At 70.9% G+C, this 113481-nt stretch carries 112 protein-coding genes, 1 tRNA gene and 2 pseudogenes; 26 read left to right on the top strand and 89 right to left on the bottom strand.

The window, feature by feature from the left end; genetic code table 11:
* Positions 1 to 328 precede the first annotated feature (328 nt).
* The 3 genes and pseudogenes from F603_RS0124115 to F603_RS0124105 all read left to right on the top strand — a co-directional run bounded on the left by F603_RS0124115 (position 329) and on the right by F603_RS0124105 (position 2287).
* Complete coding sequence (locus F603_RS0124115; RefSeq protein WP_019548509.1) at positions 329 to 1306, top strand: 3-oxoacyl-ACP synthase III family protein; 978 nt, start codon at positions 329 to 331, stop codon at positions 1304 to 1306.
* Positions 1297 to 1409, top strand: a pseudogene (locus F603_RS36605) (IS5/IS1182 family transposase); the annotation flags it as partial. The gene F603_RS0124115 and the pseudogene F603_RS36605, both read left to right, overlap by 10 nt.
* Positions 1410 to 1603: 194 nt before the next feature.
* A complete protein-coding gene (locus F603_RS0124105; protein ID WP_037956746.1) occupies positions 1604 to 2287 on the top strand; it encodes a LuxR C-terminal-related transcriptional regulator in 684 nt (227 codons plus the stop codon).
* 143 nt (positions 2288 to 2430) lie between these two features.
* Here F603_RS0124105 and F603_RS0124100 read toward each other — a convergent pair whose 3' ends face one another.
* The 3 genes from F603_RS0124100 to F603_RS32765 are packed head-to-tail and all read right to left on the bottom strand — an operon-like array spanning position 2431 to position 6456.
* Positions 2431 to 3936, bottom strand: coding sequence for an amino acid adenylation domain-containing protein (locus tag F603_RS0124100; protein WP_019548506.1), 1506 nt, complete (start codon positions 3934 to 3936; stop codon positions 2431 to 2433).
* Entirely contained in the window at positions 3933 to 5060 is a 1128-nt protein-coding gene (locus tag F603_RS0124095) for an acyl-CoA dehydrogenase family protein (RefSeq protein ID WP_019548505.1), read from the bottom strand. The genes F603_RS0124100 and F603_RS0124095 overlap by 4 nt, the downstream gene beginning before the upstream one ends.
* 58 nt (positions 5061 to 5118) lie before the next feature.
* Positions 5119 to 6456 (bottom strand): cation:proton antiporter domain-containing protein, encoded by a 1338-nt coding sequence (locus tag F603_RS32765; RefSeq protein WP_019548504.1) that lies wholly within the window; start codon positions 6454 to 6456, stop codon positions 5119 to 5121.
* A 584-nt stretch (positions 6457 to 7040) separates the two neighbouring features.
* On the opposite strand from F603_RS32765, the gene F603_RS0124085 reads away from it, so the two are divergent.
* The 9 genes from F603_RS0124085 to F603_RS32745 all read left to right on the top strand — a co-directional run bounded on the left by F603_RS0124085 (position 7041) and on the right by F603_RS32745 (position 26157).
* On the top strand, positions 7041 to 7310 hold the full coding sequence (locus tag F603_RS0124085) for an acyl carrier protein (protein ID WP_026328680.1): 270 nt from the start codon (positions 7041 to 7043) through the stop codon (positions 7308 to 7310).
* Positions 7311 to 7339: 29 nt separating this feature from the next.
* Positions 7340 to 8686, top strand: a complete 1347-nt coding sequence (locus F603_RS0124080; RefSeq protein ID WP_019548502.1) for an NAD(P)/FAD-dependent oxidoreductase — start codon at positions 7340 to 7342, stop codon at positions 8684 to 8686.
* Positions 8687 to 8780: 94 nt separating this feature from the next.
* Positions 8781 to 17204: a type I polyketide synthase gene (locus F603_RS32760; protein ID WP_019548501.1), complete on the top strand. Its 8424-nt coding sequence runs from the start codon at positions 8781 to 8783 to the stop codon at positions 17202 to 17204.
* Positions 17204 to 20326: a type I polyketide synthase gene (locus F603_RS32755; RefSeq protein WP_019548500.1), complete on the top strand. Its 3123-nt coding sequence runs from the start codon at positions 17204 to 17206 to the stop codon at positions 20324 to 20326. Before F603_RS32760 ends, F603_RS32755 begins: the two co-directional genes overlap by 1 nt.
* A 5-nt stretch (positions 20327 to 20331) precedes the next feature.
* Complete coding sequence (locus F603_RS0124065) at positions 20332 to 20943, top strand: TetR/AcrR family transcriptional regulator (RefSeq protein WP_019548499.1); 612 nt, start codon at positions 20332 to 20334, stop codon at positions 20941 to 20943.
* Between the two features lie 52 nt (positions 20944 to 20995).
* Positions 20996 to 22669, top strand: a complete 1674-nt coding sequence (locus F603_RS0124060) for an NAD(P)/FAD-dependent oxidoreductase (protein WP_019548498.1) — start codon at positions 20996 to 20998, stop codon at positions 22667 to 22669.
* Positions 22670 to 22721: 52 nt separating this feature from the next.
* Complete coding sequence (locus tag F603_RS0124055) at positions 22722 to 24404, top strand: NAD(P)/FAD-dependent oxidoreductase (RefSeq protein WP_019548497.1); 1683 nt, start codon at positions 22722 to 22724, stop codon at positions 24402 to 24404.
* 70 nt (positions 24405 to 24474) lie between these two features.
* Positions 24475 to 25728: a cytochrome P450 gene (locus F603_RS32750; protein ID WP_019548496.1), complete on the top strand. Its 1254-nt coding sequence runs from the start codon at positions 24475 to 24477 to the stop codon at positions 25726 to 25728.
* A gap of 12 nt (positions 25729 to 25740) precedes the next feature.
* Positions 25741 to 26157, top strand: coding sequence for an SCP2 sterol-binding domain-containing protein (locus F603_RS32745; protein WP_019548495.1), 417 nt, complete (start codon positions 25741 to 25743; stop codon positions 26155 to 26157).
* A gap of 130 nt (positions 26158 to 26287) precedes the next feature.
* On the opposite strand, the gene F603_RS32740 is transcribed toward F603_RS32745, so the two are convergent.
* Positions 26288 to 26797, bottom strand: a complete 510-nt coding sequence (locus tag F603_RS32740; RefSeq protein ID WP_019548494.1) for a flavin reductase family protein — start codon at positions 26795 to 26797, stop codon at positions 26288 to 26290.
* Positions 26798 to 27070: 273 nt separating this feature from the next.
* On the opposite strand from F603_RS32740, the gene F603_RS0124035 reads away from it, so the two are divergent.
* The 4 genes from F603_RS0124035 to F603_RS0124020 are packed head-to-tail and all read left to right on the top strand — an operon-like array spanning position 27071 to position 31052.
* Positions 27071 to 27700: a TetR/AcrR family transcriptional regulator gene (locus tag F603_RS0124035; protein WP_019548493.1), complete on the top strand. Its 630-nt coding sequence runs from the start codon at positions 27071 to 27073 to the stop codon at positions 27698 to 27700.
* 54 nt (positions 27701 to 27754) lie between these two features.
* Complete coding sequence (locus F603_RS0124030; RefSeq protein ID WP_019548492.1) at positions 27755 to 28756, top strand: ABC transporter ATP-binding protein; 1002 nt, start codon at positions 27755 to 27757, stop codon at positions 28754 to 28756.
* Between the two features lie 17 nt (positions 28757 to 28773).
* Positions 28774 to 29901, top strand: a complete 1128-nt coding sequence (locus F603_RS0124025) for an ABC transporter permease (RefSeq protein WP_019548491.1) — start codon at positions 28774 to 28776, stop codon at positions 29899 to 29901.
* A 44-nt stretch (positions 29902 to 29945) separates the two neighbouring features.
* The gene (locus tag F603_RS0124020; RefSeq protein WP_019548490.1) at positions 29946 to 31052 is read left to right on the top strand and encodes an ABC transporter permease; all 1107 of its coding nucleotides are present in this window, start codon (positions 29946 to 29948) and stop codon (positions 31050 to 31052) included.
* Positions 31053 to 31380: 328 nt separating this feature from the next.
* On the opposite strand, the gene F603_RS0124015 is transcribed toward F603_RS0124020, so the two are convergent.
* Entirely contained in the window at positions 31381 to 32400 is a 1020-nt protein-coding gene (locus F603_RS0124015; protein WP_019548489.1) for an ABC transporter permease, read from the bottom strand.
* A gap of 99 nt (positions 32401 to 32499) precedes the next feature.
* Between F603_RS0124015 and F603_RS0124010 the strand changes: the two genes are divergently transcribed.
* Complete coding sequence (locus F603_RS0124010; RefSeq protein ID WP_019548488.1) at positions 32500 to 33126, top strand: TetR/AcrR family transcriptional regulator; 627 nt, start codon at positions 32500 to 32502, stop codon at positions 33124 to 33126.
* A 24-nt stretch (positions 33127 to 33150) separates the two neighbouring features.
* Here the strand turns inward: F603_RS0124010 and F603_RS0124005 are convergent, their stop codons facing one another.
* The 45 genes and pseudogenes from F603_RS0124005 to F603_RS35185 form a co-directional block, all read right to left on the bottom strand.
* Positions 33151 to 33933: an AfsR/SARP family transcriptional regulator gene (locus tag F603_RS0124005; RefSeq protein ID WP_019548487.1), complete on the bottom strand. Its 783-nt coding sequence runs from the start codon at positions 33931 to 33933 to the stop codon at positions 33151 to 33153.
* Between the two features lie 619 nt (positions 33934 to 34552).
* Positions 34553 to 34887 (bottom strand): annotated as a pseudogene (locus tag F603_RS36600) (hypothetical protein); the annotation flags it as partial.
* A gap of 30 nt (positions 34888 to 34917) precedes the next feature.
* Complete coding sequence (locus F603_RS0124000) at positions 34918 to 36351, bottom strand: cellulase family glycosylhydrolase (RefSeq protein ID WP_026328677.1); 1434 nt, start codon at positions 36349 to 36351, stop codon at positions 34918 to 34920.
* An 820-nt stretch (positions 36352 to 37171) separates the two neighbouring features.
* Complete coding sequence (locus F603_RS0123995; protein ID WP_019548485.1) at positions 37172 to 38296, bottom strand: tetratricopeptide repeat protein; 1125 nt, start codon at positions 38294 to 38296, stop codon at positions 37172 to 37174.
* Between the two features lie 373 nt (positions 38297 to 38669).
* On the bottom strand, positions 38670 to 38810 hold the full coding sequence (locus F603_RS35195; RefSeq protein ID WP_019548484.1) for a hypothetical protein: 141 nt from the start codon (positions 38808 to 38810) through the stop codon (positions 38670 to 38672).
* Between the two features lie 31 nt (positions 38811 to 38841).
* The gene (locus tag F603_RS0123985) at positions 38842 to 40164 is read right to left on the bottom strand and encodes a tetratricopeptide repeat protein (RefSeq protein WP_019548483.1); all 1323 of its coding nucleotides are present in this window, start codon (positions 40162 to 40164) and stop codon (positions 38842 to 38844) included.
* Between the two features lie 148 nt (positions 40165 to 40312).
* Positions 40313 to 40558 carry a hypothetical protein gene (locus tag F603_RS0123980; protein WP_019548482.1) on the bottom strand — a complete coding sequence of 82 codons (246 nt, stop codon included), beginning with the start codon at positions 40556 to 40558 and terminating at the stop codon, positions 40313 to 40315.
* Positions 40559 to 40781: 223 nt separating this feature from the next.
* Positions 40782 to 41003: a hypothetical protein gene (locus F603_RS35190; protein WP_158678680.1), complete on the bottom strand. Its 222-nt coding sequence runs from the start codon at positions 41001 to 41003 to the stop codon at positions 40782 to 40784.
* A 92-nt stretch (positions 41004 to 41095) separates the two neighbouring features.
* Positions 41096 to 42328 (bottom strand): helix-turn-helix domain-containing protein, encoded by a 1233-nt coding sequence (locus F603_RS0123975; protein ID WP_019548481.1) that lies wholly within the window; start codon positions 42326 to 42328, stop codon positions 41096 to 41098.
* Positions 42329 to 42852: 524 nt separating this feature from the next.
* Positions 42853 to 43134 carry a hypothetical protein gene (locus F603_RS0123970; RefSeq protein ID WP_019548480.1) on the bottom strand — a complete coding sequence of 94 codons (282 nt, stop codon included), beginning with the start codon at positions 43132 to 43134 and terminating at the stop codon, positions 42853 to 42855.
* Positions 43135 to 43836 carry an N-acetylmuramoyl-L-alanine amidase gene (locus F603_RS34290; RefSeq protein WP_078503734.1) on the bottom strand — a complete coding sequence of 234 codons (702 nt, stop codon included), beginning with the start codon at positions 43834 to 43836 and terminating at the stop codon, positions 43135 to 43137. It lies immediately after the preceding gene.
* Positions 43837 to 43967: 131 nt separating this feature from the next.
* Positions 43968 to 45791, bottom strand: coding sequence for a hypothetical protein (locus F603_RS0123960; protein ID WP_106431384.1), 1824 nt, complete (start codon positions 45789 to 45791; stop codon positions 43968 to 43970).
* 39 nt (positions 45792 to 45830) lie between these two features.
* Positions 45831 to 46043: a hypothetical protein gene (locus F603_RS0123955; RefSeq protein WP_019548478.1), complete on the bottom strand. Its 213-nt coding sequence runs from the start codon at positions 46041 to 46043 to the stop codon at positions 45831 to 45833.
* Positions 46040 to 47563: a hypothetical protein gene (locus F603_RS0123950; protein WP_019548477.1), complete on the bottom strand. Its 1524-nt coding sequence runs from the start codon at positions 47561 to 47563 to the stop codon at positions 46040 to 46042. Before F603_RS0123950 ends, F603_RS0123955 begins: the two co-directional genes overlap by 4 nt.
* Before the next feature lie 3 nt (positions 47564 to 47566).
* On the bottom strand, positions 47567 to 48817 hold the full coding sequence (locus tag F603_RS0123945) for a hypothetical protein (RefSeq protein WP_026328676.1): 1251 nt from the start codon (positions 48815 to 48817) through the stop codon (positions 47567 to 47569).
* A 3-nt stretch (positions 48818 to 48820) separates the two neighbouring features.
* A complete protein-coding gene (locus F603_RS0123940; protein ID WP_019548476.1) occupies positions 48821 to 51760 on the bottom strand; it encodes a phage tail tape measure protein in 2940 nt (979 codons plus the stop codon).
* A 114-nt stretch (positions 51761 to 51874) separates the two neighbouring features.
* The gene (locus F603_RS0123935; RefSeq protein WP_019548475.1) at positions 51875 to 52435 is read right to left on the bottom strand and encodes a hypothetical protein; all 561 of its coding nucleotides are present in this window, start codon (positions 52433 to 52435) and stop codon (positions 51875 to 51877) included.
* A complete protein-coding gene (locus F603_RS0123930; RefSeq protein ID WP_019548474.1) occupies positions 52432 to 52887 on the bottom strand; it encodes a hypothetical protein in 456 nt (151 codons plus the stop codon). The genes F603_RS0123935 and F603_RS0123930 overlap by 4 nt, the downstream gene beginning before the upstream one ends.
* Positions 52888 to 52929: 42 nt before the next feature.
* Entirely contained in the window at positions 52930 to 53331 is a 402-nt protein-coding gene (locus F603_RS33585; protein WP_245600887.1) for an HK97 gp10 family phage protein, read from the bottom strand.
* A 145-nt stretch (positions 53332 to 53476) separates the two neighbouring features.
* On the bottom strand, positions 53477 to 53998 hold the full coding sequence (locus F603_RS0123910; RefSeq protein WP_019548471.1) for a hypothetical protein: 522 nt from the start codon (positions 53996 to 53998) through the stop codon (positions 53477 to 53479).
* Positions 53995 to 54525 carry a hypothetical protein gene (locus F603_RS36060; protein WP_245600886.1) on the bottom strand — a complete coding sequence of 177 codons (531 nt, stop codon included), beginning with the start codon at positions 54523 to 54525 and terminating at the stop codon, positions 53995 to 53997. Before F603_RS36060 ends, F603_RS0123910 begins: the two co-directional genes overlap by 4 nt.
* Before the next feature lie 352 nt (positions 54526 to 54877).
* Complete coding sequence (locus tag F603_RS0123900) at positions 54878 to 56155, bottom strand: hypothetical protein (RefSeq protein ID WP_019548469.1); 1278 nt, start codon at positions 56153 to 56155, stop codon at positions 54878 to 54880.
* A 12-nt stretch (positions 56156 to 56167) separates the two neighbouring features.
* Positions 56168 to 57583, bottom strand: a complete 1416-nt coding sequence (locus tag F603_RS33580; RefSeq protein ID WP_019548468.1) for a hypothetical protein — start codon at positions 57581 to 57583, stop codon at positions 56168 to 56170.
* Between the two features lie 214 nt (positions 57584 to 57797).
* Positions 57798 to 59228: a hypothetical protein gene (locus F603_RS0123890; protein ID WP_106431378.1), complete on the bottom strand. Its 1431-nt coding sequence runs from the start codon at positions 59226 to 59228 to the stop codon at positions 57798 to 57800.
* Between the two features lie 92 nt (positions 59229 to 59320).
* Positions 59321 to 61117, bottom strand: coding sequence for a major capsid protein (locus tag F603_RS0123885; RefSeq protein ID WP_019548466.1), 1797 nt, complete (start codon positions 61115 to 61117; stop codon positions 59321 to 59323).
* A 100-nt stretch (positions 61118 to 61217) separates the two neighbouring features.
* Positions 61218 to 61433, bottom strand: a complete 216-nt coding sequence (locus tag F603_RS0123880; RefSeq protein ID WP_019548465.1) for an Acb2/Tad1 domain-containing protein — start codon at positions 61431 to 61433, stop codon at positions 61218 to 61220.
* A gap of 216 nt (positions 61434 to 61649) precedes the next feature.
* Positions 61650 to 63098 (bottom strand): hypothetical protein, encoded by a 1449-nt coding sequence (locus tag F603_RS33575; RefSeq protein WP_158678679.1) that lies wholly within the window; start codon positions 63096 to 63098, stop codon positions 61650 to 61652.
* A gap of 10 nt (positions 63099 to 63108) precedes the next feature.
* A complete protein-coding gene (locus F603_RS33570) occupies positions 63109 to 63888 on the bottom strand; it encodes a phage minor head protein (protein ID WP_026328675.1) in 780 nt (259 codons plus the stop codon).
* Entirely contained in the window at positions 63888 to 65759 is a 1872-nt protein-coding gene (locus tag F603_RS0123865) for a hypothetical protein (RefSeq protein WP_019548464.1), read from the bottom strand. Before F603_RS0123865 ends, F603_RS33570 begins: the two co-directional genes overlap by 1 nt.
* Positions 65760 to 65768: 9 nt before the next feature.
* The gene (locus F603_RS32705) at positions 65769 to 66143 is read right to left on the bottom strand and encodes a DUF1360 domain-containing protein (RefSeq protein ID WP_019548463.1); all 375 of its coding nucleotides are present in this window, start codon (positions 66141 to 66143) and stop codon (positions 65769 to 65771) included.
* Positions 66144 to 66226: 83 nt separating this feature from the next.
* Positions 66227 to 67771, bottom strand: coding sequence for a terminase large subunit domain-containing protein (locus F603_RS36310; protein ID WP_019548462.1), 1545 nt, complete (start codon positions 67769 to 67771; stop codon positions 66227 to 66229).
* Positions 67768 to 68346 (bottom strand): hypothetical protein, encoded by a 579-nt coding sequence (locus tag F603_RS0123850; protein WP_019548461.1) that lies wholly within the window; start codon positions 68344 to 68346, stop codon positions 67768 to 67770. The genes F603_RS36310 and F603_RS0123850 overlap by 4 nt, the downstream gene beginning before the upstream one ends.
* Positions 68347 to 68422: 76 nt before the next feature.
* Positions 68423 to 68812 carry a hypothetical protein gene (locus tag F603_RS33565; protein ID WP_019548460.1) on the bottom strand — a complete coding sequence of 130 codons (390 nt, stop codon included), beginning with the start codon at positions 68810 to 68812 and terminating at the stop codon, positions 68423 to 68425.
* A 144-nt stretch (positions 68813 to 68956) separates the two neighbouring features.
* Positions 68957 to 69331: a hypothetical protein gene (locus F603_RS0123840; protein WP_234329566.1), complete on the bottom strand. Its 375-nt coding sequence runs from the start codon at positions 69329 to 69331 to the stop codon at positions 68957 to 68959.
* A gap of 194 nt (positions 69332 to 69525) precedes the next feature.
* Positions 69526 to 69915, bottom strand: coding sequence for a hypothetical protein (locus F603_RS0123835; protein ID WP_019548458.1), 390 nt, complete (start codon positions 69913 to 69915; stop codon positions 69526 to 69528).
* Between the two features lie 144 nt (positions 69916 to 70059).
* Positions 70060 to 70284, bottom strand: a complete 225-nt coding sequence (locus F603_RS0123830) for a hypothetical protein (protein ID WP_019548457.1) — start codon at positions 70282 to 70284, stop codon at positions 70060 to 70062.
* A gap of 174 nt (positions 70285 to 70458) precedes the next feature.
* Positions 70459 to 70722, bottom strand: coding sequence for a hypothetical protein (locus F603_RS0123820; RefSeq protein ID WP_019548455.1), 264 nt, complete (start codon positions 70720 to 70722; stop codon positions 70459 to 70461).
* Positions 70722 to 71861 (bottom strand): hypothetical protein, encoded by a 1140-nt coding sequence (locus tag F603_RS0123815; RefSeq protein ID WP_019548454.1) that lies wholly within the window; start codon positions 71859 to 71861, stop codon positions 70722 to 70724. Before F603_RS0123815 ends, F603_RS0123820 begins: the two co-directional genes overlap by 1 nt.
* A gap of 2 nt (positions 71862 to 71863) precedes the next feature.
* Positions 71864 to 72250: a hypothetical protein gene (locus tag F603_RS0123810; protein WP_019548453.1), complete on the bottom strand. Its 387-nt coding sequence runs from the start codon at positions 72248 to 72250 to the stop codon at positions 71864 to 71866.
* Positions 72251 to 72263: 13 nt separating this feature from the next.
* Complete coding sequence (locus F603_RS0123805; protein WP_026328674.1) at positions 72264 to 72935, bottom strand: hypothetical protein; 672 nt, start codon at positions 72933 to 72935, stop codon at positions 72264 to 72266.
* Complete coding sequence (locus F603_RS0123800) at positions 72932 to 73606, bottom strand: nuclease-related domain-containing protein (protein ID WP_019548452.1); 675 nt, start codon at positions 73604 to 73606, stop codon at positions 72932 to 72934. The genes F603_RS0123805 and F603_RS0123800 overlap by 4 nt, the downstream gene beginning before the upstream one ends.
* Entirely contained in the window at positions 73603 to 74541 is a 939-nt protein-coding gene (locus F603_RS0123795; protein ID WP_019548451.1) for a DUF2637 domain-containing protein, read from the bottom strand. Before F603_RS0123795 ends, F603_RS0123800 begins: the two co-directional genes overlap by 4 nt.
* 75 nt (positions 74542 to 74616) lie before the next feature.
* Complete coding sequence (locus F603_RS0123790) at positions 74617 to 74796, bottom strand: hypothetical protein (protein ID WP_019548450.1); 180 nt, start codon at positions 74794 to 74796, stop codon at positions 74617 to 74619.
* 11 nt (positions 74797 to 74807) lie between these two features.
* Positions 74808 to 74936 carry a hypothetical protein gene (locus F603_RS36305; RefSeq protein WP_019548449.1) on the bottom strand — a complete coding sequence of 43 codons (129 nt, stop codon included), beginning with the start codon at positions 74934 to 74936 and terminating at the stop codon, positions 74808 to 74810.
* 61 nt (positions 74937 to 74997) lie between these two features.
* Positions 74998 to 75351, bottom strand: coding sequence for a hypothetical protein (locus F603_RS35185; RefSeq protein WP_019548448.1), 354 nt, complete (start codon positions 75349 to 75351; stop codon positions 74998 to 75000).
* Positions 75352 to 75532: 181 nt separating this feature from the next.
* Here F603_RS35185 and F603_RS0123775 point away from each other — a divergent pair, with 181 nt between their 5' ends.
* Positions 75533 to 75844, top strand: a complete 312-nt coding sequence (locus tag F603_RS0123775) for a hypothetical protein (protein ID WP_019548447.1) — start codon at positions 75533 to 75535, stop codon at positions 75842 to 75844.
* A gap of 132 nt (positions 75845 to 75976) precedes the next feature.
* Complete coding sequence (locus F603_RS0123770) at positions 75977 to 76534, top strand: hypothetical protein (protein ID WP_158678678.1); 558 nt, start codon at positions 75977 to 75979, stop codon at positions 76532 to 76534.
* A gap of 61 nt (positions 76535 to 76595) precedes the next feature.
* On the opposite strand, the gene F603_RS32695 is transcribed toward F603_RS0123770, so the two are convergent.
* The 25 genes from F603_RS32695 to F603_RS0123645 form a co-directional block, all read right to left on the bottom strand.
* A complete protein-coding gene (locus tag F603_RS32695) occupies positions 76596 to 77114 on the bottom strand; it encodes a WhiB family transcriptional regulator (RefSeq protein WP_019548445.1) in 519 nt (172 codons plus the stop codon).
* Between the two features lie 124 nt (positions 77115 to 77238).
* Positions 77239 to 77589 (bottom strand): hypothetical protein, encoded by a 351-nt coding sequence (locus F603_RS32690; protein ID WP_019548444.1) that lies wholly within the window; start codon positions 77587 to 77589, stop codon positions 77239 to 77241.
* Entirely contained in the window at positions 77586 to 77717 is a 132-nt protein-coding gene (locus tag F603_RS36300; protein WP_019548443.1) for a hypothetical protein, read from the bottom strand. The genes F603_RS32690 and F603_RS36300 overlap by 4 nt, the downstream gene beginning before the upstream one ends.
* Positions 77714 to 78208 (bottom strand): hypothetical protein, encoded by a 495-nt coding sequence (locus tag F603_RS33560; protein ID WP_158678677.1) that lies wholly within the window; start codon positions 78206 to 78208, stop codon positions 77714 to 77716. Before F603_RS33560 ends, F603_RS36300 begins: the two co-directional genes overlap by 4 nt.
* Positions 78209 to 78643: 435 nt before the next feature.
* On the bottom strand, positions 78644 to 78970 hold the full coding sequence (locus F603_RS0123740; RefSeq protein WP_019548440.1) for a hypothetical protein: 327 nt from the start codon (positions 78968 to 78970) through the stop codon (positions 78644 to 78646).
* A gap of 72 nt (positions 78971 to 79042) precedes the next feature.
* Complete coding sequence (locus F603_RS36050; protein ID WP_245600885.1) at positions 79043 to 79171, bottom strand: DUF6011 domain-containing protein; 129 nt, start codon at positions 79169 to 79171, stop codon at positions 79043 to 79045.
* Positions 79168 to 79584, bottom strand: a complete 417-nt coding sequence (locus tag F603_RS0123735) for a hypothetical protein (protein WP_019548439.1) — start codon at positions 79582 to 79584, stop codon at positions 79168 to 79170. Before F603_RS0123735 ends, F603_RS36050 begins: the two co-directional genes overlap by 4 nt.
* A complete protein-coding gene (locus tag F603_RS35180; RefSeq protein ID WP_019548438.1) occupies positions 79584 to 79730 on the bottom strand; it encodes a hypothetical protein in 147 nt (48 codons plus the stop codon). The genes F603_RS0123735 and F603_RS35180 overlap by 1 nt, the downstream gene beginning before the upstream one ends.
* A 290-nt stretch (positions 79731 to 80020) precedes the next feature.
* Complete coding sequence (locus tag F603_RS36295) at positions 80021 to 80575, bottom strand: zinc finger domain-containing protein (protein WP_019548437.1); 555 nt, start codon at positions 80573 to 80575, stop codon at positions 80021 to 80023.
* Positions 80575 to 81447: a hypothetical protein gene (locus F603_RS32675; RefSeq protein ID WP_019548436.1), complete on the bottom strand. Its 873-nt coding sequence runs from the start codon at positions 81445 to 81447 to the stop codon at positions 80575 to 80577. The genes F603_RS36295 and F603_RS32675 overlap by 1 nt, the downstream gene beginning before the upstream one ends.
* 52 nt (positions 81448 to 81499) lie before the next feature.
* A complete protein-coding gene (locus F603_RS32670) occupies positions 81500 to 81820 on the bottom strand; it encodes a hypothetical protein (protein ID WP_019548435.1) in 321 nt (106 codons plus the stop codon).
* Positions 81821 to 81986: 166 nt separating this feature from the next.
* Positions 81987 to 82589 carry a RuvC family protein gene (locus F603_RS0123710; RefSeq protein ID WP_019548434.1) on the bottom strand — a complete coding sequence of 201 codons (603 nt, stop codon included), beginning with the start codon at positions 82587 to 82589 and terminating at the stop codon, positions 81987 to 81989.
* A complete protein-coding gene (locus F603_RS0123705) occupies positions 82586 to 82837 on the bottom strand; it encodes a hypothetical protein (protein WP_019548433.1) in 252 nt (83 codons plus the stop codon). The genes F603_RS0123710 and F603_RS0123705 overlap by 4 nt, the downstream gene beginning before the upstream one ends.
* Positions 82834 to 82962 carry a hypothetical protein gene (locus F603_RS36290; RefSeq protein ID WP_019548432.1) on the bottom strand — a complete coding sequence of 43 codons (129 nt, stop codon included), beginning with the start codon at positions 82960 to 82962 and terminating at the stop codon, positions 82834 to 82836. Before F603_RS36290 ends, F603_RS0123705 begins: the two co-directional genes overlap by 4 nt.
* Complete coding sequence (locus F603_RS0123695; RefSeq protein ID WP_019548431.1) at positions 82959 to 83675, bottom strand: 3'-5' exonuclease; 717 nt, start codon at positions 83673 to 83675, stop codon at positions 82959 to 82961. The genes F603_RS36290 and F603_RS0123695 overlap by 4 nt, the downstream gene beginning before the upstream one ends.
* Positions 83672 to 84760, bottom strand: a complete 1089-nt coding sequence (locus tag F603_RS0123690; protein WP_019548430.1) for a recombination directionality factor — start codon at positions 84758 to 84760, stop codon at positions 83672 to 83674. The genes F603_RS0123695 and F603_RS0123690 overlap by 4 nt, the downstream gene beginning before the upstream one ends.
* Positions 84760 to 85677, bottom strand: a complete 918-nt coding sequence (locus F603_RS0123685; protein WP_019548429.1) for a hypothetical protein — start codon at positions 85675 to 85677, stop codon at positions 84760 to 84762. The genes F603_RS0123690 and F603_RS0123685 overlap by 1 nt, the downstream gene beginning before the upstream one ends.
* The gene (locus F603_RS0123680; protein WP_019548428.1) at positions 85667 to 85924 is read right to left on the bottom strand and encodes a hypothetical protein; all 258 of its coding nucleotides are present in this window, start codon (positions 85922 to 85924) and stop codon (positions 85667 to 85669) included. Before F603_RS0123680 ends, F603_RS0123685 begins: the two co-directional genes overlap by 11 nt.
* Positions 85921 to 86133: a hypothetical protein gene (locus tag F603_RS0123675; protein WP_019548427.1), complete on the bottom strand. Its 213-nt coding sequence runs from the start codon at positions 86131 to 86133 to the stop codon at positions 85921 to 85923. The genes F603_RS0123680 and F603_RS0123675 overlap by 4 nt, the downstream gene beginning before the upstream one ends.
* The gene (locus F603_RS0123670; protein WP_019548426.1) at positions 86133 to 86354 is read right to left on the bottom strand and encodes a hypothetical protein; all 222 of its coding nucleotides are present in this window, start codon (positions 86352 to 86354) and stop codon (positions 86133 to 86135) included. Before F603_RS0123670 ends, F603_RS0123675 begins: the two co-directional genes overlap by 1 nt.
* Positions 86354 to 86617 (bottom strand): hypothetical protein, encoded by a 264-nt coding sequence (locus F603_RS0123665; protein WP_019548425.1) that lies wholly within the window; start codon positions 86615 to 86617, stop codon positions 86354 to 86356. The genes F603_RS0123670 and F603_RS0123665 overlap by 1 nt, the downstream gene beginning before the upstream one ends.
* The gene (locus F603_RS0123660; protein ID WP_245600884.1) at positions 86614 to 86952 is read right to left on the bottom strand and encodes a hypothetical protein; all 339 of its coding nucleotides are present in this window, start codon (positions 86950 to 86952) and stop codon (positions 86614 to 86616) included. Before F603_RS0123660 ends, F603_RS0123665 begins: the two co-directional genes overlap by 4 nt.
* 41 nt (positions 86953 to 86993) lie before the next feature.
* A complete protein-coding gene (locus F603_RS0123655) occupies positions 86994 to 87572 on the bottom strand; it encodes a hypothetical protein (RefSeq protein WP_019548423.1) in 579 nt (192 codons plus the stop codon).
* Positions 87573 to 87657: 85 nt separating this feature from the next.
* The gene (locus F603_RS0123650) at positions 87658 to 87912 is read right to left on the bottom strand and encodes a helix-turn-helix domain-containing protein (protein ID WP_019548422.1); all 255 of its coding nucleotides are present in this window, start codon (positions 87910 to 87912) and stop codon (positions 87658 to 87660) included.
* Complete coding sequence (locus F603_RS0123645; protein WP_019548421.1) at positions 87909 to 88163, bottom strand: helix-turn-helix transcriptional regulator; 255 nt, start codon at positions 88161 to 88163, stop codon at positions 87909 to 87911. The genes F603_RS0123650 and F603_RS0123645 overlap by 4 nt, the downstream gene beginning before the upstream one ends.
* 149 nt (positions 88164 to 88312) lie before the next feature.
* Here F603_RS0123645 and F603_RS0123640 point away from each other — a divergent pair, with 149 nt between their 5' ends.
* Positions 88313 to 88759, top strand: coding sequence for a helix-turn-helix domain-containing protein (locus tag F603_RS0123640; protein WP_019548420.1), 447 nt, complete (start codon positions 88313 to 88315; stop codon positions 88757 to 88759).
* 140 nt (positions 88760 to 88899) lie between these two features.
* Positions 88900 to 89313 (top strand): hypothetical protein, encoded by a 414-nt coding sequence (locus F603_RS0123635; RefSeq protein ID WP_019548419.1) that lies wholly within the window; start codon positions 88900 to 88902, stop codon positions 89311 to 89313.
* A 12-nt stretch (positions 89314 to 89325) separates the two neighbouring features.
* Here the strand turns inward: F603_RS0123635 and F603_RS0123630 are convergent, their stop codons facing one another.
* From F603_RS0123630 to F603_RS0123615, 4 genes are all read right to left on the bottom strand, one after another.
* Positions 89326 to 90582, bottom strand: coding sequence for a tyrosine-type recombinase/integrase (locus F603_RS0123630; RefSeq protein ID WP_019548418.1), 1257 nt, complete (start codon positions 90580 to 90582; stop codon positions 89326 to 89328).
* 112 nt (positions 90583 to 90694) lie between these two features.
* A tRNA-His gene (locus F603_RS0123625) sits at positions 90695 to 90767 on the bottom strand.
* Between the two features lie 95 nt (positions 90768 to 90862).
* Positions 90863 to 91468, bottom strand: coding sequence for an oligoribonuclease (gene orn / locus F603_RS0123620; protein WP_019548417.1), 606 nt, complete (start codon positions 91466 to 91468; stop codon positions 90863 to 90865).
* Positions 91469 to 91488: 20 nt separating this feature from the next.
* Positions 91489 to 92805 (bottom strand): helix-turn-helix domain-containing protein, encoded by a 1317-nt coding sequence (locus F603_RS0123615; protein WP_019548416.1) that lies wholly within the window; start codon positions 92803 to 92805, stop codon positions 91489 to 91491.
* Between the two features lie 982 nt (positions 92806 to 93787).
* Between F603_RS0123615 and F603_RS0123610 the strand changes: the two genes are divergently transcribed.
* Entirely contained in the window at positions 93788 to 94312 is a 525-nt protein-coding gene (locus tag F603_RS0123610) for a universal stress protein (protein WP_019548415.1), read from the top strand.
* A gap of 258 nt (positions 94313 to 94570) precedes the next feature.
* On the opposite strand, the gene glmS is transcribed toward F603_RS0123610, so the two are convergent.
* The 7 genes from glmS to F603_RS0123575 all read right to left on the bottom strand — a co-directional run bounded on the left by glmS (position 94571) and on the right by F603_RS0123575 (position 103818).
* Complete coding sequence (gene glmS / locus F603_RS0123605) at positions 94571 to 96397, bottom strand: glutamine--fructose-6-phosphate transaminase (isomerizing) (RefSeq protein WP_019548414.1); 1827 nt, start codon at positions 96395 to 96397, stop codon at positions 94571 to 94573.
* A gap of 141 nt (positions 96398 to 96538) precedes the next feature.
* Positions 96539 to 96817 carry a hypothetical protein gene (locus F603_RS0123600; protein ID WP_019548413.1) on the bottom strand — a complete coding sequence of 93 codons (279 nt, stop codon included), beginning with the start codon at positions 96815 to 96817 and terminating at the stop codon, positions 96539 to 96541.
* 198 nt (positions 96818 to 97015) lie between these two features.
* Complete coding sequence (locus F603_RS0123595) at positions 97016 to 97903, bottom strand: DUF4429 domain-containing protein (protein ID WP_019548412.1); 888 nt, start codon at positions 97901 to 97903, stop codon at positions 97016 to 97018.
* Positions 97904 to 97910: 7 nt separating this feature from the next.
* The gene (locus F603_RS0123590; RefSeq protein ID WP_019548411.1) at positions 97911 to 99077 is read right to left on the bottom strand and encodes an acyl-CoA dehydrogenase family protein; all 1167 of its coding nucleotides are present in this window, start codon (positions 99075 to 99077) and stop codon (positions 97911 to 97913) included.
* A 4-nt stretch (positions 99078 to 99081) separates the two neighbouring features.
* Positions 99082 to 100056: a hydroxymethylglutaryl-CoA lyase gene (locus F603_RS0123585; protein ID WP_019548410.1), complete on the bottom strand. Its 975-nt coding sequence runs from the start codon at positions 100054 to 100056 to the stop codon at positions 99082 to 99084.
* Complete coding sequence (locus tag F603_RS0123580) at positions 100053 to 102080, bottom strand: acetyl/propionyl/methylcrotonyl-CoA carboxylase subunit alpha (RefSeq protein WP_019548409.1); 2028 nt, start codon at positions 102078 to 102080, stop codon at positions 100053 to 100055. The genes F603_RS0123585 and F603_RS0123580 overlap by 4 nt, the downstream gene beginning before the upstream one ends.
* 61 nt (positions 102081 to 102141) lie before the next feature.
* Positions 102142 to 103818 carry a carboxyl transferase domain-containing protein gene (locus F603_RS0123575; RefSeq protein ID WP_019548408.1) on the bottom strand — a complete coding sequence of 559 codons (1677 nt, stop codon included), beginning with the start codon at positions 103816 to 103818 and terminating at the stop codon, positions 102142 to 102144.
* Positions 103819 to 103920: 102 nt separating this feature from the next.
* Between F603_RS0123575 and F603_RS0123570 the strand changes: the two genes are divergently transcribed.
* The 3 genes from F603_RS0123570 to F603_RS0123560 all read left to right on the top strand — a co-directional run bounded on the left by F603_RS0123570 (position 103921) and on the right by F603_RS0123560 (position 106811).
* Positions 103921 to 104529, top strand: a complete 609-nt coding sequence (locus F603_RS0123570) for an SACE_7040 family transcriptional regulator (RefSeq protein ID WP_019548407.1) — start codon at positions 103921 to 103923, stop codon at positions 104527 to 104529.
* Between the two features lie 142 nt (positions 104530 to 104671).
* Positions 104672 to 105829 carry an acyl-CoA dehydrogenase family protein gene (locus F603_RS0123565; protein ID WP_026328669.1) on the top strand — a complete coding sequence of 386 codons (1158 nt, stop codon included), beginning with the start codon at positions 104672 to 104674 and terminating at the stop codon, positions 105827 to 105829.
* A gap of 88 nt (positions 105830 to 105917) precedes the next feature.
* On the top strand, positions 105918 to 106811 hold the full coding sequence (locus F603_RS0123560) for an acyl-CoA thioesterase (RefSeq protein ID WP_019548405.1): 894 nt from the start codon (positions 105918 to 105920) through the stop codon (positions 106809 to 106811).
* A 6-nt stretch (positions 106812 to 106817) separates the two neighbouring features.
* On the opposite strand, the gene erm is transcribed toward F603_RS0123560, so the two are convergent.
* Both erm and F603_RS0123550 read right to left on the bottom strand, forming a co-directional pair.
* Positions 106818 to 107579 (bottom strand): ErmE/ErmH/ErmO/ErmR family 23S rRNA (adenine(2058)-N(6))-methyltransferase, encoded by a 762-nt coding sequence (gene erm / locus F603_RS0123555; RefSeq protein WP_019548404.1) that lies wholly within the window; start codon positions 107577 to 107579, stop codon positions 106818 to 106820.
* Positions 107580 to 107961: 382 nt separating this feature from the next.
* The gene (locus F603_RS0123550; RefSeq protein ID WP_019548403.1) at positions 107962 to 108801 is read right to left on the bottom strand and encodes a phosphatase; all 840 of its coding nucleotides are present in this window, start codon (positions 108799 to 108801) and stop codon (positions 107962 to 107964) included.
* 232 nt (positions 108802 to 109033) lie between these two features.
* Here F603_RS0123550 and F603_RS0123545 point away from each other — a divergent pair, with 232 nt between their 5' ends.
* Positions 109034 to 112891 carry an ABC transporter ATP-binding protein gene (locus F603_RS0123545; RefSeq protein ID WP_019548402.1) on the top strand — a complete coding sequence of 1286 codons (3858 nt, stop codon included), beginning with the start codon at positions 109034 to 109036 and terminating at the stop codon, positions 112889 to 112891.
* A 21-nt stretch (positions 112892 to 112912) separates the two neighbouring features.
* Here the strand turns inward: F603_RS0123545 and F603_RS32665 are convergent.
* Positions 112913 to 113481, bottom strand: a 569-nt coding sequence (locus tag F603_RS32665; protein WP_019548401.1) for an SAM-dependent methyltransferase, incomplete at its 5' end; no start/stop codon positions are given.

The raw sequence follows: 113481 nt of genomic DNA, 5'->3' as shown, positions 1-113481 counted from the left end.
CTCCGGGCTGCCGGAGCGACACCGCCGCATCACGCGCCTGACTGGGCCGTTGTCCCAGGCGGCAAGAGAGCTGTGCGGCCGGGCTGCCGCCCGCCTCGCCGAGTCCTTACCGCACCTGTCACACGCTCCACTGCGCTGCGTCTGCTGCGGAGTCCGGCCGTTCCCGCGGTGAACGGCCGGACCCAAGGCGCCGACACCAGGGCGAAACAGATCACGCGACAGACGCACGGCCGTGCCGGCTTCGGCCCCTGGCCACCGCATCCCCCAGCTCCATAGACACCCGGCGTCACCACCGACCAACGGGCAGACTCGAAGATTGGACAGCCACATGACCGCCGTCGCGATTCTCGGCACCGGTACCTATGTGCCCCAGAGCATCGTCTCCAATGACGAAGTCGGTGCGGCCGCCGGTGTCGACGACAGTTGGATCACGCGCAAGACCGCGATCCGGGAACGCCGTTGGGCAGCGGCCGACCAGGCCACCTCGGACCTGGCCACCGCAGCGGCCCGGGCCGCGCTCACCTCGGCGGGCATCACCGCCGCGCGGCTGTCGCTGATCGTGGTCGCCACCTCCACGCCGGACCGTCCCCAGCCGCCTGCCGCTGCCTACGTCCAGCACAACCTCGGCGCTGTGGAGGCCGCGGCTTTCGACGTCAACGCCGTGTGCTCCGGCTCGCTGTACGCACTGGCGGCGGCCGAGGCGATGGTGGCCAGGAAGGGCGGCCATGCGCTCGTCATCGGTGCCGACGTCTACTCGCGCATCCTGGACCCGGCCGATCGCAGAACGGTCATCCTGTTCGGGGACGCCGCCGGGGCGTGGGTGGTGGGACCGGCCTCCGGGGGGCCGGTCATCCGTGACGTCTCACTGCACACGTTCGGGGAACAGTCGTCCCTGATCCAGGTTCCCGCGGGAGGAAGCCGGCTGCCGGTGGGCCCGGAGAGCCTTCAGGCCGGGCTGCACTACTTCGCCATGGACGGCCGCGAGGTGCGCCGCTTCGTCGAGGAGTACCTGCCTCACCTGGTCAAGCAGTTCCTTCACGAGGTGGGTGTCGCACCGGACGACATCAGCCACTTCATCCCGCACCAGGCCAACGGCGTGCTGCTGGACGACCTCATGCCCCGGCTCGCTCTGCCCCGCGCCACCGTGCACCGGACCCTGACGCACTACGGCAACACCGGGGCCGCCTCGGTCCCGGTCACCCTGGACGCGGCTGCCCGCCAAGGCGCGCTGCACCGCGGTGATCTGGTCCTCATGGCCGGGTTCGGCGGCGGCATGTCCGCCGGACTTGCCCTGGTCGAGTGGTAGGGGTTCACAGGACCCTCAAGGGCAGGCGTCTGCTCCGGAAACTCCGGTGCAGCACCACCCGCATCACCGGCGTCGTCGCGCCGTCCTCCTCGCTCTGCACTTGCACCAGTCCGGGGCCGGAAAATCTTCATCCGTCCACTTCACCTCTGTGACCTGCGCTTCCACGCCTCGGGATGAAGTTCTTGAGGAAGATTTGAGTCACGTCGCCGCCTCGCTGACTATTTTCCGCACCGAGTGAATTTCCGAGTGGGGTGCTGCGGTGCAGACAACCGCGCATCGAGGACGGACGGGGGACGTGTGAGTGGTAAGCACACCGTTGTGGTGGTGGACGACCGGCATCTGGCGCGGTCGGCACTGTGCGGGATGCTCAACCAGCAGGAGGGGATCGAGATCGTCGGCGAGGCCGACGACGAAGAGCAGACCGTACGCCTGGTCACCACCCTGCGGCCGGACGTAGTGATCGTAGATTCCCAGGCCAGGGCGATCTGCCCGGCGACGATCACACGCTCGACACTGGAACGCTGCGGCGGAAAACAGCCGGTCGTCCTCGTACTGGCCAATGAAACCGACACAGCGGTCTCCGGAGCTCTCGCAGCCGGCGCCTACGGCGTGCTGCTGAACAGCCTCACGGTGCAGGCCATGGTCGCGGGCATCCGCATCGCGGCTGCCGGATACCTGGTGGTGGCCCCGTCGGACGAGCAGACGCAGCTCCGCCGCGATCTGGGCGCCACCACGGCCGGGGTCCGGGACACCACGGTGCTCGACATCCTCACGGCACGGGAGCTGGAGGTACTCCATCTGATCGCGGAGGGGATGACCAACGTGGAGATCTCCGCCTCCCTGTCGTTGAGCGAGAGCACCGCCAAGTCCCATGTGCAGCACATCCTCACCAAACTCGGCATGCGAAGCCGGGTCAACGCGGTGATCTTCGCCTATGAGATCGGCCTCGTCGGGGCGGGCAGGCCCAGCGGGAGCCGCTGATGACGCGCCCGCCCGGCGACGGCAGCCGGTCCGGCAGCAGCGGCCCGCGTGCGACAGCCGAGGGGTGGGGCGAGCCCGGACACGGGACCCGGAGGTGGGGCGACGGCCCGGTGCCCGCCGCCCCGCGGGCAGCGGGCTGCTCCCTACTCCCCGGGGTTCAGCTCTCCGTCGAGCCGTCTGCGGTCCACCTTGCCGTTGCCGTTGCGCGGGAGCTCGGCGGTCTCCCGTACGGCGCCCACGACCATGCTGCGCGGCAGCCGTTCGGCGCAGTGCCGCTTCAGGTCCAGGACCGAGGGCGCCGGCCCGGTGGTCGGCACGACGAACGCCACCAGCCTCGCCTCGACGCCGCTTCCCTCCACCGCGACGGCGACTTCGCTCACTTCCGGGTGGCTGGCGAGGGCGGTCTCGATCTCACCGAGCTCCATGCGGACCCCGCCGACCTTGACCATGTCGTCGTTGCGGCCGAGGTAGCCGAAGGTGTCGTCCTTCTCGTGCCGTACCCGGTCACCCGTGTGATAGGGCCCCTTCTGCGGCTCGCGGCCGAAGTACCCGAGCATCACCGTGGGGCCGTCGACGACGAGTTCGCCCTCCTCGCCGGGCCCGACGGCCCTGCCCGTCTCGTCCTCCGCCCAGACCCGGTTGCCGGAGCAGGCGGTGCCGATCGGGACGGCCCGCTCCCGGTCGACGTCGGTGTGGCGTACCTCGTACGCGGTGCAGACGTTGGTCTCCGTCGGGCCGTAGAGATTGAGCATCCGGATGTCGTCCCACTGCCGTCGCAGCGTCCGCAGATGCTTGATCGGATAGGGCTCCCCGGCGAACAGCACCGCGCGCAGCCGTTCCGGCCGCCGGTCGAACAGCCCGCCGTTTCGTGCCATCAGGATCAGGACCGACGGCACCGAGTACCAGACGGTGATCTCCCGCTCGTGCAGGAACCGCACGAGCAGTTGGGGAGCGAACGCGAGGTCCTGGGGGATCAGATGCACGGACGCGCCCGCGTGCTGGGCGACGTAGAGATCGAGCACGGAGAGGTCGAAGTGGAAGGCCGCGTGGTTGGCGAACCGGTCCTCGGGAACGGCCTCCAGCTCGGCCGCCGCCCATTCGACGAAGGCCAGCGCGTTCCGGTGGCTGATGCACACGCCCTTGGGCGACCCGGTCGAGCCGGAGGTGTAGAGAATCCAGGCCAGGGAGTCCGGTGTGGTCCCCGGCCCCGGCAGTGGTGCGGCGGAGGCGGAGGCGGGGAACGCGGCGCGGCCGAGATCGTTTCCGGCCGGGTCGACGACCGCGAGCGGCGGGGCGCCGTCGGCGGTGGCGAGCTGTGCGGCCCGGCACTCGGTGGTGACCGTGAGCGCGGCGTCCGAGTCCTCGATGATCTTCCACGTCCGGTCGGCCGGGTTCAGCGGGTCGACGGGTACGTAGGCCGCGCCCAGGCGGAGCACGGCCTGCATCACCACGACCGTCGTCACGGACTTCTCGGCCCAGACGACGACCCGGTCGCCTGTCCCGATGCCGTGCGCGGCCAGGCCGCGTGCCACGCGGTCGGTGTGCGCGTCGAGTTCGCGATAGCTGAGCTCCAGCGTGCTGTCGGCGACCGCGAGGGCGTGTGGGGTGTTCCGGGCGGCGGCGGTCAGCAGGCGGTCGACGGTCTTCACAGTCCCATCTCCTTTGCGATGAGCTCCCGTTGGATCTCGGAGGTGCCCGAGAAGATACGGCTGGGCATGGCATCCCTCAGGGCGCGTTCGATGCCCGCCTCGGTCCGGTAGCCGTCGCCGCCGAATAGCTGCACGGCCTCGTTGGCCGCCGCCACCACCGACTCGCTGACGGTCAGCTTCGCCATCGCGACGGAGAGCGTGGCGGAGTCGCCCTGGTCCATCTCCCAGCAGGCCCGGTAGAGCAGCAGTCGTGAGACGTCCAGGCTGGTGCGCATCTCCACGATGCGGTGCACGAGGGACTGGTTGGCGGCGAGAGCCCTGCCGAACTGGTGCCGTTGGCGGACGTGTGCGACGCAGCGGTCCACGAGGCGCCGCAGGAGGCCGAGGTAGCCGGCGAGAAGGCAGCTACGTTCCCAGCGCATCGAACTCTGGAATATCGCCGCCCCCTGGCCCTCCACACCGATCAGGTTCGCCGCCGGTACCCGGCAGTCGGTGAACTCCACGGTTCCGGCGGGGCAGCCGGAAAGCCCCAGCTTGCCGAACGGGGAGCCCACCGTGAGCCCCGGCGCGTCCCGGGGAACGACGAAAGCGCTGACGCCGAGGTGCCTGGCGGCCGGGTCGGTCATCGCGTAGACGCAGAACTGGTCGGCGACCGGACCGTTGGACACGAAGCTCTTGCGTCCGTTGAGCACGTAGTGATCGCCGTCGCGGACAGCGGTGGTCTCCAACGCGGTCACGTCCGATCCTGCGCCGCTCTCACTGATCGCGTTCGCGCCGACCCATGCGCCGGACACGAGCTTGGGCACGGTTCTCTCTCGTAGCCCGGAGCCGCCGTGCTCGACGATCGGCATCACACACGCGAAGAGGTGCGCCGAGGCGGCGAACACCAGGCCCATGTCGTCGTGATGGCTCGCGAACGATTCCACCAGCGCTGCTGTGGTGACCGCGGAATGCCCGCCGCCACCGAGTTCCTCGGGAACGGAGAGGCCGAGGAGCCCCAGTGCGCCGCACTCGCGCCAGCGTTCCAGGGTGAAGAATTCGTCAGGGGACGCGGTCCAGCCGCGCACGGTCCGTGCCACACCGTCGATCAGTTTGAGCTGTTCTTCGTCGAATTCGAATTCCATCACATTTCTCCTGAGGGGGATTTCAAGGTTTGCAGCGAATCCTGTGTCGGCCGCGGTGTCAGCGGGCCGGAACATGTGGTTCGGGAGCGGGAACCGGCTCTTCGCGGTACAAGATGTTCACAAGGGGACCGGTGAGCACGGTCGCCACGATCGCCATGATCACCAACAGGGTGAACAACGTCAGGTCCAGAATTCCGAGTTGAAGTCCTACGTTGAGAACCACCAGTTCCGTGAGACCGCGGCAGTTCGTGAGGGCCCCCACGGTGGCCGCCTCGCGCCACGGCCGCCCGCACATTCGGAGCGTGACGGTCGAGCCGCCCAGTTTTCCGAGCGTCGCCACGCCGATGATGGTGAGGCACAGCCCCCACATCGCGGCGCTCCATTCGATGTCGAAGAGACGGAATTCCAGTCCCATCTGGGTGAAGAAGACCGGAAGCAGCAGCGACAGGCAGAAGGTTTCCAGTTTTTGCGTCACCTCGTGCAGCCGGGGTGAGTCGTGCTGCAGGACCGCCCCGAAAAGGAACGCCCCGAAGATGGTGTGCACGCCGATCAGCTCGGTGGTGAGCGCGGCCACCAGCGCGCCGCAGACCAGTGCGACGAGCAGTGCCGAGTCCGGGATTCGGGCCGCCATCAGGCGGCGCAGGGCCGGGCGTACGAATACCACCATCACCAGGACGAAAAGCATCGACAGCCCGATGGTTCGGGCGGAGTGCCAGGGGTCGTTGCCCTGGATGGAGATGACGATCGCCAGCAGGCACCAGGCGGTCACGTCGGCGACCGCGGCGGCTGCCAGCGCCAGTGTTCCCACTGCGGAATTCTGCATGTTCCGGTCGGTGAGGAACCTTGCCAGTACGGGGAACGCGGTGACGCTCAGCGCCAGCCCGAAGAAGAGGACGAAGACAAGTTGCCCGGTCCCGGAGGGCGCGTAGTGCGGGTACAGCACCACTGCCAGCAAGGCGGCGAGCGCGCCCGGTATGACGATGCCGGCATGCCCCAGCACGAGCGTGATTTTCGCTGTGCCCCGCAGGCGGTGCACGTCGAGCTCGGCGCCGACGAGGAACATGAACAGCACAAGGCCGAGCTGTGACAGCGTGTCGAGATACGGGGTGACGCGCTCCGGGAAAAGCGCCTCCTCCGCTCCCGGTACAAGGCCGAGCAGCGAGGGTCCCAACGCGATTCCGGCGAGGATCTCACCGATCACCCGCGGCTGTCCGAACCGTACGGCGATGCTGCCGAAGGTCCGGGCGGCGAGAACGATGACGACCAGCGATACCAGGAAAGCGGCCGTGGTGGTTGTGGTGCTGGTTCTGTCGGGCGATCCTGCGTCGGAGCTGCCCGAAAACGATGCGGAGACATGCATCAGCAGAATGGCGACACCGAGGGCCGGAAGCACCACGGTGAGGACGTAGGTGAGTAACAGACCCCGGGGTCGGCGACGCCCGCCGGATCCCCCGGCGGGTGGGGGATGAGGCACGGGAAAGTGCCCCCCTTTCCTGTGAGGAGAAGCCGCCGCGAGGATGCGCAGGCGGATTCTGTGACGGAAGAGCCGGAGTGGTGACTCGCGGAGAGGACTGCGTGCGCCTGAAACGGAAGGGCAAGCCCTCTGCGGCGTTTTCGACTGTATGCCGGGGCGCACGCCGAATCCTCAGCCGCAGGAGCTGACCCTGGGGCCCTCCCGAACGATGTGGCCTCGTCCTTTCAGACGACATTCCGGCCGGTGCACCGGTCGGAGTGGCTACGGCGGCCACCGGAATTCGGTAGCCCACGTCCTCAGCTCGGGTGAAGCTCCGCCCAGGCAGGGTTGCGTAGCGTCCACTCCGAGCCGAAGTCCGGCGCTGAGCGGCCCCACGGCCGCTGTCGTGCTCGGCATCACGGTCCGGGCGTACTCCGCAGGGAGCTGCGGAACGTACCGGCACGCGATGCGTCACCTGTAACGGACAGCCTCCCGGGGACCGGGAGCAGCACTCACTGGGAGCAGACGTGGAAAAAACCGCAGTGCTGGCGCAGTTGAAGGAATATCTGGAGACCGAGGTCCTGAGGGACACGGCGATCGAGCTGACCGACGAGACGCCCCTGCTCGAGTGGGGAATTCTCACCTCCTTGATGACGGCCCAACTGGTCGGCCACATACGTGAGTCGTACGGCCTCTACGTTCCGGCGGAGAAGGTCGTCGGCGCGCACTTCCGGAATCTGGACAGCATCACGGACCTGGTGCTGGAACTCGACGGCGATCCGCACGCCCGCATCTGAAGACCGAACTGCCGGATAAGGAGCTGGACATGCAGGACGTGGATTTTGATATCGGTATCATCGGGGGTGGTCCCGCAGGTTCCACCGCCGCGTCCTACCTCGCCAAAGCAGGGCTCTCCTGCGCCGTGTTCGAGGCGGAGCGTTTTCCGCGTCCGCATGTGGGCGAGTCGTTGGTGCCGGCCACCACGCCGGTGCTCTCAGAAATCGGCGCGCTGGCGAAGGTCGATGAGGCGGGCTTTCCCCGGAAGTACGGAGCGGCCTGGACCTCGGCGGTTGAGGATTCCGTCCCCACCAACGGTTTCCAGGGCCTGACCTACGGGTTCCAGCAGGCAACCATCGATTTCAGCGAGCGGGACCAGCAGGGTGTGCAGCAGGACTACACGTACCACGTCGACCGCGGGAAGTTCGACGAGCTGTTGCTGCGGCATTGCGAGGAGCTGGGCGCGAAGGTCTTCGAGGGTGTGCGCATCCGCTCGGTCGACTTCGGGGCCGGGAATCCGGTGCTCACCTACCGCGAGGGCGACACCGACATCCCTGTCAGGGTGCGGATGGTGGTCGACGCCTCGGGCCGGGACACCAGGCTCGGCAAGCAGTTGAAGCTGAAGGTTCCGGACCCGGTGTTCAACCAGTACGCCATTCACACGTGGTTCGAGGATCTGGACCGCAACGCGGTCGCCGTGTCCGAGGGGCAGGCGGACTACATATTCATCCACTTCCTGCCGATCAACGACACCTGGATGTGGCAGATCCCGATCACCGACCGGATCACCAGCGTCGGCGTGGTCACGCAGAAGCAGCGCTTCCAGAATGCGGGAGAGAAGCGGGAGGAGTTCTTCTGGGAGTGCGTGGGTTCACGCCCCGGGCTGGAGAATGCGCTGCGGTCGTGCTCCCGGGTCCGGCCGTTCAAGGTCGAAGGCGACTACAGCTACGGCATGAAGGAGATATGCGGGGACGACTGGGTGCTGATCGGTGACGCGGCCCGGTTCGTCGACCCCATTTTCTCCAGCGGGGTGTCGGTGGCGATGAACTCGGCGCGCATCGCGTGCGCCGACATCGTGGCGGCCGCCGAAGCCGGTGACTTCAGCAAGAAGCGGTTCGACACCTACAGCCAGAAACTCCGCCGCGGCGTGTCCCACTGGTACGAGTTCATCTCCATCTACTACCGGCTGAACATCCTGTTCACCGCCTTCGTGGCAGACCCCCGCTACCGGCTCGACGTGCTGCAGATGCTCCAGGGCGACGTGTACGAGGAGCGGGAGCCTGCCGCGCTGACGAAGATGCGCGAGATCACCAGGGAGGTCGAGGCGAACCCCGACCACCTGTGGCACAAGCACCTCGGAACGCTCCGGGCGCCGTCGGCGGCTCCGCAGTTCTGAGCGGCTCCGAGCAGTCCTGAGTACGGCTGAGCGCACGACCGCCGAGGGCAGGGCGGGCGCGAGAACGGCGACCGCAGGCGGTCAGGAGGTCACAATGCAGAGCACGGACGGGCAGGAGCCCATCGCCATCGTCGGAGCCGGCTGCCGCTTTCCCGGGGGAGTCGGGTCGCCCGGGGACTTCTGGCGGTTCATCGCTGAGGGGCGCTCCGCGATCGGGCCCGTTCCGGCCGATCGCTGGGACCCGGCCGCGCTACCCACTGGTGGCGCGGCGGGAGCGGGCTCGACGCACTGCTCCCATGGCGGCTTTCTGGACGACGTGACCGGTTTCGACGCCGACTTCTTCGGCATCGCGCCGCGTGAGGCCCGTCAAATGGACCCGCAGCAGCGGCTGTTGCTGGAAGTCTGCTGGGAGTCGCTCGCCCATGCCGGAATCCCGCCGAGCTCGCTGGAGGGCACCAGGACGTCCGTGCATTCCGGGGCGATCTCCAACGACTACCTGCTGATGCACAACCGGCAGGCGGGGCTGGGGGACATCGACCCGTGGTACGCGACGGGCAAGGAGTTCAGCTTCGGGCCCGGGCGTATCGCCTACCTGCTGGGCACCGCAGGGCCGGCGTTCGCGCTGAACGCCGCGTGCGCGTCCTCCCTCGTCGGGGTTCATCTGGCCTGCCTCGGCCTGCGGGCAGGGGACACCGACCTCGGACTGGTCGCGGCGAGCAGCCTGTTGCTCTCCCCCGAGCTGACCCTGTTCATGTCCCAGGTCGGTGCGCTCGCCCCGGACGGCCGGTGCAAGGTGTTCGACGCAAGCGCCGATGGCACTGTGCGGAGCGAAGGAGCCGCCTGCGTCGTACTCAAACGGCTCTCCGACGCGCTGGCCGACCGGGACCGGGTGCTCGCGGTGATCAGGGGCTCGGCGGTGAACCACAACGGCCGGAGCGCCGGTCTGACGGTTCCCAGCGGAGCGGCTCAGCGAGCGCTGATCGAAGAGGCCGTGGGCCGGGCGGGCGTCAGCCCTGGCGATATCGACTACCTGGAGGCGCACGGCACCGGCACGGCACTCGGCGACCCCGTGGAGATGGGCGCGGCGGCCGCCGCGCTCTCCGCCGTGGGGGAGCGGACGGACCCGCTGCTAGTGGGCTCGGTGAAGACCAACCTGGGGCACACCGACACGGTGGCCGGACTCGCCGGACTCCTGAAGGCGGCGCTGGTACTGGACAGCGGGAACGTGTCGCCGCACCTCCACCTCGACCGGCCGCATCCCGGAATCCGCTGGGACAACTGGCCGGTCGAGGTGCCCACGGAGCTGACACCGCTGAGCACCCGCTGCGGCCGGCCCCACCTCGCCGGGGTGAGCGCGTTCGGCCTGTCCGGGACCAACGCGCACGTCGTGCTCGAACAGGCCCCGCAGCGGCCCGCCCCGCGCGAGCAGTCCGAGCGGTCCCAGTGGCGGATTCTGCCGCTCTCGGCCCGTCGTCCGCGGGCGTTGGCCGAGCTCGCGGAACGCCACAGCGCCGCTCTCGGTGAGCTGGAAACCCCCACGGAGCTCACCGACTACACGCAGACCGCGGGGAGGTTCGCCGAGCACCACCAGGACCATCGGGCCTGCGTGGCCGGCCGGGACGCCGACGAGCTGCGGGAGCGGCTCGCGGAACTGGGCCCGGAGCTCGCCGAAGGGGAGGCCGAACGCCCGCGTTCCGGTGGCGTGGTGTTCGTCTGCTCCGGTCAGGGCCGGCAGTGGCCGGGGATGGCACGGGCCCTGCGAGCGGAGCCGGTCTTCGACGCCGCGCTCCGTGACGTGGACGAGCTGGTGCAGCAGCGGGCGGGCTGGTCGGTCCTCGGCGAACTGGCCGCCACCGCACCTCGGTTCGGTACCGATACCGAGTACACGCAGCCGGTGGTCTTCGCGTTGCAGGTGGCACTCGCCGCGCAATGGGAGAGCTGGGGCATCCGTCCGGACGCGGTGATCGGGCACTCCATGGGCGAGATCGCCGCCGCGTACCTCGGTGGCGCGCTGACCCTGTCGGAGGCTGTGGACGTCGTCGTCGCACGCGGCAGGCTGCTCGGCGAGTCTTCCGGCGGAGGCAGGATGCTCGCCGCCGAGATGCCCCTCACGGCGGCACGCGAGCTGTGCACGGACGAGGTCGGTATCGCCGCCGTCAACGCGGAGGAGTTCCTCGTCTTCTCCGGAACCCCGGCGGCTGTCGAGCGCGTGCGCGAGAGGCTCGTCGCCGACGGGGTCCGTGTCCGCGCCATGCCGGGCGAGTACGCGTTCCACAGCCCGGCCATGGCGCGGTATTCGGCGCCGCTCGCCGAGGCCGTCGCCCATCTGCGGCCGCGCCCGCCGCGCATTCCCGTCGTCACCACGACCCGTCCCGGTGCGCCGGTGGAGCAGTTCGGCCCGGACTACTGGGCCGCGAACGTCGTGGAACCCGTCAGCTTCGGCGCGGGCATGGGCGAACTGGTCGAGCAGGGGCACCGCGTCTTCGTGGAACTCGGGCCGCACCCGGTACTGAGGCGGCCCATCGTGGCCTGCCTCGGCGACGTCGAGGGGGTCGTCACCGGGTCGCTGCGCGCGGACACCGACGCGTACGCCACCATGCTGGGCGGGCTCGGCGAGCTGTACGCCGCGGGCCTGGACGTGACGTGGCCGAACGTCGGTGTGGAGACCGGCGAGCGCGCGGTCCTGCCGTCGTACCCGTGGCAGCGGGAGCACTTCTGGTTCTCCGCCTCGGAAGGCGCCCCGCAGGTGCCCGAGGCGCCCGCCGCGGTACCGCCGCGCGTTCCGGCGCCGCGCACCGGAGAGGCGCCTGCTCCGCGCACCGGCGAGGCGCCGCGCGGGACGCCGCGCGTGGCGGCCGACGCCGAGACGCTGGTCGCTGAGGCCGTCGGCACCGTTCTCGGGCTGCCGCCCAAGCGCGTCCGGCGCGGGCAGGGTTTCGCCGAGATGGGCATGGACTCCATCACGGCCGTGGAACTCGCCGGACTGCTCTCGGAGCGGTTCGCGAGACCGCTCAACGCCACGCTCACGTTCGACTACCCGACGGTGCGCGCGCTCGCGGAGTACCTGGGCAGTCCACCCCCTCCCGCCACCGCCGCCCCGGCTCCGGAGCCCGCCTCTGCTCCCGCTCGCGAGCCTGCCCGGGTCGGGGACGAGCGGCGCCAACCCCCGACGGGCGGCGACGCGGTGGCCGTCGTCGGGATGGGCTGCCGGCTGCCCGGCGGAGTGTTCGGCCCTGACGACCTGTGGCGGCTGCTCACCGAGAAGGCGGACGCCGTCGGAGACGCCCCCGAGGGCCGCTTCGCCGAGGGGGGCGTCTACCCGGGCGGCTACCTGGACGACGTGCTCGGTTTCGACGCCCGCTTCTTCCGGATATCGCCCAGGGAAGCCAGGGTGATGGACCCGCAGCAGCGGCTCTTCCTCGAAGTGGCCTGGGAGGCACTGGAGGACGCCGGGGTCACCGCGCCGGCGCTGGAGGGCAGCCAGACCGGGATCTTCGTCGGCATGAACTCCCACGACCACGCGGCCATGGCCAGCGCCGACCAGGACGCGGTGGACAGCTACTACGGAACGGGCAACTCCTTCTCCGGCAGCGCCGGGCGGCTGTCGTACTTTCTCGGCGCCCACGGCCCCAACCTGGCTGTCGACACCGCGTGTTCGTCGTCCCTGGTGGGGGTGCATCTCGCGGTGCAAAGTCTGCGAACCGGCGAGAGCGACCTCGCGCTCGCAGGCGGGGTGAACATCATCCTGCGGCCCACCATCCACCGGTCGAGCGAGGCCCTGGGCGCGCTCTCGCCCGAGGGCCGCTGCAAGAGCTTCGACGAATCGGCCGACGGCTACGTACGCGGCGAGGGCTGCGGGGCCGTGGTGCTGAAGCGGCTCTCCGACGCGGTCGCCGACGGGGACCGGGTGCACGCGGTGCTGCTCGGCACCGCCGTCAACTCGGACGGTGCGTCGAGCGGACTGACCGTGCCGAACGGCCTGGCGCAGCAGCGGGTGATCCGCAGCGCTCTGTCGGACGCCGCCGTCGACCCGGCGCGGATCGGCTATGTGGAGGCGCACGGCACCGGCACAGCGCTGGGGGACCCCATCGAACTGCGCGCGCTGGGCGCCGTGTTGGACACGCCGGAGCGGCGCGAGAACTGCCTGGTGGGATCGGTGAAGGCGAACATCGGCCACTTGGAGGCGGCGTCCGGGGTGGTGGGGCTGATCACGTCGGTCCTGGTCGTCGACCGTGCGCGGGCGCTGCCCCATCCGCACTTCACCCACCCGAGTTCCAAGATCCCCTGGGACGAGCTGCCGTTGACCGTGCCGCTGACCCCGAGCGAACTGGACCGGAACGGGCCGCGGCTGGCCGGCGTGAGTTCCTTCGGGTTCACCGGCACCAACGCGCACGTGGTGCTCAGCTCGGCCGAGCCCCCGGAGCCTCCCGCGGCGGACGGCACCGCCGCGTCGTCCCGGACCGCGCCGACGCTCGCCCTGCCCGTCTCCGCGCCCACCCGCTCCGGCGTGGCGGAACAGGCCCGTGTCCTCCGCGACGAACTGGTGGACCACCCCGAGGTAAGCGCCGTGGACGTGTGTTTCACGGCGGCCCGGCACCGCACCCAGTTCGAGCACCGGGCCGTCGCCGTCGGCGCCGACCGGGACGAACTCGTCGGCGCGCTCGACGCCATCGCCGTTGGCTCTCCGCCGGAGCACGGCATCGAGGTGGCCGGGACGGCGGACACCGACCAGGCCGGCCAGGACGACACCGTGGCGCTCGTCTGCTCCGGGCACGGCGGGTACTGGCCGGGCGTGGGCGCGGACCTGTACGCGGCCGAGGAGGTGTTCGCCGCCTCCGTCGACCGGTGCTCCGACGCGATGCAGCCGTACCTCGGCTGGTCCCCGGCCGAACGCGTCGCCGCCGGGAAGGCGATGGAGGTGGAGGAGGAGCAGCAGGCGCTGGTGTTCGTCCTCCAGGTGGCTCTCGCCGACCTCTGGTCCGCGCGTGGGGTCCGCCCCGCCGCCGTGGTCGGCCACTCGATGGGCGAGGTCGCGGCGGCCCACATCGCCGGGGCGCTCGATCTGGACAGTGCCGCGCGGCTGATGGCGTTGCGCTGCCGGCAGATCGGCAAGCTGATGGGCAAGGGCGGGATGGCGCTCATCGGTCTGGAAGCGGAGCAGACCGAGTCCGAGATCGCGGATGTGGGCGACAGGCTCTGGGTCTCGGTGGTCAACAGCTCGGCCTCCACCGTGGTGTCCGGCTACCCCGACGCCATCGAGACAGTGCTGCGACGGCTGCGTGCGCGCAACGTGTTCTGCCGTCCCATCAGCTCCGGTGCCGCCGGGCACTGTCCGGTCGCGGACGACCTCGCCGCCGACCTGGTCGGCGAGCTCGACTGGCTGCGGCCCGCCCGGCCGGACATCCCTTTCTACTCGGCGGTCACAGGGAGCCGTGAGGACCGGCTCGACGCCCGCTACTGGGGCCGCAACATCCGGGACCGGGTCCGGTTCGACCTGGCCGTACGCGCCTTGGCCGATGACGGGGTGTCCACCTTCGTCGAACTCTCCGCCCACCCGTTGCTGTCCACCTCGATCGAGCAGGAACTCGCCGCCGTCGGCGCGGAAGGGGTCGTGGTCGGTTCCCTGAGCAAGGACGGCCCGGAACGCACCGAGTTGAGCGTGAACGCCGCTCGGCTGCACGTGCGGGGCCGCGCCGTGGACCTCGGTGCGTCGCTGCCGGAGGCCCGCCGGGTCGGCCTTCCGCGCTACGCCTGGGAACACCGGACCTACCAGTTGGAGACCACCGCCCCGGCCGCCCCGGACCGCCGGGCCGACAGCGCCCGGCTGCTCGACAGTTGCGTCGAGTTCGACGGAGCCTGGCTCGCTCAGTCCACCGTCGACGCCGCGCTGCTCGCCGCGGTCGGTGCCACGGGTGACGGTGCGGCGGGCGACGGTGCCGACGTGGCCTGTCTGCCGAGCGTGCTGCTGGCCGCGGCACTGGCCTGTGGGCAGCGGCGGCACCCCGCTGCCGGGCTGACACTGCGCGACGTCCGGCTCATGGCGCCGCTGGTCGTCGGCCGGAGCGAGACCCACCACGCGCGGATCGCCCTGCGTGCCGCCGCCTCAGGCGCCTCCGCTTCCGACGGGGAAGCGGAACTGGTGATGCGGTCCACGGCCGCGGACGGCGAGCGGCCTCCGCGTACCCGTATGACCGCCCTGCTCAGCGCGGGAGGGGACCTGCGCGGCGCACGGCACGCGCCCGCCCCGGACGAGAGCAGTGGTGACAACGACGCGTCCGAGGGCGCTCCGGAGATGCCCGACGGCGTTTCCGGGCTGCCGGCGGGGCTGCGCTTCCTCCGGCTCCGGAGGGAGGCCGACGACCTGCTCCTCGACATCGAGGCCGAACACCGCACGGGCCCGCGCGGCCCGCACCATCCGGTCGCGGCCTGCTTCTGGGCGGCCGAGTTCGCGGCACGGCACCGGGGCGAGGGGGCCGCCCGGGAGGTGTCGGCCGTGGACAGCATCACCGTGGCGCCGCGTTTCGACGATCCGGAGGCGGCCGCCTGGACGCTGCGCGTCAGCGGCACCGCCCCGCGCGACGGCGCGGCGGACGTCACCCTCCACGACGAGGGTGGCCGGTGCCTGGTGCGGGCCGACGGGATACGGCTGTCCCGCACCAGCTCCGTCGTCCTCGACCCCGCCGAGCAGCGGCGGCTGGGCGAGGTCGTCTACCGCGATGTGTGGCGGGAGGCCCCGCCCGTCGAGACTTCCCCTTCCACCAGCGCGAACAGCGCTTCCGGGTCCTGGCTGATCGTCGGTGACCCGGACGGCATCGGGAGCGCGGTGCAGGACCGGCTGCAACAGCAGGGAACCGAGGCGGAGTTGCTCGCCACCGTCGACGGGCTGGGCCGGGTGGTCGCGGAACGGCTGCGCGGTACCGGGCTCGGGACCGTCCTCCACCTCGGGGCGCTCGCCGACCCCGAACCCGGGCAGGCGGCCTCCGCGGTCGCCGCCGTCCCGGAGCTGGCCGGGGCGCTGGCCGCGACCGCGGCGCGTACGGGGCCTCGCTGCCACTACGTCACCCGGGGCGCCTACGGGCAGGGGAGGGGCTCGGTCTCCTGGGCGCAGCGTGCGGTGTGGACGACCGCGCGCCGGTGTGCCATCGAGTACCCCCGCTCCTGGGGCGGTCTGCTCGACCTGGACCCGGTCGAACGGGACCGGTGGGTGCTGGCGGACCAGATCCTCGGACAGGTGCTCGCCGCGGACGGTGAGGACCACGTGTGTCTGCGCGGCGGGACCCGCTTCCTGCGTCGCATCGTCGCGGAACCCCAACCGCCCGCCGTGCGGACCCCGGAGGCGCTGGAAGCCGAGGCCACGTACCTGGTCGCCGAGGCGGGACCCGGCGTGGACGCCGCCGTCGCGGGCTGGCTCGCCGACCGGGGCGCCCGGAACATCACGCTCTGCGGCGCGGGGCAGCAGCCCCTGCCCGACACCTGCCTGGACGAGCTGCGTGCCCGGGGTGCGGAGGTCCGCTGCGAGCGGACCGACCTCACCGACGCCCACGCGGTCCAGTTCCTCGACGAGCGGTGCGCGGCCGAGGGCCGGCCCGTGCGTGGGGCCGTCTGGGCCGGTGCGGACTGGCGGCTGCGGGAGGACGGGGAGAACGCGGGACGTTCCGACGAGGCGCCGCCCGGTGCCGCGGGAGCGTGGAACCTTCACGAGCGGTGCGCCAGGCTGGACCTGTTCGTGGTCTTCAGCACCGCGGCGAGCTGCTGGGGCGCCCGTGACATCGGCGAACAGGCCGCCGAGGACGGGAAGTTGCGGGCACTCGTGGACCACCGGCTGCTCCGCGGAATGCCGGCCACCGGCGTCGCCTGGGCCCCCTGGGACGTGCCGCAACTGCTGGACGCCCACACCACCCGCAGCCTCGGCAGGATCGGCGTCCGTCCGCTCGCCGTGGACGAGGCCGTCGGCATCCTCGACCACCTGGTCGCGACGGACACACCCACGGCGATCGTGGTGGACGCGGACCGGCCGCTGCTGGTGGACATGTACGCGCAGGCAGGCCCGTGGCCGCTCTTCGCCGAACTCGCCGAGGCACCGGAGCGGCAGCCCGGCGCGGACGGGGCCGTCGAGCGGCTGGCACGGATGAGCTCCGAACAGCGCGTTCACCACCTGCTGTCGATGGTCCGTGAGGAACTGGCCGTGGTGCTCGGCATGGAGGAGCCGGAGGACATCGAGGCCGACTGGGGCTTCTTCGCCCTGGGGCTGAACTCCGTCGGTGCCCTGGAACTGAGGGTGCGGCTGCAGCGCGGCGTCGGCACCGAACTGCCGAGCACCGTGGCCTTCGACCACCCGACCCCGGCGGCGCTCGCGGCCGCGCTCGAAACCCACCTCGACATTGCACAGCCGGACACGGCGCCCGGACCGGAGCCGAGCAGGGGTGCGCCGGAAACGTCCGACGCCCCGGAGGACCCGCTCGCCCGGTTCGAGCGGGAGATGGCGGCAGCCGAGGCCGTGGCACGAAAGGAGAGCTGATGAGTCCGACGGCGAACGAGGAAGCCGACCTGCGGGGCAAGCTCGGCCAGGCACTGGACATGGTGGCCAGGCTGCGTGCTCAGGTGAACGAGCGGCAGCAGCCCGAGCCTGAGCCCATCGCGGTGGTGGGCATGTCCTGCCGCTTCCCGCAGGACGCGGACACCCCTGACCGGTTCTGGTCGATGCTGTCGGACGGGATCGACGCCACCTCGCCGTTCCCGGCCGAACGCGGTGACTTCGCCCCGTACTACGACCCCGACCCGTCCACTCCGGGGACGTGCTACGTCGACCGGGGCGCCTTCGTCTCCGGTATCGACCACTTCGACCCCGTTCCGTTCCGGATCTCGGGTGCCGAGGCACAGTCCATGGACCCGCAGCAGCGGGTGGTTCTGGAATCCTGCTGGGAGGCGCTGGAGGACTCCGGTCTGGCGCCCGACGGGCTCCAGGGAAGTCGGGCGGGCGTGTACGTCGGCGCCAGCACCAACGACTACGTGCGGATGCGCCAGGAGACCGGCGCGCTGGCCGACGCCGACTCCTACCAGCTTTTCGGCGAGGCCCAGATGATCGCCGGCCGCGTCTCCTACACCTTCGGCATGCGCGGGCCCGCGATGGTCGTCGACACGGCCTGCTCGTCCTCTCTGACGGCGGTGCACCTGGCCTGCCAGAGTCTGCGCACCGGCGAGACCGATCTGGCACTGGCCGGCGGGGTCAACGCACTGCTCTCGCCCTACCCGTTCGTCCTGGTCGCCAAGGCGGGCGCGCTCTCCCCGGACGGCAGGTGCAAGACGTTCGACGCCGCCGCCGACGGTTATGTACGCGGCGAGGGCTGCGGTGTGCTCGTCCTGAAGAGGCTGTCCGACGCGCAGGCCGCGGGGGACGACATCCGGGGCATCCTGAGCGCCACCGCCGTCAACCACGACGGCCGGTCCAGCGGTCTGACGGTGCCCAATGGCGAGGCCCAGCAGGAGGTCATCCGGGCCGCGCTCGACAGCGCGGGCCTGACCCCGGCACAGATCGGCTACGTCGAGGCGCACGGCACCGGGACCCCGCTGGGCGATCCCATCGAACTCCGCGCGCTGGACGCCGTATTGGGCAGGGGCCGGCCGGCCGACCGGCCGCTGCTGGTCGGCTCGGTGAAGACCAACATCGGCCACCTGGAGGCCGCCGCGGGCATCGCGGGACTCTTCAAGGCCCTGTTCTCCGTACGGTACGGCCGCGTTCCGGCACACCTGCACCTGAAGGAGCCCAACCCGAACCTGGACTGGGACAAGCTGGCGATCGAGGTGCCGACCACCGGCACACCGTTGCCGGAGGACGCGCGCCATGCCGGGGTGAGCTCCTTCGGGGCGAGCGGCACCAATGTGCACGTGATCGTGTCGGCCCCTCCGGAAGCCCCGCCAGAAGCCGCCCCCGGAGAGGCCGGCTCCGGGAAGCCCGGCCGGGACTTCCATCTGCTGCCGCTCTCCGCGCGCACCCCCGACGGGCTCCGTGAGCTGGTCGCGCGCTATGTCGACCAGGTGCCCGCCGGCACCGACCTCGGCGCGCTCTGCCGCACCGCGGCCACCGGCCGGACGCACAGCCCGCACCGGATCGCCGTGGTGGGCCGCAGCACCCAGGAGGTTCTCGGCGGGCTGCGCGGCTACTTGGCGGGAAGTCCCGACCCGTCCCTGCTCACCGGCACGATGGCACCGCGGCACCGCAACCGGGTGGCCTTCCTCTTCAGCGGGCTCGGAGCGCAGTACCCGCGAGTGGGTCAGGAACTGTACGCGCACGAACCGGCGTTCCGGGACGCGATGGATCGCTGCGCCGAGCTGTTCCGCGAACTGCTGGACCGCCCGCTGCTCGACATCCTCTTCGCGGACGACGACCCCGACCTGTACCGCACCCGGTACGCCCAGCCCGTGCTGTTCAGTGTCGAGTACGCGCTGGCCCAGCTCTGGCTGGCCTGGGGAGTCCGTCCCGCTGCGGTGCTCGGCCACAGCATCGGCGAGTACGCGGCCGCCTGCGTCGCCGGAGCGCTGTCCCTCCCGGACGCGGCCCGTCTCGTCGCGGCACGGGGCAGGCTGATGTCGGGCATCAGCGGCGGGGCGATGGTCTCGGTCTCGCTGCCGGAGGACGAGGTACGGGACGCGGTCGCCGACTCGTTCCCCGAACTCGACGTCGCCGCCGTCAACAGCCCAGGGGACACCGTGCTTTCCGGCCCGGCCGAAGCGGTGGACCGGTACATCAAGACACTCATGGACCGGGACATACGGCACACCCGGCTGCGGATCTCGACCCCGGGCCACTCGCGGATGCTCGACCCGATGCTGGCGTCGTTCCGCGCCGAGACAGCCGGGATCACCGTCCACGATCCCGTGATCCCGCTCGTCTCCAACCTGACCGGGGAGCTGCTGACCGGCGAACGGATGCGGGACGGCCACTACTTCGCCGACCATGCCCGGCATCCGGTGCGCTTCGCCGACGGCATGGCCACCCTCGCCGATCAGGGGCTGAGCACCTTCGTCGAGGTCGGGCCCGGGCGGGCCATGCTGGCCATGGGCAGCCGCTGTCTGGAGGAGAGCGACGGTGACCACCACTGGATCACCTCACTGCGGCACAACACCGGCGAGAGCGAGCAGATCCTGCGCGCGGCGGGGGAGTGCTACCTGCTCGGCACCTACCTCGGCTGGGAGCGGGTGTTCGAGTCCGTGCCCAAGCGCAGCATCTCCCTGCCCACCTCGCCGTTCCTCCGGCAGCGCTACTTCTTCGACCGCAGCGAGCCGGAGCCGGACACGGCCGACGGGGCGGCGCGAGAGCGGGCACGGGAGCGGCATCCGGTGCTGACCGCACTGCTCGCCGAGCCCTCCCGGGAGGAGCGGCACGCGCTGCTGCTGGACTATGTCTTCGGCTCCATCGCAGTGATGCTGCACCTCGAACGGGACGCCGTGTCCGGCGATTCGGACCTCATCGCGCTCGGTTTCGACTCGCTGATGGCGATGAACCTCATCGGCCGCTTCCGGCGGGATCTGGAGCTGTCCACCATCCACACCCGCAGGTTCTTCGAGATCTCGGCCGAGTTCTGGCACGAGCTGCTGCACGACCGGTTCGAGGCGGACCACAAGCCCGGTGACGGGAGGTGACTGCCGTGGGACAGCGGACCAGACGCGGGCGCCCGGCCGGGCATCCGGACACCGCGGGGGACGTGCTGAACGTGGCCCGCCGGCTGTTCGCCGAGTCCGGGTACCACGTGACGAGCGTCCGCGGGGTCGCCTCGGAGGCCGGAGTGGACGCGGCCGTCGTCCACTACTACTTCGGCACCAAGTCGGCGCTGTTCCGGGCGGCGGTGGGACTGGACGACGCTGCCGGGGTGGCCCCGCCGCCGCCCACCGGGCAGGACGACGAGGCACGCGCCGCCTACATCTGCGAGCACTTCACCCGGGTCTGGGAGTGCACGGCGTTACGCGAGCAGCTACTCGCCCTGCTGCGTTCCGTCGGAACCCACCGGGAGTCCGCTGAGGGCCTGCGGGGCTTCACCGACGGGCCGCTGTGGAACGCGCACAGCGCGGCGTGCAGCCGCAGTACCGAACTGGAAAAGAGCCTGGCCGCAGCCCAGTTGATCGGTGTCGCGCTGCTCCGCTACGTGGTCGGGGTCGACGCGCTGGTCCAGGTCTCCGCGGCCGAGCTGGCGAGCCGGCTGAGCCCGGTCGTTTCCTTCCACCTCACCCCGCAGGACACCCCGTCCTCCGGCCGTCGGTGAGGCGGACAACACCCGGGTGCGGATATCGGCACCAGGCCAACGAGAGGAAGGTATGAGCGAAGACATCGGAGTACAGCGCTGGCAGGTGGCGGTCCTGGGAACAGGACTCGCCGGTTCGGCCCTCGCAGCGATCCTCGCCCGTCAGGGCGTCCGGGTTCTCCTGCTCGACGAGCGGATACACCCGCGCTTCACCGTCGGGGAGACGGCCATCCCGCACACCTCGATGCTGTTCAGGATCCTCGGCGAGAGATACCAGGTTCCGGAACTGAGCAACCTGGCGGGATTCGAGGCGGTGACGTCCAAGGTCAGCAAGCAGGCCGGCCTTGGCCGCAGCATCGGCTTCGTCCACTACGGCGGCAACGGGGAGCAGAACCCGGCGCACCTCGCGCAGATCAGCGGACCCAGGCAACTCCCGCCGGAGGCCACCCTGTTCCGCCAGGACGTGGATGCCGGCCTGTTCCACGCCGCCATCGGCTACGGCGCGACCGCCAAGCAGGCCCGGAAGATCACCGAGGTGAAGTTGACGGACTACGGCGTCCACATCACCACGGCGCGCAACGAGATCTTCGAGGCCGAGTACGTGGTGGACACGTCAGGACCGGACTCGGCACTGGCGCGGGAAGTGGGGTCCGACACGGGCACCACCGAACTGCGCTGCGGCGCCCGTTCCGTGTACACCCACATGGTCAGGGCGGGGTCTTTCGACAGCGTCGCGGGCGAGGAGCGCAAGTCGCCCGTCGGCTGGGACACGGGCACCACCTACCACCTCTTCGACGGCGGGTACTTCTGGACCACCCCGTTCCACAACCACCGTCAGGCGGTCAACCTGGTGACCAGCGTGGGGTTCCAGGTGGACCCCGCACGCTTCCCCGCGACCGGGGACCCGCGCGCCGAGTTCACCGAGCTGCTGGACCGAGTGCCGCTGCTCCGGCAGCAGTTGGCCGACGCGGCGGCCGTGCAGCCCTACCGCACCACCGAGACCACGCACGCCGCACCGGTCACGGTGGGAGACAACTGGTGTCTGCTCGGTGAGGCGACGGGAGCCCCCGACGGACTGCTGAGCCGGTCGCTCACCTGCGACCTGGAGATGGTGAACGCGCTGGCACACCGTCTCATCGCGGCGGCGCGGCGCGCCGACTACCGCACGGAGCGGTTCGAGCCGGTTCAGCGGCTCTCCGCCGCGCTGCTGAACAGCACCGACACGATGAACCGGATGGTCTTCGACGCACTCGCCTCGCCCCCGCTGTTCACCGCGGTGCAGAAGGTGATCACTCTCGGCACCATGCTCGGAACCTTCCAACTGGGCCAGGGGCTCGGTCAACTGGCGAACACCGGCCGTAGCCCGCTGCTGCACGGGAGGGAGGAGAGCGAGTACCTCGGCAGCTATTTCACGGGGCACGCCGGATACGCAGCGCTGCTGGCCAAGGCGGCACGCCTGGCCGCGGACGCCGCGGCGGGCCGTGTGACCGGCGCCGTGGCGGCCGACCGCATCTTCCGGGAGGTCCGTGGCTGCGGCTTCGCCCCCCTGCCCTTCGGATTCGCCGACCCGCGGGCGCGGTTCTACGCCCCCGGCCCGAAGGAGGTCGCTGCGGTGCTGCGCTGGTCGCGGCGGGAGGCGGACCCCGACGTCGGAGCGCTGGTGCGCCAGTCGCTGCTGAACGTCCTGAACCCTCGGGAGCTGGCGCGGGCCACCGGGCCGCTGAAGAAGCTGGCCGGATTCCGCTGACGAGCCGGCGGACCGGGACGAGCTGACGGACCGGCACGGACAAGGAGACGACATGGAACAGGCGAAGACGAAGAAGCGCAGCTCCAAGGGCGGTGCTGCGGAGCACGACGTCATCATTCTCGGCGCGGGGATCGCCGGGTCGATGCTCGGCGCGATCCTGGCACGGCACGGGGCGAAGACGCTGCTCATCGACGCGGGCGCACATCCGAAGTTCGCGGTGGGGGAGTCCATGGTTCCCTACACCCTGCTCACCCTGCGATCGGTGTCGCGGCGCTACGACGTGCCGGAGATCGCCACGCTGTCCTCGTTCGACGACTGCATGAAGAACATCAACAGCAGCTTCGGCTGGAAGAAGAACTTCGGCTTCATCCGGCACGAGGAGGGCCAGGAACCGAATTGGTGGGAGGCGACCCAGTTCAACACCCCGGGTGTCTTCAACAAGACCGGGCACCTCTACCGGCAGGACACCGACGCGCACCTGTTCAACGTCGCGGTCAAGTACGGAGCGGAACCCCTCCTCGGCTACCTGGTGTCCGAGGTCGACATCGACGACGACAGGGTCGCTGTGCGCGGCTCGGACGGCAGTGAACACACCGCCCGCTACCTGGTCGACGCGAGCGGATTCCGTTCCCCCGTGGCGGAGAAATTCGGCCTGCGCGAGCAGCCCAGCCGACTGCGGCACCATTCGCGGTCGATCTTCAGCCACATGATCGGCGTGAAGCCGAGCGACGACGTGTTCTGGCACTCCGACGCGCAGCGACCGCCGGTCCGCTGGCACGACGGCACCATGCACCACCTCTTCGACCGGGGCTGGTTCTGGGTCATCCCGTTCAACAACAACCCGCACTCCTCCAACCCGCTGTGCAGCGTGGGCGTCACCATGGACGAGCGGGTCTACCCCAAGCCGGACGACATGACGGCCGAGGAGGAGTTCTGGTCCTGGGTGGACAAGTTCCCCGCCGTCCGACGGCAGTTCGCGGAGGCCCGTTCGGTGCGTGAGTGGGTCTCCACCGGCCGGCTCCAGTACTCCGCGACCAGTTCCGTCGGGCCCCGCTGGTGCCTGATGTCGCACGCTGCAGGGTTCATCGACCCGCTGTTCTCCCGCGGCATCTCGAACACCGCCGAGGTCATCAACGCGCTGAGCTGGCGGCTGCTGGCGGCGCTGCGGGACGACGAGTTCACCCGTGAGCGCTTCGAGTACGTCGAACGCCTGGAACAGGGGCTGCTGGACTTCAACGACGCCTTGGTCCGCGCCGCGTTCATCTCCTTCGACCACTACGAACTGTGGAGCGCGGTTTTCCGCATCTGGGCCTACGGCTCGGTGGTCGGCGCCAACCGCGTGCAGCAGGCGATGACCGCGGCCCACCGCACCCGCAGCGACGAGCCCTTCCTGGCGCTGGAGGACCCGCCGCACGTCGGGCTGTGGTGGCCGGACCATGACGAGTACCGGCGGGTGTTCGACCTGATGGTGCAGCAGACGGACGCGGTGGACGCGGGGACGGTCAGCCCCGACCAGGCCGCGGAAACCCTGTTCGCCGAGCTGAAGGCCGCCGACTGGATGCCGCCGTTCATGTTCCCGGACGTCGAGCACCGTTTCCTGCGGCCCACCAGCAAGACCCTCGCGCGCATGTTCTCCTGGGCCGCCTTCCAGGCCCCGGCTCAGGTCCGCGGGCTGTTCCTGGGACAGGCGCAGGAGGTGGGCCGTTCGCTGGCCGTCGGCCGCAAACCCTTCTGAGCGGCCCACCAGTCCGTGAGGCCCACCGTCCACTCCGTGACCGAGTCACCCGTCGAAGGCGTGATCATCCATGACCAGGCAGGCCGTCGTTCCAGCAGCCGACGATACGAACACCGCGGACGCCGCGTTCGCGAGCATCCTCTTCTCCCCCGAGGGGAACCAGAATCCGTACCCCTACTACCACACCCTGCGCGAGAGCAGCCCGGTTCATCAGAGCATCCTCGGGATGTGGGTGGTGACCCGGTACGACGATGTGCTCTCCACGCTCCGTGACAAGACCATCGGCAAGAACGTCGAGCGCTTCATGCAGGGCAGGTTCGGCGGCGACTGGTGGTCCCACGCCGCGCTCCGCCGGATGGGCACGTCGCTGCTGTGGGCCAACCCGCCCATGCACACCCGCCTTCGCCGCCTCGCCAACCAGAGCTTCACGGCAGCAGTGGTGGCCGCGCAGCGCGAACGGATCGTCCGGCTGCTGGACGACCTCCTCGACCCGATCGCCGAGGCGGGCGGCGGCGACATCGTCAACGACGTGGCGTACCCGCTGCCGCTCTCGGTGGTGGCGACCCTGCTGGGAATGCCGCTGGAAGACGCCCCCCTGATGCGCGAACCCATGCGCAACTTCCAGCGTACGTTTGAACTCGGTCTGACTGCCCAGGAGTTGGCGGCGGCCGATGTCGGAGCGCAGTTCTCCGACGACTACTTCACCGAGATGATCGAGCGGAAGCGGCGCGAGCCCGGTGATGACCTGGCCTCCTCCCTCATCCAGGTCTCCGACGCGGACGGAGAAGCGCTGAGCCCCATCGAGCTCGTCGGGGTGTGCAACATGATCATCGGCGCCGGCTTCGAGACCACGACCCACACGTTGGGGAACGGACTGCGCGCGCTCCTGAAGAACCCCGATCAGATGAGCCTCCTGAGAGCTCGCCCGGAGCTCCTGGAAGGGGCCGTCGAAGAGGTGCTGCGCTACGACGCACCGGTGCAGATGGCACCGCGGATGCTCGACGAACCGCGAGTGATCGGCGGAGTCGAGATTCCCGCGCCCGCGCAGCTCATGCTGGCCATCGGCGCCGCCAACTACGATCCGACCCACTTCACCGAGCCCGACGAGTTCCGGATCACCCGTGACGAGTCGCCGGCGATCTCGTTCGGGGCGGGTATCCACACCTGTCTCGGCTGGCGTCTCGCCAAGCTCCAGGCCGAGGTCTTCTATTCGACCCTGCTGCGGCGCTTCCCGCAGATGGAGCTGGCCGTCGAACCGGTGTACCGGCCCAGGGCGACGCTCCGCGGTCTGGAGTCGCTCCACATCTCCGTCACCAACTCCTGAGGGGTAGCCGCCATGACCGACACCGACACGAAGACCGAGCAGCGGCAACGATTCCTCTCCGAGGAGTACTTCGCCGCGTTCCGTACGGCCGTCGACGCGCTGCCCGAGAACCCGCGGGCCAACGTCGACGTGCAGTACACCGTCACCGGGGGCCCGGAAGGCGAGGTGACCTACTGCCTGAGTATCCGCGGGGGGAGGATCGAACGCGCCTGGCTGGGCGCGGCCGAGGAGCCCGACCTGCGGATCAGCGTCGACTACCGCGACCTGGTCGAGCTGCACACAGGCGAACAGCACGCCGCTTCCGCGTTCCTCAAGGGCACCATGCGAGTGGACGGGGACAAGGCCAAGCTGCTGGAACTGATGCTGGTGCTCCAGACCGCCGTCTACCAGGAGGTGATGCGGGACCTCTGCGGGCGGACCGCCTTCTGAGGGCCGTTCTCCGACCGGAACCGCGGCGTGCCCCTTCTCTCCTCGCAGTAGGAGAGAAGGGGCACGCCGCGTGCTGCGCGGAGTCGTCGGGCGGGGGCCCGCCGTGGACGCCGGGGGTGGCGGTGCCGCCTCAGCCGGCGGGCCGGTTGGCGGGGACCGGCTCCTCGGTGTGGAGCCTCGTGTAGCGCCCGGAGAAGAAGGCCAGCGGCCGCCGGCCCTCCCACTGGACCTCGTGGTCGCGCACGCGGCCCAGCACGATGATGTGGTCGCCCGCCTCTATCTGCTCTTCCAGCTCACAGTCCAGGTAGGCCAGGGCGTCGGTGAGCAGCGGGGCGCCGGTCTGTCCGCGATGGAAGGTGAGCCCGCCGGCCCGTTCCTCGGCGGGACGGGAGAACTGCCGGGACACGGCCTCCTGGCTCTCGTCCAGGATGTTCACCCCGAACGCGCCCGCCTGCGCGAACGCCTGGCGGACCCGGGACGAACGGTGCACGCAGAAGAGCACCAGGGGCGGGTTCAGCGAGACCGAGGTGAACGAGTTGGCGGTGAGCCCGACCGGCCCGTCCGGTCCCGCTGCCGTCACCGCCACCACGCCGGTGACGAATCGACCGAGTACATCGCGCAGGCATCGGGTGTCAGCCATCGAAAACGCCTACCTCGTCACCTCGTCGGAGTTCCACTTCGGCTCGGACGTCACGTTAGGCGCCGGCCGCGCGCGGCGCGTCCTACCCGCTGCTGAACCCGGCAGCCCCTGGGACGGCCCGTCTCCTCATTTCGTACGAGCCGCGAGCTCACGAGCCATGGCCGTGGCCGGACGAAGACCGCGTTGACTAATTACTGAGCGCCCATTAATTTAATGCCCATGGTGCATGAAGACAGACCCAAGCGTGGTCCGGGCCGGCCCCGGCGGGAGGAGATGCCGAACACCCGGGAGCGGCTGCTGGACGCTGCCCTCGAACTGTTCGCGCAGCACGGGTTCGAGGGGACTTCGCTGCGCCAGATCGGGGCGGAGGTCGGCGTGCGGAACAGCGCGATCTACGCACACTTCGAGAGCAAGCAGCAGATGTTCGACGCCCTGATGGACTCGGCGGGCCTGCTCGACCTGCGGCTCCTGGGCTTCGGGGACGAAGTGCTGGCGCAAGCCGATCCGGCGGTGGTGCTGCCCGATCTCGTGCAGCGGATCATGCTGGCCTTCGACGCACCGCGTGCCCGTTGCTTTGCCAGCGTGATGATGCGCGAGGGGCTGTTCGGCGCCGCCGCGGGCAGCAGAAGCCTCGCCGAGTCCGTCGCCGAAGTGCAGGCGCAACTGCACGAGCCGGTCCGTGTCTGGTCGAAGGCCGGGCTGTTGCGCAGGGACGTCGACCCGGAGCACCTGGTGTGGGAGCTGCTGGCGCCGCTCGCCCAGGCCCGGTTCGTGTATCTGCACGCGCAGGCATCCGAGGCCGACCGGCGCCGCGGTATCGAACTGGCCGCCAAGCACGCCCAGTTCTTCGTGACCTGCTGTGTGCAAGAGGGAGAGGCCGCGGCGGACGGTCCCGGCACCTGACGCCGCGCACCGCCCATGACGATCCGATCCACCGAGTACACCGAGGAGTGAGAGATGAGAGACCCGGCCAGCGAACCAATCGCCGGCACGGAGTCGCCCGAGGAATCGGCGGCGATCACCCTGGACGACGTCTGGGTCCGCTTCGGCAAGCCGGCCGACCCGGTCATCGCCGCACGTGAGCTCACCCTGCGCATCCCGCGCGGCAAGATCTTCTGTCTGCTGGGCCCCAACGGTTCCGGGAAGACGACGGCCATCAACCTGATCAGCGGGCTGCTGTCGCCCAGCCAGGGCCAGGTGCGGGTGTTCGGGCACACGCCGGACAAGGACCGCACCCGGACCCTGAGCAAGATCGCCGTCGTCCCGCAGGAGACCACGCTCTACGACAGCCTGGACGCCCGGGAGAACCTGTTCTTCCACGGGCACTACTACGGCGTGGACTCCGCCCGGTTACCCGGGCTGGTGGACCACGTGATCGATCTGGTGCAGCTCACCGACCGGGCCAAGCACCGGGTGGGGACCTACTCCGGCGGTATGCAGCGCCGGCTCACCCTCGCCCGCGCGCTGCTGACCGAACCCGAGGCGCTTCTTCTGGACGAGCCGACGCTCGGCGTCGACGTCCAGTCCCGGCGGGCGCTGTGGGACCGCATTCGGGAGTTGGCGGACGGCGGCATGAGTGTCCTGCTGACCACCAACTACATGGAGGAGGCCGAGGAGCTGGCCGACTACATCACCATCCTCGACCACGGCCGGAAGGTCGTCGACGGCACCCTGGACGAGCTGCGGGCACGCGTGGCCGAGCAGCGGCTGCTGCTCCACTTCGACGCCGCGGACGTCGCCGACCAGGCGGCGGCGAGTCTTTCCCGCGCCTCCCGTCCCGGTGGTGAAGCGGACGCCACCGTGGAAGTCGCGCTGAACGACCCCAAGGAGGCGATGCGGGTCGTCAGCAGTCTCCGGGAGAACGGCTCACTGGGCGACAGGCTCGAGGGGTTCGAGTGGTCCGAACCCAACCTTCAGGACGTGTTCTTGCAGTTCACCGGACGCGCGCTGCGTGACTGACCTGAAGGGGGCAATCAATGTTCAAGGCCACGCGTGCGCTGGTCGCCAAGGATCTGCTGGTCTCCCGGCGCAACCCGGTCTTTTTCTTGCTCGGCGTGGTCGTCCCGCTGATGTTCGTTCTGCTCTACGCGTTCATCGTGGGGGCGGCCACCACCGCGCCGATCGGATTCGCGGTCGAGTCCCAGGGGCCGCAGACGCAGAAATTCATGCAGACCATCCGTTCCATGCAGTCCGAAGACGGCGACGCCTGGGAGATCAGGACGACCGATCCAGACGAGGCGCGGAAGCTGTACGAGAGCGGGGAGACGGTGGGCGTCATCACCATCCCCGCCTCCTTCGAGTCCGACATGGAAAAGGGCAGGGCGAAGACCGAGGTTCTCACCCGGAACATCAACTCGGACATCACCAAGAACCTCAACCTGCGCATGCAGGACGCCATCGGAATGGTCCAACAGGCAGAAGACTCCGACCATTTGGTTGCGGTGAAGGAGCAGAACCGCTGGTCGACCGATATGAGCTTCACGCGGTACATGGGTGCGAGCCTGCTGATGTTCGCCATTCTGTACGCGTCGATGGTGAACACCGGGACCTTGATCGCCAGAGAGTGGGAGGAGCGCACCGCGAAGACCCTGGTGCTCTCGCCCAAGGGGTGGTGGCCGCTGGTGATCGGCAAGTGGCTGACGGCGTTCATCCAGACGGCGATCACCATGGTGCTGGTGGGCGGGGTGCTCTGGCTCGCGCTTGACTATCCCGTGCACAGACTCGGCCCCGGGAGCTGGGGGCCGTTGCTGCTGTTCTTCCTCTACGGGTCGGCTTTGGGCGTGCTGCTCGGCGTCGCGCTGCGGCGGTCGCTGCCTCTTGTCCCGATCGCTGCGGTGGTGACCCTTGTCCACTTCCTGGTGTTCGGCTTCGAGTCGTACATGCGCGGCTACGCGCATGAGGGGCTCGTCGAGTTCCTCTGGTGGTGTGCCCGGTTCTGGCCGGTGAGCTCGGCGATCGACCAGATCCGTTACGCGGTCGAGGGGCTCGAGCCCTACTACTCCCAGTCCCACTACCTGCTCTGGCTCTCCGCGGTGATCGTGGCGCTGGTCGGCGCGGCGATCGCGGTCCTGCGTAAGCGGATTCGCTTCACCCAGGGGCAGTGAGCGCCGTGGCAGTGAGGACACAAGGGGAGAAAGGACACCGGAAGATGACCGTGTCGCGCGCGTTCCTCGCGGTGCACAAACGCAACCTTGCGCTGCTTCGCCGACAGAAGTCCCTGTTGATCCAGGCGGCCATTGTCCCGATCGCGATGCTCATCCTGTCCACATTGGTGTACGGCGGATTCGGCGACGCCTATGCGATCGGGGTGGTGAACCAGTCGGACAGCAAGGCGGCGCAGAAACTCGAACAGCAGCTCCACGACGCGGAGTCGGACATCACCCCGCTGTTCGACGTGGTCACCGACGACTACGACGAGGCGCGCTCCTTGGTCGACAGGGGGCGGCTCCACACGGTGGTCGTCATACCGCCGGACTATTCCTCCAACTACCGCCTGGAGGTCCGGAATTACAACGTGAACACGGATGCCATGAAGAACACCAAGGGGCGTTTGCAGCTGGTGCTGAACCAGGCCGACGTTCCCGGTGCGGAGCTGCGCATCACGAACGAGATGGAAGGCGCCCAGCCGCACGACGTGTGGAGATCGGCGTATCTCGGTGGCTCCGCCGTGCTGTTGGCGCTCTTCTTCGGTGCCATGCTCATCGCCGCCAACCTCTTCCTGCTGGAGCGGGAGAACTCCACACACAAGGAGATCATGCTCACCCCGCTCAACCCGGTGGTGGCGGGCCTCGCCAACGTGCTCTCGGCGCTGGTGGTGAGTACGGGACTCTCGCTCGTCCCGCTCGGTCTGTCCTACTGGATGGCGGAGTTCAAGGCCGACTTCTGGCACGTGCTCATGACGTATGTCGGCATGCTTCCGGTCATGGTGGCGTGCGCCGGGCTCGGGATCTTCGCGGGGCACTTCCTGAAATCCTTCCGGGCCGCCCAGCCGATCATCACCATCGGCGCCATGACCACGTTCTTCGTCAGCGGCGGGTTCAACCTGGTCGGCTATCTCCCGCCTGCCGCACGGGCGTTCAGCGAGTGGTGGCCGTTCTCCCGGATCTTCAGTTGGTTCAACCCGCTCCTGCACGGTTTCGACGGCCTCGGGACCGGAAAGATCGTCGCGCTGCTCGTCGCCGCGGTGATCGGCGTCCTGCTGGTCCACTGGGCCTACGTGCTGGAACGCCGAAGCAGGGAAGCCCGCAAGATGTGAGCGGGGCGTAGGCCGCCGGGAGGGGGAGGGGTGCGGGGCGCGAGGTACGGGGAGGCAACCCCCGCGCCCCGCACAGCGCCTTCCGATACATCCGCGAGTGCCCCCGCCGTACATTCGCAGGAGGCGGAGGCCGTGACCCGCGGCTGTCCACAGCAGTCAGGTGGTCCGCCGTCCGCCGGGCGGCGACGAGTGGCGTCGTCCCCGGCACGCAGACGAAAGCACCCTCCTGCGTGCACGGACGGAAGCTTCCCCTCCCCATACCGTTTCCGTAGCCCGCAACAGGGTTACGTGCCTTCGGAGTTGTGCGCTCGCTCGCGGCGGCCCTTTTTCAGCCCACCGGCGCGGCAGTGCGCTCTTCCGGGTCCGCGACGTCGTGCCCGCTGCTCGCCCCCCGGTGGCGCAGTCCGGCGAGGGCGACCAGTGCCAGACCTGCCGCTGCCCACAGGGAGAGCACCAGGACGGGGCCGCCCGCGGCGTTGCCGTCGAAGAACGAGACCGACCTCAGCAGCGAGGAGCCCGCGCCCGGTTGCAGCCACTGTCCGATGGCCCCCATGGGTGCAGGCAGCATCTCGGGGGCGGAGGTGGCTCCGGAGAAGGGGTTGCCGAGGATGGCCAGTGCGGCTCCGAGACCGAGTCCGGCCGGTCCGACCAGCCTGGCGAGTCCGGCCACGACGGAGCTGATCGAGAGGGCCATCAGCGCGAGGGCTCCCGCCTCGGCCCACCAGCCGCCGCTCAGCACGCCGATCCAGTTGTGCATGATGAGGTTGCCGACGAGCCCGGTCATCGCGGAGGCGCCCAGCAGCGCGACCGACGCACGGACTCCCCGCAGCCCGAAGGTGAAGGTCAGAACACCGGCGGCCACTCCGGCGATGGTGATGGGCAGGGTGCTGATGCCGAAGCCCGCTCCCCGTGAGTCGCCCTCGGGCGCCGCGACCACGTCCGTCATCGGCAGCCCGGCCTTTTCGGGATGCTGCTTGTCGAACATGGCCTTCAGCGACTGGGTGGTCACAGGGCTCGCGGCGCTCGCCGTCAGGCCCTTGGGGCCTTTCGGGGTGACCACGACGGCCAGATAGATGTCGCGTTCCTTGATGGCCTCTCGCGCGGCGGCCTCGTCTTGGTAGCTGTGCACCTCGAAGGCGTCGCCGGACTGGCTGAGGTTCTTCTCGATCGGGGCGGTGGCGGCGGCGGGCCCGGCCACACCGATCGGAACCTCGCGTGAGGCCGAAGCGGCCGAGGGCCAGACGAACGCCCAGAGCGCGACGCTGAGAATCACCGGCACGAGGCCGAGGATCGCGACCAGGGCGCGACCCGGTGTGAGCGGGGCGCGGGCGGTGGGGTGCGTGGACATCGTGACTCCCTTTAAAGAAAGATCGTTCGTTTTTCGCGTCTCATCGTTGCGCAGCTCCTCCTGTTCGGCAAGGACGAATGTTCGTTTTACATTGGGGTCATGGCTCGTGTATCGCAGGAACATCTAGACGCCCGCCGCCGTCAGATCCTCGTCGGGGCGCGGCGCTGCTTCACCCGGAACGGCTTCCACGCGACCTCGATGCAGGACGTTCTCGCCGAGGTCGGGCTCTCGGCAGGCGCCGTCTACCGCTACTTCCGGGGGAAGGACGAGATCGTCGCCGTCATTGTCGGGGAGGTGCTGGAGTCCGTGCGGCAGTCCTACGTCGCGGTCGCCGACGCCGACCCGCCACCGCCGCCGGACACGGTCGTGGCTTCGGTGTTCCAGCGCATGCGGGAGACGATCGGGGAGGTGTGGGACGAGTCCCCCGGTCTCCCGCAGCTACTGATCCAGGTCTGGAGCGAGTCCCTGCGCAACCAGAAGTTCGCGGACACGCTCAACGAGGGGTACCAGCGGATGTGCGAGGAGTGGGTCCTGCTCGTCCGCCGCTATCAGGCGCACGGCTGGGTGTGCCCGGAGGCCGACGCCGAGAACGTGGCGCGCGTCTTCGTGGCGATGATGCAGGGCTACTTCGTGCAGGTCGCGCTCATCAGCCGCTGGGACCCCGACGACTTCGTGGCCGGGCTGAGTTCGCTCGTCTCCATGTCGTTGCCGCGGCCCCGCGCGTGACCTCCCCGGGTCGGTCGGACGTGTTCACCGTGGGGGGTCGAGCCGGGAATCCGAGGACAACACCGCCCGCTGCAACTCGTGGATCTTCGACGACGGTTCGAGGCCCAACGTCGAGACCAGGTACGTGCGTAGCTGGTGGAAGACCTCCAACGCCTGTGCGCGGCGCCCGGACCGGTACAGGGCGATCATGAACAGCCCGTGCAGCGTCTCGTTCGTCGGGTGCTGTTCGACCAGTGCCGTCAACTCGCCCAGCACGTTGCGGTGGTGGCCCAGCCAGAGGTCGGTGGCCACACGCTGCTCCAGCATGCTCAGCCGCTCCTCCTCCAGCCGCTTTTTGTGCACCGAGAGCAGCGGACCTGTCGGCACATTCGACAGTGCGGCCCCTTTCCAGAGCTTCAGCGCCTCGTGGAACTGCGGCGCCGCGCGCTGCAGAGCGCCGGACGTGTATGCCAGCCGCGCCTGCTCGGCCTTCGCCCGGAAGCGGACGAGGTCCAGATCGGCGGAGCCGAGCTCGAAGCGGTACCCGCCGGGTTCCGTCACGAGGTGGTGCGCGGCCACCTCGGCGCGTGGGATGCCGAGCGCGCGGGTCAGTGCCGTCCGAAGCTGCAGGACGTACGTCTGGACGGTCGTCAGGGCGCTTGTGGGCGGATCGCCCGCCCACAGCTCCTCCAAGAGCGAGTCCACGCTGACGGCCTGACCGAGTTGCAGGAGCAGGAGTGCCAGGACCTTGCGGGTCTTCTTCGCCGTCGGCAGATAGGAGACACCGTCCTGGGCGAGCGCTAACGGCCCGAGCAGATCGATCTTCACTGATACCCCCGTGACTCGTGAAACGTACGGACCGTTCGGTGCTGAACGGCCGATGGCGTGCGTACACCCGCGCTGCCGTTGTGCGCTGTCCCGGCACGAGTCCTCCCGCGGGCCGTCGGCCCCGCACGTGTGACCACGAACGCTCCGGCCGGACGGCCGGAGCGGGAAGGGCAGGCCGACAACCGCAGGCAGAGCGCTGTGATCAGCGAAGTGGCGGGATGCTGCCGGCGCGCGGGAAAACCTCAGCGGGCCGGGTGACTCTCCGGGCGACTTGCCCGTGCGTCGGGCGCGGGCATCCGAGCCGTCACGTCACGGCGCCCGAGGGCGTGCGCTCGCGTCTCGCCGCTGACTTTCCACCATGTCCCCGGACGGGGCGCGGAATGGCTCATGGCTCTGCGTGCTCCTCTGGTTCCGGGCATACTCGGCACTCTTGTCGCACAGACTTTCCACAGATTTTCCACATCGCGCGGGTGATAAGCAAACGTTCTCACCGGCTGCGAGGGCTGTCGTGCGGGCTGTGCTGGGGCGTTGCCGACTGCCCTGTGGAGAGCGACGAGCCGGTTCGTCCGTGGCGAGCGTGCCGCATTCGAGGTGACAACGGTGAACGTGAACGGACCCGGCCGTGTTCCTCCGCGACCGAGCTCGCCCGCTCCAGGACGCCGGGTGCGTGCTCCAGGCCGGCCACCGAGCCGTCGGGGACCAGGGCCGCCAGGTCCGCCGTGACGGTGCCGAGACCGGGGTCTGCCTGTGCGGTGCGAGTCAATCCAGCAGGCAGGCAGCCGAGTTGGCGGCGGTGCGTCAGGTGGGCGACCGCAGCACGGACACGTGGTGGCCGTGGGTGTGGACGGCAGGACTCCTGCGACATGACCTGCTCCTTCGCGTGCTCGGTGCAGTCGGGCGCGGGCGTCGCGCCGGGGCCACACCGTACGCGCGTCCATCGGCAGGTGAGAAGATCCGTCACGGCATGCGGTTTCCCGCCTGGCGTCAACTGCGGCCGCTCCCCGGGGCGTTGGTGGCGGGTACGGCGGTCAGCCGCACCTCGGCCCCCTGCGGCGCCCGTACGCGCACCACTGCCGAACGTCCCGGCGGTACGGAGGTCGCGCTCGCCCACGCCCCGTGGCCGGAGACCCTGATGCGCCAGCCGCGCGGGCCGGGGGGCAACGACACCTTGGTGGGCTCGGAGAGTTGGGCCCGGTAGGCGAGGCGGTAGCGGGCGGTCGCGGGGGCCCAGCGGTCGTCGCGTACGGTGCCGGCGACGGCGGACGCGTACGGGGTCGCGGTCTTCCCCTTGTTCGTACGGAAGCGTCCGTCGGCGTCCAAGGCGCAGTAACCGCCGTCGTAGCACCAGACGTAACCCGCCCAGCCGGAGCTGTACCGGGCGAGGGAGGCCAGGGCGTCGTCGTAGAAGCGGGCCATGTGGGGCAGCGAGCTGTTCGGCGGGCCCCACTCGCCCACCACGACCGGCATCCGCCACCTGGCCGGATAGGCGGTGACGGCGGCCTCGTACGCCTCGATCCAGCCGGCCGACGGGTCGTAGTCGGCGCCCGCCTCCATCGCGGTGTCGTAGAAGTGCGGGGAGTAGACGGCCTTGGGGTCGCCGATGCCGCCGAGCCCCGTCGGTACGCCTTCGCCCACGATCGGGGTCGGCTCGATGAAGAGCCAGTGCGCACGGTCCTGGGAGCGCACGGCGCGGGCGAGTCGCCGGTACATGGGGGTGAGCTGCTCGGCCTCGATGCGGTCGGCGGCGGTCACCAGGTCCTCGCCCTCGCGCAGTTCACCCATCGGCTCGTTGATCAGGTCGTAGCCGAGGAGGGCGGGGTGGTTGCCGAAGCGTCCGGCCAGCAGCCGCCACATGCGCGCCTGGGCGGCGCGCAGGTCCTCGTCCTCGTAGAGGTGGGTGAAGGCCCGCTGCACCGCCGGCTCGAAGTATTCGGAGAACCAGTCGTCCGGATGCGGGGTGAAGGGCAGGCCGTCGGTCCTGGTCGCCCACTCCGGGACGCCGCGATGCCCGAACGCGGGCCCGAAGACGTCCTGATGGGCGTCGAGTACGACGTGGATGCCATGGCTCCGCGCCCAGTCGAGGATCTGCTCGATGCGGTCCAGGTATCCGTGGCTGTACTGACCACGGCGCGGTTCCAGGTCGTCCCAGAACACCAGCAGACGCGCGAAGTTGAAGCCCCGCGCGTGCAGATCCCGGAAGTGCCGTTCGGTGATGGCGCTGAGCGCGTCGTCCCCGCGGTGGGTCTTGTCCTCGACGTTCCAGCCACGAAGGGTGAGGATGCGCCCGCGGTCGTCGGTGAGCGGGGGCGGAACGGTCCCGGGCACGTCCTCGGCCGCCCGGGCGGCGGGGGACAGGCCGCCGCCCAACAGCGCGGCGAGGAAGAGGGCGACCAGAGCAGGGCGGAACGTACGACGCACGGTGACCTCCGGCACTCCGCGGGAATCGCGCACACGTGCCGGGGATCCAACACCGGTTCCTGACGCGCCAACAAGGGATGACTCGGCCATCAACGGGCCGAGGACGCCGGCGCCACCTCTGCCGCGGACTCTTTCGGGCGGTGGCCCCACTGCCGGTGCTTTGCGGACGCGGACCGACGAAGCGGCCCGCGCGGTCTCCACCCCTGCGCGTGCCACTCTTCCCGGAAGCCCCGCCGGGCGCTCCGAAGGCGCCGGGTAGCCGGACGCGCACCCGGCGGCGCAGGTTGGTGACGGGCACGCCCCGGCCTCCCGTCGGATTGTGAAGACCCGTGGAAAGAGCAGGGGAGCGCCAGGGGTGCGCGGACGCCTTCGGTCTTGACCGCGCACCCAGTCCTGGACGTCGTCGGCGGTGAGGCTTCCGATGGTGACTGACACGATGGCCGGAGCGAGTGCTCGGCCACTGCCGACGGTGGGCGTCGACGAGCTTCTCGAACGTCCTCGCGTCCGTGGCGTCGCCTCAAGCCTGGCGGCGTTTGGCCACCGCACAGAGCGAGGGGCCCGTGACTTGCGTTTCCGCAGGTCACGGGCCCCTCGAATCAAGGGTGAATGACGGGACTTGAACCCGCGGACGCGCCCGCTCTGACCTGCGGAAACGCGGATCAATCGGGCAAACTGTTCCACTCGATGGCGTCGAATGCCGCTGGATTCCCCCCAGGTGCGGCGGCGTGTTCCCGCGGGAACACCCGCGGTTGAGCCTGCCCCGAAACCGCAGGCTTGTATGACAAAACCCGTTACCGTAGCCCACGTTCACTCGAAAGAGTTAATGATGGAGCGAGACACCCTCAGCCGCGAGCCCGGCCTCGTCGTCAGGCCCCATCCCGTCGCGCGCCACGGCGAACGCGATTTGTGCGGCCTCTTGCTGTCCCGCGGCGGCGAGGGTCTGGGCGCGCATCAGACGGGCGCGTGCCCACCATGTGCGGCTTCCGGAACGGCTGAAAAGCTCCTCGGCCCGGTCGAAGAGCCGGAGGGCGCTGCGGCCGTGGCCGCGGGCCGCGGTCGCAGCGCCCAGGTGGGCGAGAGCACGACCAGCGTCGTGCTCGTCGCCGACCTCTTGGAGGATGTCGATGGCGTCACGTAGGCGGCGGCAGGCGGTCGTCAGCCGGTGCGGCGGGTCCGTGGCGGCCTCTGCGACACCGATCGAGGTGAGCGTGAGGCCGACGGCACGTCGGTAGGTGCGTACCTCATCGGCACCAGCGCCGCGGTGCCGGCGTGCGTGGTCGTGGGCGTCCTGGTACAGGTCGCGGCGCATTGTCAGCGCCATGTGGAGGTACGACAAGGCTGCTCGCGGGTCACCGGAGGCCAGGAGGATGTGCCCGTGCTGGTGGGTGGCGTGGGCCTGGGCTCGTCGGTCACCGTCCTGGAGTGCGGATTCCCGAGCGGCCGCAGACATCGTCAATGCCGCCCTATGGTCTCCGAGTCGGCGGAGGATCGCGGCGAGGGTGGTGCGGATTTCTTGCTCGCCGATGCGCGCGTGGTCGCGCTGGGCGGCTCTGAGTGCGCGCTCATGCACCTGGCGGGCGAGGGTGAGGGGGCGGGCGAGGCGCCAGTGGGGGTAGAAGGCGTGCACTACCTGCCACACAAATGCATCCCTGCCGTCGCGCTCCCCCTGCTCGACGAGGCGAGCTAGATCGTCGACTGTCCCGGCAAGCCACTGGCGCGCAGCTCCGGCATCGTGGAATTGAAAGGGGTCTGGGGTGCGGAGTTGGCGGGCGGTGTTGCGCCAGGGCGTCAGTAGGCGCTCCGCGGCGGTGGCACGGAGGAGGAAATCGCCCGCGATCCGCTGGGTGATCTCCTCGCGCTCGTGGGTGGTCAGGCGGTCGGCGGCCCGTCTCGCGTGGTCGGCGTCGAGGGGCTCGGCGCGCGTGCCGACGGCGTCGACGGACACCGCGAGTAAGCCGCTGGCTGCGGCCTGGGTCAGTGCGTCGTGTGTGCGGTGGTGGTGCCAGCGTGCGCCGCTTGCGATGCTTTCGACGCGTGGACGCGGTAGCGCCGATGCTGCAATGACGCAGTACACGTCGTGTGAATCGTCGACAGCGGATGTGGCGGTGGTGGGCAAGTTCCCCCCTCGTCGATAGATCGGTGGTGGTGTGGTGCTCCGCTGTGTCATGTCTGCGAGGTGACGCGGCGGAGCTTTGGCCCCGAGCACCGCGAGCTCAGGGCGTTGAGGGCCCCGTCCGTGCGCCACGGGGGGTGGCGTGCGGACGGGGCGGGGACCGCTCGCGCCCGGGGATGACCAGTCGACCGGGCGCGAGCGGTGGTCAGGCTCGGCCTTCTCGCCGCATCTTGGCGAGCTCCTCAGCGGCTGCCCAGCGCTCGTCGTCGTCCTTGGCCTGGTTGAGGTTCTTCACCGCCTCGAAGACCTCGTCGTCGCTGGCGGGCTCGGGCTTGTCGGTGGGCATGTGCGTCTCCTGTGTGTGCGGTGGTGGTGGGCTACTGGGTCAGGCCGGTGGTGAGGTGTTCGCGGTCTTGGGGCGTCATCGTGTCTGGTGCGAGGGCGAAGCGGCGGGCGGCCTCGGTGAACTCCTCCCTGGCAGCTTCGTGTTGGCCAGCGTCCAGGGCGGTTCGTCCTCGGAGGAGGCGCACGCGGGCCCACCACGCCGTGCTGCCGGCCGTGGTGAACGCCTGCTCGGCGTGGTCGTAGAGTTCGGCGGCTTCGCGGAGGCGTCCGCCGCCGCGTGCGGCCGTCGCCGCGGCGAGGTAGGCGAGCGCGCGCCCGTGGTCGTGTGTGTCGCCTGCCTCCTCCAGGGCGTCGGCGGCCTCCCTCAGGTACCGCACCGCCGCGGCGGGGTTGCCGAGTGCCTGTTCCGTGCGGCCGAGGGTGACGAGGGTCAGCCCCACCTGCCTGCGGAAGGTCCGCACTTCGCCAGCGCCGGCGCCCTGGTGCCGCTCGACGTGCGCGCGAGCCTGCTCGACCAGATCGGACCGCAGGGCGAGGGCCTGCTCAAGATGGGGTCGCGCCTCCAACGGCCTGCCGGCGTCGAGGAGGATGCTGCCGTGCTGGTTGGTCGCCTGCGCCTCCGCACGCGCATCTTCGTCCTCGCGGGCGGACGTCAGCGCGCGCCCGGAGGCGGTCAGGGCCTGCTCGTGCTCGCCCTGGCTGCGCAGGATCACCGCGAGGCTGGTGAGCATCTCCCGTTCCCCGACGCGCGCACCGTCGCGCTGGGCGGCGAGGACGGCGTCCTCGTGCACCTGACGGGCGAGGGTGAGGGGGCGGGCGAGGTGCCAGTGCGGCCAGAAGGCATGCACAGCCTGCCAGACCCAATGCCACCAGCGGCGGCGCGCGGCTTCCTCGAGGAGGACTTGGAGGTCGTCGGTCGAGGCGGCGAGCCAACTCCTTGCACGGGTGGCGGTGTCGAAGCCGTCGCGCATGTCGGGCGCGGGCGCGTACTCGATGGTGCGCGCGGTCGCCCGATGCCACGGCGCCAGGAGGTGCTCGGCGGCGGTCGCGCGCAGCAGGAAGTCGTCCGCGATGCGCCGGGCGATCTCCTCGCGATGTGCGTCCGGGAGTTCGGCAGCGCCGCGCTGGGCCCGGTCGCGGTCGGGTACTTCGGCGAGCGTGCCGACCTCGTCCACGGAGGGCACGAGGTGTCCCTCGGCGGTGGCTTGGCCGAGTGCACCGTGGGTGCGGGCGCGGTCCCAGCCGCCGGCTCCGGCCGCGATGCTCTCCAGCCGCGGACGCGGCATCGGCGCGGCGGCGACGGTGCGGTAGACGTGCTCGGCGTCGTCGCCCGGATCGGTGTCGGTATCGGACATAGGTCCCCCCTTTGTCAGGTGTGGTGTGGTGCTCCGCCGCGTCGATGTCTCCGAGGCCGACGCGGCGGAGCCTTTCCCGGGAGCCTCTGCCGCCGGGAGTTCAGGGGTGATGGAGCAGCCCCCCGCCGGGCCCCATCCCGCCGCCGAACTACGCCTCCGGCTCCGCCACCGCGCGCAGGCCCGGCCTCAACGGCGCCGCGTGCACCGGGGCTTGGCCGAGGTCCTCGTTGTCCGCCTGGATACGCAGGTAGTGGGTGTGCCCGGTCTCCCGGTAGTGGCGGTCGCGCCAGGCGTCCGCACTCGCCTCCGAGGGCAGGGCGTTGGCCTCCGCCTCGCACTCACGACCGCCGGCCTGGGTGGTGCAGACGACGTCCCACAGCGTCCGAGTGATCACCGGACCTCCCGCCCACGAGAACGAAGAGCGCTCAGGACCTCGCGGTCTTCAGCACGGCGTACCGATGCCGGAGTGGTGCTCCACGCCGGGCCGACACCCTCCGGCAGAGGACGCAGCCGGACCTCGTGCGGCCGCACCTCCTCCACCACACCGAGACGCCCGGTCAGACGGTCGATCACCAAATCACCCCGCCTCGGCGTGCTCATGCTGGGGATGTCAGTGGTCACGAGGCCATCCCCGGCGCCCGTAGGTTCGGGTTGAGCCATCGGGATAGAGCAGCGTGCAGCAGCTCGCCCTCTACACGGGAGAGGACAAGCGGCACGTCCCCCAGATGATCGTCCCGTTTGAACATCGACAGCGGGACCCGGATCTCGCCTGTTACTCGATCACACGTCGCGGGGGCACGCTTCTGGGGCGAGGCATGCCAGCCGTGGACGATATCCATGCTGCTCCTTCTTCTCGGTCGCCGGGCAGTGACCGTAGAAGCAGCACAGCTTCGCGAGGGGGACAGTCTGTCCCCCCGTCCCGAACCGTCCCCTACAGGGTGGTGACTCCCACTGCTGAGGCGAGTTCGCTCGCCTCAGCACGGAATGCTTTCGGAGCCTTACGCCACAGGTGCGCCACCGCAGTGCGGGCCGAGGGGGTATAGGCCACGGTCTCGGTACCGATGCCGTGGGCGCGCTGCATCACGTGCAGGGCAGCCGTGACGTCGCCTCGCTGGAGATGGCCGCGTGCCACTTCCACCCACAGGCGTGCTCGTCGTTCGGTCGAGGGCATCACGTCAGGGTCGATGTCGTCGGCGAGGGCCAAGGCTTGCCGTGATGTCCGCAGATCCGTCGCTACGGACACCGCGTGGAAGTCGACGTTGGCCCGGCCGAAAACGGTGCTGAGATGCACATACGAGGACGGTAGGGACTTGGCCACCTGATGCCCGGCATCCCAGTATCGCCACGCGTCTGCCTCACGACCGCCACGGGCGCACGTCACCGCCGCGTGCAGTTGAAGTGCGCCGTATACGCCACGCCAGTCCTCGGGAGCCTCGTCCAGGTGCGGGCGTAGCAGATCCGAAGCCTCGATCGCCGTTCGGAGGGCCTCCTCCGGATAAGAGGTCTCGCGGAGGATGTTCCCCATGTTCCACGCCGCGACAGCTATCGCGGCAGGGTCGTCGGCCTGCTGCGCAGCGGACAGCGCACGGTCGGCGACAACCCAGGCCAGCTCTCCCGGGGCTACGTAGGCCGTCGCCTGCCCCGTCAAGCGGTACACGTCGGAGAGCGCGACGAGAGCCGCCCGGCGCTCCGTGCCGTCGAGACCGCTGGCTGCTCTCTCGGCGTCGCGGATCAACTCGGGCAGCAGCTCGCCCACTTCGGTACGGTTGTGCGCCGAGGTGTGCCACAACCGCCATGTCTGATCGATACGTCCTTGCAGCTCGGAGACGTCGATGGATACGGCCGACGCGACGAGGCTGCGATTCATCACGGCTGCCCAGATAGCCGGCATGGCCGGGTGGTTGAGCCTGCCTGTGGGCACCGGTTGGGCGATCCTCTCGTTTCCTCCCGTGAGCGCCGAGAGGTCCGAGAGCTGGAGAGCTGCGGCGAGACGGAGTAGCAGTGTGTAGGAGTCGAGTGGCCGATCCCCCGCTTCGATCTTCTTGAGCCAGTCGGGGCCGCGTCCGCACAGCCCGGCGAGGACGGGGCGGCTCATGCCCCGCGACTCGCGGAGCCTGCGGATGCGCTCCCCAGCGCTGAAGTCCTCTTCGTCGGTGTGGGGCATGTCGGCGCTCCGTTCTCGACTTCGATACTCGGAACGGTACGCTCTCCTGACGCCGGTGAGCAGGGGTTGAAGTCCCCACCATCTGCCCGATTTTGATGGTCTCCCGCTCGCAGAAAGCCCCGGCCCTCCTGTAGGAGAGCGGGCGACGTGTCGCGGCGCCCCACGCCGAGCGGTAGACACGTCCGGACCCCTCGCCCTCCCGAAGGGGAGCGAGACGAAACGGCTGCGGCACGCGAGCCGGTGTCGGTACAGTGATCAGCTCGACGGTGCACCAGCACCGCCAACACCGCAGGTCAGGAAGTATGCTCCCCGCGCGTGCGGGGGTGGTCCGAGATCGAACCTGTCTCCCCACTGGTCCAGGTAATGCTCCCCGCGCGTGCGGGGGTGGTCCGTCCGTCGACACCATGACGTGCCCCGGCTCCGCATGCTCCCGCGCGTGCGGGGGTGGCCCGCCTGTTGCTCCGGGCTTCATTCGGCCAGGTCGATGCTCCCCGCGCACGCGGGGATGGCTCCGGCGGGGGCTTTCATCCGAGGCGCTCGTACAGCGACACCACCAACGCCCCCACCCCGGACAACGCCGCGATCGACGGCAGAGGCCACCGCCCGCGCCTCAACTCCTCCACCGCCGTGCGCAGCTCCGCGATGTCCTTGTCATGATCCTCACGGAGCTGCCGCACATCTTGCTCCGCCCGATCCGTCCGCTGAAGCACCACATCCAGACGCCCGTCGAGACGCGCGAAACCGGCCTCAGTGACCCCACGGAGGCGTTCCAGCTCAACAGCTACGGAAGGATCCGGCGTACTCATTTAGCCCTCGTCTGCGAGTGCGGCCACGAGCTTGTCCAAGACCTTCTGCTGCGCAATGAGTTGAGCGAGGATCTCCTTCGAGGCGTCGGCGGCGATGTGTGCGTACCCGTAGCCGGAGCCGAGAGCGGTCTGCACGGAGATCTGCCCGTCTTGGAGCCCTTCCTGGTTCGGGAAGGCGTCGGATACCCAATCGGCGATCTTCACTTGGTCGTTGAGCTTCATGTCGTCCTCTTCGTCAGGGTCGCCCGCGAGTCGAGCGGCCACGTCTGCGCGGAATCGGTCCATGTCGAAGCTGGGGTCGATCTTCCCCTCGACGCTGGTCTCCTTGTGACCCACCACTGAGTGGGCGCCCCAGCCGTGCGCGCGGCAGATCGCCGCCGCCCACCGCACCGCCGCGTCGTACTGCACGGCCGGGTACGGGTCCCCGGACGTGCCGAGGTTCTCGATCTCGATCCCGTAAAAGTGGGCGTTGCCGTCGACCGTGCCGGACGCGGCAGACGGGGCCGGATGCGTGGACGACTCGGCCACCACCGCGTCGAAGGCGTTCTGCGCCACCCTGCCGGCGTGGTTGGCGCGGCCGTGGCCCACCATCGTCGCCGTGCCGTCCTTCGCGAGGTGAGTGTGCGCGAGCGGCCCCGGCAGATCCGCGCGTCCGCCGTATACGAGGTCCAGCGAGTCCCGTCCGGCCGTGTGGTGGATCATCACTCCATTCACACCGCCCCACGCATCCACGGAATTTCTGTTGTGGGTGCGCCATCCGGACCGGCCGGTCACATGCACTCCCTCGGAGCGGAGTGCAGACACCAGCGCATCCGCGGTCAATGGAGTAGCCACTATTCTCCTTGTCGATAGTAGGCGACGTTGCGGAATTTCCCCTGGAAGCGATTCGCATCCTGGCCCTCGAAAGATTCCTCTTTCTCGATCCAGAAATATCCGCCGCGATACTGGTCGTCTTCGGCTGTCACCGTGTGCTGGGTGCCGTCGGCCATGGTCCGCGTGAACGTGATCTTGGCGCCCTCGACCTCCAGGTCATAATGGTCATACACGCCCTGCTCCGGAGCTGGAGTGGACGCCGTGGCCAGGTACTCGATCTCGGCGTCCTGCGCGGCCCACTTGCCGATACCGATTTCGCCGTTCTGTCGTTGATACGCCCGATACAAGGTCTTCTGCCCCTCCGGGAAACCGGCAGGATTAATCTCGGGGTCGTCCGGCCACGCATACGGATTCGCGTCCGTCTCAGCGCCGAAAAGAATGCCCATCTTCGCCCGGGCGGCCACCGGCGCCATCGCATTCCATTTCATTTCCCAGGTGATGCGGTAGTTCTCCGGGTCAGTGAGAGGGCACTCCCAGCCGCACAGCACAGCCGGGCGCCCCATATCCGACCCGAATCCGGCCGGCAGGATGAGCCCCTGCTCGTCCCCCTCGGCACGGCCCCGCACCAGACCGGGCGTGCTGAGAACATCGTGCTGGTCAGTGCGGTGCGTCAACTGCCCGCTGGCCGGCCTGCGGTGCTCCCACGGGTCATGCTCACTCCGGTACCCGTACTCGCTGGCGCCAGGAGTACCGCCCCGGTAGTACAAGGGGTCCAGCATGTAGCCGCCGCGGATACCGAGGCCCTCGATACGGGCGCGAGTAGAGTGCCGCGAGTCGCCCCACATCAGCACCTGGATACCGGCATCCTTGTAAGCGGTGAACACCGAATCGGCGTGGAAGTACGAGAGGACCATCCACTCGATGCCGGCGCCGGTGAGGTCCTCTACGGGGTAGGGCAGCTCGTCCGAGCCCCACGTGTCGGGTTCGAGAGGCATCATCACAGGGGTGATGCCAGCGGCGGCCACCGTTTCCGCGTTCTCGATCTCGCGGACCCCGATCATCGCCCACGACTGCGCGCAGTACTGCTGTACGGCGCGGACCGCGCCGATGAGCGCGACCGACTCCGGATAGGTGGCATCCTCCGGATGCGGCGAGCAGTCCATGAGCGCCACCGCCTTGCCGTCGATCCGCGCCAAGAACTCGCCGACCAGCGGCTGGTAGTAGCGGGGCGCCAGCCAGCCCCACCAGCCGCCACGCCGATCGGTGCGGTCGGCGATGGGGAAGCTGTCGCCGGGGTTGTAGGCGACGGGGTCGTTTTCGTCGCCCGCGTAGCTGTAGATGCTCTTGATAGTGGAGGAGCTGACGCGCCGGATGTCCTGCGAGACGTAGAGGTTGGTGCGGCCGATGCTCAGGTAGTGATCCCAGTAATCGGACACGACACCCACGTCATCCGAGCTGGTGGCGACGCAGAACCCGACGAGATCGAATCCCTGCGCCAGGCAGTACTCCAGACTGTGAGGGGAGGAGTACGGCCCATGCAGCCCCGCAAGCGCTTCCGCCCCGACCACCCCGGGCGCCTCCGGAAGCGACTCGATCGGCCGCGCACACACCTCGGGTACGGGGGTGTCCCCGCCCGGGGCGTACAGGCACCCGTCCCCGCCGAACCGCAAAGAGTTGCCGCTGTCGCGCGAGAGGCACACGTTCAACTTCTCGCTGCCAGCGTCCCACTTCAGCCCCTGGCCGGCCGCGTCCGCCAGCAGCCCGCCGAGGCTCACGCCGAGCCGCCACGGCGAGGAGACCGTGCCATTGCCCGACTTGGTCAGCGGCTCCTCGACCTCCAGCACGCACGAGCACGTGCCGCCGCATCCGCACCTGGCCATCGTCTACTCCTCTCCACCCAACTCGTGGGGCACGAGGCGCTCTTGGCCCTCGCCGTCGGTTACTTGCCGCATCCACCGGCCGCCGAGATTCAGCACCAGGGAGCTGGATGAAGTACCGCCGGACGCCACCGCCCTGCCGATCGACCGCTGCACCGACACCGCGGCCCGCATCGGCGGCTGCGCCGACCGCTGCCCCGGCAGTGCTCCGCTGCTCATTCGCCCAGCTCCTCATCCACGTCTCCGAGCGGGATCAGCCCGATCTGCACCTGCTCTCCTCCGCCGCCCTCGCCACCCTGGCTCGACCACGAGACAGCCACGTCCGAGAGTGCGAACCCCTGCGCGAGCGGCAGGCATAGGCTGTGGGCGAGCACGTCGATCCGCTCGCCAGGCACGAGCTGACGGATCGTGACCGGGGCGTCTGGGGTGAGCTGCGCGGCATCCGGTACCTGGATGGACGTGGGCACCGGGTAGCGGCCCGCGAGTGCGTTTCGCGCGGCCTCCCGCAGGTCTGCGTCGGTGGCGTCCTCTTCTTGGATCTTCTCCAGGACATCCAGGCGGCCGTAGGCGGTGCCTGTGCGCCCGGTGCCGAGCGTTGTGCCGTTGGTGATGTTCTGGCTCTGCTGGCTCGTCGCGAACGCGTAGGTCGCGCCCAGGGCGCCGTCCTTGACGACCTCGACGTCCCCCTCGATGTGGTCGAGCGTGAGCGTCGTGGTTGCTCGGGTATCGCTCGTCGGCCGGCCCCGCAGCAGCAGACTCCGCCCGACTGTGGTCCAGGTGAGGCCGCGTTTGGTCCACTCGCGGAGGATGTCGCCGAGGTACTCGGTCCACACGGCGACGTCCGAGCTGCCGTCCTTCTCGACCTTGATCCGCGGCAGGTCGGCGTCGCGGCGGACGATGTACGGCAGTACGCCACACCAGTCTGGCGGCACGCTCAGGCTGGACTCTTGCAGGTTGAGCCTGATGTGGTTTTCAGCAATGTAAGTGATCGGCGCCCGCATCCGACCCCGCGCGTCCGCCGTGCCGGAGGTGTAGGTGACGCGGAACGTGTTCACCACGTGGTCGAACCAGCCGCTCACGTCCTGCGCTTCGACCGTCACCGTGTCCCGCCGGAACCGGGGCCGCACCACAGGTCCCTGCCAGACGAGGTCACCGTCTCGGTAGATGCTCAACTCGTGCACCCACGGCTCGACTCGGCCGAGTGCCTCGCAGCACTCCGCGCCAGCGTCCGCGACGGCCAGGGTCACGCTGGCCTCGCTGATGTCGTTGATCGTGCGGCCCCACTCCACCGCACTGATCCGCTCCAGCGCGAGGTACTGCTGCGCACCGCCGCGCCAGTGGATCACCGCCCGGTACTCCGTCGCGCAGCCCAGAGAGGTGTCCTGGTCGCCGACCGGGCCGGAGCCACCACCGCATCCCCCCGGCGGAGTGAACGTCACCTGCGACGCTGCATAGGTGTCCGACGCGCCAGACTCGCGCTGCACCACCAGCCGGTACGTCACCGGCACACACGCCGGCGGCGCCGAGTCCAGCCACGTCATCTCCGTGGGCAGCCGGTCCCCGGACATGACGAGCTGATCCAGATCGGACACAGTGCGGTGGATGCTCCAGCTCTGCACCCCGCTGGTGTCGTCCAGGTCTGCCGTCAGCAGGATGCCGGGGTCTGGGTCCGTCACGGCCTCGGCGACCAGTCCCGTCTCCGGGTCCGGCTCATCCCACATCTCGTCAGCGTCAGCCACGGGTCACCCCACATCCGATCGGGGGACCAGCAGTACTCGCGCTGTCGCGTCCGGAGCCGTGTAGTCCTCCTGGGACCACACCTCGATACACAGGCCCGTTGGACACGGGAACGTGGGCCACTCGTACAGGCCGCCGCGGGGCCCGTAGATCGTCGGTGTCGACGTGGCCGTGCCGATGGGGACCTGCGGGCACTCCACCACTGAGCGGCGCACCCGCCCGTCTACGCGCAGCGTCGATCCACGCGGCAGGTAGCTGACGTTGATGTCGGTGCAGGCCGCGCACGGGTCCAAAGACCCCTCACAGTTGCCGCCCTGCGGGTTCTGCCAGAACCGCACCAACAACCGGCGCATGGCGGTGCTTCCGGCACGCACCTCCAGTACCGGCACCGTCTCCAGCCACTGCGGTTGCGCGAGCGGAGACACCGCAATCCGCGTCCGGCGGAATGTCCCTACTCCCGTGGCATAGCACGGTGACCTGGGCGCCGGCGGCGCAGGAGGTAGCGGCGGAGGCGGACACAGCGGGTCCACCGCGCACGGCTTCGGCTCCAGACACCGCTGGTACACCTGATCCGGGTCGACCGGACCCACGATGTCGCCGCCGCCGAGCGGCACCCACCCCTCGTCGGGCTGGCCGGTGTCGAGCGGCTCCCGGTAGATGTAGGGCGTCCCCGCCGCCAGGGAGAACGTGACCGTCGCCAGCACTGCGCCGCTGCCGAGGTACTGCGTGTCGGTCACCTCGGGCCCGTCCAGTAGCCCCACGTCGTACAGGTGCCGCAACTCCTTCTCCCCGTCTACGGGGCAGCAGGAGAAGACGCACATCTCGTCACCGGCGCAGCCGCCGCACGCGGAGCCTTGGAGCGCGGAGGCGAGCCACTCCAGCCCGTAGGACAGGGCGCACTCGTCTACCGTGATCAGCAGCACCGTGTACGCCACCTCGCGGTGCTCCCGACGCGCGGCGCCGATTACGGCGCCGTCGCCCACGAGTTGAGTGGGCTCGCGTGTGATCGGCGACGAGTCGAATCCGGCGACGCCGAGCGCGAGGACGCCGAACACCCCTGACGATTCTGGAACCGCCGGGTCGTACCACGGCGCCTCGTCCGTTGCCGGGTCCACATACGGCATGTCCCCGAGAGCCGCGGGCAGGTCGGGGCATGGGTCGCACTGCACCGGCACTCCCCGCGCAGCCGCATACACCGCTGCGCGGGCGGAGTTGACGATCTCTGTCCCTGCGAGGTCCATGTAGTCCGCGAGCACCGGCTACACCCCCGCCGCGACGGCGATGCGGCCCTGGAGGTGCTGCGCGAGCACCATCGGGTCTGACATCCGGCTGTTGATGTTCCAGTTGTTCGTGATCTGCGCGCCACCACCACCGGTGCCGCGTTGCCTCCCGAGCATGTCCAGCAGCCCCGACTGCTCGGCGAGCTCAGCGGCACGGCGGGGGCGGGAGAGTGGGATGACGACCTCTGGTCCGGCCTCGCCGACCAGGCCCATGACTGGGGCGGTGACGATCCCGCCGTCAGCGAACGGCAGCGCTTTCTGAACGACGGACGGCAACCCGGACTTGATCTTGCTGATGATGCGGCCGCCGATGTCGCCGATCGCGGCAATGATCTTCCCAGGCAGAGACGTGAACGCGGACACGATGCCCGAAATCAGCGACGACACCGCGCTGCGCGCGCTGCTGGCTGCACTGCGGAAGACCCCCGCGATCCGCCCTCCCAGCGACGCCAGCGCCGAGCCGATACGTCCCGGAAGCGACGCGAAGAACGACACCACGCTCGACCCGAACGACCGTGCTGCGCCAAGGGCGCTCGTCCCCGCAGACCGGAAGAACCGGACCACCTGCCCGGGCAGTGTCGCGAGCGCCGAGCCGATACGTCCCGGAAGCGACGCGAAGAACGAGGCGGCGGACGAGATGAACGAGGTCACCGCCGAAAGTGCCGCGCTGAACGCCCTGCTGAAAGCTCCGATTAGCAGGGCTCCCAGGCTGACCAGTGCGTTAGCGATCATCGTCGGGAGCTTGAAGAAAATCGCGGCGATACCGACCAGCGCCGTAATGATCACGATGCCCAGTCCGGCCACCGCGTTGACGAAGAGGTCCAGCAGCAGCCCGGGGAGCGCTGCGAGCGCCGACAGGATCATCCCGGGCAGCGAGGTGAAGAACCCCACCACGCCCTCGAACGCCGCGCCCAGCGCGCCGCCGATCACCTCGCCCAGCGAGCCCAGAGCATCCATCAGCAGTGACCCGAGTGAGGCCGCCCACCCTGGGATCGTCTCGGTGAAGAAGTCGGCGACGTGACCCCACGCCCCCTGGACCAGCCCCAGCAGTTGCTCGCCGAGGGAGGCGGCGACCCCCACGAAGATTGTCGTCAGCAACACGGCGACAGCCGAGGTGATCGAGGCGAGGCCCCCGAGCGCTTTCAGGAGTAGCGGGCCCCACCGGTCGATGCTGTTCCCGACCAGTTGCCCCAGCTTGAACATGGCGGCGATCACCTTCGGTGCCCACTCCGCGATCTTCGCCACTGCCATGTCCGCGAAGGCGCCGAGCGAGTCCACCCACCCGGCGACGATCTCCCGCATCTGGCCGGCGTCCCCGGCAGAGAGGGCCTGCACGAAGGTGCTGAGCGACTCGGTGACCTTGGTGAATCCGGCGAGCAGGCCAGTGTCACCGATGGTGATGGCGAGCCCTTCGAGTGCGGCTTTGAAATTGGCCATTGACCCTTGGGCGCCCGAGCCCATGATGTCGGCCATTTTCTGCGTGGCCCCGGAAGAATTATCAGCGGCCTTGCCGAGCTGATCGAACTTGTCGATGTTCAAGCCGATGACATCGAGAGCTTTCTTGCCCTCGATCCCGAAAACCTTTTGCGAGTCGGCGGCGCTGATATTCGACGTCGCAAGATCCCGGATAACCTTGACGAGAGGTCGCGTTTTACCAGCGGAATCCTTCAGCGCGATGTTGTTCTTCTGCAATACCTTGTCGAGCTCGCCACCCCCCTTGCTGAGACCGTCCACCACATTCCGCAGGGCCGTACCGGCGTCCGCGGCGGGGATACCGGCATCCGTCATCGTCGCCAGCGCCCGCGACGTGTCAGCCAGCGACAAGCCTGCCAGCGAAGCGGCCGCGCCCACGTTCGCCAGACCGGCGGCCAGCCCGGGAATGTCCGCGTTGGCCTTGGAGACGATCGCAGCCCACTCGTCGGTCACCTTCCCCGCATCCTTCGCGGGGATCTGGAAAGCAGCCATCGCGTTTGTCATGTGATTGGCTGCGTCCGACATGTCGATACCGGCGGCCGTAGCAAGGTTCAGGACGTCGGGCACAGCCGCAAGGATCTGATTTGCGGAGAGCCCCGCCTTGCCGAGCTCCTGCATGCCGCCTGCGGCCTCCGCCGCGGAATACTTGGTGCTAGACCCTAGCTCCTTCGCTTTCGCGTTGAGCGACTCGAAAGACGCCCCGGCCGTACCCGTCAGAGCCTTTACCTTATTCATTTCGGCCTCGAAACTCGCCGAAATTTCAATGGTCTCGATAGCGCCCTTCAGGCCAGCCGTGAGCACGGCCGCCGCCGCTGCCACACCGGCCGCCGCCCCCGAGGAGATCGCGCCGGAGATCGCGCTCGGCACACCGCCGGTATCCGCCCGCACTGGCACCGGCGGCGGAGGCGGAACCCGCAGCCCGCCGCCCGACGTGTCGGCCCGCACCGGGACCATCACCGGGGACGGAGTCGGAAGCGACCGCAGAGAGGCCCGAAAAGCACTCGCATCGGCCTGAATCGGGATCGTGATCGGCCCGATCCGGCCGACCGCCCGCTGCACCTCCCGGCCGAGTCCACTGGTCTCCGGTGTCAGGGAGACCTGAGCTGATCCCCCGCGGCCGGTGATCGAACGGCGGAGCGACCGCATGTCCGCCGTGACGGGTAGCGACACCGGCCGCAGCCGCGTCGCGGAGCGCACCTGCTGCTCGAACCGCTTCATGTCGGCTTGCACTTGGATCTTCGGGCGGATACGGGCCAGCGTCCGCGTGACGTCCCGCCCGATCCGCCGCGCCACGTGCTGGCCTGTATCGCGGACCTGCCGCTGGATCGCGTCGTCCATCGCCTGCCCGCCGGTGCGGCCGGCGTGGGCGAGGTCGCGGCGGAGGCTGGCGGCGTAGGCGGCGGTGTCCGCCTCGATCTCTACGGAGGTGCGGCCGACCTGCGGCACGGGCTAGCACCTCCGGGCATGCGGCACCCCGAGGTCACGGAGTGCAGGGTGCCCGGCCCACCAGCCAGCGGCGTCGCCCTGGAGCGTAGGGGCGCGTACGCCGCGCCTCGTCAGCTACTCGTCGTCGCCGGCCATGGCCGCGATCTGCCGTGCCTGCGCCGCCATCTCGGCCTCCGAGAAGCCCTTCGGGACGGCGGTCCGGGTCCGGCGGAGCTCGGGCGGCGGGTCGAAGATCGTCCGCTCCATCTTGTGGAGGTCCCTGTCCTCGCGGGCGCCGTCGCTCATCCATCCCCATACCGAGGAGACGATCCGGTGGGCGGACGCGGTATCCGCGTCGAGCCCGTGCTTCACGCACCAGGCGGACCAGTCCTGCCACCGCTCCTGAGCCAATGCGCACAGTCGGGAGGCGGCCCACCAGTCCGTACCGTACAGCTCCGGCGCAAGACCGAGGATGATGCGCCAGCAGGCGTACATCCCCAGCGGGTCGAGCGGGTCACGGAGACGAGCATCGACCTCGGCGCGGTCATCGTCCGCCAGGAGCCCCGGTAGGAGCTGCGGCCACTGCCCAGCGGCAGCGATCCCCGCGAGGGTGCGCCCGTCGGGCACGAGGAGGGTGTACGGATCGCCGTCAATGCGGATGACCAGGGGCCCCGGAGCGGCGGGGCCGAACCTCACCGGGCGGCAGGCTTCTTGGTAGCCGTCTTCTTGGCTGCGGCCTTCTTCGCCGGCGCCCGCTTCGCCGCGCTGCGACGCTGGGCGCGGTTCTGCGGCTCGGCTACTCCCATCTCCTCACGCTGCTGCTGGAGCTGGGGCTCATAATGCCGCATCACTTTCTGCGCCAGATCCATGACGTACGAGACGCCGACCCGGCGATTGCCCATGTCCAGGACCTTGGCCATGACCGCCTCGGCGTCCTCTGGAGCGAGGATCATCCGGAGAGTCTGCTCCGTGATCCCGCGCTGCGCGCTAGCGTCGTCAGCACGCTCCTCGAAGTCCGCGTAGAGCAGACCGATCGAATCTTTCGGGCAGTGGGCTTGGTAGACCTCGCCGTCGATGCGCACAGAGACCGGCGGGAGGCGTTCCGGGTCATGCCCAGCGTCGCCGTCGATCACAAACTCGGTGGCCATGGTGGGTCCTCTTTCATCTGGTGGTTGTGGGCAGGGTAGGGGTCAGTACCGGGCGGTCTGCTCCACCGGCCACGGCGAGACATCCCGCAGCGCCTCCAGCAGCCACGGCTGCGGGCGCTGCCCGCGCACTTGCCGCGCGTACACCCGGCCCACTCCGCGCTGCTCCCACGACAAGAACCTGGCCCGCTTCGGGCGGATCGGTTGCCCAGACGGACCGTAGATACCGGTGCCCTCGTGCACGTATGCCGCGTACTCCAGCGATGACCACACCTCGCCGACCACCCGCGACCCACGGCGCCGAGTCTCCGACCGGATCGACGCGCGCAGCCGGCCCTGATCGACCGGGGCACGCTGGCGGGCGCGGTTGGCTACAGCAGTTGTCACGTCGTCCACCACGTCGTCCACCACCCGCGCCAGCGCGGCCTCGTCGATCGATACGTCCACCCGCACGCCCACGACTACCGCCTCCGCCGATCGACCTGCGCCTGAATCCGCGCCATCTCCACCCGCGCCCGAGCCAGCACAGCCGTGCCCGCCACGCCGCACACGCCGAGCAGTACGCACACGATCGCTGTCGTCCCGGCCACCGCTACACCTCCACCGTGATCTGCACCGTCACACCGGCACATCCGCCCTGCGGCCCCATCGGAGCCACCGGCCCCGGCCACACCTGCACGTCCGCGAGCGCGTCACAGCACGCCACGGCCTCCCGCAGCAGCCGCTGATCGAGGACCAGCCCCCACGCGTCGGCCTCGCGCTGCTCACACGTCGGCGCGGACTGCCCGTCCTCGGCGACCACCGCGACGCAGCGAGCCACGCCGAGCTCGACCGTGGTCTGCATCCGCCACGTCTGGCAGCGCCGGCGCCGCTGCTCGGTCACCACGGGGTCCTGCCGCACCACCCGTACCCACGCCTGCCCGTGCCCGCCGTCGCAGTCGCACGCGCAGAAATCCTGCGCCGGAGGCGAGTCACCCCACACCAGGCAACAGGCGCATGCCGGCCGGCCACCCTCGGCCAGCGCCGCGCACAGGCACGCGGTCAGCCCGGACAGCACCGGCCCCAGCCGCGGGTCCGCATCCGGCGGCAGCAGCACATCAGCGGGGGTCGTCATTGGGGCACCCCCGGCCGGTAGCGCGCTGAGACTGGAGCGGGCGGCAGATCAAGGCTGAAAACGGCGCCGTGCTGGCGGTGCTGCTTCGGATTCACCATCTGCACCCACGCCCACACCTGCGGCATGTGCGCCTGGAGGGTCTCGGACCAGTCGCCGGGCGGGACGATGTCGTAGGACACGCCCTCCCGCGTCACCGACTTGACGCCGGTCGGCAGTGCGCAGCCGCCCGGCCTCCCTGAGCACAGCTTCTCGATCTCGCAGGCGAGTTGGCCCACCGCGCGACGTCCGGCAGCGGGTACCTCCAGGCCGCGGAGGTACCGCACGGACAGGGTGTCCGGATCGGTGTCCGGACGGTCCAGCCGCTGGCAGTCGGGCCAGCACTCACCTTCTGTCCGGACGAGCTGTCCGCCCGTTGCGGTGTGGTGCAGGACGTATCCGGACGCGTCCACCACGTGCCCGTCCTGCTTGACTGCGACCACCGAGTGGACCGGGCCCGGCAGGTAGATCTCGCACAGCGGGGTACACAAGCAGCCCGACGGTCCACATCCGCATGGGCGGTTGTACCAACGTCCGCTGTCGAGGACCGGCCGCAGAAGCGACTCCGGCCCCGAGTACGGCGAATCGCAGCCTCGCCGGCACGGCCGGATCAGCTCTTCACACAGCCCATACCGGCCCGCCGTCAGCCGCCACAGCACCTCGGTCGCGATCTCCGCCGCCGCCTGCTGCTCGGGGGTCCACTCGGCCGGGGTATCTGGCCAGCCGGGGCAGCAGGACGTGTCGAGCGGCCACGGGCCGCACGGCCCGTCCAGTACCTGATCCGGCATGACCGGCCTCCCAGGGGTGTGCGGGGCCGCCCCGTGTGTGGGGCGGCCCCGGGGGTTACTTGCGCTTGCGCTTGGAGGAGCGCGGCGCGAACCCTGCGGCGTCACCGCCGGGGGTGAACGTCGCGTTGGCGGTGATCTCCTCGTCGGCGGCGGACGTGGCGGTGATGGTCTGCTCGCCCGTCACGTCCTCGGCGTACTGGTGGGTAGCGGTCGTCTCGCCGGCCGCGATCTCCCCGGCCTCGGTGTCATCGCCCCACGCGACGCTCACCGCGGAGTCCTCGGGGAATCCGGCGATCGTGACTGTCACGGTGCGGCCGGTGTCGTCGTCCGCATCGGCCTCGGCGGTCACCGACGGCTCGGGCTCCGGAGCCGGCTCGGGAGTGAACGTCGCCGTCGCGCTGATCGACTCGTCTCCCGTGGACGTGGCCGTGATCGTCTGCTCTCCCTCCACGCCGGCCGCGTACGCGTGCGTGGCAGTCGTGGTGCCAGCGGCGAGCTCCTCGGCGTCCGAGTCGTCACCCCAGTCCACCGAGACCGCCGAGTCCCCGGGGAATCCGGAGATCTCGATCGCAACGGTGCGGCCGGTCTCGTCCGACTCGTCCGCGCTCGCGATCACCGTCGGGTCCGGCGCCGGCAGCGGCTCCGGCGTGAAACTCGCAGACGCAGTGATCTCCTCGTCCCCCGCAGACGTCGCGGTGATCGTCTGCTCGCCCTCGACGTCGTCGCCGTAGGCGTGCGTCGCGGTCGTGGTACCGGCCTCCAGCTCCTCCGCCTCGGTGCCATCGCCCCAGTCCACCGACACTGCCGAATCCTCGGGGTAGCCGGCGAGTTCGATCGCGACCGTGCGGCCAGTGTCGTCGTCAGGGTCCGCCTCGGCCGATACCGACGGCTCCGGGGCGGGCAGGGGCTCCGGGGTGAACGTCGCGGTGGCGGTGATCGACTCGTCCGAGGTGGAGGTAGCAGTGATGGTCTGCTCGCCCTCCACTCCGTCGCCGTAGGCGTGTGTGGCCGAGGTGGTGCCAGCGGCCAGCTCCTCCGCCTCCGAGTCGTCGCCCCAGGTGACGGACACTGCCGAGTCCTCGGGGAATCCAGCGAGGGTGATCGCGACCGTGCGGCCGGTCTCGTCCTCCGGGTCCGCCTCGGCGGTCACCGTGGGCTCCTCCACCGGGAACGGGATCTCGAATTCCACCTCGGTGCAGGCGTCGGGATTTTCCGCGTCGCACACGGTCGCCGTCTGCGGACCGTCCTCCTCGTAGGTGTGGGACACAGTGCCCTTCTCCGGGCCGTCCTCTACGGGGGAGCCGTCGCCCCAGTCGATCGTGGTGTCAGCCATAGTCGGGTCTCCTCAGGCGTTGTCGATGGTGAGTGCGGCAGTCCGGCCGGACGCGTCGGCGGGGTCGGCGGCAGCCTCAACCTCTGGTCCCTCGTCGGGGTCGGTGGGGCCGTCGCCGCCGGTGTTGTCGATGTCCAGGACGACCGTGCGGCCCGACGAGTCATCAGGGTCCGCAGATGCGGTCGCCTTCGGGCCATCCGGCGTCGGGCCGGGGTTCTCGGCGGGGACGAGGATCGCCTCGCGCGTGCGGTAGGTGTCGATGTCCCCACGCCGCACACTGACCGTGTAGACGCTGGGCACGCTGTACTTGTGGGTGACGGAGACGCTGCCGTCCTCACCGGCCTTGATCTCCTCCGGCTCGCTACCGTCACCCCAGTCGATCAGCGCAGTGCCGTCCGACTGCGACGGCAGCCCGACCGTGGCTGTCACCTCATAGGGGTCGTCGGCGTTCTCCGCCGTCAGCTTCAGCGTCGGCTCGTCGGCCGGCAGCGGGATCGTCACCTCACGCTCGGCGCAGATGACCGGTGTTTCCTTGTCGCACGCCTGGATCGTGTACTCGCCGTCGGTGTCGTAGACGTGCGTCACCCACGCCCCGTCAGCGACTTCCTGCGGGTCGGAGTCATCGCCCCAGTCGACCATGAGCGGGCCGAAACCGTGGTTGTCCGCCCGGAAGCGCACGGTCTTGCGGTCGGCGTCGTTCGCCTGCCCGGTGATGTACAGGTCCGCCGGGTCCGGAGTAGGACGGTCCACCGGCTGGCAGCCGCACTCCGGCTCGGGCGGCCGGATCGTGGTGACGAAGAAGCGCCTGGGCGTCTTCGGGCCGATCGGCTTGAGCATCGGCCCCGGCACGCCGCCTTCGCCAGCCTGAACGTTGTACGGGCCCTTCCGCCAGCCGCTTCCGGTCTTGGTCCTCCCGGTGAAGTTGAAGCTGACCGCGTCGTTGGTGATCTCCAAGTCCCCGCTCGCGCCGCCGATGACCCACGGCAGCAGCAAGTAGCCCCACTGCCCCTGCGAGCCCGCGCCGCTGCATGCGTCCTCGGCGGCGTACACGTCGGTCCACAGCTCCAGCGCGTAGCCGACATCGCACCGCAGCTCCGTCGACTCGTCCCAGCCGATCGCGTTGCCGTCGAAGTCGCGGTAGATCTCGAAGCTGGGGTTCATGATCTGCACAAGGTCAGGGTCGACCTCGCAAAACTCAAGCTCCAGCGAGTGGTACGAGAGCTGCTCGCACCCGGCTTCGCTGATGCACGTCTTGCCGTTGGCCTTGGTGACCGAGATGTCCTCGCCCTCCTCGGTCTCGGCCGACATCGAGACGGTCACGAATCCGTCGCTTACCACCTGGTTGCAGTCGCCATACGCCGGCCGCCCGCAGGCGTCCAGACGGGTCGCGCGCAGCGCCGTGCCGCGCAGCAGAGAGGGGCACGCCATCAGCAGGGCTCCTTCGTAGTAGATGTGGCGCGGCGGCGCCGCACAGAGCGGCGGCCGGCGGGCGAAATGGCAGGCGGGGCGTGCAAGGGGACCACCAGCCCGGCACGCTCACCGCCCGCCACCTGCGCCCCGGCCCGCACCGTGGGGCGCAGGCCGAGCTGGACACGGCGCACCAGATCGCCGGCCCGGCCCGAGCGGGGGCAGTCCATGCCGGTCACTCGCCACCCCCTGCGGGAGCGACGGAGACGAGCACGGCTGCCACGTAGCAGTCGTGATCGAGCGCATAGGTGCGCTCCGCAATCGCCATGCGGGTGTTGGTGGGCGGGTCCACCACCTCGTGCGCGAACGGCTGTCCGCGGTGGGCGCGCACAGTGCCGGTGGCGTACAGCCAGAACTCGCCTGCGGCCGGGTCCGGGTCTCCGGGCGCCGACGGGTCGTCGTAGTAGCCGCCGCCAAGCGCCACAGGGGATTCCAGCTCGGTGCGCAGCGCAGGCCCCTGTTGGGAGACCAGACGTGCCGTCGACCAGTACGGCTGCGTCCACCGCGGGGCGTGCAGCGTGGGCTGGCCCGCGTAGTGCAGCGCCGCGTCTGCCTCCAGCGCGCCGAGCGCGACCGGCAGCGGCACCGCCTCCTCGCCGAGGGGCTGGCGTGCCTCGACCGCGGCGAGCTGGAGAGAGAACGCGCGCTCGACCTCGCGGTTCTCGACCAGCCGCAGCCGCGCCATGGCCCGCATGCCCGCCTCTTCGAACGCGACAGTGGAGCATTCGGCGCGGTGGTAGACGGTGAACGGGCCACCGCCGGACACCCAGTCGAGGCCCTCGGCGAGTGGTTTGTCGTGGCTGGTGGGGGCGGCTGTGGTGACCGTCAGCGTGACGCTGTCCTCGCCGGGCAGGGTGAGCGTGCCGGTGGCCTGCTCGCCGGTTGCCGCCTGCGCGGCCACGCGGTAGGAGCCGGCTGGCAGGACATGCGTTGCGGTCTCGCCCGCGGCGAGCGTGCCGCCAGCCTCCTCACCCACCTGGTAGGTGAGGGAGTCGGGGTTGTCCTCGCCGGCTGTGACGGTCACGCCCTGCTCCAGGGTGCAGGTGGCGACAGCCGTATCCGGGTCCGTCTCCTCCAGCGGGATCACGAACCCGCCCCCGCAGGGGTTGAGGGTCCAGTCGCCCTCGGCGAGGGTGAGCGTCTCGCTCGCGCCCGGCTCCAGCGTGCGGCTGATCGTGCCGCCGCGGGCGGTGTTGTCGAGGGCGAGGACGACGGTGCGGCCCTGCGACGCGTCCTCATCCACGCTCGCCGCAGGCGCCGCCTCAGGCCCGGACAGCGTGACCGTGACCGGCCCCGACAGCGCCTCATCCGCCACCAGCCGCACCTGCCTGGGCGTGGTGTCGGACGCCGGGTAGACGCTCACGCCGATCTGCTGCTCGGCGTCCGGCTCCACGGTGAGGGTGGCCGTCTCCGGCTCACCGACCGGTACCGGGCAGGAGCCCTCCACGCGCCCGCCTTGCGCGCACGCGTCCGTCTCGTACTCGACGCCGCCGATCTGCCAGCGGCCGTCACCGGTGACGACCTCGGCAACGGACAGCAGGCCGTAGGTGTAGGGCGTGAGGGGAGGCGCGTCTACCTCCACGCGCCCCGGAACAGGGGTACTCAATGCGCCTCCGCAGCATGGGGGAGGCAGCCCGGGGCCGGTGCTCGACAGCACCAAAAGGGGGAGGGGCGCCGGAGCGGCCCCGGGCTACCGGATCAGGGGGTGTCCTCGCCGTCGTCGCCACCGCCGCCGGCAGCGCAGGTCACCGTCTGGAGCCCGCCCGACAAGCCGTTGGCGCACAGCGGGATGGTGACCACATAGGAAACGCCGCAGCGCATGCACACCTGGATGCCCTCCTCGGTGAAGAGCGAGGTGTACATGTTCTGCGTCAGCGAGGCGTGGTCGTACACCCCGTCGAGCGAGATGACGTCGGCCTGGAGCTGGAAGAATGAACCGGCCCGGTAGAGGAGGACCTTGACCTCGTCCGGCCACACGGTCGGCACCGTGCCACCGCCGAAACCGGCTTCGTCCTGGTCGGCGTAGGCGTCCTGCCAGTCGTACACCCACTGCGGCGAGACGCCGACCGACCGGAGGTAGCTGTCGATGTCGCCGTCCGCGACCGTCCAACGGCGCTCGATGGCCTGCTTCTTCCGCAGGTCACTCTTGAGGATGGGCTTGAGCCAGATCGGGGCAAGCATCTCCAGCGTGGCGTTGGACGAGAGGCGCTCGCGGTACCGCTGGTAGTGCACTTGAAGTTCGAGCATGCTCAGCACGCCCTCGACCAGCCCGGGGCCGTGCGGGTCGGCGACCGCGGAGGACGGGTCCGGAGCCGCGGGGGCCGGCATGGTGACCGCCGTGCTCAGCTCCTCCATCCGCGCGATCTTCCACGCGTTCAGCTTGTGCGCGTGGATCGCGAGGACGCCCTCGGTGAACTGAGCGACGCGCTCGGGCCAGCCGCGCTCGGTGAGGATCGGGGTGCGCAGGCACACGCCGTCGACATCGAGACGGCATTCGATGAAGTCGTCCGGGCACGGCACCTCAAGGCACGGCTTCTCCTTGCCGTCGATGGCGTCCGCTTCGGTCTGGTGGAATCCGACGGTGTCCCAGGCGCCGAAAATGGCTGCCCAGTCGAAATCTGCGGGATAGCGGATACCGCCACGCCTGGCGGTGACGGTCGGCAGATCCACCATGCCATCCTGCGTGATCCGCAGGTCACACAGGTCATACAGCGTCTCGGACGGCGCGCACCAGCCGCCTGCCGCCACCAAAGACCCGCCCGACAACTGCTGCTCGTCGGTGGCTGCCTTGATCTTCGCGTCGGCCTCGGAGTCGTCCCGGATCGCGAATGCCTCCGGCACGTCACGCCGGATGCGGGCGACGCCGACGCGCTGACGGCCGCCACCGCCCCGCCCGCCAGTGGTGATCAGCGGCATCATGCGCTGCTCCCACGCGTGCCCGAAGTCGCTCAGACCGTCGAGCTGCTGGCCGGTCGAGTAGCCGGGCACGTCGGCGGCGGCGATGAGGGTGTGCTCGGTGCGACCGTCCGTGGACGGTGCCGCGGGCGGGGTGGCGGAGTGCATGCCGAGCGGGACGCGCGGAGCGCGCGGCCGCGCAGCGGCTACCACCGGTTCGGCGACCGGCTCCGAGGGGGTGGCCGGGTCCGGCTGCGGGTCCTCATCCGGCTCCGCCTCCGGCTCATCGCTGTCCGTCGGCGACGGGAGGTTGCGCAGCCGCTCGGCGGCGTCCGCGGCGCGCTGCGTCCGCTCATCGGCGGCCTGCTGATGCTCAGTCACGCCGTCAGCAATGGCTGCGAGGTGCTCCAGCACGGCTACTGTCTCGTCGCTGGCGGGCCCGTCGCCCTCCGTCGCCGCGTCGAACCGGCGCAGCACCTCGGCGGTGACGTCGGCCGCATTCAGCTCGGCGGCGTCGGCGATGGCCTGACGGACGATGTCCGCGTGCTGGTCTGCTGGGGCCTCGCCGAGCTTGGCGAGGACGTCATCGAGGAAGCTCACGCTTCGCCCCTCTCTGATAGGGGGTCGTCGTCAGCTCCCGGCCCACAGCAGCCAGCAGAGCAATAGGTTGCGCGTCAGGGTAGGGGCGCGTACGCCGAGGTCATCCGTCGTGGCGGGCGATGGCTGCGTTCCCGTTCATCACTGCCTCGTCCACGTGCGCTACTGCACGCGATAGCTCCGGAGATGACGGGCACAGCTCGACCAGCAGCTCCGCGAACTCCCGACCTGCCGCGCGCAGGCGCTCGTACCGTTCAGGCTGGCCGTTCTGCGGCGGGTGGTAGGTGAAGCGGTTGGCAATGTCCAGGTTGTAGCCCATGGTCAGCGTCCCTTCGCGTTCGGGGTGATGGTGGCGCCTGTGCGGGGGTCGATCTGGGCGATAGTGCCGCCCCGGGCTCGCTGTGCGACGCGAGCACTGGACTCGGATGCGTAATCGACCCGGCCGCCGTACTTGTCGGTGTGGCGCCACACAGTGCCGGCAGCACCGGGTCGGGTGGCGCGACCGCCCCCGCGTCCGCCGCAGTTGCATCCCATGTCAGTCCCTCCGTGTAGTGGTGAGTCGAGGTGCGCGCGCAGCACGGATGCGGCGGGCTGCCATGGCAGCCCGAGCGCCCTGCACGCGGGCGGTGGCTGCTGTGGCACGCTCTCGACGGGCCTGCTCCGCGAGCACTGCGTCCGTGAGTGCGGCGATGTCTGGCCCCGCCGGCCCCGCGGTGGCGGGGAGTGCTCCAGCGGCGACGAGCGCGTAATCCCCCTGCTCTGTGCGGCGCTTGGTCGGCACCGGGAAGCCCTCCGTATTGACGGCCAAGGCGGCGACCAGCTCCAGGCCGCTGCCCTCCTGTCGCCAGTCTCCGGAGAACCGGCTGAGGCTGAGGCGTAGCCGCTGCTCGTCCGACAGATCCGGCAGCACGGCGCCCGCGAGCCAGATCCCGCGTGAGTCCTCGCCCGCGCGCACGACGGCCGCCATCGTGCCCGTGTGGTCGTAGTGCTCGGCCGCCGCCTGACGCGTGAGGCCGAGTGCGGCATGCCCGGTGCCCATCGTGATGAGCCCGACGTCCACCAGGCCCTCCGAGGTCGCGAAGGGACGGGAGTTGAACAGCATGTACCCGCTCGGGCTCTGGGGCGGTGTGACTGCGCGGCCCGGGTAGGAGCGGTGCTCGACGCCCCACGCCGCGAGATAACCGCTCACACGGCCGTCCTCGTCCACCGTCACCGGCTGGAGGTCCGCCAGCTCCGGAGCCCGGAACCAGTCCGTGGGCGGCTCCCACCCCTCGCGCCGGAATGCTGCGGCCACCACCGCGTCTGCCGGGTCGGCAGGCCCGTCTCCGGTCTCGTTCGCGGGCACGGCGCCTTCCTCTTCGCAGTCGGCCGGCACCCAGCCGCCGTCGACCCCCGGGCGCACGCACTGGAACTCGTCCTGGTCGCCGGCGTCCGGCACATCTTCGCCGGTCTGCTGCTCGGCCATGCCGATCTGCGCCTCCGGGAAAGCCGGATGAGCGAGGAGCGCGGCGCCCATGATGCGCCACTGGGTGTACAGCTCTGCGGGCTCGGCGTCCGGTTCGCAGTCGTCGCTGGGCTGCCCGTCCTCGCCGACGCACACCACGCGGCCGTCCGCACGGTCGATGTCCGCGCTGACGAACCGGAAGAACCCGCGGGTGATCTTCCGGGCGAGCGCGGCACCCTCCGGATCGTCCATGTCGATGCGCCCCCCGCCCATCACCCGCGACTCGTCGCGCCACACCTCATCGAGCGTCATGAGGCCGACGGTGGCGCCATCGTGGCGAGGACCGGTGACGTACTGCACGGTCACCGGCAGCGGCAGCGGACGCACGTCGATCTCGTCACCGTCGGCGAGCGCTAGCATGCGGCCGTCCGCGCTCCACTCGTTGACGAGCGCGATCGTGCCGGTCCAGGTGCCGTCGTCAGCGACATCGACCGCCGGGGACGCGGCGGCCACAAGGGCTGAAGTCCAGGGGATGAGCACAGCAGGTCTCCTACTCTCCGGGGCTGAGGGTCATCGAGCAGCGGCAGTTGATCGACTCGGACGCCGCCCCGCGCGGATCACCGGGAAACTGGAGCCGGGACCCACCGACGGTGAACGGCTCGGTGACCGGCACCCGTTGTCCGCTCGCTGTCCGGTGGGTTGGGCGGGTGCGGTGGTCTCCGGTGGCGAGCCATTCCTTCTTCCACCGGCGCCGGGTACGGGATTGCTCGTCCATCGCGGCCCGCAGCGATCCCGAGTTGAGCGCGCCGATCACTTCGGTCCGCGTCATCGTCAGCGCCGACCCGTCCCACTCTTCCAGCGTTGCCATCCCGGCCAGCCGCTCCCGCAGCTCCGCAGGACTCTCCCCGCGCCGGCCCCCCTCACGCCACGTGGTGCGCATGCGCTCCCACACCCGGCGCGGCCACGCGCGGAGCCGCTCGGCGAGCTGCTCGCTCTCCTCCTCCGTGCGTCCCTCTCCCGCCCCCTCCGGAGCCTCGGGCGCGGTACGCGCGTACGCGCCGAGCCACACCTGCCGCCACACCGGGGCGATATGCCGCTGCACGAGACGCCGCCACCGGCTCTCGCCCGGCCACCCTGTCCAATCCGGGCCTGCCCCGTCCGACGTGCCAGCCGCGGTCAGGGCTGTTCCGAGCCCGAGCCCGCTACGTACCTCCGCGAGGTACTCCTCTACCGCGGCCTGCACTGCCGGCGCCAGGTCACGCTCGGCGGCAGCGATGCGCGCGCGATCGTGCATCCGCGCGGACAGCCACGGGTCCGGCGCCGCGGCCATCACGCGACCTGCCCCTCGCACTGCGCCTGAGCGAGCGCCCGGGCGAGGTACTCGCGGCGGTGCTCCTCCCCGGTCACCAGCAGTGCACGCACGTAGTCGTCCACGACGCGGTGCAGGCAGGCATCGCCAGGGATGGTGTCGTACAAGAGTTGGTAGGCGCCGTGAAGCATCTGGTCGAGCTGCTCGGCCTGGACGCCGAGGTGCACATGGATCTGATGCAGCCGCACGTCCCGATACTGCCCCCGCAGCGACCGACCGCCCCGGTTAAGGAGCCATTGCCCGGCGCGCTCCAGGGCGCGGCGCACGGCCATATCGAGGCAGGACACCCGCCAGTCCTCCGCAGCCGCAGCCGCAGAGGCGGTGAGTTCGGGCGGCCCGTTCCGTGGCGGTTCTTCCTCGCTCGATTCGCGGGGGCGGGCGATGGAGACCGGGGCGCGGTCCGCGTCCGTTGCTGCGGCCTGCTGCGCGTCGGGCAGGGGTACGCCGAGCTCCTCCAGCGCGGCTGGCGCCAACTGCGGACTACTGGTGGCGAGTTGCAGCAGTAGGCGACGGCGCTGCTCGTCGTCGTCTGGCATGTCCTCCGTACTGAAACCCAGCTCGCGCAGGTACGCGGCATCCGACAGCACGCCGCGCGAGTGCGCCTCGGCCGCCTCGGGACTGCGGTTCGGCCGCTGCCGCAGCTCGGACGTGTCGTACCAGCAGCACCAGTTTTCCGGGTCCGGGACGCCGAGCGCCTCCCACGCGGGCCTGAAGTACCGCTCGGTGAGAGCCTCGGCGATCAAGCCCAGCTTGGGCTCGATGTGCATCTTGATGCCGGTCTCGTCGGTGAGCCAGGCGCTCCAGTGATTCGAGTCGGCCATGCCCGTCAGCGTCTCGGGAGGCACGTCCAGCCCGATTCCGACCCGCTTGATCGCGGCCTCCCGCAGAGGGAGGACGTTCGCGTCCAATTCGGTCGCGAAGCTCTCGTAGACGAGCTTGTCCTTCGGCGATCCGGGCGTGGTGAGCAGCAGCGGCACAATCGCCGCGGCAGAGTCGCGGTTCTTCAGCGGGGTCGCCATCGACTCCAGCAGCGCGGACGCGACCGGATTGGCATGCAGCGGGTTCGGCCCGTCAGACTGCTGCGGCGTCGCCGGCGCCACGTCATCGGACAGCAGCATCAAACCGGCGCCGGCCAGCCGAGACTCCACCGTCGCGAGCACGTGAGCGGACAGCCCTTGCAGCTCACGCAGCGGATCACGAAGTGCCTGAATCGGGGAGTCCGGCCGATGCGCTACCTCGGCATCCGGGCGCCACAGCCGGATCAGCGTGCACTCCTCCAGCGACAGCTCGACCCGAGCCGTTGGAGAGTCAGGGAGCTGCACGCGGATCGTGGCGCCGCCCGCTGCGCTGGTGACTTCGCTTGGGGAGCACACCAGCCACCGGCGCTCGCCCGATGTGGGGTCGTCGTAGCCGAGCAGGTAAGACTCGCCGGGGATGTCGAGAAGCACGGAGAGGCGGCGCAGCATCTCGGACTGGCCGAGCTGCCCGCCAGCGAGCTCCTGAAGCGGGGCAAGGAGCGCCGCAGCTTGGTCGGCACTGATCTCGTCGTCGCCCTCGGCTTCGACGGGAATGGGCTCGCTACTGCCGTCAGGGTCGATACGGCCGATGTACAGGCGCGCACGCGAGCAGCCGTTCGCGGCCCAGGAGACGCCTGCCCGCAGCTCGGGGACGGCGCGGTAGAAATCCCACCCTTCCGTTTGCCAGTCTTCCCGTTTCCCGACGACTGTGCGGACTTGGTCTCGTGAGACGAGAGCGGCCGAGGCGAGGACGGCGCCGCCTGCTCCCTCGGGCTCGCCGGGCTTGTCGCGCTTGTGGAGCTTCCACCACGCCATCGCGACCCCCTACCGGCGCCGGTCGCGGACGGCCATGTCCACTGCCAGCGGGTCGATCATGATGTGCTTCGGCGGCGGGGGCGAGTCGAGCCACGAGGCCGCGAGCGCGACGACGTGTGAGGCGGTGAGCGCCGCGACGACGTACAGGAAGACGGTCGTGCCGTGCCATGCCCAGTGCGCGGCGCCGACTCCGGCGGCGACCCAGATCGAGGCGCACCACTGGCAGTGCATCAGCTCCGACAACCACCGCCACCCCGCCGACGTGGCACCGCGACGCTCGACGGCGCCGCGTAGAGGCGCGGTGATGAGGTCCTCGGCGATGAGCCGTGTCACGCGTGCGACAGCGCCGAGGGTGAGGAGCGCGAGAATGATCTGGTGGGCCACAGGGGCACGGTAGGGGCGCGTACGCCGCAGTCCTGCCCGTGTCCGGACACTGCCCCGGACAGGGCGGATACGTGGCGGACAGGTCAGCGGACGTATCCGGATCGGCCGATCGTCGCCGCGCCGACGCTGGCCCGCCCGGTTCCGACGGAGGACAGGGACACCCCGGCGGGCGAGCTGATCGACTCCCGCGCGCCCGGGGCCCGCAGCAGTCCGTAGGCCAGGTACACGCTCGCGTCGATCCGGCCCGGGGAGTCCGACCCGGGCTGCCAGGACACCCACTCGGATACCAACTCAGGCAAGTGCGCGGCGAGGCGCACCCGGCCTTCCCGCCACTGCTGCGCGACGGGTTCGGCACGCAACAGCTTTCCGGCTCGCGCGGTGACCGGCTGGACGAACGGCGGCAGCGCCTCCGCTGCGATCGTCCGCTCCCGCTGGAGCGCGTCCCACGCCGTGCGGATCGCCAACGTCACCATGTCGCCGCCGTAGTTCTTCTCCACGTGGATCAGCGTCGCCTCGGTCTCCGCGGCGAGCGTGCACGCCGCGCGGGCCCACTGATCCGACGACATCTGCCGCGTCCGATCGTGCGTCAGATACAGCCGCTGGTCCGTGCCGAGGTACCCGGCGACCACCCCGGCGGTGTCCCTGCCGCCGCCGGACGGGTCGACCGCTACGGCACGCCGGGTAGGCGCCGTGGGCGAGGGGCAGTAGGCGTCGGCCATCTCCGCGTGGGTGAGCAGCGCGCCGGCCGCTGGCTGCGGGTCCCCTTGGTAGAGCGCTCCCCAGTCGCGCGGCGTGGTCGTGCGCCGCTTGTCGTGCCAGTGCGCCAGCAGCTCGGCGCGCGCCTCGTCGGCGAGCGCAGGGTGGGTCAGCGGTTCCCCGGCCGCGCGGCCCAGCGGGTCGGTCTCCTGGGTGGCGAGCGCCGGCAGGTGCACGACGCGCCACCGCCCGCCCTCGGCCGTCGTGCCTTCGTGGTCCAGGACGCGGCCCGCGAGGTCGTTGGGGTGCCACCGGGTCTGAACCAGGACCACGGGGACACCGGGGCGCAGCCGGGAGAGGAAGACGCTGCTCCACCAGTCCCACACGTGCTCGCGCATCAGCGCGGTGTCGGCTTCGCTTCTGTCCTTGTGCGGGTCGTCCACGATTCCAACCCCGGTGATGGGATGCCCGGTCAGGCCGCCGCCGACGCCGACCGCGCGCACCCCGCCGCCCTCTGCCAATGACCAGTCGTAGGCGGTCTGTTCGCCGCGCTGGAGGTGCAGCCCGAACGCTTCGCCGTGCTCGGCCACCAGGCGCCGCACCGCGCGCGACTTCTTCGTGGCGAGGCTGCCCGCGTACGAGGCGATGGCGATGCGGTCGGCCGGGCGCCGGGCCAGCCACCAGATCGGCAGCAGCTCGGAGACGAGCACTGATTTCCCGACCTGGGGCGGGGTGGTGACCAGCAGCCGATCCGCATCCGGCCCCAGCTCGGCGAGCGCCGAGGCGATCAGCCGGGTGTGCGCCCGTACCCGGTAGGCGCCGCCGGGGTTCAGGTACAGGCCCATCATCGCCGGGTCTTGGAGGGCGGCCAGGCGCCGGGCTTCGGCGTGCAGCTCGGCGTCGCTGTACCCGGCGTAGGCGTGTCCGGTCACTGTCCGGACAGCAGGCTCTCGGCGTCCGGGTCCTGTCCGGACGCGGCGCGGCGGGCGATCTCGGCGGCGACGGCGCCGAGCCGCTGCTGCCGATCGGGCTCGTCGGCCGGCGGCGCGGTCGCCCGGACAGTGACGTCAGCCGCTTGCGCGGCGTCCAGGCCGTGCAGGCGCCGGTAGGACTCTCTGATCTGCCGCATCTCGCGCAGGGCGGAGAGCTGCGGGCCGGGGTCGTGCAGGGGCTCGCCGTTCGGCCCGATGACGAGCTGGCCGTGGGAGTGCGCGTAGTGGGTTCGTTCAAGGACGCCGAGGGCCTCCTCGTAGAGGCCGTCGAGGCGCTCGGCCTCGCGTGCGCGGAGGGCCTCGGCGTCGTCACGGACGATGGCGTGCAGGGCGCGGGATACGGCGTCGTGCGCAGCGCCCTTCGAGCAGTAGCCCAGCTCGGTGGCGATCTCGCGGTAGGTGCGTCCCTCGGAGCGCAGGCGCGCGGCCTGGGCGTCGCGCTCGGCCGTGTCGACGGATCGCACGAATCGCCCCTTCCCGCTCAGGGGGCGCGCCTGCGGGTCGCTGCTGGTCATGCCCGGAGGGTAAAGGCGTATACCAGGTGGCGGGACGTGGGAAGCCCCCGCCCTGGCTGGGCGGGGGCGCTGAGCGTCACTCCTGGTCGGTGCCGTACTCGGCGTCGCCGTCCTGGAGGAGTTCAGCGAGCAGCTCGCGAACGCGGACGAGGGCTCCGGTGAAGCACATTTCGCGCACGGTGTTCTGCCCGGTGGAGGCCAGGAGCGTCCAGAGGTCGACGGCGGTGAGCCAGTCGATGGCCGTCATGAAAACTCCGGCCTTCGTGTCCTCGTCTACGGGGAGATCGTCAGCGATCTCGACCAGACGGCGCACGGCTGGGGTCATGTCGTCCTGGAAGTCGATGTCCTCGTGGGTGGGGAGGTCGACGGGGATCGGCATGCGGTGGCAGACGAGCGCGAGCTGTGCGTAGGCGAGGGTCAGGTCCACGCGCATGGCGCGGAGCATGCGCTCGTAGCGGTCAGCCATCTCTTGTTCCTCTCTGTGGAATTCAACTGGTGTGTCGGTTGGGGCTGTCACCCCCCGTTCCGACACGTCTAACTCTACAGCACTCACGCCTAGTTTTGCAACACCATTGGGGGGCGATCGACGCCCGAGGGAGGCGGAATGTCGCTACTCGCTACGCCGGTACGCCCTACGACTCGCCACAGCCGCCATCGCGGTGGCTCCGCGCCACCGCTTCACCCCGTGCTCCTCGTCGTCGGGCGCGGGCCAGCGACCGCGCGACACGTCGGCGCGGATCGTCCCGGCCTTCACACCGATCCCGGCCTCGTCGAGCTGCTGCGCCGTGTAGAGCCGATTCGGCTCCAATTCCACCGCCGCGCGCTGCACGTGCTCGCGTACCCACGCGGCCACGTCATCGGCGCCGTACTCCTTGAACCGGCCGCGCTTCCCCTTCGGGGTTGGCCACTCCGGGTGCTGTGTCCAGCTCTTGCGGACCGTGTGCTCGCTCACCCCGTACCGCTCCGCGATTTCTGGTGTGATCAAGCCTGGCTGCTCTACCATGGCCGGGAGTCATCCTTTCTGGACGATTCAACTGGTCAGAGGCCGACGCCTGTCACCCCGCCCCGGCGGGATTCGCGTCGGCCTCTGTGCGTGACAGGGGACGTGCGGGGTGTTGAGCACCCCGAAGAGGAGAAGGGGAGCCCGCCCCGGACTGGCTGCCCGGGGCGGGTGAGCTGCTACGACTCGTCGTCGTCCAGCTCGCCTCGCTCGATCATTTCAGCGACGGCGATGAACCGATGGAGCGCGTATTCCACGCTGTCCATCCGCCAGGGAGCGGGCCCCGCGAGCTTGGTGAGCACCAGCATCTCGGTGGCCGAGAACCAGTCCAGTACCAACCGACTGATGGCCTTCTTCTCGAAGCTGGGGATCGGCTCGTCCTCGATGAGGTGGCGGGCCCTGTCCAGGCTCAGCAGCACCTCGGAGTGGTCGTCAGTCTCGGCGTCGAAGCCGATGACCACCACGGGGACGGGCAGTTCCTCGAACAGCACACGGAGGAATCCGTGTGCCGCCATGATGAGCTCTTCGAGCTCCGAGAATCGCTCCCTGTCGTCACGGTCGTCTGCCATGACGTTCTCCTCTCTGGAGTTTTCAACTGGTGTCGGTTGGGGCTGTCACCCCCCGTTCCGACACGTCTAACTCTACAGCACTCACGCCTAGTTTTGCAACACTGATCGGTGAGGAAAGGCCCGCCACCAAGGACGGGCCCACCCTCACACTCGCTGCCAACCGTGCAGCCGATCACCCGCCCCCACCACGGCCGTCAACACAACTCCCGGCAGCTCCCCGCGCGGGACACCCGCCGCCTCGGCGATCTCCTCCACCGGGTACCGCTGCGGCTCCGCCCGCTCCTCGGGCCGGACGTCCGCGACGATCTCCGCCTCATCCCCGACCAACAACAGCACCCGCACCCGCACGCGTTCGTCACTCACGCTCATCACTCTCCTCCTGCCTGTCCTGCTCGGCCTCGGCGCTCGACGCTTCGTTGCGGCGCCGCAGCTCGTCCACAGACATGGTCCGCTGAAATGGCATCCTGTCCATCTCCTGTCTCTTCGCTGGGATAGGGGCCGGGACCGGCCGAAGTGCAGCCACGCGGAAGCCGGTCCCGGAGGTCAGAGCAGCCCGATCCACCGGGCCACGTCGTCGGGCGCGAGGCCCGTGATCTCCTTGATGACGACCAGGAGCAGCAGCACCCCGACCGTGATCAGCGGGCCCTTCGCGCTCGGCGGCGCGTAGTGCACGCCATCGCCGCCGGGCGGCGACATGCCCCCGTGGGCGGCTCGCCGGTGCCCGGCCTCATCGCGGCGCGCGCCCCACCGCGTCGGGTGCACGGCGCCGGGTAGGCCGCAGGTGCGGCAGGTGTAGCGGTAGGGCATCAGGCGGCCCTTTCTGTGTCGGATGGGAGTGATTCGGCGAGCACGCCGCGGGTGTTGCCGCCGCGAATCCAGAGCTTTTCCTCGACGCGGATGTCGGCGGCTTCGAGCGCCCTGCGGAGGCGGGTGACGGACCATCCGGTGCAGTCTCCGGCCGCCTGGGCGGTGGCGAGGATGGTCCGCAGATGCGCGCCGCGATCGCTGCCAATCGCAGTGCGGGCGTGACGGATCAGCATCAGGGCTTCGGTGTCGAGTAGCCTCCCGTCCTCGTCGGAGGCACCGAGATTTTCGGCGAGATCTTGGGCCGAGATATCTTGGTCATCCCTTCTGACCTGCGGCGTCTCGGTCTCGGTAGGGGCGGTCTCGGCTCGGGGGAGAGCGGGCGCCGTCTCCTCCACGCCAGCGCGACGGCGGGTGCCACCCCTCCACTCCCGCCAGTCCTCGGCGTCGAGACCGGGTCCCGTGCGGGACCCGATGGTCATCTGGTCCCGCACCGGGGCGCCGAGTTCCTCCAGCAGGGCGCGGAGGCGCGCAGCGGTCAGGACTCGGCGGCCGGCCGCGCGGTTGCGGGTGTTGATCTGGTCGGCCAGTTCCGTGATGTGCAGCGCGGAGCGTTCCTCGAGGAGCTGGCCGATGGCCCACAGCAGACGCGTGGCGGCGCGCTCCTGGTGGTCTCCGCGGCGCCCGCGGCGCCCGCGGCGCCCGTGGCGTCGGGGTGCCGGACGGGTCTTGGTCTCGGGATCGCTGCCAGCGGCGTACGCGACGGCCAGCAGCAGCGCCGCCCCACCAGCAGCGAGGGGCCACACGGGCACCTCGGCCCGTGCCGCCCACTCCAGCCCCCACCAGCCCACACCCGTGGCCACGCCGAGACGGGCTGCGCCCGCCTTGAGCGACGGCGGACGCAGCTTCCGCGTCCGCAGGAGTCTGCGCAGCCCCGTGCGCAGCCGGTGTGGCGCGCACCGGAGACGCACTCCGCACCGGTAGCCGGCTCTCCAGTGCCATGTCGGCGTCGGGCAGCGGCGGATCGGCGTTGCGACCGCCGCGACCGTCGCGAAGTAGCAGCGCCCGAGCCCGACTCCGAGCGCGAGCCCGGCCCGCTCCGCACGCCCCGCCTCGGGGCTCTCCTCGGTCGGTGTCGTCATGGTCAGCCCGCGATCACCGTGATGATGGACCCGATGATCGACGTCGCCCGCGTCATCAGACCGGAGGCTGCGGACGCGGCACTGATCAGCAGGAGCCCTTGCACGACGGAGCCGAGCGGGCCGGGCCGGGTGTAGTGCCACCACGCGCCGATCGCCAGCGCGACGGCGGCTGGCACTGCGCCGAACTCATCCCCGACCGAGGCGGTCATCTGCTGCGCCTTGTCAGCCAGGACCGACCAGGGCTCTCCGGTGTGGCTGTAGGCGTAGCCGAGCGCGACTCCGGCCGCGAGCGCGGCTGGCGACGAGAGCTTCTTCCCGCTCTTCTTCAGGGCCGCAATCACGAGCACGGTGAGGGCGAACGCGAGGCCGTGGAGGCTGATTTCCAGCACGACGAGTCTCCGGTCAGGGGTGGAGTGCGAGGGTGATGACGGTCGCGGTGAACAGCGCGTGGCCGCACCAGGCGACGGGCAGCACGGCGCGCGCCGAGCGGCGGTGCAGCGCCCAGCCGACGAGGACCAGGCCGGCGGGCACGCCGAGGGGCGCGGTCGCGGTCACGGACAGCAGCCACGGGGTGAGTCCGACGTGCCACGCCGCCCAGACGCCGCTCGCGGCGTAGACGAGGCGGCCGAGCCGGGGGCCGGCCTTCGCGGCGGTGGCCAGGTGGCGGGCGCGGTCGGCGAGGGTGCGTTCCTTCTGGGCCTGGACGATGCGGTCGGCGACGGCGACGGGGTCCCAGGGGGGAGGCGTGGAGGCGGGCTCGTCGGCCTGGTCCTCCTCGTCATCGGGTTCGGTCTTGTCGGGCTTCGGCGGGCTCTCGGGCTCGGGCTCCTGGCGCTTCGGCCTAGCAGGCGGGCCGGGCTCCGGGGCGTCGGGCTTCTCCAGGTCGACCAGTTCACCGCGGCGCCAGTCCGGCAGCCGTCCGCCACCTCTGACGTGCGACGGCTCCGCAGGGGCGGCCGTGTCCGGCTTCCGCTCGGACGTCTCGTCCGGGGTGTCCGGACGGGCGTCCGGGCCGACTCCGCGGCGGCGCAGCAGGTACCGCATGCGCAGCTCGTCAGCGCCCGGGGCGTTCATCGGCTGGCTCCCTTCCGGTAGGGCGGCAGCAGCCGGTTCGCGCGGGCCGCGAGATGGGTGGATGAGGAGCTCGGGCCGGTCCGGTCGAGCGACCGCAGCACGCTCGCGGCGCGGTCGGCGGGCACGATCCGCACGCCGTCGGCCACCAGCTCGCCGCCGTCGACGGGGGCGCCGTGCACGACGACGAGCGGGACGACGGGTGTACGGAGCAGCTCGGCGACGGCGGCGGTCTCGTACCGCGTGCCGTTCAGCCGGTCGGTGACATCGTGTGAACCGTGCAGCAGACGGCCGTTGACGACGCGCAGGCGCCAACGCGCGGACCAGCGCTTGGAGTCCACCAGAGCGACGGCGCCGCCGGGCCCGATGGCCAGGTGGTCGACGTTCGCGCGGGTTCCGGGGAGCGCACGATCGTGCAGGATCGCCCACCCTTCCCGCCGCAGTGGCGAGAGGAGCGCGGCGGTGCGGCGCTCGCCGTCGGCTCCGGCCGCGTACCGGTCGGCGAGTGCACCGCGGCGGGTACGGATGCCGACGAGGTCGGCGAGGCGGACGAGCGGGGTGCGGAGCTGGCGGGCACGCTCGACGGCAGAGGCGCCGGCGCCGGTGCGCGGCTTCCGGTGGCGGTAGAGCCACACGGCGCCGATGGCGAGCGCAAGGAGGACGAGGGTCGTCACGACGCGGCCCTGCCTGGCTTCTCGATGCGGCGGCGAGTGCGGGCCACGGTGTCGGCGGAGACGTTCTCGCCGTGCACGCCGCGAACGTAGCGCAGCACGGTGTCGTCGCCGGTGATTCCGGACGCTAGGGCGGTCCGGATGGTGTCCGCGATGCTTTGTCCGGGCGGGGTGATGGGGTGGACAGGCGGCGTCCCCACGCCGTTCTTGCTCTGGTCAAGAACACTGCGGACGGTGTCCGCGTCCGTCTCGATCCCGGCGGCAGAGAGCTGCGCGACGATGTCGTCCGGGGTGCTGCCCGCGGACACGGACGCGGCGGCGCGGACAGCGGCGCGGACAGTCGCGTCCGTCCTCGTGTCCGGGCTGGTGGTGTCCGGTGGCGGGGTGAGCGTGCGGCTGGCCTGCACGGGGTCGAGGAGATCGAGGCGGGCGCCGACGGCCGCGCGGACCGTGGTCCATGAGCGGCCGGGGTACATGATCCAGCCGAGCGCGGGGACGTGGGGCATGCGCTCGGGGATGAGGCCGCGGGCGGCGCGCTGCTCGTCTCGCACGTCTCGCCGGTGGAGTTCGAAGAGCAGCTCGACGCCGGCGGAGAGGGACGCGAATCCCCAGGCTGCGGGTTGTCCGCCGATGGTGTGGCCGTGGTGCCAGTTGAGGAGTCCGGCGATGCCGACGAAGAGGAGGATGGCGGTGCGGGAGAGTCCGGCGGGGGTGCCGCGTTCGACGGCGCGGCGGGCGTAGGTGGCGCAGATGAGTCCGGCGGCGTCGAACATGACGCTGAGCGAGGCGGCGAGCCAGGTGGGCATGCCCCAGCGTCCGAGCTGTCCGGAGAGGGACCAGGCGGCGGCGGCGAGGAGCATCGCGAGGACGAGCGCCCACGCGGTGCGGATGCCTCGGGACAGGCCGCGGCCCCGCGCGGGCGTGGTGTTGGTGGTCATGCTGTCCTCACAGGTTCGGGTTGGGCGGCGACCGGCGCCCCGCCAGCGGGGCGAGGCGCCGGGGTTGACGGGTCGTCAGGTGTGGAAGGGCAGGCGCGGGGCGCGCTGCGAGTCCTCCCACTGCTGGCCCTTGCGGGCCGCCTTGGTGGCTCCGCTGCGCTTGTGCGCGGCGCGGCGCTTGCGTGAGGCCCGGTCGTTGGGCAGCTCGTCCCAGGCCCGTCGGTTCGCCTGGGGCTTGTGGCTGAAGAGGCCCATGAAGCTCCCCCTCAGTGCTGGATCGGGCAGCGGGTGAGGGCGTCGTCCACTTCGCAGCCGCAGATCCAGCAGCGCCAGGACAGTTCGCCGAGTCGGCGGATCGCGCGGATCATGAGGCCACCGCCGTCCACGAGCCGCACTTGGTGCACACCTTCTGGTCGCCGTCGGAGCGCATGGGGCGGCCGCAGCAGATGGGGTTCATCAGGCAGCCACCTCCAGCTCCATGGCGGCGGTGCGGGGGTAGGCGCGGACCGCGGCGTCGAGGTTGTCCCGCTCCTCCGGGAGGTAGGCGAGGACGCGGCGCCACGTGCCGTGGACGAGGGACCAGGCGCGGCGGGGCTCGGTGCCGTAGGTCGCGCGGTACTGCTTGGCGGCGACGCGGCCGAAGGCGGAGCCGTAGCGGTCGGCGAACTGCTGGGTGCAGCCGCGGCCCCTGAGGTACTGCCGGACGAAGAGCATGCCGGCGCTGAGCGCGGCGTACATGACGTCGGGGTGGACCGCGGCTGCGGCGCGCAGGTGGCGACGCGCGAGCGGTCGGCGGATAGCCTTGGACATGGTCAGAACTCCTGTCGGTAGCAGGTGTCTGGCTGGCCCCGGCCGGTGTGTGAGAGCCCGGCCGGGGCCTTCTGTTGGGAACGGGGCGGCGGTGCGCTCCGTTGTATGGGGACCATACGCCGATGTATGGTCCCCATGCAAGGACGGCGTGCCACAACCCGCCACAAGGAGAGGAGCGGGCGTGGACGGCGACGGCACGAGCAAGGAGGTGACCCGGGTGTCAGACGCCCTTGACGAGGTAGACCGCATCTCGGACCGGGAAGAGCGCGTGCGCGCGAGGAATCGAGTGCTCGCCCTTCAGGCGCAGCGCGTTCAGACGTGGCACGCGGACCGTCGAGAGCTAGTGCTGGAGCTGCGGGCTGAGAAGCCGCCGGTGCCCATCCGGAAAATCGCCGCGCGGCTGGAGATGTCCGTGGGTGTCGTGCAGGACATCTTGCGTGGGCACTCGGGCTCCTGGGCGACCCGGAAAAAGAGGGCCGAGCCCGAGGAATGAAGTGCACCCGCCTGGCGATGTCGGCGGGGTGTCGCGCTGTCTCGGGGCTACCTATCAGCCGGATATCTGTGAATCAGCCCCGACTTCGGCAGGTTGGCCGTATGGTCAGCCCAATTCGACCACCACCACCGATTGGCCGACATGCTCACCCGTACCCGTATCTGCACGGTCGCCGTATCCGTCGCCGTGACGGCGCTCCTTGTCACCGGCTGCGACCCGGAAGACGACGACAACGCCACCCCGACCACGGGGTCACCCACTGCGAGTGCAAGTGCATCCCAGGCCACGCCGGAGGAGCGCCTCAAGACCGCGCTGGAGAAGAAGCTGAGCCGCAGCAACCGCAAGGGCGTCAAGCGCTTCAGCGTCTCCTACAAACCGAAAGCGTCCACCACGATCAAGATTGCTGCGAACAAACAGTTCACGGAGGGGCTGACGCGGACGGCTGCTCGCCGAGATGTGGTGTCCGCGATCAGTGCAGTGCAGTCTGCCAAGACACCGGGGAAGAATTGGCTGTTCACGGTGACGTACGCCATGACGGATGCCGATGGGCACACGAGCGAGGACCAAGTGATGCGTCTCGGATTCACCCGGGACCGCCTGGAAGCGATCGATCCTGAAGGTGTCAACCCGAAGCAGATCGAGACCCGGACAGACGGGGCTCGGGTCGTCGCTCCTGCATTCCGGTACTGATCTGCGAGATCTGAGCCCCCGCCGATGGACCGGCGGGGGCTTCGTGCTGCCAGCCGGCCAGTCAGGCGGCGGTCCTCCGGTACCACTTCGGAGCGCGCGGCAGGCTCGCGTAGTGCTCCTGCCGCACTGCCCGACACCGCACACACGTCGGCAGCCCCAGCAGCAGTTCCAGCCGGTACCCAGCGAGGCTCCCGCCGTGCTCGCGGTGCTCCTGCTCCAGGCGCGCGCGGCGTCCCTCGCGGAGCCGCTCGTCATGCGCTTCACGGCAGGTGGTGCAGCCCTCGTTGCGGGCTCGGTGGGAGCGCCATCCGGCGTCGGTGCCGCACTCCGGCCGCTGCACGGCGCGCCGCTCGGCGGGGGTGAGCCCGCCCCACACTCCGTGCGGCTGGCGGGTGGAGGTGGCCCAGTCCGCGCACGCCTGCTGGATCGGGCACGCGGCGCATAGGGCGCGGGCAGCATCCGTGAGGGTGGCGGGCGGGTGGGGGGTGTCGGGGACCATCAGCTCGCCGTGCCCGTAGCAGGGGGTGCGTGTGTCGTCGGGGAGGCGGCGGAGGTAGGGGGGTACGAGGGCGTCGATCATCGTGGGGTGGCTCCTGGTGGTGCTGGGGTACGGTGATCACGCCGCGTGAGGGGCGCCCCCGGGGATCTGGCCGAGATGGGGGCGCCCCTTCCTTGTGTCAGCGGACGGACATCCTGTCCGGTGTTCAGGGGCTGTCCGTGCTGGTGGGCGGGGTGTCCGGGGTCGGGTGAGGTGTCGTGTCCGGATCGTCCGGACGGACGTTGTCCGCCTGTCCGGACGGGTCCGATGGCTCGACCGTGGGGACACGCAGTGGAGCGCTGCGCCGTGGTGGTGGATCGTGACGGTGGCGCCAGATCCGCGCGGTGGCGGCGGGGCGGGCGATCGCGTGCGCGACGAGCACGAGGAGCTGCCCGCGCCGCGTGCGCGTCCACTTCCCGCCGAACGTGAGCCTGCGCCACACCCACGTGTCGAGTCGGTCATACGGCCGCAGGCGGCCGACGGCGAGCGCGCCGACCAGCAGCAGAGCGGCGATCACGGTTCCTCACCCCCGTTCGTGTCGGGCGGGGACGGGGCGAGGGCGTAGTCGTCCTGCGTCGAGGCCGCTGCGCGGTGTATGGCGCGGGCGAGGTGCTTGAGTACGGCGGCGAACTGCTCGGGGGTCACCGGCTGCTGCTCCCTCGGTTCGGGCACTCGGGCAGGTGCCGCCCCGGACCGGTGCGCAGGATGCTGCACGAGCAGCCGGCGACGGCTGCTAGTTGCCCGATGCGGTCGTACTTTTCGGCGGTCGAGTGGCCGTCCCACTGGGCGCGTGGGTCGTCGGCCTCGGCGCGCTCGACGTGCTCGAAGTACGCGAGGTCGCGCGGGTGGATGTGCCAGGAGAGTTGCCCGGCGGGGGTGGTGAGGTAGAGCAGGTGCCAGCCGTGCTCGTCCACGTCGGTCGCTGGTGCGAGGACGGCGGGTGCGAGGGCGGCGAGCCAGGCGAGGAGTTGAGCGCGCTCCTGGTACGCGCCGTCTCTCTCGGCGGCGGACGCCTCCGCGCTGGTCTGCCAGGCATCGCTGCGCCGCTCGTGACGTTCCAGTACGTCGTATAGGGCGTCGAGGTCGTCGTCGGTGATGGTGCCGGCGGTGTGCCGGGTGGGCTGGTCAGCCATCATGCCCCGCCTCACGGGGGGAACGGAGGTGGGAGCGGAGGGTTGTGCGCTCGCCTGCGTCGCGCAACGCGCGCGTGGCCTCATCAGCCAGGCGGCACCCGTCACATGTGAGCCCCGGGCCAACCTCGTCGTGTGGTCCGCCGAGGGTGTGATGAAGCGTGTCCGTGAGCGCGACGAACTGTCGTAGGAGCTCCGCGAATTCGGTCGTCTCGCGCTCTGCTGAGGCCGGGTCATCCCAGACGATGTGGGTGTGGCCACCGTGTCCGTGGATCGCTACGGCGTCGGCGAGCTGGTCCCAATGGACGGTGGAGGCGCGGGGACCAAGCCACCGGAGGGTGGCGGTGCCGTCGGGCCACAGGACGCCGTCGGCTACCCGGCCAGTGCCGGATGCTCCGGTGACGTCGTGTTCGCGCTGGAGGTGGAAGCGGCGGGGGTTGGTCACGGGGTGACTCCGATCTCGGCGAGGGGGCGGGTGCACTCGTCGTGGCGGTCGCAGCGGCACCGGCCGCAAGCTGCGCACCACTCCAGCGGTGGCGCCTCACACGCCGGACAGGTCGCGATCTCCTGCAAGGCGCTCAGGAGTTCGGGGATCTTGTCCAGCGGCACGCTGCTGCCGGGCTCGTCCGTGCGGAAGTGCACGCCGCGCCCCTGCGAAGGGATGTCGGCGGTGGTGATCAGGAGCCGGTCGCCGTCGATGTCGGTGTGGTGGAAGCGCGGCGGCTGGGGGTCCACGAAGGCGACGAGCGAGGTGGTCTGGTCGGGCATCAGTGGGTCTCCTGTTGGTCGGTGGTGAGCGGGAGTTCGGTCTGGCCGGGCACGTGGCGCACCGGCGGCCGGTCAACGGCTGCTGCACGCGGGGCTGGTGGGGGGGTGGAGCGCGCGGCGGCAGACCGGACCGAGGCCCGCGGCGCGCGATACGGGGTCGCGGAGGGCCCGGCCGCATCCGGCGCAGTGGCGGGCGGTCATGCGGCGAACAGGTCGAGCTGGGTGTCTGGACGGACGCGGCGGACACGGCGGACGCGCTTCGGCGGGGCCTCGGGCCCATGCCGAGCCAGCCGCCAGCCGCGCGCCGTCAGGCGCCACACGGCGACGCGGTGCCCCTTTGTCGGGGGCGAGGTGGACGGCACCCACACGCCGGTCGGCTCGATCACGCCTGTGTGGTGCAGGGCGGAGATCGCAGCGCCGAGGAATCCGTGGGCCAGCTCGGGCAGGTACTCGCGTAGCACGTTCGCGCTGAATTCGCCTTGCTCGGCGCCGACTTGGAGCGCCGCCTGGACGACCAGGTGTCGGTCCCATTCCGGTGCGCGGGCCGCGATGTCGGCGAGGGTGGCGTCCCGGCGGGCGGCGGCCAGCCGCTCAGCAACGGAAGTCTTAGCCATCAGGCGGCCTCCAGGGCGGTGTTGGTGACGGGGCGGAGCGGCCGCTGGGGCGGAAGGGCGTCCAGCGCGCGCTCCAGGTCGACGGCGATGCGGTGCCATTCGGCGGCCTGCTGGGTGGTGGGGATGTCGGCGAGGTCGCGGATCACTCGTCGCCTCCGTTCGCGGGGGTTGAGGTTCGGCTCTGTGTGGCCGTCTGACGTCCTTTTGGGTGCTGCGTGGCGTGTGGTCGCCTAGGGGGTCGTTTGGCCTTCTGTCGGCCGTGTGGCGCTTTCTGGGGTGAGCTGTGCGGCGTCGATGCGGCTTGGGTGGCTGGTGGCACGGACACGTCCGCGGACGCCGGTGCAGCGGTCCCTGGGGCGGGCTCGGCACCAGGGGCAGGCGACCTTGAGGTCGGGCTGTGGGTCGCGTCGGAGCTCGGCAGGCCGGGGAGCGTTGGTCACGCTGCGGCTCCTGCGGTGAGGGCGCGGCGTCGGGCGCCGTGGGGGCTGCGGTGCTTCCCGCTTGGTGTCTTGCAGGGCTGTCCGATGCGGGCGGTGCAGGTGGGGCAGGCGATCGAGGTGGGGCGCGGGGTGCGGGGCGCCTCGTCGTCGGGGAGGTGGCGGCCTGCGGCGGTGAGCATCTGCTTCATGTCGCTTCGGGCGGGCGGGAGTTGCTGGGCGGCGGGTGCGGCGGGGCGGGTGCCGGCGGTGACGGCGGCTCGCTGCTGTCGGTATGCGGTGAGGTATGCCTGCGGGTCGTCGTCGCCGGGTACGGGCTCGTACTGGAATCCGTCGAGGCGCTCGGCGTGGAGTTGGTGGACCTCGGCGAGGATCTCGGCGGGGGCGACGAAAGGTTGGCGGCGGGCGACGCGGGCGGCGCCGCTGCGGGCGTCGGAGAGGGTGACGTCCTGGAGCACGTCGTGCCAGGCGTCGGGGGTGTATTCGTCCATGGCCTGTTGGGGGCAGAGGGCGCGGACGTACCGGGCGAGGATCACGGTTTCGTCGGGGGTCATCAGGACTCCTGCTGCATGCGGGTCTGGGCGCGCTGCATGGCGCGGCCGAAGAGGTCGTTGGTGGCCTGCTGTCGGCGGTCGCGGAGGGGCACGACGTCGGCGCCGGCGGGAAGCGGAGGTTCCTGGCTCGGGAGCGGGGCGCGCTGGTCGCGGACCCACTTGCGCCAGAGGGCGTCGGGATCGGCTGCGCGGGTGCCTTTGGCGGTGTGCCAGTCGGTGAAGGCGGCGGTGACGCGGGCGAGTCCGTCCGGGCCGCCGAGCCGCTGGGTGTGTCCTTCGCGGTCGGCCCATGCGGTCGAGTCGTTGCTGGGCTGGAAGTTGGGCGGGACGGGTGTGTGCGCCGTCTCGTGCCCGCGCCCGGTACTACCGGTAGGGGCACACACACCCTCACCCCCCATAGGGGGGTTCGGGTCGGGCCGGGCCGGGCCGGGGACGCGCGCGCGTGGGGCAGCGTCTCCAGGGGCGTCTCGCGACGGGTCTGTAGATGCGTCTACATCGGGTGTGTTGGGCGGAGGATCGGGCGGGGCTTCGGTGCCCTTCTTCTTCTCGCGCCACCGCTGTTGACGTGCGGTTTTCGCCTTGCGGTCGGCCTGCACCTGGGCGGTGGTCGGCTGGTATTCGTGGTAGTCGTGGATGCGCCAACCCGTCTCGGGGACGACTTCCCAAAGACCACTCTCAACGAGCTCTTCAGCTCGTTTACGCGCGCTCTTCACGTCGCTTACGAGTCGCAACTCGCGCGTCGTGATGACGCCGTCGGTGAGGTTCTCGGCGCTCCAGCAGATCGCGGAGACGTACAGCCGGAACGCCGCGTCCGACAGCAGGCGCACCTTTCGGTGGGAGGGGAAACGGTCGTCGAACCGGGCCCAGGGCATGTGTCTTCCTTCGGTTGTGCTGGTCAAGGGAAGGGGGAAGCGGCGGGCGGCGTCACCACAGCGCCTCGGGCGGCCGGTCCTCGGGCGGGCACTGGTGGTCGAGGACCACCTCGACGGCCGCGGGCACCGGCGAATTGAGATGCAGCCAGTGCAGCTCGCACCCGCCTCCGTGCAGGCGCCGAACGCGCCACGCGAGCCGGTTGGGCCCGGTATGGGGCAGCGCGTCGGCCAGCGGCATCGGGTCGTCGTCTGCGCTGACCATCAACGCTGCCCGGCGGCCGACGAGTTGGCGCCAGATCGGGGCGCCGCAGCGGGGGCAGCCGCTGCGGGCAGCCCCCGCCGCGGCGGTCACGGCAGCGTTCCGGGGCGCCACCGCGCGGCCTGCTCCTCCGCCTGGCAGGCGAGGGCCTCCTCCGCGCACGTCTTGTGCGCGGGGCTGCTGCGACTGTCACGGAGGCGAGTCGGAGCGCCGCAGTACCGACACGGTCGGGCGTGCGCCCTCCAGTGGCGGGGGTGGCGCCAGTCGAGCACCGGCGGGCTCATGGTCCGGTCACCGCCTCGCGGCTCGGCCACTGGACGCCGGCGAGCGCCTCCCGCTGCTCCTCGGGCACCGCGGCCAGGGGGTGGCCGAGCCAGTCCAGGCCGGCCGCGGCGAGTCCGTAAGCGTCGGCCTCGTCGTACCGTGCGGGTCCCTCGGTGCGGATGCCGTACAGCTCGGCGACCGCGGTGCGCACGCGGCCCTTGGAGGCGTTGCCGTGGCCGGTCACGTACTGCTTGAGTGAGGCGGGCGGTACGAGCGCGTAGGGGATGTCGTGGCTGTAGCAGTACACCCGCACCAGCACCCGCAGTCCGGCGAGGTCCTCGTGTCCGGCCATCGCGGCGTGCCGGTAGGCGGGGCCCTCGATCACCACGAGGTCCGCGTTGCGGATGTAGCTGACGACCGTGTCGCGCACGTGCCGCAGCCGAGCGTCTCCGCGGAGGCGTCCTGGTGGGCGGATGCGGTCGGTCCAGCCGTCGCCGGCCACGCCGGTGGAGGTCAGGGATAGGTCGCATCCGATGACGAGGGGGCGGCGGGGCCCCGCCGCCCCGGCCTGATGGCCGGTGACGGCGGGGGCCACTCCCGGGAGGGTCGGAGTGGTCACCGGGGCACCTCCCGGTGTCCGCAGGAGCGGCAGGTGCTGCTCCCGTCCGCGTGGAGGGTGCGGGTGGTCATGCGGTCCCAGTCCACGCAGGTGCACCGTCCCGGGACGGTGGCCTCGTACTGACGCGCCGGGAGTGTCCGGTGTCGGCCGGTGGGCGCGGCGGGGAGCAGTCGGCGCACGCTGGCGACCACGGCGGCGGCGCCACCCGCGGCTGTGGCGAGCCCGATCGCGTAGGGCAGGGCGGTCACTTGGCGTCCTCCCGTCCCCTGCGCAGGATCTGGATGCTTTCGTGGACGATGAGGAGTGCGCCGGTGATGATGGCCCCGACTCCGGCCACGCCGAGTTGAGTGAGGATGAAGTAGAGGGTGCTCACTGGTGCCCCCTCTGCCGCGGGATGAGGGGCCACTCGGTCCGCACGGTGTCGGCCTGGTGCTCCTTGCCGGGCGTGCGGGCGAAGTACCCGGCGAGCGACTCCGCTTGCTCTCGGGCCCAGGCCGCTTGGTGCTCGTGCAGCTCGCCGAGGTCGGTGGCGATGCGCGGGTAGAGGCTGGCGATGCGCCAGGCGACGCGGCAGGCGGCGATGGCGTCCGCATCCGCGGAGTGCGCCCTGTCGAGAGGCACTTGGTAGTGCTCGCAGAGCGCCGTCAGCGTGCGGGAGCCGCGCCGGTACCGGTCGACGGCCTTGTCGAGTACGCGGGGATCGATGATGAGCGGCTCGGTGATGCCCCACAGCGACGGGACGCTGTACCGCTCGCACTCGCGGTCCTGCATCGTGAGGTCGAACGCTGCGTTCATGGCCACGATCGGAGTCCCGTCACGGGCGACCTGGGCGAGCGCGGCGGTCACCTGCTCCACCACCTCGGCGGCCGGCCGCCCGTCGGCGCGGGCCCGTTCGGTGGTGATGCCGTGGACCTTGGCGGCCTCTTCGGGGATCTCGATCCCGGGGTTCGCGAGCCACGTCGCGGACTGCGTCGGCAGCCCGCCGCCGCACTGGACGACGCAGGCGGTCACGATCCGGTCCGTCTCGACGTCGGTGCCGGTGGTCTCCAGGTCGAAGCCGCACATGCGGCCGAGGTGCCAGCTCATGCCCGGCCCCCTTTCACTTCCTCGAGGAAGGCCCGCAGCCGGGAGGCTGACGCGGTGGACGGGTGGAGACCATCGTTCGCCTGGGCGAACCGCTGCTCTACCTCGGCGGTGGACCAGCCGTGCTTTCCAGCGGCGGCGATGATGTCGAACCACACGTCCTCGGGCGCCTCGTCGGGCGTCTCGTCGTCCGGGACGATCTCGGCCTCCATCAACTCGGGCGTCTCCTCCCCCTGTTGAGGGGAAGGGGGAGCAGCCTGCTTCAGCGTCTCGCCCCGGGCCCGGAGAGCCGTGGCGATCTGGTCGTCCATATGCCCGGCCTGCACCGCCTGCTTCCACAGCTCGCCCACGGCGGCCGCCGTCGTGGCAGCCTCGGCGAGCGCGACGTAGTCCGGACGCGGTGCCTCCAGCGCGGCACGCTCCGGGACGTTCGACACGGCAGCCGTGCTGGTCTGCCCGGCCATCAGCGCGGACGGCGCGATGTCGATGTCAATCGTCGGCACCATCCACCGCCGCGTCTGCCCGTCCCGCTTGGCGGTGCGCTCCTCCAGCCCGAGGTACGCCTCGACGTATCCGCCAGCCTTGGCCAGCAGCTCGGCGACGCCGGGGAGTTCGACGGCGGCGTAGTAGCCGTGGGACTCCAGCCGCCACACCCCGACGCCGGGCACGTCGCGGAGTACGACGTTGAGCCGGGTGGTGGGCTTGCACTCGCGCCGCTCTGGGTCCGGGCCGCACGGGCATGCCCGGTCGGCGAGGAGTTCGGTGACGCCGTCGCAGCGGCGTTGGCAGCCGCCGCCGGACCACAGCTCGTAGTACTGGGAGACGGGCTGCGGCGGGACGAGGATGGGCACCCGGCGGGCCTCGGTGATGACCTCGTAGGCGGCGGGGCCACCGTTGGCGGGGGTCCAGTCCGCCACGGTGCCGCCGTACAGGGCGGCGACCTTCTCCAGCAGTGGCTTCGACGCGGAGGTGAAGCGGAACCTGTCCAGCTTCGCGGGGCGCTTGCTGCCGCTCTGGGTCGGCGCGGTGACGCCGATCCGGATGCGCCCCAACTCGCGGGTGCGCTGCTGTAGATCGAGAATCGGCATCAGGCTGCCCTCTCTTCGCTGGTGGTGGGGAGGGTGAGGGCCTCGCCGACGACTCCCTTAGCGGTTGTGCGCTGGAACTCGGCGATGTCCCGGGCGTGGCAGAAGGCGGCGAACTCGGCGGCCCCGCAGGCAACGGGGACGGGCCGGTACCCCTCCGGGCGGAGGTGCAGCACGATCCCTGTGTGGTACACGGTCGGGAGCGGCACCTTGGAGCCGTCGCGGAGCCAGCCGACTTCCGCGTGGGCGTAGGCGGCCATCTGCAACCCCGCCTCGGGGTAGACGCCCTTCTTGTCCAGTTCGCCGCCGGTCTTCGTGTCGCCCATGAACACCGTGTCGGCGTAGGTGCCAAGTTCGGCGGCGATCAGGGGCGAGCGCAGGTAGTAGTCCAGCGTCCCGGCGTAGCCCCGCGTGTAGTTCGCCACCACCATCTCCGAGGCTTCGAAGGTGACGTCCCAGTCGGAGACGAACCGCTCGAAGTGGGCGACGTAGGGCCGCACTTCCTCGTCATCGCGCAGCTCGTCCGGGACGGGCTGTCCGAGGACGTGCGCTTCAATGAGCTGGTGGACGGCGGAGCCGACGGCGGCGCGGGCGTCCTTCTTACGGGTGTGAGCCCGGCGCAGCCAGTCGTACGCCTCCGCACGGTCCTCCGGCCGCAGCGAGGCCCGGACGAGGTAGGGGAGGTTGTCCAGCGCGGTCTCGGCGGTCAGGTTCCCCGCCCAGAAGACCAACGCTTCCTTGGGCATGCCCTGCGACAGGATGGTGGTGACCGAACGCAACTTGACCTTGGAGTCGAGCGGGTCCCGGTACCAGCCCTGGGAGCGGCGGGGGATGCGGTCGGCGCCGGTCGGCGCGCTCTTGGTGGAGCGGCGGCCGGCGGCCGGGGCTTTCGCCCCGGCCAGCGCGGTGTCAGTGGACACGGGGCGGCTCCGGTGCACGGTAGTCGCTGGCAGCCACCTCGGCCCAGGCCCGGTACTCGCTGTGCGAGTCCGAGCGAGGGGTCTCGTCCACCAGCGCGGTTGCAGCGGCGAGGGCGAGGGTGGCGTGCACCTGCGCCTCGGCGGCGAGCGCGGCCCCGGTGACCGAGTCGGCGCCGTCGCCGTAGGTGAAGTGGTGCGCCATGTCGGCGAGGCGTTCGGCCTCGCGGAAGTGCTGGGGTCCGTTCATCGGGTGCCTCCGGGGAGGGTGTAGGCCCGCGCGGTGCCGTCGGTCGCGGTGAGGTGTCCGGTGCGGGCGAGGTATGCGAGGTCAAGGCGGGCGGTGCGGCGGCGCGGGGCGAGACGCTGTGTGCGGTAGGCCCGGCGAGTCGTCCAAGTCCCGCCCTCGGCGCGGGCGGTGGCGAGGAGTACCGCGCGGCGATAGCAGAGGCCGGCCATCAGCGGTCACCCCGCTCGGCGGCGTCGGCCATGCGGCGGAACATGTCGGCGACTGCTGCCACCGTGTGCGACTCGGCGCGGGCATCCGCCTCGTCGGCGGCCTCGCGCAGCACCTCGGCGCGGACTCGGCTGATCAGGTCTTCCGCGCCCTCGGGCAGGTAGTACTCCCCGAGCCGCTTCGGACGAACCAGCTCCTCGCGGAGCTCGTCGCGGGCGCTCATCAGCGCTCCCCCCGCTTGGCCTCATCCCGCACGGCGTGCCGCAGCACGTCAGCCGCGTGCGAGCGGTACGCCTCCAGCCCCCTGGCGTAGGCGGCCCCGGACGCGGTGATCCACCCATACCGAGCGGAGTGCAGCTCCCCGACCTGGAACGTGTAGCCGAGGAACTCGCCGTCCTCGGCGTGCGGTCGGAAGGCTCGCGCGTCGGGCCACTCGCCCGCAGTGACCAGCAGCGTTGCCCTCGCGACAGTGATCGGCGCCCTCACGCAGCAGCACCACCCTCGGCACGCTGCCCCGGCACCGGACGCGGCGTAACCAGCGTCCGCAGCCGCTCAGCGAGCGCAGCCACCTGCGTCCCGTACACCGGCAGCACACCGGCCCCGGCCACCTGCTCCATCAGGTCCTGCACCCGCACGTCCCGCTCATGTGCGGCATGCGAGTCCGAGCCCTGCGCAGCGGCCGACGCCGATAGCTCGGCGATCTCCACCAGCTCGTCCACCACGCCCTGCGGGTCCTCGGCCACCTTCTCGGCCACCGACACGAGCACCGAGTGCAGCCAGTGCGACACATCCAGCCCAGCCCCGGACGGGGTGGCATCCACGTAGATCCGGTGTGGCCCGGACACAGGCATCCGCCCCGACATCACCGCACACCCCCCGCCAGAGCCGCGCGGGTCGCGAGCCGCCCGACCCCGACACCGAGCAGCCGTACCTCCACACCACACGCGGTGCGTCCCGTACCGGTGGCGTGGCCACCGCGCAGCGTCTCGTGCTCGATGCCGAGCCGGGCGACCCACCACGACCACGCCGTGATGTCGTCCGGCGTCACGACCACACTGAGACGCGCGTGCCCATCGACCTCCACCGCCTGCACCTGCTCCTCTCCGGACAGGCTGTCGGCAAGACGCTTCGCCGGCGACGACGTCTGCGGGGCACGCAGCGGGTAGGTGACAGACAGCGTCACCACGACGTCGCGCCACACAGTGCGGACCGTGGCGACCCCGCGCATCTCGCCGGTGTGTGCACGGAAGACGTCCCGCTCGACACCGGAGCCCATCAGGACGGCGGCGATGTCAGCGTGCTCACCGGCGCCGTGCTCAGTGATCAGGTAGCCGGACAGCACCCCCTCGGGTGCGACAGTCCACGACACGGCGCGGAGGTCCGGGTGAGAGACCAGCTCGGTGAGCGCCAAAGCGGCGCGGAGCTGGGTACCGTTGGTCATGGTGACCCCTTCTTCTTCACTGGTTGGGTGGGGTTTCCGGGCTGATCCGGATGGCCGTCCGGGTCAGCCCCGCTTCGGCGGTCGATCAGGCCGCGCGTCGAGCCGGCAGAGGCTTGAGCTGCGCCAGATCCGGCGCCAGTCCAGATACCGGCGTCACCGACGAGGCCGAGCGCGGCTCGACGTGGTGCATGGCGTCGATGCGCTCCAGATCGGCTGACGTGAAGTACACGCGGCGGCCGACCTTGCTGTGGGGCAGCTCCTTGATGTGCTTGCGCAGCCACGACTCGGTGACGCCCGGGATCTGCGCCGCTGCCTCCGCATAGCCGAAGCGCGCGGTCATGCGGCGCGCTCCTGCGGCTCGTGGCCTGCCTCCAGCGCCACGCGCGGGCACGACAGGGCGGCCGCGAGCCGGTTGAGGACGCTCGGAGTCGCGTTGCGCCGCCCGCTCTCGATCTCGCCCATGAGCTGTGGGGAGATGCCGATGCGGCGCGCGAGCTGGACCTTGGAGAGGCCAGCGGCCCGCCGCGCGTACGTGACCGCGTCCGGTGCTTGGTCAAGGGGGCGCCGTCGGCGCCCGGTGTTCTGCGTCATGACCCCCACACTAGCGCGTAGTTTTGCGTAGTCAAGCACAGTGCTGCGCAGTGCGTGGTCACTGCGTACATACGCAACTCGTGGCCAGTGAGCCCCTTGATCACGCGGCCCTATAGAGGGAAAGTGCGTAGTCATGCGAAGCTGATCGCATGGCTACGCACTCACGGCCGACGCCCGAAGGCACGCTGCTCAAGGACGCCCTGCTGCGCTCTGGCCTCTCCCAGCGCAAGGCGGCAGAACGCGCCGGCATCTCGGAGACGCGGTGGCGGCAGATCGTGGCCGGGTACCAGCGCGTCGGCGGTCAAGAGGTGGCCGTCACTGCCCCCGCCGAGACGATCGCCCGCATGGCACTCGTGCTCGATGTCGGCGCCGATGACCTCCGTCAGGCGCGGCGCGACGACGCGGCCGAGGTGCTCGCCGTGCTGAGTGAGCCTCCGCGGGCCGTGCGATATGACGACGACCCACACATCCGAGCGGTAGCTGATCTGCTGGCCACGCTCCCCGCGGATGCCCAGCGTGAGGTGCTGCGCCGTGTGCAGGAGCGACGAGCGCAGGAGCAGGGTCACAACGAGGGGACGTCGAGCCGTAGCGCCTAGCACGACATGCAGGGGCTCTCCGGAGGCCCGCCCGGCGCGTCACCGGAATGCGTGGTTCCACTTCATCAAACTGGCGGAATGGGTTTACATGGTGTGACCTCACTGTGTAGCTGAACTCATACACACAGTGAGGAACCTGTATGGAGACCGCCCAGACCGTTCTTTCCTGCATCGCGGGCGCCACCGCCCTCGCCACCCTCCTCCTCGCCCGCGAACTTCGGCGGCAACGGCGCCAAATCACAGAGCTGCACACGCAGCTCGTAGCCACCCGCGTCGATACGCTTTACCAGAACGCCGCCTCCCAAGGCGCGGCACTCGCTGGCCCCGCGCCCCCGCTCGCCCTCGTCGACGCGGCCGCCCCGTCCTGCGAGAGACTCCGCAGCGTCAGCCCACCCCCCCTCCGCCGCCGTCTCGCCCAACGGACGCTCGTCGCCTACCGCGTCCCTGCCTTGATCGCCCTCGGTGTGAGCCTCATCGCCGTAGTTGCCCTTACCAGCGCCACCGGCGCGGCGACCCCCACCCGTCCCAACACCACCACCGCCTGCCCCGACTGAAGCCGCCGAGCGTCATACCACGACGCTCAACCGACCATCCCGCCCGCCCGGTTCCGCCATCGCCGCATCCACCGCCGCCACGATCTCGGCATCCAGCTCCCGCACCAGGTGCCCGTACCGGTCGACCGTCGTAGTGATCGACTCGTGCCCCAACCGAGCCTGGATCGCAGGCAGCGGAATCCGGGCAGCGATCAGCCACGACACGTGCGTATGCCGAAGGTCATGAATCCGTGGGCGCCGCGGCAAACCCCTCGCCACTGCCTCCGAAACAGCGGGTCGCCACCTGTTGTTGTAGAAGTTCGAGTGCGACCACGGCCGACCGCGAGCGGTCTGGAACAGGAACGACTCCGGCTGACGACCGCTTGCGAGGCGAGCCGCCACCTCAGCCTGACTCCCCGTCAGCGCCACAACTCGCCGCGACCTCTTGGTCTTCGGTGCGCCGAGCAGGTACGCCGGTCCCGCCTCGGCCTTCGGTCGCTTCCGCCACGAGCGCTGCACCGTCACCGTCCGCTCGGACCCACGCAGCCGCAGATCCCGCACCTGTAGCGCAGTCGCCTCGCCCCACCGCATCCCCGTGCCGACCAGCCAATCGGCAAGCTCACGCGCCCGCGGGTCCGTGAGCTCTCGCGCGATCCGCGCATACTCCTCGCGTTCGAGGAAAACCATCTCCTCGGTGATCCCGTCATCGATCCGCGGGAGCTTGGTTTTCGCGCAGCAGTTGGCGGTGCGCATCGGCGGCTGCGCCTCCACCCCGGCCTGCACCACGCACCACAGCAGTCCATGCCGATTCGCGATGCTCTTTGGGCCGGCCTTTCGTCTCAGCCACTCGCCGGGCCGCTCCGGGTCAGGCTCCCCTCGTTTCTGGGCCCGTACCCAGTCCTGGACGTCGTCAGCGGTGAGGTTTCCGATGGTGGCCTCGATGACACGCCCCGACGGCTGCGTGTGTCGCAGGACCGACAGGTGGAGGTCCACGTCGCGTCGATAGTCGTCCTGCGTTCGCTCGTCTACCCCCGTCAGTCGGGAGACGTACCGGTGCGCCCACTCCACGAGTGGCATGTCACCGGGCTGCTGGACTTCCTCGACGAACCCCTGCCCACGGACCCAACCGTGCGGCCACCGCTGCTCGTGCGCGTCTACGAGCTTCTTGAACGACTCCGCGGAGGTGCGGTCGCCGAACTTCTCCGATTGCCAACCGCTGCCGTCTTGGCGCCACTTCACCTGAAAGGTGCTCTCTCCGCCCTTTCGAGGGCGCTCCACGATGCTCGCCATGAGTAGGAGAGTAGGGCAAAACGCGCACCCCCACGTTCCCAAGATGTTCCCAACGCGACCACGAAAAAGCCCCTCACCCGGGTTTCCCCAGGTGAGGGGCTTGATCAACAAGGGTGAATGACGGGACTTGAACCCGCGACATCCTGGACCACAACCAGGTGCTCTACCTACTGAGCTACATCCACCACGGGCCTGTCCGGGAGATTTCCCGTACCGGCCGGGTACGAGTGTACAGGGTTCCCGGAGGTGCCCGTGCACTCGAGCTTCGGCCCGTGCAGGCTCAGTCCTGCGGGGCGACGACGTGCTGGGCCGCGAGGCGCTTGGCGGCGTCGCTGTCGGGGCCCGGTTGCGGGACGAAGAGCGCGTCGCGGTAGTAGCGGAGCTCCGCGATCGACTCCCGGATGTCGGCGAGCGCCCGGTGGTTCCCGTTCTTCGGGGGGCTGTTGTAGTACGCCTTCGGGTACCACCGCCTGGCGAGTTCCTTGATCGAGGAGACGTCGACGATGCGGTAGTGCAGGTGCCCCACCAGGGTGGCCATGTCCCTGGCGAGGAAACCTCGGTCGGTGCCGACCGAGTTGCCGCAGAGCGGGGCCTTGCCGGGGTCCCGCGCGTACTTCCGGATGTAGGAGAGGACCCGCTCCTCGGCCTCGGGCAGGGTGGTGCCCCCGGCGAGCTCGTCGAGGAGCCCGGAGGCGGTGTGCATCTCGCGCACCACCTCGGGCATCGACTCCAGCGCCTTCGAGGGCGGGCGGATCACGATGTCCACGCCCTCGCCGAGCACGTTCAGCTCCGAGTCGGTGACCAGGGCGGCCACCTCGATGAGCGCGTCGTCGGACAGCGAGAGCCCGGTCATCTCGCAGTCGATCCACACCATGCGATCGTTCATGCGCTCACCCTACGTCGACGTCATTGCCCGCGGCCGCGCTGTCCCGGAAGCCTCGGCACGAAGAGGTCGGCCTCCGACCTCCCCGCGTCGGAGCGCACGGGTCGAGCCGGGCCAGGGGCGCGAGTGGGCCGACCCTCGCGGTGGTCCCGCGGAGCCGGACTCTCCCTGGGCTCGGGCTCGCCCGACGGCGCGAGCGGCGTCCGTCCCTCCGGTACCGGGGTGCGCGGTTCGAACCCTCTCGCCTGCCCCTGCTCGCCGTTCTCGGGCCGCAGCTCGGCGCCCTCGTACTGCTGGGCGCTCTCGCCCATCTCGGCGCGACGAGCGCGGTACGCCGCCCGGTACGCGGCGGGGGAGGAGCCGAGCTGGCGCCTGAAGTGACCGCGCAGCGCGACCGGTGAGCGGAACCCGCAGCGCCCTGCGACCTCGTCGACGGAGTAGTCGGAGGTCTCCAGGAGGCGCTGCGCCTGGAGCACCCGCTGGGTGATCAGCCACTGCAACGGTGCGCTGCCGGTGAGCGAGCGGAAGCGCCGGTCGAAGGTGCGGCGGCTCATGTACGCGCGCGCGGCGAGCGCCTCCACGTCGAACTGCTCGTGGAGGTGTTCCAGTGCCCAGGCGACGACTTCGGCGAGCGGGTCGGAGCCGATCTCCTCGGGTAAGGAGCGGTCGAGGTGCCTGGGATGGCCGCCGCTCTCCGCGTTGGCGCGCCGCGGAGGGACGACGAGGCGCCTGGCGAGGGCGCCGGCGGCCTCCGTGCCGTGGTCGGTGCGCACGACGTGGAGGCAGAGGTCTATGCCGGCCGCCGTGCCCGCCGAGGTGAGGATGTCGCCGTCGTCGACGAAGAGTTCGCGCGGGTCGACGTGGACGGCGGGGTAGCGCTTGGCGAGCGTCGGCGCATACATCCAGTGCGTCGTCGCGGGGCGGCCGTCGAGCAGTCCTGCCGCCGCGAGGACGAAGGAGCCGGTGCACAGCCCGACGATCCGGGCGCCCTCCTCGTGCGCCTGGCGGAGTGCGTCGAGCGCTGCGGTCGGCGGCGGCTGCGTGATGGAGCGCCAGGCGGGGACGACGACGGTGCCCGCCCGGGAGATCGCCTCCAACCCGAAGGGCGCCGTGAGTTGGAGCCCGCCCGTCGTGCGCAGCGGCCCGTCCTCGCCCGCGCAGACCAGGAGGCGGTAGCGGGGGACGCCTGCGTCCTGGCGGTCGACGCCGAAGACGGAGAGCGGGATGGAACTCTCGAAGATGGGACCACCGCTGAAGAGCAACACCGCCACGATCTCACGCCGTCGGCGTGCGGCCAGCTTGCGGCTCGTCGCTGGGCCGTTCGTGGAGTCCTGGCTCATTGGAACTAAGCCCCCCTCAATCGTCATGTTCCTCTCGGTCCATACACATCTCTCCCCCGCTCTCCCCCGCCGCGAAGGCCAAGATCGAATCTACTGTGTCGGATGAGGTGGGCGGTGCAAGTTCGGCACCCGACGTTATGCCGACATGGCAACTTGGCGTGAAGCATTCGATCACGAAGCGTTTCACTCGTCAGCTCCGCTGGGAAGTACGCATGCCCTGCCTGCCCCGTCACCGTAGGGTGCAACCGCCGTTGCCGCTCCTTTCCGCGCAGGTGGCAGGGGTGTTGGGGAGGGGTAGCCGGAACCGGTGGGTAGGGGGTCCAAGTTGGCCGAAAAACGTGGGGGGTCAGCCGTGCGACCAGGGCACCCGCCAGGGGTGCGGGGTGGCCGGTGAACGCCGGTGCGCCTACCGGGAAGTGGGGCGTCCGGCTCCGCTCGCGGCGGGTCTCCGGTGGTGCGGAGACGGCACGTATCGAGACAATTTTCCGGCCGTACGGAGCGGTATGCCGCCGTTGTCCAACGATCCTCGGGTGGACGGGTCACGCGGGCGTGCGGAGGCCGGGGCCGGCGCCGGCGCGCTCGGGAACCGTGCTGCGGATCGGCGGCCGGAGCGCAGCTCGGGGCGCCGGGCGTGCGCTGGTGGTGCCGAGTGCGCAACCGGCGTGCGTATACCGGGAGTTGGGGGCGCACAAGGCCGTTCCGTCCCCGATTCGGGTGCCATGGACCGCCGACGGCGTTGCGCACGGCTCGTCGCTGCGGCATGCTCCGGGGTCAGCGCGACGTGCGGCGCCGTCTCTGCCGGGCCCTCGGGCGGGGCCTCCCGGCCCTTTGGGATGGGGGGAGTGCCGCCGTACCCTTGGGGTAAGGGAGTCCGAAAGAGCTCATCCCGGACGTCTCCCGGTCGTCGATCCCTTCGTCACCCAGGAGAGCGCAGCAGCCGACCGTCCCTCTCTGAGCAGAGGAATCCCCCGCCGAGAACCGAATGGCCGGATACGAGATCCCTGACCCAGCGGACCGCAGGCAGATCGCCGACTCGACGGCGCATCCCGAGGCGGCGCCCGACGATGCCAGCACCCCCTGCGACCCGGCGTTCCGGCACGGCGTCGTGGTCGGCTTCGACGGTTCGACGTCGAGCGAGCGCGCCCTGGCGTACGCCGTGGGCATGGCGCACAGAGCCGGCTCCGGCCTGATCATCGTCCACGTCGCCAACAGGCTCCCGACGACCGTCTGGGCCGGCTGCGAGCCGCCCGTCTTCGTCGACGTCCCCGACCACCGCACCGAGGTGCTCGGGCTGGAGCTCGCGTGTTCCGACTACCTCGCCGAGATCCCGTGGATTCTCGTCGAGCGCGGTGGGGACATCTGCCACGAACTGGAGGACGTCGGTCGGGAGTACGAGGCCGACGCCATCGTCGTCGGCTCCTCGCACGGGTTGGCGGGGCGGTTCTTCGGGTCGGTCGCCGGGCGTCTCGCGAAACGGGCCCAGCGGCCCGTCGTCGTCATCCCCTGACGCCGCGGCGCCGAACGACCTTGGCGCGTACGCGCGTTGCCGTAGACGGCGCTCAGTAAATCCACCCATACGTGGAGGTGGATTGTGCGCTTGTGACGGGCATACAAGGGTCAGTGGCCGCGCTGCCGAGCGGGAGGTGACGGACCCGCGAGGCAGCAACCGGCCGGCGTTTTGGGCGACGCCGGCTCAGGGGAGGCGGAATCCCGCGCAGTTGGTGGCCTGCGCGGGGTTCCGCCCTTCCACCGTGGCGACCCCGGGTCACTCCACCGTGACCGACTTGGCGAGGTTGCGCGGCTTGTCGATGTCCCGGCCCAGCTTCAACGCCGTGTGGTAGGCGAGGAGTTGGAGCGGGATGCCCATGAGGATCGGGTCGAGCTCCGGCTCGTTCTGCGGGACGAGCAGGGTGTCGTCGGCCTTCTCCTGGTTCTGGTGCGCGATGGCGAGGATGCTGCCGCTGCGGGCCTTGATCTCCTCGAGGGTGGCGCGGTTCTTCTCCAGGAGGTCGTCGTCGGGGAGGATCGCCACCGTCGGGACCGCGGGCTCGATCAGCGCCAGCGGCCCGTGCTTCAACTCCGAGGCGGGATACGCCTCGGCGTGGATGTACGAGACCTCCTTGAGCTTCAGCGACGCCTCGCGCGCCACCGGGTACCCGCGCACCCGGCCGACGAACATCATGCTGCGCGCGCTCGCGTACTCCCCGGCGAGCTTCTCGATGTCGGGCTCGGCGCCGAGGACCTCGTCGATCTGCCCCGGCAGCTTCCGCAGCCCCTCGATGATCCGCCGCCCGTCGGCGACGGAGAGGTCGCGGATGCGCCCGAGGTGGAGTGCGAGGAGGGCGAAGGCGACGGCCGTGTTGGTGAAGCACTTCGTCGAGACGACGCAGACCTCGGGCCCTGCGTGGACGTAGAGTCCGCCGTCCGCTGCCCGGGCGATCGCCGAGCCGACGACGTTGACGACGCCGAGCACCCGGGCGCCCTTCCGCTTGAGCTCCTGCACGGCGGCGAGGGTGTCGTACGTCTCGCCGGACTGGCTGACCGCGATGTACAGGGTGTCCGGGTCGACGACGGGGTTGCGGTAGCGGAACTCGCTCGCGGGCTCCGCGTCCGCGGGGATGCGTGCGAGCTCCTCGATCAACTGCGCGCCGATCATGCCCGCGTGGTACGCGGAGCCGCACCCGAGGATCTTCACGCGGCGCATCGTGCGGGCCTCGCGCGGGTCGAGGTTGAGGCCGCCGAGGTGGACGGTGGCGAAGCGGTCGTCGATCCTTCCGCGCAGCACGCGGTCGACGGCGTCGGCCTGCTCGGCGATCTCCTTGTGCATGTACGTGTCGTGGCCGCCCATGTCGTACGACTCGGCGGCCCACTCGACCGTCTCGGGCGACGTGGAGGTGCGGGAGCCCTCGGTGGTGTAGGTGCGGTAGTCGCCCGCTGTGATGGTGGCCATCTCGCCGTCGTCGAGCGTGACGATCTGGCGGGTGTGCGAGACGAGCGCGGCGACGTCGGAGGCGACGAACATCTCGTGTTCGCCGATGCCGAGGACGACGGGGGAGCCGTTGCGGGCGACGACGATGCGGTCGGGGAACTCCTCGTGGAGGACGGCGATGCCGTAGGTGCCCTCGACGGAGCGGAGCGCCTCCTGTACGCGGGCCTCGAGGGTCTCGCCCTGCGCGAGGCCGATGAGGTGGGAGACGACCTCCGTGTCGGTCTCGGAGGCGAGCTCGACGCCCTCGGCGGTGAGCTTGGCGCGCAGCTCGGCCGCGTTGTCGATGATCCCGTTGTGGACGACGGCGACCTTCTCCGCCGCGTCCACGTGCGGGTGCGCATTGAGGTCGTTGGGGGCGCCGTGGGTGGCCCAGCGGGTGTGGGCGATACCGACGGTGCCGGTGAACCGCTTCGGGATGCGCTCCTGGAGGTCGCGGACGCGGCCCTTGGTCTTGGCCGTGCGCAGTCCTGCGTTCTTGCCGGTGCCGCTGGAGTGGATGGCGAGCCCTGCGGAGTCGTAACCCCGGTACTCCAGGCGCTGGAGGCCCTCCAGCAGGAGCGGTGCGCTGTCGCGCTTCCCGATGTATCCCACGATTCCGCACATGTCCGGTGCCTCTCCCTTTGGTGCTCGGTGGTGCTGGGGCGTTGTGCCGGGTGCCCCGTTGTCTGCGGTGGTTCGGTGGCGGCCGTCCCTGTGGTTCTCGGCTCGCGCGCAGGGCCGTCGTCTCCGCCGGGCGGGTGCTGCTCAGCCGTAGACGATCCTGCGTAGCTGGCGCTCGGAGAGGTCGGGGGGCGCGACCGCGCGGTGCGGTAGTTCTGCTCGGACGCGCTCGAAGATCTCCGCGTTGGTGAGTCCGGCCGATTGCAGCTCGCGGTGGCGGCGGCGGACGAACTCGGCGGCGGTCTCGTCGAAGTAGGCCAGGACGTCGAGGACCACTCGGACCGCCTCGCCGCGCTGGAGCGGGGTGGTGCGGACGAGGTGGTCGACGAGGTCGTCATGGGTCGGGGAGCGAACTTCGAGCACCCGTCGATAGTGCTCGTCTCCGGCGAGGAGTGCAAGATTTCTGCCCGGTATCGGGCACGTCGGGGCGAGATCCTCGGCACATCCCCGTTTCTGGGGGCGTCCGCGCGTGGTGGCGGTGTCCTCACGCAGTCCTCACGAACGGAACGGGAAGCGACGTTTCGGCCGTGCCGCCCGGCCGGCGCCCGCGGCGCCCGCCGGTCAGAACCGGTCGAGCACCGCCTTCTTCGCCGCGGCGAACTCCTCCTCGGTCAGGATGCCTTGGCTGCGCAGCTCGCCGAGTTCGCGGAGGCGGCGGAGAAGGTCGTCGTGCCCGGAGTCGGAGGTCTCGGGCTGTGGCGGCTTGGTGAGGGCGGCGGGCGCCGGGGAGTCCGACGCGAGGGGGTGCGGGAGGCGGGCGACGACGGCGGCGCCGAGGAGGACGCTGCCGCCCGTCTCCCGCGCCTGGCGGATACCCCACAGCGACAGGCAGTTGGGGTCGTGCTGCGGCTTCGTCGTGGCGTGGGAACCGTGCGGGCGGAACCGGAGGCTGCCGTTCTCCCAGCCGACGGCCGGGGTCCACACGACGGATTCCAGGTCGGCGAGGGCGAACCGGCGCGGCCCTCCCGTCGTCTTGCTCTCCTCGGCCAGCCAGTTCCACTCCAACTGGACGAGCTCGCCGTCGAACGAGGCGGTGCCGTCGCTGCCGGGGGCGGTGAGCGGCACCGGCGGCCCGGGGAGCAGCCAGCGGTCCGTCGGGGTGTCGGGGACCTGCTCCAGCAGGAGGGCGTTGCGGACCTCGTCGACGAAGTACTCGGCAACGCCCTCGCGGTCCTGCTCGACGCCGAGTTGGTACGGGTCGGACGCCTCGTGGAGCCGGCCGCCCGCCACCTGGGAGAGCGGGTCTGCGCCGTCGCGCATACGGAGGCGCAGCCGACCGCCGCGCTTGCCGCTGCGCTCGTACGCGACGCCGGCGACTGCCTGGAGCGGGACGGCGACCTCCCCGAGCGTGCGGCGCAGCGGGTGGACCTGCCGGCCCGTGCCGGGGACGATACGGATCGTGTCCCCGTCGAAGGTCCACGTGCCCGAGCGCTGAAGAATCTCCGCCATACGGCGATTATCCGACGACGCCCAGCTCCCTCGCCACCAGCATCCGCTGCACCTCGCTCGTGCCTTCGCCGATCTCCAGGATCTTCGCGTCGCGCCACATGCGGGCCACGGGGTACTCGTTCATGAAGCCGTAACCGCCGTGGATCTGGGTGGCGTCGCGTGCGTTGTCGACGGCGACCTGCGAGGAGTGGAGCTTCGCCAGCGCCGCCTGCTTCTTGAACCGCTCGCCCGCGACGAGCCGGGAGGCGGCGTCGCGCCAGGCGGTGCGTGCGGTGTGGGCCCGCATCTCCATGTCGGCGAGCGTGAACTGGATCGCCTGGTTGTCGCCGATGGGGCGGCCGAAGGCGTGGCGGGTCCGCGCGTAGGAGACCGACTCGTCGACGCAGCCTTGCGCGAGGCCGGTGGCGAGCGCGGAGATGGCGATGCGGCCCTCGTCGAGGATGCGGAGGAACTGGGCGTAGCCGCGGCCCTCTTCGCCGACGAGGTTCCCCGCGGGGACGCGCACGTCGTCGAAGGAGAGGCCGTGGGTGTCCGAGGCGTTCCAGCCGACCTTGTCGTACGCCGGCTCGACGGTGAAACCGGGGGTGCCGGAAGGGACGAGCAGGGTGGAGATGAGGGGCGAGCCGTCCTCGCGGCGGCCGGTGACGGCGGTGACGGTGACGAACGCCGTGATGTCGGTGCCGGAGTTGGTGATGAAGGACTTGCCGCCGTTGATGATCCAGTCGCCGGTCTCGGGGTCGCGTACGGCGGTGGTGCGGGTGCCGCCCGCGTCGGAGCCGCACTCGGGCTCGGTGAGGCCGAAGGCGCCGAGGATCTCGCCGGAGCAGAGCCGCGGCAGCCACGCGCGCTTCTGCTCCTCGGTGCCGAACCGGTGGATCGGCATGGCACCGAGCGAGACGCCTGCCTCCAAGGTGATCGCGACGGAGGAGTCGACGCGTGCGAGCTCCTCCAGGGCGATGCAGAGCGCGAGGTAGTCGCCGCCCATGCCGCCGTACTCCTCGGGGAAGGGGAGGCCGAAGAGGCCCATCTCGCCCATCTGGCGGACGATTTCGTAGGGGAAGGTGTGCGCCTCGTAGTGTTCCGCGATCGCCGGTGCCACGACGTCGTGGGCGAACTTCTCGACGGTGGTGCGGAGTTCCTCGTGTTCGGGGCTGAGCCGGTGGTCGAGTGCCATGGTTTCAGGACTCCTTGGGCCGGGCGCGGGCGTCGTCGGGGGTCTTCCCTGCGAGCGCCTGCACGGTGCGGGAGGGGCTGGGGCGGCCGAGCGCGCCGGCCATCCAGATGCTGGTGGCGACGAGCCGGTCGAGGTCGACGCCGGTCTCGACGCCGAGGCCGCGGAGCATCCAGACGAGGTCCTCGGTGGCGAGGTTCCCCGTGGCGCTCTTGGCGTACGGGCAGCCGCCGAGGCCGCCGGCGGAGGCGTCGACCGTGGTGACGCCGTGCTGGAGGGCCGCGAGGGTGTTCGCCAGCGCCTGCCCGTACGTGTCGTGGAAGTGGACGGCGAGCCGGCCCGTCGGGATGCCGGCCTCGCCGAGGGCGCGCAGCAGCGCGGTGACCTGGCCGGGGGTGGCGACTCCGATCGTGTCCCCGAGGCTCAGCTCGCTGCACCCCATGGAGAGCAACTCCTTGCAGACGTCGACCACTCGGGAGGCGGGGACGGGCCCCTCCCACGGGTCGCCGAAGCACATCGAGAGGTAGCCGCGCACGGGGACGCCCGCCGCGGCGGCCTCCGCCACGACCGGCGCGAACATCTCCAGGGCGCCGGCCACGGTGCGGTTGAGGTTGGCCTGTGCGAAGGACTCCGTGGCGCTGGCGAAGACCGCCGCCGAGCGGACGCCGAGCGCCAACGCCCGTTGCAGACCGCGCGCGTTGGGGACGAGGACGGGCAGCGCTACGTCGTCCGGGAGGTCGGCGAGGCGCGGGTAGAGCTCTTCCGCGTCGGCGAGCTGCGGCACCCACCGCGGGTGGACGAAGCTCGTGGCCTCCACTGTGCGCAGCCCGGCTCCGGCGAGGCGGTGCACGAACTCCGCCTTCACCTCGACGGGGACGACGGCCGACTCGTTCTGGAGCCCGTCGCGCGGGCCGACCTCGTGGATGCGCACCCGCTGCGGGAGGCCGTCGGCCGGTACCCGCATCGGCAGCCCCTCGCTCATCGCGTCCCCTCCTGCTCCTCGGCGCCGCCCTCGACCGTCGCGAGCGGCTGGTCGATGGCGACCGCGGCGCCGGGTGCGACGTCGAGCCGTGCCACCGTGCCGTCGAAGGGAGCGGTCAGCACGTGCTCCATCTTCATCGCCTCCACCACCAACAGGTCCTGATCGGCGCGGACTTGCTCGCCCACGACCACCTTCACCACCGTCACGGTGCCCGGCATCGGCGCCGTGACGACCCCGTGCGCGGTCGACGCCTCGTCGAGGGCGGCCTCGACCGGGTCGTGCCGCCGCAGGTGCCAGGTCGCGCCGGCGTGCGCGAGCCAGACGCCGGCGCCGTCTCGCGCGTGGACGGCGGTGCCGACGACGCCGTCGTACTCCCACGCGAGGCGTGCACCTCCGTCGGAGGGGAGCAACCGGCAGTCAACGGGCGGCTCTTCGCCGACCCGGACCCGTGCCCCGTCCGCCGTGCCGCGCAGCCGCACCTCGACGGGCTCGCCGCCCTGGACGCGGAACGTCCGTACGGACCAGGCGGGTTCGGCGCCGAGCCGCCAACCGGACGGCACCGCGAACGGGTCGACCCAGCCGGGACCCGCGGGCTCCTCCGCTGCCTGGGCGAGCAGCGCGGCGAGCGCCCAGAGCCGCGGCGGCGGCCCCACGGGCACGAGGGCGGGCGCGACGCGTCCGACGAGCCCGGTGTCCAACTTGCCCGAGGCGACCTCCTCCACGTCCAACAGGCCCCTCAGAAAAGAGGTGTTGGTCTCGACGCCGAGGACGACGGTTGCGCCGAGCGCCGACCGCAGGCGGCGGAGCGCGGTGGCGCGGTCGGGGCCGTGAGCGATCACCTTGGCGAGCATCGGGTCGTAGTCGGTGCCGACCTCGGTGCCGGTGGCGAGGCCCGAGTCGGTGCGTACGGAGGCGCCCTGGGGCTCCTCCAGGTGCAGGACGCGCCCGGTGGAGGGGAGGAACTCCACCTCCTCCGGGCCGATCCGGGTGCTCTCGGCGCAGACGCGGGCCTCCACCGCGTGCCCCGTCAGGCTGATCTCGCCCTGGGAGAAAGGCAGTTGCTCGCCGGCGGCGACGCGGAGCTGCCACTCGACGAGGTCGAGCCCCGTGACGAGCTCGGTGACCGGGTGCTCCACCTGGAGCCGGGTGTTCATCTCCATGAAGGCGTACGCTGCGGGGTCGCCGCCGGGGACGATGAACTCGACGGTGCCGGCGCCCCGGTACCCGCAGGAGCGTGCCGCCTCGACGGCGGCCTCGCCCATCGCGGAGCGCAGCGCGTCGTCGAGGAGCGGGCTCGGCGCCTCCTCGACGATCTTCTGGTGCCGGCGTTGGAGGGAGCACTCGCGCTCGCCGAGGTGGACGACGTTGCCGTGCCCGTCGGCGAGCACCTGGATCTCGATGTGCCGCGGACGCTCGATCCAGCGCTCCAGCAGGAGCGCGTCGTCGCCGAAGGCGCCGAGCGCGGTGCGCCTCGCCGCTGCGACGGCGTCGGGCAGCTCCCGCTCGTCGGTGACGAGCCGCATCCCCTTGCCGCCGCCTCCCGCCGACGGCTTCAGCAGGACCGGCATGCCGATCTTCCGTGCGGCGTCGAGGAGTTCGGCGTCGCTCAGCCCGCTCCCCGACGAGCCGTCGACCACGGGCACGCCGGCCGCGCGCACCGTCTCCTTCGCCCGGATCTTGTCGCCCATGAGCTCGACGGCCTCCGCGGGCGGCCCGACGAAGGCGAGCCCGGCCTCGGTGACCGCGCGGGCGAACGCCGCGTTCTCGGCGAGGAACCCGTACCCCGGGTGGACGGCCTGCGCTCCGGTGCGGCGGGCGGCGTCGAGGAGGCGCTCGACGGAGAGGTAGCTCTCGGAGGCCGCCGCGGGGCCGAGGAGCACGGCGGAGTCGGCCTCGCGCACGTGGCGCGCGTCGGCGTCGGCCTCGCTGTAGACGGCCACCGCGTGGACGCCGAGTGCGCGGAGGGTGCGGATCACGCGGACCGCGATCTCGCCCCGGTTGGCGACCAGTACCGTGTCGAACATCCGCTGCCTCCCCGCCCGTCGGCGCTTCGCCGGTTCGCTGTCGAGTGTCGTCATCGCCGCCTCACATCCGGAAGACGCCGAACCGCGCCGCGTCCGGGGCCCGTTCGGGGAGCGGGGCCTGTGCGCACGCGGTGAGCGCGAGGCCGAGGACGGAGCGCGTCTGCGTCGGCTCGATGACGCCGTCGTCCCAGAGCCGGGCCGTCGCGTAGTAGGCGTTGCCCTGTTCCTCGTACTGCCGGCGCACCGGCGCCCGGAACTCTTCCTCCTCCTCGGCGCTCCACTCCTCGCCGCGCGCCTCCAACTGGTCGCGCTTGACGGTGGCGAGGACGGAGGCCGCCTGCTCGCCTCCCATCACGGAGATCTTCGCGTTCGGCCATGTCCACAGGAAGCGGGGCGAGTAAGCACGGCCGCACATCGAGTAGTTGCCCGCACCGTAGGAGCCGCCGATCACCACCGTCAGTTTCGGTACGCGGGCGCAGGCGACGGCCGTCACCATCTTGGCGCCGTTCTTCGCGATGCCGCCGGCCTCGTAGTCCTTGCCGACCATGAAGCCGGAGATGTTCTGGAGGAAGACGAGCGGGATGCCGCGCTGGTCGCAGAGTTCGACGAAGTGCGCGCCCTTGAGCGCCGACTCGGAGAAGAGCACGCCGTTGTTGGCGACGATGCCGACCGGGTGCCCCATGATGCGGGCGAAGCCGGTGACGAGCGTGGTGCCGTACTCGGCCTTGAACTCCTGGAAGCGGGAGCCGTCGACGGTCCTGGCGACGACCTCGCGCACGTCGTAGCTGGTGCGCGAGTCGACGGGGACGGCGGTGTGCAGCCCTGCCGGTTCCGCCGCGGGCTCCTCGGCGGGGAGCACCTGCCAGGGCAGCGCCTCGGGTGCCGGCGGTGCGGGGAGCGTCGCGACGATCCGGCGGAGTATGCGGAGCGCGTGCGCGTCGTCCTCCGCGAGGTGGTCGGTGACGCCGGAGACGCGCGTGTGCACGGCGCCGCCGCCCAACTCCTCGGCGCTGACGACCTCTCCGGTCGCCGCCTTCACCAGCGGCGGCCCGCCGAGGAAGATCGTCCCCTGCTCGCGGACGATGACGGCCTCGTCGCTCATCGCCGGCACGTAGGCACCGCCTGCCGTGCAGGAGCCGAGCACGGCGGCGAGTTGGGGGACGCCGGCGGCGGAGAGCCGTGCCTGGTTGTAGAAGATGCGCCCGAAGTGCTCGCGGTCCGGGAAGACTTCGTCCTGCATCGGCAGGAAGGCGCCGCCCGAGTCGACGAGGTAGAGGCAGGGCAGGCGGTTCTCCAGCGCGACCTCCTGGGCGCGCAGGTGCTTCTTGACCGTCATCGGGTAGTACGTGCCGCCCTTGACGGTGGCGTCGTTGGCGACGATCACGACCAGCCGCCCGCTCACCCGGCCGATGCCGGTGATGATCCCGGCGGAGGGCGCAACCCCCTCGTACATGCCGTCGGCCGCCAGCGGGGAGAGTTCGAGGAACGGCGAGCCGGTGTCGAGGAGGCGGTCGACGCGGTCGCGGGGGAGGAGCTTGCCGCGCTCGGTGTGCCGGCTGCGGGCGCGCTCGCCGCCGCCGAGGCGGGCCGCCGCGAGCTTCTCGCGGAGTCCGGCGGCGAGTTCGCGGTGTGCGGCGGCGCGGGCGCGTGCCGCCTCCGGCGGGGGCTCGGCCGCGACGGAGAGCACCGGCGCTTCGGGGACGCCCGGCCGGGTCGTGGTCCCTGCGGTCTCCTGCATCGGCCCAGCTCCCTCGCTCGACGGTGCCACTCGCGGCGCGGCGTGTTAGCCGCCGTTAACCGGACGGCGACAGGTTAACGCCCACTAACACCGCTGTCTACAATGGCGGGCATGCGTACCACCAAGGCCGCCCCGGCCCGACGGGAGCAGATTCTGCGGGAGGCGGCGCGGCTCTTCGCCGAGCGCGGTTTCCACGGCGTCGGGGTCGACGAGATAGGAGCGGCCGTCGGCATCAGCGGGCCCGGCATCTACCGGCACTTCGCCGGCAAGGACGCGATGCTCGCCGAACTCCTCGTCGGGATCAGCGAGCGGCTCAACGAGGGCGGACGCAGCCGGATCGAGGAGGCGCAGGCCGAGGGCGGCGCCGAGGACGCGGCGCTCGACTCGCTCATCCACGGGCACATCGAGTTCGCGCTCGACGACCGCGCCCTCATCACCCTCCACGACCGCGAGTTGGACCGCCTGCGCCCCGCCGACCGCAAGCGGGTGCGCAGGCTCCAGCGGCAGTACGTGGAGCTCTGGGTCGAGGTGGTGCGCGGGCGGTACCCGGGGCTCGGCGGGCCCGACGCGCGCGTCGCCGTCCACGCCGTCTTCGGGCTGCTCAACTCCACGCCGCACCTGAGCGGTTCGTCCGCGCTGCCGGACCGCGGGACGACGGCGGCGCTCCTCCACCGCCTGGCGCGGGGTGCGCTCGCGGCGGCCGCGGCCTGAACTGCGCGCCGTCCGCGCGCCGTCCGAGCCCTCCCGGTCCGCGGGGTGCGGGTGGTAGCTTGCGGGTAGCCCTGAGCAAGCGCTTAGAAAACGAGCCCGCAGCAGCCGGCAGCCCCGGGCTGCGCATCCGAGGAGGCGTGCCGTGCGTCGCACTGTGTTCAACGAGGACCACGAGGCGTTCCGCGAGACGATCCGCGACTTCATCGCCGCCGAGGTGGTGCCGCACTACCAGGAGTGGTCCGAACAGGGCTACGTACCGCGCGAGTTGTACCGCAAGCTCGGCGCGCTCGGCGTCTTCGGCATCGAGGTCCCCGAGGAGTACGGCGGCGCCGGCGAGACCAGCTTCAAGTTCAACGCCGTCCTCAGCGAGGAGACCGCGCGGGCCGGCGTCAGCTTCGGCGGCTCCAGCGTGCACACCGCGCTCTGCCTCCCCTACCTGCTCAAGTACGGCAACGAGGAGCAGAAGAAGCGCTGGCTGCCCAGGTTCGTCAGCGGCGAGACGATGACGGCGATCGCCATGACGGAGCCCGGCACCGGCTCCGACCTCGCCGGCATGAAGACCACGGCGAAGCTCTCCGAGGACGGCACGCACTACGTGCTCAACGGCGCCAAGACGTTCATCACCGGCGGCGCGCAGGCCGACCGCGTCCTCGTCTGCTGCCGTACCGCGCCGCCCACACCCGAGGACCGCCGCGGCGGCATCTCGATCCTCGTCGTCGACGCGCACAGCGAGGGCTTCGCCGTCGGACGCAAGCTCGACAAGCTCGGCCTGCGCGCCTCCGACACCGCCGAACTCTCCTTCACCGACGTCGAGGTGCCGGTGGAGGACCTCCTCGGCGAGGAGGGCAAGGCGTTCTCGTACCTCACCCACAACCTTCCGCAGGAGCGCCTCGGCATCGCGATCGGCGCCTACGCGCAGTCGGCGGCCGCCGTGCGGTTCGCGAAGGAGTACACGAAGGAGCGGACCGTCTTCGGCAAGGAGGTCGCCTCCTTCCAGAACACCAAGTTCGTCCTCGCCGACTGCCAGTCCGACGTCGACGCGATGCAGGCCGTCGTCGACCGTGCGCTGGAGGCGCTCGACGCCGGGGAGCTCACGCCCGCCGACGCCGCCTCGGCGAAGCTCTTCACCACCGAGCGCGCGGCCCACGTCATCGACAAGTGCCTCCAACTGCACGGCGGTTACGGCTACATGCTGGAGTACCCGATCTCCTCCCTCTACGCCGACACCCGCGTCTCGCGGATCTACGGCGGCACCAGCGAGGTGATGCGGTCCATCATCGCCAAGTCGATGGGCCTGTGAGCCGGACGCGGCACGTTCACACGACCGTAAAACCCACTGTGACGTGCGTCGTCGCCTGGAAGTGCGGTCGCCGGGCAGGATCGACCGCATGAGCCAAGAACTGTCCTCCCTGCTCGACCTGCTCGATCTGGAGCGGGTCGAGCAGGACATCTTCCGCGGGCAGAGCCGCTTCGCCGTGGTACCCCGCGTCTTCGGCGGCCAAGTCGCCGCGCAGGCCCTCGTCTCGGCCTGCCGGACGGTCCCCGCCGAGCGGCTGCCGCACTCGCTCCACTCGTACTTCCTGCGCGCCGGCGATCCCGGGGCGCCGATCGTCTACACGGTGGACCGCATCCGCGACGGCCGCTCCTTCACCACCCGGCGGGTCGTCGCCGTGCAGCACGGGCAGCCGATCTTCCACCTCTCGGCGTCCTTCCAGATCCACGAGGAGGGCCTCGAGCACCAGGAGCCGATGCCCGAGGCACCGGACCCGGAGACGCTGCCGACCGCCGAGGAGCTGATGCCCCGGTACGCCTCCCTCTTCCCCGACACGGAGACGCCGCGCCGGCTCCTGGAGGCCCGCGCCGCCGTCGACCTGCGCTACGTCGACGAGCCGCCGTTCGCCAGCGTCGGCGTCCGCAGGGAGCCCCGCTCCCAGGTGTGGTTCCGCACCAACGGCAAGCTCCAGGGCGAGTTCGACGACCCGATGCTCCACATCTGCCTCGCCACCTACGTCTCCGACATGACGCTCCTCGACTCCGTCCTCCTCGCGCACGGGCGCGGCGGATGGGCGGTCGGCGACGTCGTCGGCGCCAGCCTCGACCACGCGATGTGGTTCCACCGGCCGTTCCGCGCCGACGAGTGGCTCCTCTACGACCAGGAGTCCCCGACGGCGCAGGGCGGCAGGGGCCTCGCCAAGGGGCGCATCTTCACGCGGGGCGGCGCCCTCGCCGTCTCGGTGATCCAGGAGGGCGCCGTGCGCATACCCCGCGACGAGCAGCGCTGAGCCGGCTCAGCTCCGCAGCGCGCCGAAGAGCGCGAGCCACTGCTGCGGCGTGACGTGTCCCACGGGGACGCCCGCGTCGATACGGGCCGCGCGGAACGCCGCCCGTACGCGGTGCGGGGAACGTCCGCGGGCCAGCGTGGCGTGGAGCGAGCCGCCCACGCCTGTGAACCCTTCGGCCACCAGGCGTCGGTACGCAGCGAGTCGGGCCGCGGGCAGCAGCGGGCGCGGGCGGCGGACGAGGCGGAGCACGCCCGCGTCGACGCGGGGCACGGGGTGGAAGTGGTGCCGGGCGACGGTGGCCGGCATCGTCCACGTGTACTGGGGCCAGCTCTCCACCGTCACGCGCGGCCAACTCCCGTAGCCGCCGGTGCGCTTGCGGGCGAACTCCCGCTGCGTCAGGAGCGTCGCCGAGGTGAGGTGCGGCGCCGCAAGGCACCAGGCGACGATGGCGGAGGTCCGCGCGAACGGGAGGTTGCCGACGACCGCGAACGCCTGCCGGGGAGGCGGCGCGTCGAGGAAGTCCCCTTGTACGAGGCGGACGTTGGACGCCGCGACGCGGTGCGGCAGGCGGGCGGCGAACTGCTCGTCGAGCTCGTAGGCGACGACCCGGCCGCAGCGGGCGGCGAGTTCTCGCGTGAGCGCGCCCGCGCCGGGTCCTGGTTCGAGGACGAGGTCCTCGGGGCCGACCCCGGCGAGGCGGACGAGGCGGCGGGCGGTGCCGGGGGAGTGCAGGAGGTTCTGTGAGAGTGCGAGTCGGCGACGTGCCATGGGGAGTCCTCTGATCGAGGACGGGACAGCCGGCCGCCCGCCCTTGAGCGTCGCACTCGTGGGCGTGGAGGGGCGGTGGGCGGGGCGCGGCTGAGCCCGTCCGAGTCGTGGGCGAGTCGGAGGGCTCTGGCCGGGCGGCACGTGACCGTGCGGATGCGGTGCCGGAAGAGGGCAGCCGTGCGTGCCGCGCCCCGCGTGACCGGAGCGGTCAGGGGGCGCGAACGGCGCCGAGGGCCGGTGTTCCTGGGGCGCCTCGGCGAGGGTCCGTGGTCAGGCGGCCGGGCGCAGAGCCTGGCGGTGCCACGGACGGATGTAGATCGCTGCGCACATGCCGGCGAACCTACGGACGCGACGGGCGCGGAGCAACGGGTTTTTCACCGCGTCACACCAGCCCCGCCGCCTCGAGCAGGTAGGCGGTGAGCGGTTCGTACTGCCGCGGATCGGCGACGTGGTCGTCGAGCGGCACGGTGACCGCGAGCGTGCCCTCCGCCTCGCCGAGGAAGAGCGCCGGGTCGTTGCAGTCGGCGAACCCGACCGTGGGCACGCCGCGTTGGGCGGCGCAGCCGGCCCAGCCGTGGTCCGCGACGACGAGTCCGGGTGCCGGCTCGCCCGCCTCCGCCAGCGCGTCGAGCACCGCGGCCATCGGTGCGGGCGAGTGCGTATGCCAGAGCGAGGCGCCCCGCTCCAGTACCGCGACGCCGCCGAACTGCACGACCACGGCCTCGTCCGCCACGGTGCCGAACGGCACCCGCACCACCTCGCACCCGGCGGCGTGGACCGCACGGGCGAGGGAGCCGTGCAGGTCGAGGAGCGAGCCCGGGTGCCCGGTGGCGAAGAGCACCCGGAGGCCGCCGTCGGCGGCCCGGCGCAGCTCGGCCGCCGCGCGGCCGAGGGCCGCAGCGGTGAGCAGGGGGTCGATGGTGTCCTGGCCTGTGCGGTGGTCCGGGTCGTCGTCGACGCCGCAGCGCTCCGCCAGTACCGCGAGGACGTCCTGCTCGTCGCTCCACCGGTCGCCCAGCTCCAGGCCGAGCCAGTAGTGGCGGTCGCCGTTGGCGAGGCTGCGGTAGTGCGCGAGGTTGTTCTCGCGCGCGGTGGCGACGTCGCCCGCGATGCGTGTGCCGACGAGGTGGCGCAGGAGCGCGTCGCGCTCCGGCGGGCGGGTGCCGTCGCCGGGGAAACCAGTGGCGCATGTCCCGGGCGGAGGCGGAGGCTGCTGGCGCATGCGGTCATTGTCGCCCCTACGGAGGTGCAGGGGAGCGGCGGAGAAACTCCGCACGAGCCGCCTTCGCCCGGGTCCCGGTCGTCGGTCCTCGTCCGCCGGCCCCGGTGGGCAGGGCCATCGGCGGAAGTTCTGTTGCACCCTGTTGCGGCGGGATGAAATTCGCACGTCGGGACGTTGGCCCTCCCGGCAGACCAGGACAGTGGACGAGGCAGCGCCGGCGAAGGGAAGCGGAGTGGCGGAGACGGACGCGGTGACGGGGGCGGGCAGCCGGCAGGGGTGGGCGCGCAGGCTCGCCGGGTACTGCTGGCGGTACCCGCGCGAGGTGCTGCTGGCGCTCGGCGCCTCGCTCGGCGGAATGGCCGTGATGGCGCTGATCCCGCTGCTCACCAAGAGCATCATCGACGACGTGATCGTCGGCGGGGACGGCGGGCTGTGGCTGTGGATCGGCCTCCTCCTCGCGGCCGCCGTCGTCGTCTACGGGCTCACCTTCGTGCGCCGCTACTACGGCGGGCGCCTCGCGCTCGACGTCCAGCACGACCTGCGCACCGACATGTACCGCTCGATCATCCGGCTCGACGGCCGCAGCCAGGACGAGCTCTCCACGGGGCAGGTCGTCGGACGCGGGACCAGCGACCTCCAGCTCGTGCAGAGCCTCCTGTTCATGCTGCCGATGATGATCGGGAACGTCCTGCTCTTCCTCGTCGCGCTCGGCGTGATGCTGACGCTCTCGCCGCTGCTCACCCTCGTCTCCGTCGCCGTCTTCCCGCTGCTGTGGTGGATCGCCGACCTCAGCCGCACCCGCCTCTTCCCCGCCACCTGGTACGCGCAGCAGCAGGCGGGCGCCGTCGCCTCCGTCGTCGACGGGGCGGTCACCGGCGTGCGCGTCGTCAAGGGGTTCGGGCAGGAGGAGCAGGAGCGCGGGAAGCTGCGCAGGATCAGCCGGGTGCTCTTCGCCGGGCGGCTGCGCACCGTCAAGCTCAACTCCCGCTACACGCCCGCGCTCCAGTCCATCCCCTCGCTCGGACAGGTCGCGATGCTGGCGCTCGGCGGCTGGCTCGCCACCCGGGGGCAGATCACGCTCGGCACCTTCGTCGCCTTCTCCACCTACCTCGCACAACTCGTGGGGCCGGTGCGGATGCTCGCCATGATGCTCACGGTGGGGCAGCAGGCCCGCGCGGGCGTCGAGCGCATCACCCAGCTCATCGACACCGAGCCCCGGATAGCGGAGCGGCCCGACGCGCACGAGCTTCCCGCCGACGCCGAAGCCTCCGTCGAGTTCGACGACGTCACCTTCGGGTACGGGGACGCCGAGGACGCGGGCGTCCCCGTCCTCGACGGCTTCGGCCTCCGCATCGAGCCGGGTGAGACCGTCGCCGTCGTCGGTCCCAGCGGCAGCGGCAAGTCCACCGTCTCGCTGCTCCTCCCGCGGTACTACGACCCCACGGGCGGCGCCGTCCGCGTCGGCGGCCACGACGTGCGGGACCTCACCCTCGACTCGCTCCGCTCCGCGATCGGCCTCGTCCCCGAGGACAGCTTCCTCTTCTCCGGCACCGTCCGCGAGAACATCGCCTACGGCTTCCCCGAGGCGACCGAGGAGCAGGTCCTCGCCGCCGCCCGCGTCGCCCAGGCCGACCGCTTCGTCCGCGAACTCCCCGACGCCTACGGGACACGCGTCGGCGAGCAGGGCATGACGCTCTCGGGCGGCCAGCGCCAGCGCATCTCCCTCGCCCGGGCCATCCTCACCGACCCGCGGCTCCTGCTCCTCGACGACGCCACCTCGGCCGTCGACGCGCGCGTCGAGCACGAGATCCACGAGGCGCTGCGCAGCGTCATGGCCGGACGCACCACGCTGCTCATCGCCAACCGCCTCTCCACACTCGCGCTCGCCGACCGCATCGCCGTCCTCGACCGCGGCCGCCTCGTCGACCTCGGCACCCACGACGAACTCACCGCACGCTGCTCCCTCTACCGCCGCCTCCTCACCGACCCCGACGAACTCGGCGACGTCGACCGCGACCCGGCGGGCCTCACCGGGCGCACGGGCGAGACGGCGGACGGCGGCATCACGCCCGAACTCTGGGGCCGCACAGGCGAGTCGGAGACCGGCGCCGACCCCGAGGACGCCGCCGCGGCCCCCTCGGCCGCGACCGCGGGCCGTCCCGGCGGCTTCGGCGCGGAGCTCGCCTCGCTCCCGGGCAGCCCCGAACTCCTCGCGAAGGTCGCGGCGTTGCCGCCGGCCGACGACGTACCCGACATCGACGAGGACCGCGCCGAGCAGCGCGAGCGCACCTACGGGCTGCGCCGCCTCCTGCACGGCTTCGGCGCGGCGCTCGGCGTCGCACTGCTCTTCGCCGCCCTCGACGCGGGGTTCGGGCTGCTCCTGCCCGTGCTCATCCGGCACGGCATCGACGAGGGCGTCCAGCAGGGCGCGCTCGGCGCGGTGTGGACGGCGGCGGCGGTCGCGCTCTTCGTCGTCGTCGCGCAGTGGGCCGCGCAGTTCGGATCGATGCGGCTCACCGGGCGCACCGGCGAACGCGTCCTCTACGCGCTGCGGTTGAAGATCTTCGCGCAGCTCCAGCGGCTCGGGCTCGACTACTACGAGCGGCACCTCGGCGGCGTCGTCATGACGCGGATGACGACCGACGTCGACGCGCTCTCGACGTTCCTCCAGACCGGGCTCGTCACCGCCGTCGTCTCCGTCTTCACCTTCCTCGGCATCCTCGGGGCGCTCTTCGTCCTCGACCTCCAACTCGCGCTCGTCGTCTCCGCGACGCTGCCGCTGCTCGCCGTCGGCACCGTCATCTTCCGCCGGCACAGCGTCCGCGCCTACGAGTTGGCGCGCGAGCGGGTCAGCGCCGTCAACGCGGACCTCCAGGAGTCCGTCGCCGGGCTGCGGATGGTGCAGGCGTTCCGCGGCGAGGAGCGCGGGGCCGAGCGGTTCGCGGCGCGCAGCGACGGGTACCGCAGGGCCCGCATCAGGGGGCAGTGGCTGATCTCGGTCTACTTCCCCTTCGTGCAGTTGCTCGCCTCGCTCGCCACCGCGGGCGTGCTGATCGTCGGCTCGGGCCGGATCGAGAACGGGACGCTCACCGCGGGGGCCCTCGTCGCCTATCTCCTCTACATCGAGCTGTTCTTCGCGCCCGTGCAGCAGCTCTCGCAGGTCTTCGACGGCTACCAGCAGGCCGCCGTCTCCCTCCGGCGCATCCAGGACCTCCTCCGCGAGGAGACCAGCGTCCCCGCGCCCGAGAGCCCGCGGCCCGTGACGAGTCTGCGCGGCGAAGTCGCCTTCGACGACGTGCACTTCACCTACACCACAGAGGACGGCCAGGCCGAGGAGGCCGCGCTCTCCGGCGTCGGCCTGACGATCCCCGCCGGGCAGACGGTCGCGTTCGTCGGCGAGACGGGTGCGGGCAAGTCGACGCTGGTGAAGCTCGTCGCCCGCTACTACGACCCGACGAGCGGCGCCGTCCGCGTGGACGGCACCGACCTGCGCGAGTACGACCCCGGCGGGTACCGGCACCGGCTCGGCGTCGTGCCGCAGGAGCCGTTCCTCTTCGCCGGCACCGTGCGCGACGCCATCGCGTACGGCCGCATGGACGCCACCGACGCCGAAGTCGAGGCGGCGGCGCGGGCGGTGGGCGCCTGGGACATGGTCGCCGCGCTCCCCGGCGGCTTCCTCCACCCCGTCGACGAGCGCGGACGCAACCTCTCGGCCGGTCAGCGGCAGCTCCTGGCGCTGGCCCGCGCCGAACTGGTCGACCCCGACGTGCTCCTGCTCGACGAGGCGACCGCCTCGCTCGACCTCGCCACCGAGTCCCTCGTCAACGAGGCGACCGACCGGCTCGCGCACGTCCGCACCACGCTCGTCGTCGCCCACCGGCTGACGACGGCGGCGAGGGCCGACCGCGTCGTCGTCCTCGACCACGGCAGGATCGTCGAGGACGGCACCCACACCGAACTCCTCGCCCGCGACGGGCACTACGCCCGCTTGTGGCGGACGTTCAGCGGCGAGGCGGCGCCTGAGCGCATCGTCGTGCGGCGGGACACGGACGCGGGTCCTGGGGGAGACACGGTCGCCGTGGACGTCTGAGCGGCCTCGCGCGGGGTCGGCTCACGGCCTGCGGCCGACGCCGACGTAGAACCCCACCTCCGCGTCCGGGAGGCGGGGTTCCTCGTCCGGGCGCCAGCGGTGGCCGACGACCACGCCGGGGTCGAGGAGGTCGAGTCCGTCGAAGAACCGGGCGACCTCGGTGCGCGAGCGGAGCTTTCCGTCGATCCCCTTGCGCTGGTACATCTCGCCGAGTTCCCTCAGGTCCTCCCGTGCGAACCCCTCGGTGGCGTGGGAGAGGACGAGGTAGGAGCCGGGTGCCAGCCCGTCGAGGAGGCCGCGGACGAGGCCGTACGGGTCCGAGGCGTCGGGGACGAAGTGCAGCAGCGCGACCAGGGAGAGGGCCACCGGTTCTTCGAGGTTCAAGGTCGCCCGCACTTGGGGCAGTTGGAGGATGTCGTCCTTCAGCACGTCGGCTTCTGCGTACGCCGTCCGCCCCTGCGGGGTTCCGCGCATGAGGGCGTCGACGTACTCGACGACGAGCGGGTCGTTGTCGACGTAGACGACGCGGGACTCGGGCGCGATCTCCTGGGCGACCTGGTGGAGGTTGGGCGCGGTGGGGATGCCGGTGC

Source organism: Streptomyces sulphureus DSM 40104, from assembly GCF_000381025.1.
Lineage (GTDB): Bacteria > Actinomycetota > Actinomycetes > Streptomycetales > Streptomycetaceae > Streptomyces > Streptomyces sulphureus.
The sequence above is the reverse complement of the archived record's forward strand: the minus strand, read 5'-3'. Positions and strand labels throughout refer to the sequence as shown.

What these genes read in the sequence shown, in the direction of transcription:
- F603_RS0123850 (WP_019548461.1), bottom strand. Translation starts at nt 68,346, where the DNA reads ATGACCAGCAGCGACCCGCAGGCGCGCCCCCTGAGCGGGAAGGGGCGA.
- F603_RS0124030 (WP_019548492.1), top strand. Translation starts at nt 27,755, where the DNA reads ATGAGAGACCCGGCCAGCGAACCAATCGCCGGCACGGAGTCGCCCGAG.
- F603_RS0123550 (WP_019548403.1), bottom strand. Translation starts at nt 108,801, where the DNA reads ATGCGCCAGCAGCCTCCGCCTCCGCCCGGGACATGCGCCACTGGTTTC.
- F603_RS0123630 (WP_019548418.1), bottom strand. Translation starts at nt 90,582, where the DNA reads ATGGCGAGCATCGTGGAGCGCCCTCGAAAGGGCGGAGAGAGCACCTTT.
- F603_RS0123640 (WP_019548420.1), top strand. Translation starts at nt 88,313, where the DNA reads ATGGCTACGCACTCACGGCCGACGCCCGAAGGCACGCTGCTCAAGGAC.
- F603_RS0123740 (WP_019548440.1), bottom strand. Translation starts at nt 78,970, where the DNA reads ATGCCCGACCAGACCACCTCGCTCGTCGCCTTCGTGGACCCCCAGCCG.
- F603_RS0124035 (WP_019548493.1), top strand. Translation starts at nt 27,071, where the DNA reads ATGCCGAACACCCGGGAGCGGCTGCTGGACGCTGCCCTCGAACTGTTC.
- F603_RS0123650 (WP_019548422.1), bottom strand. Translation starts at nt 87,912, where the DNA reads ATGACCGCGCGCTTCGGCTATGCGGAGGCAGCGGCGCAGATCCCGGGC.
- F603_RS32745 (WP_019548495.1), top strand. Translation starts at nt 25,741, where the DNA reads ATGACCGACACCGACACGAAGACCGAGCAGCGGCAACGATTCCTCTCC.
- F603_RS0123735 (WP_019548439.1), bottom strand. Translation starts at nt 79,584, where the DNA reads ATGGCTAAGACTTCCGTTGCTGAGCGGCTGGCCGCCGCCCGCCGGGAC.
- F603_RS0123585 (WP_019548410.1), bottom strand. Translation starts at nt 100,056, where the DNA reads ATGAGCGAGGGGCTGCCGATGCGGGTACCGGCCGACGGCCTCCCGCAG.
- F603_RS0123655 (WP_019548423.1), bottom strand. Translation starts at nt 87,572, where the DNA reads ATGACCAACGGTACCCAGCTCCGCGCCGCTTTGGCGCTCACCGAGCTG.
- F603_RS0123865 (WP_019548464.1), bottom strand. Translation starts at nt 65,759, where the DNA reads ATGGCGTGGTGGAAGCTCCACAAGCGCGACAAGCCCGGCGAGCCCGAG.
- F603_RS0124060 (WP_019548498.1), top strand. Translation starts at nt 20,996, where the DNA reads ATGAGCGAAGACATCGGAGTACAGCGCTGGCAGGTGGCGGTCCTGGGA.
- F603_RS0123675 (WP_019548427.1), bottom strand. Translation starts at nt 86,133, where the DNA reads ATGGCCGGCCTCTGCTATCGCCGCGCGGTACTCCTCGCCACCGCCCGC.
- orn (WP_019548417.1), bottom strand. Translation starts at nt 91,468, where the DNA reads ATGAACGATCGCATGGTGTGGATCGACTGCGAGATGACCGGGCTCTCG.
- F603_RS0124080 (WP_019548502.1), top strand. Translation starts at nt 7,340, where the DNA reads ATGCAGGACGTGGATTTTGATATCGGTATCATCGGGGGTGGTCCCGCA.
- F603_RS0123805 (WP_026328674.1), bottom strand. Translation starts at nt 72,935, where the DNA reads ATGAACGCCCCGGGCGCTGACGAGCTGCGCATGCGGTACCTGCTGCGC.
- F603_RS32750 (WP_019548496.1), top strand. Translation starts at nt 24,475, where the DNA reads ATGACCAGGCAGGCCGTCGTTCCAGCAGCCGACGATACGAACACCGCG.
- F603_RS0124095 (WP_019548505.1), bottom strand. Translation starts at nt 5,060, where the DNA reads ATGGAATTCGAATTCGACGAAGAACAGCTCAAACTGATCGACGGTGTG.
- F603_RS0123795 (WP_019548451.1), bottom strand. Translation starts at nt 74,541, where the DNA reads ATGACCACCAACACCACGCCCGCGCGGGGCCGCGGCCTGTCCCGAGGC.
- F603_RS0123590 (WP_019548411.1), bottom strand. Translation starts at nt 99,077, where the DNA reads ATGGCACTCGACCACCGGCTCAGCCCCGAACACGAGGAACTCCGCACC.
- F603_RS0123975 (WP_019548481.1), bottom strand. Translation starts at nt 42,328, where the DNA reads ATGCCCCACACCGACGAAGAGGACTTCAGCGCTGGGGAGCGCATCCGC.
- F603_RS33565 (WP_019548460.1), bottom strand. Translation starts at nt 68,812, where the DNA reads ATGGCTGACCGCTACGAGCGCATGCTCCGCGCCATGCGCGTGGACCTG.
- F603_RS0123985 (WP_019548483.1), bottom strand. Translation starts at nt 40,164, where the DNA reads ATGTCCGATACCGACACCGATCCGGGCGACGACGCCGAGCACGTCTAC.
- F603_RS32760 (WP_019548501.1), top strand. Translation starts at nt 8,781, where the DNA reads ATGCAGAGCACGGACGGGCAGGAGCCCATCGCCATCGTCGGAGCCGGC.
- F603_RS0123580 (WP_019548409.1), bottom strand. Translation starts at nt 102,080, where the DNA reads ATGTTCGACACGGTACTGGTCGCCAACCGGGGCGAGATCGCGGTCCGC.
- F603_RS0123835 (WP_019548458.1), bottom strand. Translation starts at nt 69,915, where the DNA reads ATGGCAGACGACCGTGACGACAGGGAGCGATTCTCGGAGCTCGAAGAG.
- F603_RS0123955 (WP_019548478.1), bottom strand. Translation starts at nt 46,043, where the DNA reads ATGAGCAGCGGAGCACTGCCGGGGCAGCGGTCGGCGCAGCCGCCGATG.
- F603_RS32740 (WP_019548494.1), bottom strand. Translation starts at nt 26,797, where the DNA reads ATGGCTGACACCCGATGCCTGCGCGATGTACTCGGTCGATTCGTCACC.
- F603_RS0123910 (WP_019548471.1), bottom strand. Translation starts at nt 53,998, where the DNA reads ATGACGACCCCCGCTGATGTGCTGCTGCCGCCGGATGCGGACCCGCGG.
- F603_RS35195 (WP_019548484.1), bottom strand. Translation starts at nt 38,810, where the DNA reads ATGCCCACCGACAAGCCCGAGCCCGCCAGCGACGACGAGGTCTTCGAG.
- F603_RS33570 (WP_026328675.1), bottom strand. Translation starts at nt 63,888, where the DNA reads ATGGCCGCGGCGCCGGACCCGTGGCTGTCCGCGCGGATGCACGATCGC.
- F603_RS36050 (WP_245600885.1), bottom strand. Translation starts at nt 79,171, where the DNA reads ATGACCGCCCGCCACTGCGCCGGATGCGGCCGGGCCCTCCGCGACCCC.
- F603_RS0123670 (WP_019548426.1), bottom strand. Translation starts at nt 86,354, where the DNA reads ATGAGCGCCCGCGACGAGCTCCGCGAGGAGCTGGTTCGTCCGAAGCGG.
- F603_RS0123830 (WP_019548457.1), bottom strand. Translation starts at nt 70,284, where the DNA reads ATGAGCGTGAGTGACGAACGCGTGCGGGTGCGGGTGCTGTTGTTGGTC.
- F603_RS33560 (WP_158678677.1), bottom strand. Translation starts at nt 78,208, where the DNA reads ATGATGGCTGACCAGCCCACCCGGCACACCGCCGGCACCATCACCGAC.
- F603_RS0123595 (WP_019548412.1), bottom strand. Translation starts at nt 97,903, where the DNA reads ATGGCGGAGATTCTTCAGCGCTCGGGCACGTGGACCTTCGACGGGGAC.
- F603_RS33580 (WP_019548468.1), bottom strand. Translation starts at nt 57,583, where the DNA reads ATGGCGTGCCCCTCTCTGCTGCGCGGCACGGCGCTGCGCGCGACCCGT.
- F603_RS0124025 (WP_019548491.1), top strand. Translation starts at nt 28,774, where the DNA reads ATGTTCAAGGCCACGCGTGCGCTGGTCGCCAAGGATCTGCTGGTCTCC.
- F603_RS32755 (WP_019548500.1), top strand. Translation starts at nt 17,204, where the DNA reads ATGAGTCCGACGGCGAACGAGGAAGCCGACCTGCGGGGCAAGCTCGGC.
- F603_RS0123820 (WP_019548455.1), bottom strand. Translation starts at nt 70,722, where the DNA reads ATGCCCTACCGCTACACCTGCCGCACCTGCGGCCTACCCGGCGCCGTG.
- F603_RS0123680 (WP_019548428.1), bottom strand. Translation starts at nt 85,924, where the DNA reads ATGAACGGACCCCAGCACTTCCGCGAGGCCGAACGCCTCGCCGACATG.
- F603_RS0124020 (WP_019548490.1), top strand. Translation starts at nt 29,946, where the DNA reads ATGACCGTGTCGCGCGCGTTCCTCGCGGTGCACAAACGCAACCTTGCG.
- F603_RS0123615 (WP_019548416.1), bottom strand. Translation starts at nt 92,805, where the DNA reads ATGAGCCAGGACTCCACGAACGGCCCAGCGACGAGCCGCAAGCTGGCC.
- F603_RS36295 (WP_019548437.1), bottom strand. Translation starts at nt 80,575, where the DNA reads ATGACCCCCGACGAAACCGTGATCCTCGCCCGGTACGTCCGCGCCCTC.
- F603_RS0123690 (WP_019548430.1), bottom strand. Translation starts at nt 84,760, where the DNA reads ATGCCGATTCTCGATCTACAGCAGCGCACCCGCGAGTTGGGGCGCATC.
- F603_RS0123815 (WP_019548454.1), bottom strand. Translation starts at nt 71,861, where the DNA reads ATGACGACACCGACCGAGGAGAGCCCCGAGGCGGGGCGTGCGGAGCGG.
- F603_RS0123570 (WP_019548407.1), top strand. Translation starts at nt 103,921, where the DNA reads ATGGCGGGCATGCGTACCACCAAGGCCGCCCCGGCCCGACGGGAGCAG.
- F603_RS0124015 (WP_019548489.1), bottom strand. Translation starts at nt 32,400, where the DNA reads ATGTCCACGCACCCCACCGCCCGCGCCCCGCTCACACCGGGTCGCGCC.
- F603_RS0123695 (WP_019548431.1), bottom strand. Translation starts at nt 83,675, where the DNA reads ATGAGCTGGCACCTCGGCCGCATGTGCGGCTTCGACCTGGAGACCACC.
- F603_RS32695 (WP_019548445.1), bottom strand. Translation starts at nt 77,114, where the DNA reads ATGATCGACGCCCTCGTACCCCCCTACCTCCGCCGCCTCCCCGACGAC.
- F603_RS0123575 (WP_019548408.1), bottom strand. Translation starts at nt 103,818, where the DNA reads ATGCAGGAGACCGCAGGGACCACGACCCGGCCGGGCGTCCCCGAAGCG.
- F603_RS0124010 (WP_019548488.1), top strand. Translation starts at nt 32,500, where the DNA reads ATGGCTCGTGTATCGCAGGAACATCTAGACGCCCGCCGCCGTCAGATC.
- F603_RS0123645 (WP_019548421.1), bottom strand. Translation starts at nt 88,163, where the DNA reads ATGACGCAGAACACCGGGCGCCGACGGCGCCCCCTTGACCAAGCACCG.
- erm (WP_019548404.1), bottom strand. Translation starts at nt 107,579, where the DNA reads ATGGCACGTCGCCGACTCGCACTCTCACAGAACCTCCTGCACTCCCCC.
- F603_RS0123900 (WP_019548469.1), bottom strand. Translation starts at nt 56,155, where the DNA reads ATGGCTGACACCACGATCGACTGGGGCGACGGCTCCCCCGTAGAGGAC.
- F603_RS0124115 (WP_019548509.1), top strand. Translation starts at nt 329, where the DNA reads ATGACCGCCGTCGCGATTCTCGGCACCGGTACCTATGTGCCCCAGAGC.
- F603_RS0123970 (WP_019548480.1), bottom strand. Translation starts at nt 43,134, where the DNA reads ATGAGTACGCCGGATCCTTCCGTAGCTGTTGAGCTGGAACGCCTCCGT.
- F603_RS0123880 (WP_019548465.1), bottom strand. Translation starts at nt 61,433, where the DNA reads ATGGGCTACAACCTGGACATTGCCAACCGCTTCACCTACCACCCGCCG.
- F603_RS0123790 (WP_019548450.1), bottom strand. Translation starts at nt 74,796, where the DNA reads ATGGGCCTCTTCAGCCACAAGCCCCAGGCGAACCGACGGGCCTGGGAC.
- F603_RS32675 (WP_019548436.1), bottom strand. Translation starts at nt 81,447, where the DNA reads ATGCCCTGGGCCCGGTTCGACGACCGTTTCCCCTCCCACCGAAAGGTG.
- F603_RS0123560 (WP_019548405.1), top strand. Translation starts at nt 105,918, where the DNA reads ATGAGCCAAGAACTGTCCTCCCTGCTCGACCTGCTCGATCTGGAGCGG.
- F603_RS0123635 (WP_019548419.1), top strand. Translation starts at nt 88,900, where the DNA reads ATGGAGACCGCCCAGACCGTTCTTTCCTGCATCGCGGGCGCCACCGCC.
- F603_RS0123930 (WP_019548474.1), bottom strand. Translation starts at nt 52,887, where the DNA reads ATGGCCACCGAGTTTGTGATCGACGGCGACGCTGGGCATGACCCGGAA.
- glmS (WP_019548414.1), bottom strand. Translation starts at nt 96,397, where the DNA reads ATGTGCGGAATCGTGGGATACATCGGGAAGCGCGACAGCGCACCGCTC.
- F603_RS0123610 (WP_019548415.1), top strand. Translation starts at nt 93,788, where the DNA reads ATGGCCGGATACGAGATCCCTGACCCAGCGGACCGCAGGCAGATCGCC.
- F603_RS0124055 (WP_019548497.1), top strand. Translation starts at nt 22,722, where the DNA reads ATGGAACAGGCGAAGACGAAGAAGCGCAGCTCCAAGGGCGGTGCTGCG.
- F603_RS35190 (WP_158678680.1), bottom strand. Translation starts at nt 41,003, where the DNA reads ATGGATATCGTCCACGGCTGGCATGCCTCGCCCCAGAAGCGTGCCCCC.
- F603_RS35185 (WP_019548448.1), bottom strand. Translation starts at nt 75,351, where the DNA reads ATGTCCAAGGCTATCCGCCGACCGCTCGCGCGTCGCCACCTGCGCGCC.
- F603_RS34290 (WP_078503734.1), bottom strand. Translation starts at nt 43,836, where the DNA reads ATGATCCACCACACGGCCGGACGGGACTCGCTGGACCTCGTATACGGC.